We start from the raw sequence: 110359 nt of genomic DNA on the forward strand, positions 1-110359 counted from the left end.
TTTGCGTCCACTCTTCAGCCTTGCCCTGGCCGTTGTCCGGGTTGGTGAAGTTGCGGTTGAAATAGGCGTTGCGCAGGTTCAGCGTGGCCTTGGTGTCTTCGATAAAACCTTCAGCCTGGCTGGCCAGCGGAAGTGCCAAGGCCATGCTGCCGGCGCCCAGCAGGGCAAGTGAACGAACGGTGCGGGTGGTCATTGTTGTTGTGCTCCCATTTTTGAAAAAGCCGTTCCCCTGCGGGCCAAACCATGGCCTGCATCAGTGGTGGAACCGGTGATGCCCCAGAACCGAGGCGTTGAACTTGAACCGAAAAACGGCCAAGCCATTGCTGCGGGCTAAGGGTTAGCCGTCAGCGAATTCAATAGGGTGGGGTGGCCCATGTGGGCGAACGAACGACCGGGCCGGGTGCTGGCGCGGTAAGGGACTGGCGAGTGGGCGAGTCGTCATGGCGTGGTCCTGCGTTGTTCTTGTTGTTATATGTTGTCGTACAACGTCATCGGATTATCGACAGACCTACTTGCCTTTGTCAACGTGCTGTTAGACGAAAGTGCTAGACGAATTAGCTTCGTTAGCTCAGTAACGACGCACCTTTCAAGAAGGTTTCCCCAACCTGGGATGCAGCAGCGGCGCGCTGGGTCGGCTGAAAAGGTGACTTTTTGTTGTGTGATGTCTGTTGTCAGCAAGCTGTCAGGCGGTGGCCAGCATCGTGCGCTGCAACAGGGCAAGGCGGCGATGTGCAGGTGCGTGCGTTGGGTGCGTGTAAACCCTTGGCGCCAGTTTTTTGTTCTGAAAACGACTCCGGCATAGCTATTTGCCATGCCCCTGGGTAAAGCCGCTTGTGCAACGCGTGCGCGCGCCGCAACTTCGCACGAATCTTGAATGACACATCTGCCGTTGAGCATTCGATAGGGGGACCCGCGCCATGATTTCTGCCTTGCAACGCCGTTTTGCCAACCTGGGTATGGCAAAGAAGCTGGGCACCGGCTTTGGCCTGGTGCTGGTCCTCACAGCGGTGGTGGCGGCCATCGGTGTAACCTCGTTGCAGGCCATCAGCCAACGTTTCGACGGCCTCAAACAGATGTCGGCAATCAACAGTGCCGTGCTGCGCGTGCGCCTCGACGAACAAGCCTTCTCCATCACCGGCGATGCCAAGGCTGCTGAGGCATTGCGCAAAGGGGTGGACGGCATTCTGGCTGCCACCGCTGCGCTCAAGCAGCAGTCACCCACCAGCGCACCCGCCATGGAGGCGGTGGAGCAGGCTGTGGGGGCTTATCGCGCTTCCTTTGACCAGTTTGTGGAATTGGCCCTGGCCAAAGACCTGGCCCTGGAAATGGCCAGTTGGTCGGTTACCAGCGTGGCCAACAACCTCGATTTGCTCCAGGCCGGGCTGGCCGATGATGGCGCTTATGAGCTGAAAGATTCCCAGGGCCAGAACGGCTCGCAGTTTATCGAGCAGGCCGGGCAGGTCAGCCAGGTATCGCGCCTGATGCTGCAAGCCATGAACGAGGCCCATGCGCGCCTGGCTGCCAGCCGCAAAGCGGCCGAAGGTGAGGCCTTGGAGTCGAGCAAGATTGCCCAGGCCGACGATGCCTTGCAGCTGGCTGAAACCCTGAAAGGTTCGGTGACCGATGCTGGTTACGTCAGCGTGCTCAACGATGTGAGCACCAATATCACTACCTTCAGCGGCAAGCTGGCCGAGTACACCGATCTGCTGGCCAAGGAACGCCAGGTGTACAGGCAGATGCGCGAACGCGCCGAGCAGGTGATGGCCGACGTCGACCAGGCTTACGCCGCGCAGGACGCGGCGATGCAGGCCGAGTTGAAAGCCAACTCGGTGCTTATTCTGGGCTCCTCAGCCCTGGCGATTCTGGTGGGCTTGTGCGCCTCGCTACTGATCACCCGGGTGATCGTCAAACCGCTGCAAAGCGTGATTCATGTGGCCAGGCGAATTGCCGAGGGCGACCTCAGCACGCAGATCCAGGTGCGCGGCAGCGACGAAGTCGGGCAACTGATGAGCGCCATGCAACAGATGTCGGACAGCCTCAGCCGCATGGTCGGCAGCCTGCAAGCCGGCATCAATCAGATCGCCACCTCGGCGCGCTCATTGTCCGCCGTGACCGAACAGACCAACGCCGAAGTGGCCAGCCAGAAAGAAGAAACCGAGCAAGTGGCTACCGCGATGAACCAGATGACCGCTACCGTGCACGACGTGGCGCGCAATGCCGAGGAGGCGGCCGGCGCGGCGGAAACTGCTGATAGCAAGGTTGCCAACGGCCAGAGCGTGGTGCGTCAGACCATGGCTCGTATCGAGCAGCTGTCGGCCTCGTCCAACTCGGCGAGCGCCAGCATTCAGCACCTGAGCGGCGAAATTCACAATATCGTGTCGGTGCTCAGCGTGATCAAAAGCGTGGCCGAGCAAACCAACCTGCTGGCCTTGAATGCCGCCATCGAAGCCGCCCGCGCTGGCGAGCAGGGCCGGGGCTTTGCCGTGGTGGCCGATGAGGTGCGGGCGCTTGCCAAGCGCACGCAGCAGTCCACTGAAGAGATCGAGCGCCTGGTCAGCGCCCTGCAAAAAGGCGCGCAGAGCTCGGTGACGCAGATTCAGAGCAGCACCGCGTTGGTGGAACTGACCGTCAGCGATGCGCTGGAAACTGAAAGCGCATTGGGCAGCATTGCCGCAGCGGTATCGGTGATTCACCAGATGAACCAGCAGATTGCCGCAGCGGCCGAGCAACAAAGCTCAGTAGCCGAGGAGATCAACCGCAGCGTCACCAACATCCGCAGCAGCGCGGATCAATCCTCGGTGGCGATGGAAGGCACGGCGGCCTCGAGCATCGAGCTGGCGAGCTTGAGCCATGAATTGCAGGGGATGGTGGAGCATTTTCGCTTGGCGTGAAGCCCAACCACCGTCATCCCCGCCTTCGCGGGAATGACGGTGCACGTATGCTGCGCTGGTTATTCAGCCTTGCGCCAATTGAGGATCAACAACGTTAACACCCCCGCCACAATCCCCCAGAACGCCGACCCAATCGAAAACAGACTTAACCCCGAGGCCGTCACCATAAAGGTAATCAGCGCTGCTTCGCGCTCCTTGGGTTCGGCCATGGCATTGGTCAAACCGTTGATGATCGAACCGAACAAGGCCAGCGCCGCAATCGATAGCACCAGTTCTTTGGGCAGGGCGGCAAACAGTGCCGCCAGGGTGGCGCCGAAAATCCCCGCGAAGCCGTAGAACACCCCGCACCACATGGCGGCGGTGTAGCGCTTGCTGTGGTCTTCGTGGGCGTGCGGGCCGGTGCAGATGGCGGCGCTGATGGCAGCCAGGTTGATGCCGTGGGAGCCGAACGGCGCCAGCAGCAGCGAGGCGATGCCGGTGACGCTGATCAGCGGCGAGGCCGGCACGCTATAGCCATCGGCGCGCAGCACGGCGATGCCGGGCATGTTCTGCGAGGTCATCGCCACCACGAACAGGGGAATGCCGATACTGATGGTGGCCGCCAGGGAGAAGCTTGGCGTGGTCCACACCGGCACAGCGACTTGCAGGTGAAAGCCGCTGAAATCGAGCAAGCCCATCACACCGGCCAATGCTGTGCCGACCAGCAAGGCAGCAAGCACGGCGTAGCGCGGTTGCACGCGCTTGACCAGCAGGTAGGTGAACAACATCGTTACCACCAGCGCGGTGCGGTGCTGGGCCGCGACAAAAATCTCGCTGCCGATCTTGAACAGAATACCGGCCAGTAACGCCGCCGCCAGGGAGCCGGGCAGGCGTTTGACCAGGCGCTCGAAGCTGCCGGTCAGCCCGCAGATAATCACCAGCACGGCGCAGGTGATATAGGCGCCTATCGCCTCGCCATAGCTCACATGCCCCAGGCTCGTGATCAGCAGGGCGGCGCCGGGCGTCGACCAGGCCACGGTGATGGGGGTGCGGTAGCGCAGGGACAAACCGATGCTGCAAATTGCCATGCCAATGGACAGCGCCCAGATCCACGAAGAAATCTGCGCGGTGGTCAGCCCGGCGGCCTGGCCGGCCTGAAACATCAGCACCAGGGAGCTGGTGTAGCCGGTCATCATGGCGATAAATCCGGCCACCACGGCAGACGGCGAGCTGTCGGCCAGGGGCCGCAAGGGTTTCGTCGCAGAGGCGTTCATTCACACGTCCTTGAAGATGGGGTAGAGCGAGGCGACCAGCAGCAGCGCCATGGTGATATTGAAAAAGCGCAGCGCGCGCGGGTCGCGCAGCCAATTGCGCAGCAGGCTGCCGGCGGCGGTCCACACGCTCATGGTCGGGCAATTGACCAGGGCGAATACACCGGCAATCAGCAGCACATTGACTACAAAGTTGTCTTGTGGGGTAAAGGTGGTAATGGCGCCCACGGCCATGATCCATGCCTTGGGGTTGATCCACTGAAACGCCGCCGCCTGGAAAAAGCCGAACGGCTTGCCGCGCTCAGTGCCGTCGGTTTCGGGAGCGCCGGAGCGAGCGATTTTCCAGGCCAGGTACAGCAAGTACATGGCGCCGACGTAGCGCAGCATGACGTACAGCATTGGCACTTGTTCAAAGAGCTGGCCGAGGCCCAGGCCGACTGCCAATACCAGTGTCATCAACCCGCAGCTAATACCCAACATATGGGGCACGGTACGGCGAATACCGAAATTGACCCCCGAGGCGAGCAGCATGGTGTTGTTCGGGCCGGGCGTCACCGAGGTGACAAAGGCGAAGGCGACAAAGGCGAGCAGCAGTTCGAAGGTCATGGTGTTCCACTCCAGATAAGCCTGCAGCCTAAGCGTGGCGCGGGTTGGCGTCCCGATACAGCAACTGGCGCAAATGGCCGTACAGTCGCGCCACCGCGCTACTGTGTAGGAGCGAGCTTGCTCGCGAAGCGCTTGAAATCTCCTGGTGAACGACGGCACAGACGCGAGGGGCGGCCATCCGATTGCTCGCCAAGCTGAAGATCAAATGCTTCGCGAGCAAGCTCGCTCCTACGGGGAAGGCGGCGTTATTCCTCGCTGTTCGCCTGCCGCGCCAGCGCCTGGTTCACCGCAAACCAGCCATTCACCGCCTGCTCGCCGGTTTCATCGAACGCGCGACGTAGCAGTTTCACCTGTTCACGGCGCAGTGCGCCTTCAAGCTTGGCGCCCTCGACGGTGAGGTAGAGCAGGCGTTTGCGCTTGTCGTCAGTGGCGGCATCGCTGCGTACCAAGTCCATTTCCAGCAACTGGCGCAGGGGCATATTCAGCGCCTGCTTGCTGACCCCAAGTACGGCCAAGAGCTCTTTCATGCTCATGCCAGGGCTGCGACCAATAAAAAACAGAATGCGCTGGTGCACCCGGCTCAGGCCTCGGCGGGCGAGCATTTCATCGGCTTTGGCGGTGAATGCCTGGTAGCCGAAGAAAAACGCTTCCATGGCATTTTGCTGCGAGGTTGGTTTTTTAAGGTCAAGCATATTGACGTAGTTATCCGTATCGTCGTAGTTTCGGGTTAGCCGATTTCGGTCAAGCAGTTTGACTTATTTTTCCCTGCCTTTGCTACCGGTGACTTGCATGGTGTTCTCCGAACGTATCAGCCGTCTTAAAAGCTCTTTGATCCGCGAAATTCTGGCGGCTGCGCAGCGTCCGGAAGTGATGTCGTTCGCCGGCGGCCTGCCGGCCGAAGCCATGTTGCCCAAGGTGGAGTGGGCCGATATGCCGCGCGGCATCGGCCAGTACGGCATGAGCGAAGGCGAGCCGGCGCTGCGTGAAGCCATCGCCGCCGACGCCCGCTCGCTGGGTATCGCCTGCGAGGCCAGCCAGGTGCTGATCGTCAGCGGCTCGCAGCAAACCCTCGACCTGGCCTCGAAACTGTTTATCGACCCGGGCACCGAAATTATTCTCGAAGCGCCAACGTACCTGGCAGCCCTGCAATCGTTCCAGTTGTTCGGTGCCGAGTGCCTGAGCGTGCCGCAAGAGGCCGACGGCCCGCAGCTCGAGGCCTTGCGTCAGCGCCTGGAACAGCACACCCCGGCGTTCGCTTACCTGATCCCGACTTTCCAGAACCCGTCGGCCGTGCGCTACAGCGAAGCCAAGCGCGATGCCGTGGCGGCCTTGCTCGACGAGTTCGGCGTTACCCTGATTGAAGACGAACCCTATCGCGAGCTGGTGTTCGACGCCGGCAGCGCCACGCCCATCGTCAGCCGTTTGAAGAAGGCCAGCTGGATCTACACGGGCACCGTGTCGAAAACCCTGCTGCCGGGCCTACGCGTGGGCTTTTTGATTGCCACGCCAGACCTGTTCCCACACCTGCTGCGCCTGAAGCAATCGGCCGACCTGCACACCAATCGCGTCGGCCAATGGCAGGCACTGCAATGGCTGGGTACTGAGAAGTACAAGGCGCACCTGAGCGAGCTGCGTGACTTCTACCGCGTGCGCCGCGACGCCATGCAGGTGGCGCTGGAGGAGCACTTCGCGGAACTGGCTGACTGGAACGTGCCGCAGGGTGGGCTGTTTTTCTGGCTGACGCTCAAGCAGCCGCTGGACACCCGCACGCTGCTGGACGCGGCCCTGAAAGAGAACGTGGCCTTTATGCCCGGCGAGCCGTTCTTCGCCAAGCCCGACGAGAACCCTGGCTACCTGCGGCTGAACTTCAGCCATATTTCGCCCGAGCGTTTGGGTGAAGGCCTTTCGCGTCTGGCCAACGTTATCCGTCAAGCACACTTGCAAAACGCTGCTTAAGTTAAAGCTCATGAATTGCAGGCTGCACGAAAACGTAGCGAGCGATGGGAAGGCAAGGCAAAACGGCCTGCCCTGGCGCAGTAGTTTTCACCCAGCCTGATTAGGAGGTTGATATGTACAAGGTTTACGGCGATTACCTCTCCGGCAACTGCTACAAGGTCAAATTGATGCTGCACCTGCTCGGCAAAGAGTCGAAGTGGGTGCCGGTGGACATTCTCAAGGGCGAAACCCAGACCCCGGAATTTCTCGCCATGAACCCCAACGGCAAAATCCCGGTGCTGCAGTTTGAAGACGGCACCTGCCTGTGGGAATCCAATGCGATTCTGAATTTCCTCGCCGATGGCAGCGAGTTCTTGCCCACCGAGCCGCGCCTGCGCACTCAGGTGCTGCAATGGCAGTTTTTCGAGCAGTACAGCCATGAGCCGTACATTGCCGTGGCGCGCTTTATCAAGCTGTACCTGGGCCTGCCCGAAGAGCGCTTGGCCGAATATGAAGCCACGCGCAAGAAAGGCTACAAGGCGTTGAAGGTAATGGAACAGCAACTGAAACTCACCGATTACCTGGTGGGCGATCACTACTCTATCGCTGACATTGCGCTGTATGCCTATACCCACGTGGCGCATGAAGGCGGCTTCGATCTTGAACCCTACCCGGCGGTGCGGGCCTGGCTGGCGCGCGTGGCGAGCCATCCAAAGCATGTGGGGATGCTGGATTGAGATGTAAAAAAACCGGCCTTGAGCCGGTTTTTTATGGGGGACATATCGCAATTCTTTTTGTAGGAGCTAGCTTGCTAGCGAATCCTGGAAAAGGTGTTCCCGATCAGTGTTTGCAGGATTCGCCAGCAAGCTGGCTCCTACAGGCCATTGGCTTCTTCCAGCTTGGCCAACCTCGCTTCCAATTGGGCCACTCGCTCCTCCAACTCATCAATGCGCGACTGCGAAGGCGCCGGGCCGTCGCTATTGCGCCCGCTGCTGGCAATGGCCGCCGCCAGCTCTTCGGGGCTGGCCAGCAAATGCATATAGCGGTCTTCACGCTGGCCCGTCTGGCGCGGCACATGCACGGCCAGGCCCCGGCTGGCGAGACGTTCGAGTTGGTGTTGCAGGGCTTCGACATCGTCAAAATCATGCATGCGGCTGCTGCGGGTCAGCAGCTCGTTGAGGGTTTGCGGGCCGCGCAAGAGCAACAGGCTGAGCAGGATTACCTGCCCCGGCACCAACTCCAGCGCCTTGTCGGCACGGTGTTCCCAGCGGTCGGCGCGGCTGCCCATCACCAGACGGGCCATGCCACGACCTTCCAGGCCGCGTAGGGCTTGGGCGACCTGGCCTTGGGTGAGGTTCATCACCGGTTCGCGGCTGGTTTTCTGGTTGCAGGCCAGCACCACGGCATTGAGGGTGAGCGGGTAGCTTTCCGGCGTGGTGGCCTGCTTCTCGACCAGGCAGCCAAGCACGCGGGCTTCGGTGCTGGTAAGAGGCTCTACGGCAGGGGCGGTATCGCCTGTGTCCTGGCGTGCTTCGATGTCGTGGCTCATGGCGGCAGCTCCAGCGGAAAAAGAGCCGTAGCCTAGCCTGAGATAGGGGACAAGCGCATGGGTTTTGCTGGGGGTTAGGGGATTTTCACTCCGCCACCGTCATTCCCGCGCAGGCGGGAATCCAGGCTGGAGCGTGGAACACCGTTCGCCACACCATTCTGGATCCCCGCCTCAGCGGGGATGACTCCGAAGCTCCATTGATAGAGCCATAAAAAAGGCAGCCCGGAGGCTGCCTTTTTTACCGCGTACTGCCGAAAATCACGCCACATCCACTAGGATGATTTCCGCGTCCTCGACCGCGCTGAACACCAGCACGTCCTCACCGCTGACTGCGACACCGTCGCGGGCATTGGCCTGCACGCCGTTGACGCTGATCACGCCGCTGGCGGCTACCAGATACGCCTTGCGGTCGCTGCCCAGGCGGTACTCGGTCTGCTGGCCGGCTTTAAGGGTGGCGGCGCTCAAGCGGGCGTCGGCACGGATGTGCAGGGCTTCGCTATCGCTTTTGTCACCGCTGGCCAGGGTCACGAAGGCACCGGCACGTTCGCCTTTAGGGAACGGCTTGGCGCCCCAGGACGGTGGCGAGTTGAACTCGGTGGGCTGAATCCAGATCTGGAAGATCTTGGTGGTTTCATCCTCGAGGTTGTACTCGCTGTGGGCGATCCCGGTACCGGCACTCATTACCTGCACATCACCGGCTTCGGTGCGGCCCTGGTTGCCCAGGTTGTCCTGGTGGGTAATGGCCCCTTCACGCACATAGGTGATGATTTCCATGTCCCGGTGCGGGTGACGAGGGAAGCCGCTCTGTGGCGCGATTTCGTCGTCGTTCCACACGCGCAGTGGGCCCCAGTTCATTCGTTGCGGGTCGTAGTACTCGGCGAACGAGAAGTGGTGGCGAGCGTTCAGCCAGCCATGGTTGGCACCACCCATCTGTTCAAAAGGTCGACGTTCGATCATGACTTGTGTCCTCCGTTGGTTAGCCAGATGGCGCTCGTTGGGCCTTGCCGGTAGGGGCGAGGCGGTGGGATGCCGCTGGTGTTGGGTGTCATGATCTATCGGTTTGTTGCTGGTTAATAGCGCAAATAATGCTAATCAGACATCGAATTATTAGATATATGTCTGGCGCTGCTGCACAAGGAATTTTCCCAGTAACCAGGCCGCATGGCGGGCCGCAAAGCACTGGAAGTGGAGAAGCGCTACGGCGGAATTACGCCCGACAAGCGGTGGACATGTTCCCGCTTTATGACAGCAATGTTTTGCTTTTCCCCGACATCAGGGTACTGGCACGGTGCCAGAAAAATCGCTGAGAGCCCCGTCCTAAAGCGGCTAGTTGGTTATTCCTATTCGGAGTAAGAAAGTTCCTTTGTCATAAAACATTTATATAAAAGCAACTGAGCTGAAATAACCCCCCGCCAGTATTCCCCCAGCACAAACGAGCCAGTCGCTCGGGTGTATTTCAAAGACCAATAGGGGAATTCTTCGATGATCCGTAAGCACTTCGCCGGTATTGCCGCCAGCGCCCTGGCCCTGGCCATTTCCGCCCAGGCTTTCGCCGGTACCGTTACTACTGACGGCGCTGACATCGTTGTAAAAACTAAAGGTGGCCTTGAAGTGGCTACTACTGACAAAGCGTTCAGCTTCAAGCTGGGCGGCCGTCTGCAGGCTGACTACGGTACCTTCGACGGTTACTACACCCGTAACGGCGACACCGGTGACGCTGCTTATTTCCGCCGCGCCTACTTGGAGCTGGCCGGTGTTGCCTACACCGACTGGGCCTATGCTGTAGCTTACGACTTCTCCGAAAACTCCGGTAACGGCGCTACTAACAGCGGCAACTTCGACGAAGCCTCCTTCAGTTACACCGGCTTCGCACCGCTGACCATCCGCGCCGGTCGTTTCGACCCGGACTTCGGCCTGGAAAAAGCCACCAGCTCCAAGTGGGTTACCGCCCTGGAACGTAGCGCCGCCGCTGAAACCATGGATTGGGTCAACACCCACCAGGACGGCCTGGGCCTGCAGGTTCAGTACCTGATCAGCAACTGGGGCTATGCCTCCACCAGCGTCAGCAGCAAAGACGCCAACGACAACGGCGGCGAAAGCGTCAAGCAGTTCAACGGCCGTGTAGTCGTGGCACCGTTTGCCGAGCCAGGCAATGTGCTGCACTTCGGCGCGAACTTCGCCCAACGTGATCTGGATGATGTTGAAGGCGCTGACGTGCGCTATCGCTCCCGTCTGGGCATGCGCGGTGTTGAAACCAACGGTGGTAACGCCGCCGGTGACCTTGGCAACCGCACTGTGTTCGCCGGCACCAGCGGCAACGGCCAGTTCTGGGACCAGGACAAAGCCTTTGGCCTGGAAGCAGCCTTCGCTGCCGGTCCTTTCTCGGTACAGGGCGAATACTTCAAGCGCAAAACCGACTCCGATGGCGACCAGTCTGACCTGAAAGGCACTGGCTACTACGGCCAGGTTGCTTACACCCTGACCGGTGAAGCGCGTGGCTACAAGATGGGCAAGTTCGACGCCATCAAACCCGCCAACAAAGAAATCGGTGCCTGGGAAGTTTACTACCGCTACGACAGCGTCTCGGTTGACAACGATGTTGCCCTGACCACCGCCAACTTCATCCGTGAAGGCGATGACGTCGACGCCAACGTTCATAACCTGGGTGTGAACTGGTACGCCAACGAAGCGGTAAAAATCAGCGGCATGTACACCAAAGTCAAAACCGACAAGATCACCAACCTTAACGGTGATGACGACGGCGACGGCTTCACTGTTCGTCTGCAATACGTGTTCTAAGTTGTAGGTCTACGCAACAAAGGTTCTGCTCCTTACTTAGCCCCGCCTCGTGCGGGGCTTTTTTATGGAGCTGGAAATCGTAGGGCGGATATTGCCTAGGCGATATCCGCCGTTGTGGTCTGCGTGGGGGCGCGGCGGATACCCGCTTTGCGGATATTCGCCCTACGGTTTCCCCGTACCGGTGGCAGGCTCGTTATGATGTTTCGCCCGTCTAACCCGCCGTGGATACGCCAATGCCTGTGCAAACTCTTGACTCTCTGTCAGCCATCTCCGCCACAGCCTGGGATGCGTTGTTGCCCGAGTCGCAGCCATTTCTGCGCCATGCGTTTCTTTCTGCCTTGGAAGACAGCGGCAGCATTGGCGGTCGCAGCGGTTGGCGGGCGTCGCACCGGGTATGGCTGAGCGAGCAGGGTGAGTTGCAGGCCGCCTTGCCGGCGTACCTGAAAAGCCATTCCTACGGCGAATACGTGTTCGACCATGGCTGGGCCGATGCCTGTCAGCGCGCCGGCATTCGCTATTACCCCAAGCTGCTCGGCGCCGTGCCGTTCTCACCCGTCACCGGGCCGCGGTTGTTGGGGCTGCCGGACAGCGCCTCGCAGTTGCTCAATCAGTTGACCGACGATTTACCCACTCAGGGCCTTTCCAGCCTGCATATCAACTTCACCGACGAGTTGGCCAACGCCTTGCTCGATGGCCGGGAAAACTGGTTGCAGCGCCTGGGCTGTCAGTTTCATTGGCGCAATCGCGGCTACCGGGATTTTTCCGATTTCCTCGACGTGTTGGCCTCGCGCAAGCGCAAGCAGATGCGCAAGGAGCGCGAGCAGGTGGCGGGGCAGGGCATCGGTTTTGAATGGCACCAAGGCGGGGAGTTGAGTGAGGCGCAGTGGGATTTTGTCTATGCCTGCTACGCCAATACCTATGCGGTGCGCGGGCAGTCGCCGTATCTCACTCGTGCGTTTTTCAGTCTGCTGGCCGAGCGGATGCCCGAGGCCATTCGTGTGGTGTTCGCGGTGCAGGGCTCACGGCCGGTGGCCATGGCGTTTAGCCTGGTCGGCGGCGACAGTTTGTATGGGCGCTATTGGGGTTGCCTGGCGGAGTTCGATCGCTTGCATTTCGAAACCTGCTTTTATCAGGGCATGGACTATGCGATCAGCCAGGGTTTGCAGCGTTTTGATGCCGGTGCCCAGGGCGAGCACAAGCTGATTCGTGGTTTTGAGCCGGTGATTACCCAGTCTTGGCACTACCTCTGCCACCCTGGGCTGCGCGATGCGGTGGCGGATTTTCTGCAGGATGAGCGAGAAGGGATTCGGGCGTATGCAGAGGAGGCGCGAGGCCTCTTGCCGTTCAGGCAGGACGATGGGGGTTCGCGGTAAGTGGCGTAACGATGGGTTTCGCCTTCGGCTCGCCAAGGCGGCACCCACCCATCCTACGGTTCATGGTGCGGTGATCAGCTGTTCTGCGCGCGGCCGCCCCATTCCTGGTACTTGAGTTTGTGCACTTCACCCAGGCTGTCTTCGTACACCACGATCACCGGTACGACGCCGGTTTTGCCGGTGTTGTCGGTGCGGTGCAGCACTTTGGCCACGTCGACTTTCATACCGTAGTGGTACTTCTCGGTCGGCAGGCCGGCACCGGGAGTCGGGTTCAGGTCATCGGCAAATACACTCGGGGCAAACCCGGAGAGAACGGCTGTAACCAGTGACGCTATTTTCATGATGGTCTTTCCTCAACGGTCGGGGGTCGAATGAAAGCGGCAACTGAAACCTTCCGGGTGAAGGCTTGGATTGAAGCTCTCTTGCATCTCGGTCTTGCAGTTCCGTCTTGCGGCTCGGTCTTACATTTCTCTGCTAGGTGCGACAAGTTGTCGCGCTTTGAGACTATTGCGAATTCGGATAGGAAGCAAGCTATCTTTCGTCGCAGAGGCCCGGTCTTGAGCTGTTGCTCGCTCCTTTAATGGTAAGAGCGAGCAACTGCGGGGCTTTTAGCTGCGGTCATCGGCGCCGCCCAGTTCCAGATAACGCACTTTCTGAACCTGGCCGTGGCTGTCTTCGTAAACCATGGTCACCGGCACGACGCCTGCGACGTTGGAAACGTCCGTCAGCGACAGGACTTTTTTCACATCCAACTGCATGCCGTACTCGTACTCAACGGCGGGGATATTGGCGCCGGCTTTGGCGTTGTCGTGCTGCGCGCTTTGGGCGAACACAAACGGGGTAGCGGCGAGCAAAGCAAAGGCGGCAATGGCGAGGGGTTTCATGATGGCGGTCCTTGATAGCGGTGGAGATGGGGCTATCTGACCAGTTGCGGCGCCGCAGGAGAAATCAATGCTGGTTGTAGTACAGATCATTCATATCGATATTGTTAGCAGGCTATCTATTTTATGAGGGTGCGGCGCTGATAAAAAGCTTCGCGAGCAAGCTCGTTCCTACGGGAATGTGGACGTTGTAGGAGCGAGCTTGCTCGCGACGTTTCAATCAATCCCCACAAACCCGCCCGTCTGGTGATGCCACAGCCGCGCATACAGCCCTTTTTGCGCCAGCAACTCGGAATGGGTGCCGCTCTCGGCAATCCGACCTTTATCCAGCACCACCAGGCGGTCCATGCGGGCGATGGTGGAGAGGCGGTGGGCGATGGCGATAACGGTTTTACCTTGCATCAGGCTGTCGAGGCTTTCCTGGATGGCCGCTTCCACTTCCGAGTCCAGCGCTGAGGTGGCTTCGTCGAGGATCAGAATCGGCGCGTCCTTGAGCAGCACCCGGGCGATGGCGATGCGCTGGCGTTGGCCGCCGGAAAGTTTCACCCCACGCTCGCCCACATGGGCATCAAAACCCAGGCGGCCCTGGGCATCCGATAATTCAGGAATAAATTCGCTGGCGCGCGCTTTGCGCACGGCTTCCCACAGCTCGGCGTCGGTGGCATCCGGTTTGCCATACAGCAGGTTGTCGCGGATGGAGCGGTGCAGCAGCGAGGTGTCCTGGGTCACCATGCCGATGCGTTCACGCAGGGTTTCCTGCGCCACTTCGGCAATGTTCTGGCCATCAATCAGAATCTCGCCACCTTCGATGTCGTACAGGCGCAGCAGCAGGTTCACCAAGGTGGATTTTCCGGCGCCGGATGGCCCGATCAGGCCAATTTTCTCGCCAGCGGCAATCTCCAGGTTCAGCCCGCCAATCACGCCGCTGCCCTTGCCGTAGTGAAAGCTGACGTTGCGCATGCTTACCGCACCCTGCGGCACTTGCAGGCGCGGTGCCTGGGCGATGTCGAGCACCTTGCGCGGCTGGGCGATGGTCTGCATGCCGTCTTGCACGGTGCCGATATTTTCAAAAATGCCGGTGACCACCCACATGATCCAGCCGGACATATTGATCAGGCGAATCACCAGGCCCGTGGCCAGCGCAATGGCGCCGACGGTAATCAGCCCCTGGCTCCACAGCCACAACGCCAGGCCGGTGGTGCCGGCGATCAGCGCGCCGTTCATGGCGGTGATCACCAGGTCCATCAGGGTGACCACGCGGCCAGCCATTTGCGTGGTTTCGTTTTGTTCCTTCAAGGCTTCGCGAGCGTAGTTCTGCTCGAAGTTAGTGTGGGCGAACAGTTTGAGGGTGGCGATATTGGTGTAGCCGTCGACGATGCGGCCCATCAGTTTGGAGCGCGATTCGGAGGCGATCACCGAGCGTTCTTTCACCCGTGGTACGAAGTACACCAGCGAGCCGATGTAGCAGGCGATCCACGCCAGCAGTGGCAGCATCAGGCGCCAGTCGGCCTCGGCAAACAGCACCAGGCTGCTGATGGCGTAGATCAGCACATGCCACAGCGCGTCTACTGCTTGCACGGCTGAATCGCGCAGGGAGTTGCCGGTTTGCATGATGCGTTGGGCGATGCGCCCGGCGAAGTCGTTCTGGAAAAACCCCAGGCTCTGCTTGAGCACGTAGCTGTGGTTTTGCCAGCGAATCAGGTTGGTCAGGCTGGGGCTGATGGTCTGGTGCACCAGCAGGCCATGCAGACCATTGAACAACGGCCGCAGCAGCAAGGTGACGGCGGCCATCCACAGCAGGGCGGTGCCGTGCTGGTTGAAGAATTCGGCGGGGGGCGTGCTTTGTGCCCAGTCGACGATATCGCCCAGATAACTGAACAGCGCCACTTCGATAAGGGCGACGATCAGGCCAATCACCATCAAGGCGAGAAAACTGGGCCAGGCCTGACGCAGGAAATACAAATAGAAGCGCCACACATCGGTGGGCGGGGCCTCGCTCGGCGCGGGGCGGAAGATATCGATAAGCTGTTCAAAACGGCGGTACATCACGCACCTCTCTGGTGGTCGGTACAACGGCCCGTCCGTGGACCGTTTTTTCAAGCACCGATCAAAGGCGCTTGGCGGACAGAATCAAAATCGGCGTATTGGGCACATCGCTCATGCCGGCGTAACGGCCGGTCGGCACCTGGGAAATTTTGTCGACGATGTCCATGCCCTTGACCACCTTGCCGAATACGGCGTAGCCGAAGTCGCGGCCACCGTGGTCGAGGAAGGCGTTGTCTTTCTGGTTGATAAAGAACTGGCTGGTGGCTGAATCGACCACGCCGGTACGGGCCATGGCCAGGGTGCCACGCACGTTGTGCAGGCCGTTGTCGGCTTCGTTCTTGATGGGCGAGGCGGTGTTCTTCTGGCGCATGTCGGTATCAAAACCGCCGCCCTGAACCATAAAGCCCGGAATTACGCGGTGGAAAATGGTTTTGCTGTAGAAGCCTTTATCCACGTAGGCGAGGAAGTTGGCGGTGCTGATCGGCGCCTTGGCATCTTCCAGTTCGATCTCGATCTCGCCGAGGCTGGTGGTGAGCAACACATGGGTGTTCTCGGCAGCGAACAGGTGACCGGCGAACAGCACGGAGCAGGCGAAGAGGGTGGCTTTTTTAAACATGGAGGCAGACCTTGTTTGGGCTATTGGTGTTGGTGTCGGGTTTAGTGCGGCTGTTTTTCGACGTTGCCAAGAAAGGCTAGCAGCGCGTTATTGAACAACTCGGGTTGGTCCATCGGGGTGGCGTGTCGGGAGTCTTCGACCACCAGCAAGCGGGCGTTGGGTAATTCGTTTACGTAGGCCTGTTTGGCCGCCACCGGCGTGTAATCGTGGTCGGCCGTTACTACCAGCGTAGGACAGGTAATGCGCGCCAGTCGTTCCCGCACGCCCCAGCCGATAATGGCGTTCAGGCTGGCGAGGTAGGCACGTTTGTCGTTCATGGGCCAGCGCCGTTCCACCTTCCGGCGCAACTCCACCTGTTCAGGTTTGGGGAACAGCAAGCGGCCCAGTTTCTTGCCGATCACGTCCAGGCTGACCAGGCGCGAGATGACCCAGCGCTGCGCCACCATGAGCGCATCCTTGGGGCGTTTTACCTTCACCTCCGGACCGCTGTTGACGATGGTCAGACTTTTCAGCAAATGGGGGTAATCGACAGCCACCTGAAAGCCAATCATGCCCCCCATGGAAATACCCACCAGGTGCACGGGTGGCAAATTCAGGTGTTCGATCAGCGCCGCCACGTCTTCGGCAAAACCGGCAATGCTGTATTTCTCCCGCGGCTTGTCAGAGCGGCCGTGACCGCGCACATCCAGGCTGATAACCCGATAGTGCTTGCTCAGCTCAGGCACCTGGTATTCCCAATCCAGCGTGCTGGAGCCCAGGCCGTGCACCAGAATCAGCGGCGTTCCGGTCCCATACTCTTCGTAGTGCAATTGGCAGTCGTCGTGATCGAAATACGGCATGGGGGCCTCCTGGCGGGTGTCGTATCAGCTGTGCATGGCGGGTGCGGCGAACGGAGCATCCAGTGGCGCGGCGTCAAAGTTGCGCAGCAGCTCGATAAGGATCTGTGTGGCCGGGCCCAGGGGTTTGTCCTTGTTCGTATAAAGGAAGAAGGTCGGGTGACGGCTGCCGCCACGGTCCAACGGCAATTCCTTGAGCACGCCTTCGCGCAGTTCGCGCTCGATCAGGTGGCGTGGCAGCCAGGCGAAGCCCAGGCCGCTGGCCACAAACGTGGCGGCGGTGGCCAGGCTGCCGACGGTCCAGCGCTGTTCGGCGCCGAGCCAGCCGACGTCGAGCGGTTGCTGGCGGCCGGAGTCGCGAATGACCACTTGCATATGGGATTCGAGGTCCTGAAAGGTGATTTCCCGGTTCAGGCGATGCAGGGCGTGCTCGGGGTGGGCGACGGCGACGAATTCCACCGGGTTCATTTCCGAGCCGAGAAAGCCGGGAATATTGAAGCCGCTGATGGCCAGATCCGCGATGCCGTCCTTGAGCACTTCTTCTACCCCCGATAGCACCTCTTCACGCAAGCGCACGCGGCAGCCACGACTTTGCGGCATAAAAGCGGTGAGGGCGCGCACCAGGCGGGCGGTTGGGTAGGCGGCGTCCACCACCAGGCGCACTTCGGCTTCCCAGCCTTGCTCCATGTGGTGGGCGAGGTCTTCCAGCTGGCTGGCGTTTTTCACCAGCTGCCGCGAGCGGCGTAGCAGTACGTCGCCGGCTTCGGTGAGCACAGCTTTGCGCCCGTCGATACGCAGCAGCGGCACGCCAAGCTGCTCTTGCATGCGGGCCACGGTGTAACTCACCGACGATTGCGAGCGGTGCAAGGCTTCGGCCGCCTGGGCGAAGCCGCCATGGTCGACCACCGCTTGCAGGGTTCGCCATTGATCCAGGGTTACCCGGGGCGCTTTCATCCTCGCTTCCTCTTGGCCTAAGCTGTGCTCCCTGTCGGAGACCAGCTGATGAATACGAATAAAATGTTGTGTTTGGCTTTTGCGGCCCTGCCCCTGAGCGCCCAGGCCTTTCCCATTGAACTGGAAAAGACCCTCAATGGCGCCGAGGTGTCGGCATCGACCCAGGAAGTCGACTTCAATATGGGCGCCGTGCAACTGGTTAACTACGGCCAGAAAGCAGCCGAGTGCACTGCGGTGTTTCGCAATGGGCCCGAGTCGCCCCGTACCCGCAAGGTCACCTTGCAGCCTGGTAAAGACGCGCTGCTTACCGGCCGTTTTACCGCCCAGGTGATCAAGATGCGCATCAAGGTGACCTGCAAACCTGTCTGAAGCAGAAGCCTAGGGTTTGCTGGGAGATAAATCAAATTAATAGATGGTTTGTAGCGGTTTTTTCCGCTTTTTAATCGATATCTGTGGCCTTAGTCTTACTCCATCGAACGACAACGCAGATGGAGTCAGCCCCATGTCCCAGGTTTTGGTTATTGAAAGCAGCGCCCGCAAACAGGGTTCGGTTTCCCGCGAACTGACCGCGCAATTTATCGCCCAGTGGCGCGCCGCGCACCCTGGCGACACCATCACTGTCCGCGACCTGGCCGTTGACCAGGTGCCTCACCTGGACATGGACTTGCTCGGCGGCTGGATGACTCCGGCCGATCAGCAAAGCGACGCCGAAAAAGCCGCCTTGGCACGCTCCAACACCCTGACTAACGAACTGCTGGCCGCCGACGTACTGGTGCTGGCCGCGCCGATGTACAACTTCACCATCCCCAGCACCCTGAAGTCGTGGCTCGACCACGTGCTGCGTGCCGGCGTTACCTTCAAATACACCGACACCGGCCCGCAGGGCCTGCTGACCGGCAAGCGCGCCTTTGTGCTGACCTCGCGCGGCGGCATCTACGCCGGCAGCAGTGCCGACCACCAGGAACCCTACCTGCGCCAGGCGCTGGCGTTTGTCGGCATTCATGAGGTGAGCTTTATCCACGCCGAAGGGTTGAACCTGGGCGGTGAGTTTCTGGAAAAAGGCTTGAATCAGGCCAAGTCGCAGTTGGCGCAGGTAGCCTGAGATTTTCCGGGGCGGTTCTTTATGTAGTCGCCCCACCGTTTGACTGATGCTCCTCCCTTCACACCCCCGCTCCTGGGTGTATCGGCCCGGCAGATTCCCCATCTGCCGGGCATTTTTTTGTTCAGCATTTGCGCGGCGCCTTCCTCGGCCCTCACCCCTGGCCCCTCTTCCGCAGGCGGGAGAGGGGAACTCGATCGCGTGCTTTTCGGCCCCCTCTGCCTGCTTGCGGGAGAGGGCTGGGGAGAGGGTTTTAACGTTCTCAAAAGTGGGCACCCCCGTAACGCCCGCGCACGGAAGTGTGACAAATCCTCCCTCACGGGCTGCCTAATTTCCTGAAGATATGAAATAAAGCCTTTTAAAACATGCAGTTAGGATTTATCGGTTTCCCTGGCCCACATCTTGCTAAATTGCATATATGGATAATTGGATCCAAAAAGCCAAGCGAGAACACCCATGCACCTGGTCCCCACCTACGCTGCGCGCCTGCCAATGACTGCCGAGGAGGAGGCCTACAGCTTTCTGCTCGATGCCATCTGCAAAGGCCAGTACCGCACCGGCGACCGTCTGATTGCCGAAGACATCGCCACTGAAATCGGCATGAGCCGTATGCCCGTGCGCGAGGCGTTTCGACGGCTGGCGGCCGAAGGCTTGGTGACGTTACGCCCCAACCGTGGCGCGGTGGTCAGCGGCCTGAACATCGACGAGATGCATGAAGTATTCGAAATGCGCAGCGCTCTGGAGGGCCTGGCCCTGCGGGTGGCGGTGCCGAAGATTACCGAGCGCCAATTAAGCAAGCTCGAACGTCTGCTCGATGAGATGGATGAGTGCCGCGACGAAAGCGCCGAGTGGGTCAGTCGGCACCGGGTGTTCCATGAATACCTGTGCAGTCTTAGCGAGCGGCCCAGGCTTATGCGGCAGATATCCGCGCTGTATTCGGTGATCGAGCCGCATATGCGCCTGTGGCTGCAGCACGCGGAAAAGCCCCTGAGCGCCCGCGAAGAACACAGCGAAATCCTCGACGCCATTCGCACAGGCGATGGAGTAAAAGCCGAGCGCGTACTGCGTGACCATATCGAAGGCACCGTTCCCGAACTGGTGCGTTTTCTCGAAACGGGCGTCTGACCCGTAACCGTTGTTTTGAGCACTGCCAGTCCTTAACCGTTACCGGAGTCTCACCATGTTCAACCGTCACACGTTGCTCGCCGCCGTCACCTTGAGTCTGGCGATACCTGCCGTACACGCAGCCCAAGCGCCAATCCGCTTCTATAACTGGTCCGACTATATGGGCCCAGACACGCTGAAGAATTTCGAGAAAGAAACCGGCGTGCCGGTGCAATACGATGTCTTCGACACCAACGAAATGCTCGAAGCCAAGCTGCTCTCCGGCCACTCGGGCTATGACCTGGTGGTGCCCTCCAGCCAGTTTCTGCCCAAGCAAATCCGCGCCGGTGCCTATCAGCCGTTGCAGCGAGAGTTGCTCACCAACTGGAAGCACTTGGACCCACGCTTGATGGCCCGTCTGGAAGAGGCCGATCCGGGTAACAAATACGCCGTTCCTTATATGTGGGGCACGCTGGGCATTGGCTACAACGTTGAAAAAGTCCGCGCCGTACTGGGCGAAAACGCTCCCGTGGACTCCTGGGCACTGATGTTCGATCCCGCCAACCTGGAAAAGCTCAAAAGCTGCGGCGTGGCCATGCTCGATGCGCCGGTGAAGATCATTCCCCAAGCCATGCACTACATGGGCATGAACCCCAACAGCAGCAATCCAGAGGACTACAAAAAAGCCTCGGCGCTGCTGCAAAAGCTGCGGCCGTCGGTGACCTATTTCAGCTCGTCCAAATACACGACTGATCTGGCCAACGGCGATATCTGCGTGGCCATTGGTTATTCGGGTGATGTGATGCAGGCGCAAACCCGTGCCAAGGAAGCGGGCAAAAACATCGACATCCGTTATGTGATCCCCAAGGAAGGCGCCAACCTGTGGTTTGACATGATCGCCATTCCCAAGGATTCGACCAACGCCAAAAACGCCCACGCGCTGATCAACTATCTGCTGCGCCCGGAAGTGATCGCGCCGGTCAGCGACTATGTCGGTTATGCCAACCCCAACAAGGATGCGACCGCGCTGCTCAAGCCCGAGGTGCGCGACAACCCCGGCATTTATCCAAGCGACGAGGTGATCGGCAAGCTGTTCGTGTCGGCCGATCTGCCACCGGCGATTCAGCGCGTTATTACCCGCGAGTGGACGCGGATCAAGTCCGGTAAATAAGTCTTTGTTTTTCACCTTTGTGAGTGCTGCCCATGTTGACGTTTTCCGCCCATGAATACCCCTATGCCTCGCAGCGCCAAAGCGTGTTTGCCCGGCGCGGCATGGTCGCTGCTTCACAGCCCTTGGCTGCCGAGGCGGGGATTGAAATGCTGCGCAACGGCGGCAACGCCATCGACGCCGCCATCGCCACTGCGGCGGCGCTCACGGTGGTGGAGCCAACTGGCTGTGGCATTGGCGGTGACGCCTTTGCCTTGGTTTGGGTGAAAAACCAGTTGCATGGCCTGGATGCCAGCGGCCATGCGCCGCAAGCACTCAGCATCGAGGCCATGCAGGCGGCGGGGTACGAGAAAATGCCGGTCTATGGCTGGGCGCCGGTTACGGTGCCGGGCTGTCCGGCGGCATGGGCAGAGTTGTCACGGCGCTTTGGGCGGCTGCCGTTCGCAGCGTTGTTGCAGCCGGCCATCGATCTGGCGCGGGACGGTTTTCCCGTATCACCGGTGGTTGCACACCAATGGCAAACGGCATTGGAGGAATACACGCCCGAGCGCCAGCCGGTGCTGGAAAGCTGGTTTTCGACCTTTTTGATTGACGGCCGAGCGCCCAAGGCCGGTGAGCTGTTTCGCAACCCGGCGCAGGCCGACACTTTGGTGGAGTTGGCGGCCACTCAATGCGAAAGCTTTTACCGCGGCAGCATCGCCCAGCGCCTGGCCGCGCATTCCGAGGCCACCGGCGGTTACCTGCGCGCCAGTGACCTTTACGACTACCGCGCCAAGTGGGTCGAGCCGATCAGTGCCAACTACCGCGGCGTCGACGTCTGGGAAATCCCACCGAGCGGCCAGGGCTTGATTGCCCTGATGGCCCTGAAAATTCTCGAAGGCTTCCAGTTCGACCAGCGCGACAGCCAGCACACCTGGCACCGCCAGTTGGAAGCAATGAAACTGGCCTACAGCGACGGCCTGCACTACATCACCGACCCCGAGCATATGCGCGTGGCGGTGGAGCAGTTGCTGAGCCCTGGCTATATCGAACAACGTCGCGCGCAGATCGGCGAGCGTGCCCAGCCACCGCTGCACGGCGACCCTCACGCCAGCGGCACGGTGTACCTGGCCACAGCCGATGCCGAAGGCAATATGGTGTCGTTTATCCAGAGCTGCTACCACGGCTTCGGCTCCGGCGTGGTACTGCCCGACAGCGGCATTTCCCTGCAAAACCGCGGTTCGGAATTCAGCCTCGACCCCGGCCACGCCAATAGCCTGGCGCCCGGCAAGCAGACCTTCCACACCATCATTCCCGGCTTTCTCAGCAAAGACGGCCAGGCCCTGGGGCCGTTCGGCGTCATGGGCGGCTATATGCAGCCGCAAGGGCATGTGCAGATGGTGATGAACCTGGTGGACTTCGGCCTCAACCCCCAGGCGGCGCTGGATGCTCCGCGCTGGCAGTGGCTGGGGGAGATGAAAGTGGGGATAGAACAGGAAGCCTCGCGCGACCTGGCGTTTGCCCTGGCGCGGCGCGGGCATGAGGTCAGCGTGACCTGTGATCGCACCGACTACGGGCGCGGGCAGATTATTCTGCGCGACCCGGATAGCGGGGTGCTTTGCGGCGGCACGGAGCCGCGTGCCGATTCGCATATTGCGGTTTATTGAGGCTTTTCCCTCACCCTAACCCTCTCCCAGAGGGAGAGGGGACTGATCGGTAGTTCGGCCGCGAGTGCCGATGAGCCCCCTCTCCCGCGTGCGGGAGGGGCTGGGGGCGAGGGCTTGGTAAGCCCCATAAAAAAGCCCCGCAGAGCGGGGCCAAGGTCTTGCTAAGCACACACACAGATTCGTTTTACGCCGCATTAACCCCCTGCGGCCGTAGCAGATACGCACTCAACCGCGCCTGCTGCCCCGGCGTCATAAACAGCCCGAGCTTGCTGCGGCGCCACAGAATGTCAGCGGCATCTCGTGCCCATTCTTCGCGGCACAGGTAGTCCACTTCACGGGCGTATAGCCCTGCGCCCAGATCCTCGCCCAGGTCTTCCAGCGATTTGGCACCTTCCAAAATAGTGAAGCTGCGGCTGCCGTAAGTGCTGGCCCAACGCCGTGCAACCTGGGTTGGCAACCAGCCGTACTGGCTGCTTAGCGCTTCCACCAGCGCGCTGCGGCTGGTCATCTGCTCGCCACCAGGCAGCGGCGCCTCGGCGGTCCAGCTGGTTTTCATCTGGCTGAAAAACGGCGCCAAGTGGCCCATGGCCGATTCCGCCAGCTTGCGGTAGGTGGTCAGCTTGCCGCCGAACACCGACAGCAACGGCGCCTCGCCCGGCGCAGCGGACAGCGCCAGGGTGTAGTCGCGGGTAACGGCTGACGGGTCGTCCGATTCGTCGTCGCACAGCGGCCGCACGCCGGAGTAGGTGTGCAGGATGTCGGCCTGGCCGATGCTCTGTTTGAAATGAGCATTCACCACGTCCAGCAGGTACTGGGTTTCTTCGGCACTGATGGCCACCTGGGCCGGGTCGCCCTGGTATTCGCGGTCGGTAGTGCCGATCAGGGTGAAGCGTTCCAGATAAGGAATGGCGAAGACGATGCGGCGGTCTTCGTTTTGCAAAATGTACGCCTGCTCGCCGTCAAACAGGCGCGGTACCACAATGTGGCTGCCCTGAATCAAGCGAATGCCGTAGGGCGATTTTTGCTGCAGGTCGTCTTTGATAAAACGCGCCACCCACGGACCGGCGGCATTCACCAGGGCGTGGGCGCGAATCGAAAAGAGGCTGCCGTCGGCGCGCTCCAGGTGCACATGCCACAAGCCTTTGCTGCGGCGGGCACTGACGCAGCGGGTGCGGGTATGAATATGAGCGCCTTGCTCGCGGGCAGCCATGGCGTTGAGTACCACCAGGCGGGCGTCGTCCACCCAGCAGTCGGCGTATTCGAAACCGCGGGTGATTTCGGCTTTCAGTGGGCTGCCGGCGCCAAAGCGCAGGCCGCGCGAGCCAGCCAGTTGTTTGCGTTTGCCAAGGTGGTCGTACAAAAACAGGCCCAGGCGAATCATCCACGCCGGCCGCAGGTGCGGGCGATGGGGCAACACGAAACGCATGGGTTTGACGATATGTGGGGCTTTGGCCAGCAACACTTCACGCTCGGCCAGCGCTTCGCGCACCAGGCGGAATTCGTAATGTTCGAGGTAGCGCAGACCGCCATGGATCAGTTTGCTGCTGGCCGAGGAGGTGTGTTGCGCCAGGTCGTCTTTTTCGCAAAGGAACACAGAAAGGCCACGGCCCGCTGCATCGGCCGCAATGCCCACGCCGTTGATACCGCCGCCAACCACGGCGACGTCATAGATTTCGGCAAGGGAGCTGCTGGGTTTCTGCGTGCTGGGCATGACCGGCCTCGAAAGTCGAAAGTGAACGTCTGAATGTTCGTTTCCGAAAATGGTAGCCCAAAGTTTCGCCATTGGCCAGCCGGGCGCCCGGTGAAACGCCGAATGGTCGAGGGTTATCGCGGTGTTCGATGGAAGTAGGGCGAATATCCGCAACGCAGATATCCGCCGATTGGATCAGACCAGCCTTAATTGCACTTTATGCTGCGCAAGCAAGCGGGCCAGGGCAGGCGAGGGTGCGCTGTCGGTAAACAGCTGGTTCACCAGGGCAATAGAGCCCAGGCGCACCACGGCATTGCGGCCGAACTTGCTGGAGTCGGCAGCCAGCAGCACTTGCCGGGCGTTGTCGATAATGGCTTGGGAAACCCGTACTTCCTGGTAGTCGAAGTCCAGCAGGCTGCCGTCGTCGTCGATGCCGCTGATGCCCATCAGGGCAAAGTCGACTTTGAACTGCTGAATAAAATCCACCGCCGTCTGGCCGACGATACCGCCGTCGCTGCGCACTGTGCCGCCGGCCACCAGCACCTCGAAGTCGGCCTTGTCGCTGAGTTGCGCGGCCACATGCAGGTTGTTGGTGATTACCTTCAACCCCCGGTGGTTGAGCAGGGCGCGGGCAATGGCTTCGGTGGTGGTGCCAATATTGATAAATACCGAAGCGTGGTCCGGCACCTGCGCGGCAATGGCTTCGGCGATGCGTTGCTTTTCATCGCGCATAAGCCCGGCGCGCATGGTGTAGGCGGTGTTCTGGGTGCTCGAGGCTTCGCTGGCGGCGCCGCCGTGGGTGCGGCGCAGCAGGCCTTGTTCGGCGAGCTGGTTGATGTCGCGGCGAATGGTTTGCGGGGTAACGGCAAAGGCCTGCGCCAGCTCATCGATGCTGACGTAACCGCGTTCGCGCGCGAGGTCGAGAATGTCTTGCTGCCGGGGCGCCAGGGTCATGGGGGCTTCCTTGTTTTGCGCGGCATTATAAGCAGGTTGAGCGACGAGCTGGGGCGGGCGGCTATGCTCGACTTTTGCCAGGTTCGCCTCTAAGGTACGCGAACTTCGCCCGATTATTTTCACATTCGAACATGACGCCAGCCATCGACCTGTTGAAAAAAGCCCGCGCCGAGCACCGCGTGCTCAGTTACACCCACGACCCCAAAGCCGCCTCCTATGGTTTGGAGGCAGCGGAAAAACTCGGCCTGGACCCGGCGAGGGTGTTCAAAACGCTGCTGGCGGCCAGTGAAAAAGGTGAGCTGTTGGTGGCCGTGGTGCCGGTGGTGGGCACGCTGGACCTCAAGGCACTGGCCCATGCGGCCGGCGTTAAAAAAGCCGACATGGCCGACCCGGCCGCCGCGCAGCGTTCCACTGGTTACCTGGTCGGCGGCATCAGCCCGCTGGGGCAGAAAAAGCGCCTGCGCACCTTTATCGATGAAAGCGCCAAGCAATACCCCACCATTCATGTCAGTGCTGGCCGTCGTGGTCTGGAAGTGGAGTTGGCGGCCGAAGTGCTCGCCAGCCATTGCCAAGGGCTGTTTGCCCCCATCGGGCGCGAATAAGAAAGCAGGTTCGCCGCTGGCGATGTCCTAACGAAAAATAACAAGGAAGCGCAGATGTCCCAGTACCTTCTTGCCATCGACCAAGGCACCACCAGCAGCCGCGCCATTGTGTTCAGCGCCCAGGGCTTGCCGGTGGCGCGCGCGCAACAGGAATTCAAACAGTACTTCCCTAAAGACGGCTGGGTGGAGCACGACGGTGAAGACCTGTGGCTCAGTACCCTGAAAGTCTGCCGCGATGCGCTGCGCCAGAGCGGCTTGAATGCCTCGGAAATTGCCGCAATCGGCATTACCAACCAGCGCGAAACCACGCTGGTATGGGACGCCGCCACCGGCACGCCGATTCACCCGGCCATCGTCTGGCAGGACCGGCGCACCGCCGATTACTGCGCTGAGCTGAAAGACGCCGGCCATGAAGCTACGGTCGCGGCCAAGACCGGCCTTTTGATCGATCCGTATTTTTCCGCCACCAAACTGCGCTGGATTCTGCAAAACGTCCCCGGCGCCCAGGCGCGCGCCGAGCGCGGCGAGTTGCGCTTTGGCACCGTCGATAGCTTTCTGCTGTGGCGCCTCACGGGCGGCAAGTCGCATAAAACCGACGCCAGCAATGCCTCGCGCACTATGTTGTTCAACATCCACACCCAGCAGTGGGATAGCGACCTGCTGGCGCTGTTTGAGATTCCAGCCAGCGTGCTGCCCGAGGTGATGGACTGCGCGGCTGATTTTGGCACCACCGAAGCCAACTGGTTTGGCGCCAGCATCCCGGTGCTGGGCATGGCCGGCGACCAGCAGGCGGCGCTGGTGGGTCAGGCGTGCTTCGAGCCGGGCATGGTGAAAAGCACCTACGGCACCGGCTGTTTCATGATTCAAAACACCGGCAAAACGCCAGTGGTGTCGCAAAACCGCCTGTTGACCACCGTGGGTTATCGCCTCAAAGGTGAAGTGACTTACGCCGTGGAAGGCAGCATTTTTGTGGCCGGCGCGGCGGTGCAGTGGCTGCGCGATGGCATCAAACTGATTAGCCACGCCCGCGATACCGAAGCATTGGCCGAACAGACCGGCGATGCCAGTGGCGTGTTTCTGGTGCCAGCCTTTACTGGCCTCGGCGCCCCGTACTGGGACCCCAAGGCCCGTGGCGCGATCTTTGGCCTGACCCGCGATACCGGCATCAAGGAAATCGTCACCGCCGGCTTGCAGTCAGTGTGCTACCAGACCCGCGACCTGCTGGTTGCCATGGGCCAGGACGGCGCCGCCGCGCCCAGCGCCTTGCGCGTGGATGGCGGGATGGTGGAGAACAACTGGGTGATGCAATTTCTCGCCGATATTCTCGGGGTGCCGGTGGAGCGTCCGCAGGTGACGGAAACCACCGCGTTGGGCGTGGCCTATCTGGCGGGTTTGCAGGCCGGTATTTATCCCGACCTTAACGCCATCGCTCAGCACTGGCACCGCCAACACCTGTTCGGCCCGCGCATGGCCACCGCACACCGGGAAAAGCTCTACGCCGGCTGGCTGGATGCAGTGAAGCGCGTGCGCAGCGAGGGCTAGCCGGGCGTCTGGTAGGCGCCAGCTTGCTGGCGAACCGGGCAAGCGGCATTCCCGACCGGGGCTTCCAGCATTCGCCAGCAAGCTGGCTCCTACGGTGTTGGAGTGCTGTGCTGTAGCGCTCGAATAAGCGTCGGCTGTACCAGGCCGGCGTGCTTCAGTCTCGGTATCGTGGGCGCTTTTCCCCGCCAAGGAGCGCGCCCATGTCCCTCGACTTTCACCAGATTGACGCCTTTACCCAGCGACCATTTGCCGGCAACCCGGCGATTGTCTATCGCCTGGACGCCTGGCTGGACGAGGCGCGCATGCAGGCCATCGCTGCCGAGCACAACCTGGCGGAGACCGCGTTTGTGGTGAAAGAGGGCGCGGTGTGGCACATCCGCTGGTTTACCCCCGCCTGTGAAGTGCCGTTGTGCGGCCATGCCACTCTGGCCAGCGCTTTCGCGTTGTTCGAGCTGCACGGCGAAACAGCGCCGCAGTTGGACTTTATCTGCCAGTCCGGCGCGCTGAGCGTCAGCCGTGAAGGCCAGCGTCTGGTCTTGGACTTCCCCAGCCTGCCGGGCCAGCGGATCGAGGCCAGCGCGGCCATCAAGGCGGCGGTGAACGGCCCTGTTGTCGAGGTGCACGATACCGGCAAGGAATTGTTGGTGGTGCTAGAAAACGAGCAGCAGGTGCGTGAGTGCCAGCCAGATCTTGGCGCCGTGGCCACGCTGCCGTGGCTGGGCATGATCGTTACCGCGCCGGGTGAGCAACATGACTTTGTCTCCCGCTACTTCGCCCCGGCCATCGGCATCGATGAAGACCCGGTAACCGGTTCCATCCATTGCAGCCTGATTCCTTACTGGGCGGCGCGTTTGCAGAAGACGCAGCTCAATGCCTTTCAGTGTTCGGCGCGCGGCGGCGAGTGGTTCTGCCGGCTGGATGGCGACCGGGTAAAAATTGCCGGTAATGCGGTGCTAGTGGCCAGTGGCCGTCTGTATCTGTGACCGGTTACCGCTGAGCAACCAAGCGCGACGGCATCGGCTGGTTATACTGCCCTAACGATCCTTACGGAGAAGGACCCGCTGATGCCGTCTCGCCAACAACGGTTGCGCGTACGCCGGATTCTATTGGCGAGCAGTGCTTCAATTGGTTATCTGTTGCTGTGCTGGCTGGCATTTGCCAGCGGCTTTATGCAATTGACGGTTGCCGGCATGCTGTTGCTGACCTTCGCGGTGCTGGCCAGCACCGCCGGTTTTCTCGCCCTGACCTGGTTCAACCTCAACCTGCGTTTTCACGACCCCAGCCTGACATTGCCGCAGATGAGCTGGGCCATTGGCGTGATTTTTATCAGCGTGTACTACGCCGACTCCCTGCGGGCGTTGTTTCTGATGATGGTGCTGGTGGTGCTGATGTTTGGCGCCTTCCGCCTCGACCTGCGGGGCTTTGTTCGCATTGGCCTGTTCACCGCCGGTTGTTATGGGGTGCTGATGGCGGCGCTGATGCTTCGCGGTGTGGCATTCGACTGGCGGGTGGAGGCGATTCGCACCCTGGCGTTTTTTGTGCTGATTGGCGGGGTGTCGATGCTGGGGCTGGAAATGAGCCGTCTGCGCGACGTGCTCCAGGAGCGTAACCGCGACCTGCACGTGGCGCTTGAGCGTATCCAGCAGTTGGCGATTACCGATGAGCTGACCGGCCTGTACAACCGCCGTTTCGCCAATGAGGTGCTGGATCAGCAGAAGGCGCTGGCAGACCGCGGCACCTACGACTTTGTGCTGTGCCTGCTGGATCTGGATTTCTTCAAACACGTTAACGATGCCTACGGTCATCACGGCGGCGATGCGGTGCTATGCCAGTTGGCGAAAATTCTGCAGCGGGTGGTGCGCGACGTGGACTTTGTCGCGCGCATGGGCGGCGAGGAGTTTTTGTTGATTCTGTCGAACACCAACGAGGCAGGCGCATTGCAGGCCATGGAGCGCTTGCGCGAAACCTTGCGCACTACGCAGTGGGAAGGTTTTGCGCACTTGCGCATGACGTTGTCGGTGGGCGTTAGCCGTTACAACGGCCCCGAGCCGTGGCAAACCACGATGCAGCGGGGCGACCGGGCGTTGTATCAAGCCAAGGACAGCGGCCGCGACCGGGTGGTGGTGCTTTAAAGCTGGCTGCCGGGCGCGGCGAAGGTAACCACTTGCGAGGCCGCCAGACGCACACCAACGTACTCGCCGGTTTGTCGCTGCACATGGCCTGGGAACAAGGCTTCCACGTGCCCGCCAGTGGCCAGGCGCAAGCGGTAGAGTGTGCTGGCGCCGAGGAAGCTGGTGCTCAGTACCAGTGCCTGCTGCAAACCGTCTTCGGCGAAGGCGATGTCATCCGGGCGCAGCAACACGTCAACCGGGCTACCGCTGGGCCAATCGCGCGGCTGGCAGTGGATAACCCCCAGCTCGGTCTGCACCGATTCACGGCTAAGCATTTCGCCGCGAATGAAATAGCCCTGGCCGATAAAGCTGGCAACAAAGGGAGTTTGCGGCCGGTGGTAGAGGTTGTACGGCGTGTCCCACTGCTCCAGATGGCCTTCCTTGAACACGCCCACCTTGTCGCTGACGGCGAAGGCTTCTTCCTGGTCGTGGGTGACCAACACGGCGCTGGTGCCGCGGGCCTTGAGGATTTCGCGCACTTCCTGGCTCAGGCGGCGACGCAGCTCGTTGTCGAGGTTGGAGAACGGCTCATCGAGCAGCAACAGTTGCGGTGCCGGCGCGAGCGCGCGGGCCAGGGCCACGCGCTGTTGCTGGCCGCCGGAGAGCTCGTGGGGAAAACGTTTGCTCAGGGTGGAGAGCTTGACCAGGTCCAGCAGCTCGGCGGTGGTTTGCGTGCAGTTGGTGTGCTCGCGGATGCCGAAGGCGACGTTGTCGGCCACGGTCAGGTGCGGGAACAACGCGTAGTCCTGAAACACCATGCCGATGCGGCGCTTTTCCGGGGCCAGGGTGAAGCCGGCGCGGGAAATAACGCTGCTGCCCAACTGGATTTCACCGCTCAGCACCGGCTCGAAGCCGGCGATGGCGCGCAGCGTAGTGGTTTTGCCGCAGCCCGACGGGCCGAGCAGGCAGCCGATTTCGCCGACATTAAGTTGCAGGTTCAGTTGTTGCACCACGGGGTGGTCGCGGTAGCCGCAACTGAGGTCACGCAGGCTCAGCAGCGCAGCGGCACTCATGCCGGGCGGTAGCCTGGCTCGACCAGCATTTCCAGCAACGCCTTTTGCGCGTGCAGGCGGTTTTCGGCCTGGTCCCAGGCGCCGGAGCGTGGGTCGTCGAGCAGGTCTTCGCTGATCTCTTCACCGCGGTGTGCCGGCAGGCAGTGCAGAAACAACACGTCGCTGGCCGCCTGGTCGAGGAGGGCGCGGGTCACCTGGTAAGGCTTGAAAAGCGCGAGGCGCTCTGCGGCTTCTTCTTCCTGGCCCATGGAGGTCCAGACGTCGGTGCTGACCAGATGGGCGCCGGCTACCGCTTCACGCGGGTCACGCACGATGGTCACTCGCTCGCCAGCCTGGGCCATAAAGGTCGGGTTTGGCTCATAGCCTTGCGGGCACGCGACGCGTAGGTGGAAATCGTACTGCTGGGCAGCTTCGATGTAGCTGTTGCACATGTTGTTGCCGTCGCCGATCCACGCCACGGTTTTGCCCTGGATGGCGCCGCGCAGCTCGTGGTAGGTCTGCATATCGGCCAGCAATTGGCACGGGTGCAGGTCGTCCGACAGGCCATTGATGACCGGCACGCGCGAGTGGGCGGCGAATTCGGTGAGGGTGCTGTGGGCGAATGTGCGGATCATCACCGCATCGAGCATGCGCGACATGACGATGGCGGCATCGCTGATCGGCTCGCCACGGCCCAGTTGGGTGTCACGCGGCGACAGAAAGATGGCCTGGCCGCCGAGCTGGATCATGCCGGCTTCGAAGGAGAGGCGGGTGCGGGTCGAGGCTTTCTCGAAGATCATGCCCAGCACGCGATTTTTCAGCGGTTCAAAAAGAATGCCTCGATGGCGCAGGCTCTTCAGCTCGATGCCGCGACGAAGCAGACCCAGCAACTCATCGGGTGTGCAGTCCATTAGCGAGAGAAAGTGTCTTGCGCTCATCATTAACTACCTTTTGTACAACGATTGCGCTGGCGAGCAAGCCTTTGGGTTTTCACAGAAAAAAGGGCTCTACCAGCGGCTGGGGGCCGCACGGTGCGACGAAATGGGGAGGCCGGATCTTATAAGTAAATGTCGCGTCATGTCATCTTTGAAAGAGGCGACGTTTGTTTCAGATATCTCATGCCAGGTGTGTAGTGCGCCAGGCAGCGCCTGGGGGCAGCCTTTGTACACTGCCGCCAAGTGGCTTGGCAAACCCGCCAACGGCATTGGCAGCGCAGAAAACGGCATTTTCAAGGCATAAAAAAACCCCGCCGAAGCGGGGTTTTTTATGAAGCGCGGGGAGTCTTAGACTACCTGTACTTCTTCAGCTTGCATGCCTTTCTGGCCTTTGGCGGCCACGAAAGATACGGTCTGACCTTCTTTCAAGCTCTTGAAGCCATCGGATTGGATAGCTTTGAAGTGCACGAACAGGTCAGCGCCGCCGTTGCTTGGAGTGATGAAGCCGAAGCCTTTTTCATCGTTGAACCATTTAACGGTACCAGTTTCGCGATTAGCCATGGTGTAGATCCTTGAACAGAGTGGATTGCGGCGGGCTACAGGCCCAGCCAGTACTGAGTGCAAAGAGTTATCGGAATACGTGTAGATGGTTGGATCGAGATCTAAACACCAGGTTGCGATTCGCGGTACACATGCAGCACAGTGGTCTAAAGATACGCACTTTGTTGGAGTAATGCGACTAGCGAAGGCGTTGTTATCGATATAAATGGCATATATCTGCTGAAACGCGCTGCGGTTGGCAGGTCAGGAATGCTGTAGTCGCCGTCTGAAGACGTGTATGGAATCCCCTGATAGGCCCCGATTCACGGGGCTTACGCCTATGGCGCAGCTGCCGCTCACACGCCATAGTTCAGGCTTACCGACCTGATTAGTCGCTCCAAATAAAAATGAGGCTAGGCCATGACCAAGACCCTCCATCACCGTGCATGTCACCTGTGCGAGGCCATTTGTGGCCTGAGTATCGAAACCGAAACCCAGCCAGACGGCAGTCAGCAGATCCTTTCTATCAAAGGTGATGCCCAGGACAGCTTCAGCAATGGCCATATCTGCCCCAAGGCGGTGGCCCTGCAGGATATCCAGCACGACCCGGATCGCATCCGCCAACCCATGCGCCGCGTGGGCAGCGAATGGCAGGCTATCGAATGGGACGAAGCCTTCGCGCTCGTCGCCGATCGCCTGGCCGATATTCAGGCGCGACACGGGCAGAACGCGGTGGCGGTGTATCAAGGCAACCCGAGCGTGCATAACTATGGGCTGATGACCCACAGCAACTACTTTCTCGGTCAACTGAAAACCCGTAACCGCTACTCCGCGACCTCGGTAGACCAGTTGCCCCATCACCTGACCAGCCACCTGATGTATGGCCACGGCCTGCTGATTCCGATCCCGGACATCGACCACACCGACTTTATGCTGATTCTGGGCGGCAACCCGCTGGCCTCCAACGGCAGCATCATGACCGTGCCCAACGTGGAAAAACGCCTGAAGGCCATCAAGGCCCGTGGCGGCAAGGTTGTGGTGGTGGACCCGCGTCGCAGTGAAACGGCCTCGATTGCCGACCAACATATATTCGTGCGCCCAGGGCAAGACGCCGCGTTGCTGTTTGGCGTGCTCAATACCCTGTTTGAAGAAGGCCTGACGCGCACCAGCCACTTGCCCATCGACGGCGTAGACGAGGTGCGCAAGGCCGTCGCCGCCTTTACCGCCGAAGCCATGAGCGCGCGTTGTGGCGTGCCGGCCGAGACCATTCGCCAATTGGCTCGCGACTTTGCCGCTGCCGATAAAGCGGTGTGCTACGGCCGCATGGGCGTTTCCACCCAGGTATTCGGCACGCTGTGCCAATGGGTGGTGCAACTGATCAACCTGGTGACCGGCAACCTTGATCGCGTAGGCGGCGTGCTCTGCACCGAGCCTGCGGTAGACCTGGTGGCGACGACCTCGGGTGGGCATTTCAATCGCTGGCAGAGCCGCGTTTCGGGTTTACCCGAGTACGCCGGTGAGCTGCCTGTTTCCGCCCTGGCCGAAGAGATGCTCACCCCCGGGGAGGGGCAGATCCGCGCCTTGGTAACCGTGGCCGGCAATCCGGTGCTGTCGACCCCCAACGGTCGTCAACTGGAGCAGGCGCTGGATGGTCTGGAGTTCATGCTGTGCATCGACTTCTATATCAATGAAACCACGCGCTATGCCGACCTGATCCTGCCGCCTACCGCGCCGCTGGAGCACGATCACTACGACACCACCTTCAATGTGTTCGCCGTGCGCAACGTCACCCGCTTCAACGAACCGGTGCTGGCCAAACCGGCTGGCGCTTTGCATGACTGGGAAATTTTCGTCGGCCTGGCCAAAGCCTTTGCGGCGAAGACCGACGCGGTGCTCAAGCCGACGATGGAACCTTCGCAGCTGATCGATATGGGCTTGCGCTTCGGTTTGTATGGCGAGAAGTCCGAGCATCAGTTGTCGGTGGCCAAGCTGCGTGAACACCCGCACGGCATTGATCTGGGCGCGTTGAAACCCAATCTGCTGGAACGCCTGAAAACCCCGAGCAAAACCGTGCAGGCCGCCCCGGACATCCTGCTGGGCGACCTTGCGCGCTTTGCCGCGCAGCCGGCGCCCAAGGCCGACGAGCTGGTGCTGATTGGCCGGCGGCATGTACGTAGCAATAACTCCTGGATGCACAACTACCACCGTCTGGTGAAGGGCAAGCCACGCCATCAACTGCTGATGAACCCGCAGGACATGGCCAGCCGGGCGTTGACCGATGGCCAATTGGTCAGCGTGCGTTCGCGGGTCGGCGTGATTGAAGTCGAAGCCGTTGGCAGCGACGAAATGATGCAAGGCGTGGTCAGCCTTCCCCATGGTTGGGGCCACGGGCGGCCAGGGGTACAGATGGCGATTGCCAGCGCGCAGCCGGGTGCCAGTGCCAACGACTTGACGGATGAGCGGCAATTGGATGTCTTGTCAGGTAATGCGGCGCTCAATGGGGTGCCAGTCGTGGTGGCTGCAGCCTGATAGCCTACGACGATAGGAGGGTCGCGCCATTTGCGCGGCTTTCCGATACAATGTCCGCCACCGTGTCGGCCCGTGAGTCGGCGATTTGGACAGTCAGATAGGCCTTAGTGCTGAGGTACCCATGGATATCATCGAAACTATCAAAGAGCAGATCGCTAACAACGCCATCCTGCTGTACATGAAAGGCTCACCGAACGCCCCGCAATGTGGCTTCTCGTCGAAAGCCGCTCAGGTTGTCATGGCATGCGGCGAGAAATTCGCCTACGTCGACATCCTGCAAAACCCGGAAATCCGCGCCAACCTGCCGAAATACGCAAACTGGCCTACCTTCCCGCAGCTGTGGGTTGGCGGCGAGCTGGTTGGCGGTAGCGACATCATGGTTGAGATGTTCGAAAACGGCGAGTTGCAAACCCTGGTCAAGGCCGCCTCCGCCAAAGCGGACGCCTGATCACGCACTGCAAAAACGCAGTCAATAAAAAGCCCCGCCGAAGCGGGGCTTTTTTGTGCCTGACGAATTACTCATCCATCTGCGATTGCAGGTAATTCTGCAGTCCGACTTTGTCGATCAGGCTCAGTTGGGTTTCCAGCCAATCGATGTGGTCTTCCTCGGAGCAAAGGATCTCTTCGAGCAGCTCGCGGCTGGCGTAGTCGGCAATGCTCTCGCAGTAGGCGATGGCTTCTTTCAGATCGATATGCGCTTTGTGCTCGATCTTCAGGTCGCACTCCAGCATCTCCTTGGTGTTTTCACCAATCAGGATCTTGCCCAGGTCTTGCAGGTTAGGCAGGCCCTCGAGGAACAGAATGCGCTTGATGAGCTTATCCGCGTGTTTCATCTCGTCGATGGACTCGTGGTACTCGTGCTCGCCCAGCTTTTTCAGGCCCCAATCTTCATACATGCGCGCATGCAGGAAGTATTGGTTGATGGCGACCAGCTCGTTGCCGAGGATTTTATTGAGGTGCTGGATGACTTTCTTGTCGCCTTTCATGTCGGGGTCCTGCCGTGCAAGGGAGTGATAGCGTGAGAGTCTGACCCTGCATTTTTTGCCTGTCAAATGTAAGTAGTTGAATTTAAACGCAAATTAAAACCGAATACGAATGTTTTGTTTCTGCGTCTTGGCGCTAACTGCTTGAATTTCGGGCATAAAAAAACCGGACACCAGGTCCGGTTTTCGGAAAATGACTACTTCTACGCCATAACAAAATTTGCGGGGTAGGCGAGGGCGGCCTGGCTGCTTTGTACTTCGGTCAGCGTTTCGCGAACCACTTGCTTGGCCAAGGTCGCGCATTTACCGCATTGGCTGGCAAGTTCCAGCGCGTTACGAACGTCGCGGTAGCTGCAGCAACCTTCGTTGATTGCATCGCGGATCTGACCGTCGGTGACACCCATGCAAAGGCATACGTACATAAAGGGCCCAAAACTCGAAATGGCTTGATGCGAAGGATACTAATGTTAATGAGAACGCTTGTCAAAACGTGAAAGGGATATTGCCGCCAATAATCCCGCGCACCGATAAACGGTCAAACGCCCGCCAGAAGACAATAAAAAACCCGGCACCAAGGCCGGGTTTTTTACGTGCGTGGAGCGCGATCAGTCGTCGAAATCCTGCCAGCCGCCCAGTTCTTTCCAGCGATTGACGATGCCGCAGAACAGCTCGGCTGTTTTCTCGGTGTCGTAACGCGCCGAATGCGCTTCACGGCCATCGAAGTCCATGCCCGCGGCCTGGCAGGCGCGCGCCAGCACCGTTTGCCCATAGGCAAGGCCAGCGAGGGTGGCAGTATCGAAGCTGGAAAACGGGTGGAACGGGTTGCGCTTCAGATCGTTGCGCGCCACAGCGGCATTGAGGAAGCCCAGGTCGAAACTGCTGTTATGCCCCACCAGAATCGCGCGCTTGCAGCCATTGGCCTTCAGCGCCTTGCGAATGCCACGGAAAATATCCGTCAGCGCCGACTCCTCGCTTACCGCCATGCGCAGCGGGTGATCAAGCTTGATGCCGGTGAACTCCAATGCCGCGGCCTCGATATTGGCGCCTTCAAACGGCTCGATGCGGAAGAAATAGGTGTGCTCGGGAAACAGAAAGCCTTTTTCATCCATGCCCACGGTGGTGGCCGCAATTTCCAGCAAGGCGTCGGTCGCGGAGTTGAAGCCGCCTGTTTCGACGTCGACCACTACTGGCAGATAGCCGCGAAACCGCTCGGCCATGGGATGGCGCGAACCGCTGCCGCCGCCGCCTTCCAGTTCGTCGTCGTAGTTTTCTTCACTCACGCAGTTTGCTCCAGCAGGCGCCAGCGCAGTTTTTCACCGGCGCGCAGCGGGACGACACTGTGCTCGCCGAGCGGCAAGCTGGTCGGGGCAGTCCATTCTTCACGGACCAGGGTAATGGTGTCGGTGTTGCGCGGCAGGCCGTAGAAATCCGGGCCGTTCTTGCTCGCAAACCCTTCCAGTTTATCCAGCGCATTGCGCTGTTCGAACGCCTCGGCGTACAGCTCGATGGCGGCATAGGCCGTGTAGCAGCCTGCGCAGCCGCAGGCGGCTTCCTTGGCGTGCTGGGCATGGGGCGCCGAGTCGGTGCCGAGGAAGAACTTGCCGCTGCCGCTGGTGGCGGCATCCAGCAAGGCGTCCTGATGCACATTGCGCTTGAGAATCGGCAGGCAATAGAAGTGCGGGCGAATACCACCGACCAGCATATGGTTGCGGTTATAGAGCAGGTGGTGAGCGGTGATGGTCGCGCCAACGTTGGCCGAAGCGCTGTTGACGAACTGCACGGCATCGCCGGTGGTGATGTGTTCAAACACCACTTTCAGCGTCGGGAAGCGCTCGACCACACGGGTCAGGTGCTCGTCGATAAACACCTTCTCACGGTCGAACACGTCGATTTCGCCACGGGTCACTTCACCGTGTACCAACAGCGGCAGGCCGACTTCGGCCATGACTTCGAGTACATGGAAAATCTTGTCGACGCTGGTCACGCCAGAGTCGGAGTTGGTGGTGGCGCCGGCCGGGTAGAGTTTGGCCGCATGCACAAAGCCCGAGGCTTTGGCCGCGCGCACGTCTTCCGGGCGGGTTACGTCAGTGAGGTACAGCACCATCAACGGTTCGAATTGGCTGCCGGCCGGGCGTGCGGCGAGAATGCGCTGGCGATAGCCATCAGCCTCGCCGGCGTTACGCACTGGCGGCACCAGGTTCGGCATGATGATGGCGCGGCCGAAAGTGCGCGCGACGTCGGCGACCGTGTGCGGCAGCACCGCGCCGTCGCGCAGGTGGATATGCCAGTCGTCGGGACGCAACAGGGTTAGGCGGTCAGTCATGGGGGGCAATACCAGATCAGCGAAATTTGTGCGGTGAAAACTGCTGCGAATGCTACCGGAAAAGCCTGAGAGCGGCACCCGCTATCAAGTTTTGCCAACGGCAACCGATACCCCCTGAGAATGCAGTAATTCCTTATGGAGCCTACCGTGCGCCAGCGCTATCTCGCCTTGTTCAGCTTATTCGCCAGCCTGCCGGCCATGGCGATCACTTTTCAGACGCGCCTGGAAAAGGTCGAGTGGAAGGTCGATGGCGATCAGTTCGAGTGCCGTCTGTCGCAAGACATCACCGATTTTGGCCAAGGCCAATTCGTTCGCCGTGCCGGCGAGCAGGTCACTTTCCGCCTGCAGGCCCGCGAGCGCTGGTTGGGCGCAGGCTCGGCCACCCTGGTCGCTGCCGCTGCGCCTTGGCAGCCGGGGCGTGGCGACATCAACCTGGGCATGGTCAATGTGGTTGATAACGGCCCCATGCCGTTCAACAGCACCCAGCAACAGGGCACGCGCCTGCTTACCGGCTTGCTGGAAGGGCGCAGCCCGCTGGTGCGCCACCGCACGCCCGATGGCGGCGAAGGCATTGAAGTGCGCCTGATGCCGGTGAAATTCAACAAGGCCTACCACGACTACCTCGATTGCACGACCAAGCTGCTGCCGGTGAACTACGACCAGATCAAGCAAGCGCAAATCAATTTTCCGGGAGGTGGCGCCGACCTGGACGACGTGTCCCGCGCCAAGCTGGAGATCATCCTTCAATATATGAAGGCCGATCCGAGCGTTAACCATATCGAGCTTGATGGCCATTCGGACAACGGCGGCAATCGCCTGACCAACCTGGACATGTCCCGCCGCCGCGGCCTGGCCGTTACCGAGTACTTCAAGGCCAATGGCATTCCCGAGTCGCAGATTGTGCTGCGCTTCCATGGCGAACGGTATCCGCTGGTGCCCAACACCAACGCCGCCAATCGGGCGAAAAATCGTCGGGTTACCGTGCATTTGTCCCGCGATCCCATGCCGCCGGCGCCTACTACGCCTGCGACAGCTCCGATAAAACCCGCTGCCACGTCTTAATACGTCCGTCGTTTAGACGAAAGAACCCGTCGCTTCATCGTCATAAGCTGTCGCGCCTCTGTAAATTGTCCGGCGCGGGCAGTAGAATCGCGGGTTTTCCGTAGAACCCCGTGGAGTGATGGCATGGCGGACGTAAAGAAGGTTGTCCTGGCGTATTCCGGTGGCCTGGACACTTCGGTAATTCTCAAGTGGCTGCAAGACACCTATCAATGTGAAGTGGTGACTTTCACCGCCGATCTCGGTCAAGGCGAAGAAGTTGAGCCTGCTCGTGCCAAGGCACAGGCCATGGGCGTCAAGGAAATCTTCATCGACGATCTGCGCGAAGAATTCGTGCGAGATTTCGTCTACCCCATGTTCCGCGCCAACACTGTGTACGAAGGCGAGTACCTGCTGGGTACTTCCATCGCTCGTCCGCTGATTGCCAAACGCCTGATCGAAATCGCCAACGAAACCGGTGCTGACGCCATTTCCCACGGCGCCACCGGCAAAGGCAACGACCAGGTTCGCTTCGAGCTTGGCGCCTACGCGCTCAAGCCCGGCGTAAAAGTGATTGCTCCCTGGCGCGAGTGGGACCTGCTGTCGCGCGAGAAGCTGATGGACTACGCCGAGAAGCACGCCATTCCAATCGAGCGTCACGGCAAGAAAAAGTCGCCGTACTCCATGGATGCCAACCTGCTGCACATCTCCTATGAAGGCGGCGTGCTGGAAGACACCTGGACCGAGCACGAAGAAGACATGTGGAAATGGACCGTCTCGCCCGAGAACGCTCCAGACAAGCCGACCTACCTGGAACTCACCTACCGCAACGGCGACATCGTCGCCCTCGACGGTGTGGAAATGAGCCCGGCTACCGTATTGGCCACACTGAACAAAATCGGCGGCGAGAACGGTATCGGTCGTCTCGACATCGTGGAAAACCGCTATGTCGGCATGAAGTCCCGCGGCTGCTACGAAACCCCCGGCGGCACCATCATGCTGCGTGCGCACCGCGCGATCGAGTCCATCACCCTGGACCGCGAAGTCGCTCACCTCAAAGATGAGCTGATGCCCAAGTACGCCAGCCTGATCTACACCGGCTACTGGTGGAGCCCTGAGCGTCTGATGCTGCAACAGATGATCGACGCCTCCCAGGCGCACGTGAACGGTGTGGTTCGCCTGAAGCTGTACAAAGGCAATGTGATCGTTACTGGTCGCAAGTCCGAAGGCTCGTTGTTCGACGCCAATATCGCCACCTTCGAAGAAGACGGCGGCGCCTACAACCAGGCCGACGCGGCTGGCTTTATCAAGTTGAACGCCTTGCGCATGCGCATCGCCGCCAACAAGGGCCGCAAGCTGTTCTGATAAGCTTGTATGTGCCTACACAAACCCCGGCCATGAGCCGGGGTTTGCATTTCTAAGCCCGAGACTACGGGCATCGATGAGGATACGACTGATGAGACTGCTGCACACCATGCTGCGTGTCGGCGATATGGATAAATCCATCGCGTTCTATACCGAAGTGCTCGGCATGACCCTGCTGCGCCGCAAAGACTACCCCGATGGCCAGTTCACCCTGGCGTTCGTGGGCTACGGCAATGAAGCGGACAACAGCGTGATCGAGCTGACCCACAACTGGGGCGTCGAGAGCTACGAGCTGGGCACCGGTTACGGCCATATCGCATTGGAAGTGGCCGATGTCTACAAAGCCTGCGAAGACATCCGCACCCGCGGCGGCAAAATCACCCGCGAGCCGGGCCCGATGAAACACGGCACCAGCATTCTGGCGTTTGTGGAAGATCCGGATGGCTACAAGATCGAGCTGCTGTCGCCGTCGCGCGGCGACTAAAGGCCGACTGTAGGAGCCAGCTTGCTGGCGAACCCTGCCAACACCGTTACCGAGGTGGGCAGGGTTCGCGACCAAGGTCGCTCCTACAAAGAATCAAGCACCCAACAAAAAAGCCCGACATCAAGTCGGGCTTTTTGGTCTGGCTAGAGATCGAAATCGTATTCGGCCAGTTGTTTGTGCAACCGTCGCTCTTCCAACAGGTTGTCGATGATTCGGCGCTTGGTCAGGTTGGTCTTGGCCACTTCAACCGGGGCCTCCACAACCTCGTCACCATCTTCGCTTACCACGTCTTCGTCGAGTTCCAGTTCTTCTTTGCTAGTGCTCATTGACGTCCACTCCCGGCTACAGGGCCATTGGCGCACCTTATATCGGCAAACGCGGGAGCGGTAAAAAAGATTTTTTCAATCGACCCATAGCAAGAACACAATAAAGTCAATCGTCGGAGGTTTTGGCTTTGTACTCGCACAGGTCCTCTATCCGGCAACTGCCGCACCGCGGCTTGCGCGCCTGGCACACGTAACGGCCATGCAAGATCAGCCAATGGTGCGCATCCAGCAGAAATTCCTTGGGTACAAACTTGAGTAACTGTTTTTCCACCTCGACCACATTCTTGCCCGGCGCAATGTTTGTGCGGTTGGCGACGCGGAAAATATGGGTGTCCACCGCCATCGCCAATTGCCGAAACGCCGTGTTCAACACCACGTTGGCCGTCTTGCGCCCGACGCCGGGCAAGGCTTCCAGCGCCTCCCGGTTGTCTGGCACTTTGCTGCCGTGCAGCTCGATCAGCAGGCGGCAGGTTTCGATCACGTTCTTGGCCTTACTGTTGTAAAGGCCAATGGTCTTGATGTATTCGCTCAAGCCTTCAACGCCCAGGGCATAAATTGCCTCCGGGGTATTGGCCACCGGATAGAGTTTGGCCGTGGCCTTGTTGACGCCCACATCGGTGGCCTGCGCAGACAGAATCACCGCAATCAGCAATTCAAATGGCGTGGTGTAGGCCAGCTCGGTCTTGGGTTCGGGGTTTTCTTCGTGCAGACGGCGAAAGATTTCGTAACGCTTGGCGGCATTCATCAGGCTTTGGAATCCGGGAAAGGGAGCACGCATCGGGCCAGGGCCCACAGCACGCCCAACAGAATAAAGGCGCCCGGGGCGAAGCCGAACACGTGCAGGCCAGTAAAGCCTTCGAGCTGCAAGGTCCAGTTTCCCGCCGCCGGGCCGAACAGCCATTCGGCATGGCCTAGCAACGTGCCGCTGCCCAGGCACTCGCGCAGGGCGCCAAGCAGCAACGCCAGCGCAGCAAATAAACCACCCTGACGCAGCCCGTCACGCATCGTCAGCGGCGGCTGAAGCAGGACCACCAGCAACAGCGGCAGGAAAATGCCCAACGCATCGCGCAGCTCCAGCGCCCAGGCTTGGAACAGCAAATCGGCGAGGCTCAGTACTGCGCAGGCCGCCATCAGCAGCACCAGGGTGCGCAGCTTGGCGTCCAGTCGTTGCAGCAGCGTGGCCAGCACACCGAGCAGCGCCAGCAGTGGCAGTGCCACCAGGCTCAATCCCAACGCTTTGATCAACAGGTCGGTCGCCCCCAGCAGTGGCGCCAAGGCCACCAGCGTTACAGGCCTCATGGCGTCACCTGTTTGAGCAGCAGCGGTTTGTGCGCATCGAAATAGCGCAAGCCCTGTTGCACGGCCTTGCTGACGGCACGGGAGGTAACCGTGGCGCCGGCCATCTGATCGAACTGGCCGCCGTCAGCCTTCACCCGCCAATCGGTATCGCTGCTGCTATGGCCAAAAAAGCCCCGCAGCCACGGGCTTTTCGCCGCGTTGCTGAGGTCGCCCAGGCCAGGCGTTTCATGCTCGCTCAATACTTTCACCGCCAGCAGTTGGCCGGCGGGGGAGACGGCCAGCAACAGGTCGATATTGCCTTCGTAACCCGTGCCACGGGCGGGCAGCAATACCGCGCTGGGTTCGCCGTTGCGGCTAGCGAGGTAGGCAAAGGCCGGCGCCGGTAAGCCGAGCCGTTCGCTGTCTGGCAGGGCGATGGGCGCGGCCAGAGGGTGGTTGTCGTAGCTGCCGGGGGCCAGCAGATCCAGCAGCGCGCGCTCCTGGGCTGCCTGGCGCTCACTGGCAATCTGCTCGCTCAGCAGCCGCTCGATGCCGACCACGACCGCTATCAACGCCAGCAGCACCACGCCCGCCACGGCCAACGTACGCTTATTCATGGGCCATTTTCTCCAGCCGCCGCGCCGCATGCCGTTCGAGCAAGGGCACCAACAGATTCATGCCCAGCACGGCAAAGGCCACGCCGTCGGCATACCCGCCCCAAGTGCGGATGGCATACAGCCACAGCCCCACGCCAATACCGAAGAGCAGGCGAGCGCGGTCGCTGCCGGGGCCGGACACCGGCTCGGTGGCAATAAAAAATGCACCCAGCATGGTTGCGCCAGAAAACAGATGGAAAAACGGCGAACCGTTGGAATCCGACCCCGAGCCGTTCCAGCACAGCAGGCTGGCGACAACCAGCGCGCCGAGCACACCCACGGGCGTGTGCCAGCGAATCACTTTCTGCTTGAGCAACAGCAGCCCGCCGAGCAGAAACGCCAGGTTGACCCAACCCGCGCTCCAGTGGGCAAACGCCGGGTTACGGGCAAACAGCTCATCCACCGTCAGGCGGTCGTTGTGTTTCAGGCTGTCGAGCACAGTGGCCTGGCTCCAGCCATCGATGGCAGGTTGCCCAGCAAACACCTGCTGCAACCCGGCCATCAGGCCCTGGCCACTGCCGGGCGTTGGCCACTGGCTCATCTGCACGGGGAAGGCCAGCAAGGCAAACGCATACCCCAACATGGCCGGATTAAACGGGTTTTTACCGAAGCCACCGAACAGCGTCTTGCCGACCAGGTGGGCAAAGGCCGCCGCGCTGACACTCAGCCACCACGGCGCATAAGGCGGCAGCGCCAAGGCCAGCAGCACGGCGCTGACGAGTGCGCTGCCATCGCCCAGCAGGGCTACATCAGCCAGTGTCGGGCTGAGGCTGCCGGTGCGCCGGCGTACCCATGCTTCGCACGTCAACGCCGTGGCCACGCCCAGCAGCAATTGCAGCACAGTGCCCCAGCCAAATTGCCAGCTCAGCACCAACGCGCCGGGCACGCAGGCCAGCAGCACCCATTGCATGCTCGGGCGGGGGTCGAAGGCCAGGTCAGGGCGCGTGATAGGCATTGAGCCGCGCCTCGGCGTCACGGAGCCGTTGTTTTGCTGCGGCCAGCGCCGGCTCATCGGGCGGCTGCTGGCGCTCGAGTTTGCTGACCTCGGCACGGGCATACGCCAGCTCGGTTTTCAACGCGCGGGCCTGGCTGTCTATCGGCCGCTTGTCGATGCGTTGCAGATTCGGCGCCGGCTTGTTGCAGGCTTCTTCGGCCTGGTGCAACGCCTGCTCGGCTGCACGCAATTCGGCTTGCAGCGGCGCCAGTTCGGCACCGTCGCGCTCAGCCGTTTTCAACGCGGCGCGGGCGACCGCGAGGGTGATCTTGGCTTTTTTCAGCGCGACCTGGCTTTCGTCGGCTGGCGCGGCTGCGTTGGCGGCTTGTAGTGCCGCCTGCGCGGTTTCAGCGGCTTGCCGCAACGCCTCCACTTGCTGTTCCAGCTCCGGCGTTCCATAGGTCGCCAGTTGCCGCTGCGCTTTGCTGTACGCCACCTGCGCCATGGCCGCTTCGATTTTCAGACGCTTGAGGCGGTCATCGACGCTGGCGGCTTTTTGCGCCTTCACCCGCTCGATTGCCGCTTGCACCGGGTCAAGCGTGGCGGCGGCCACCGGCTGCGCCGCGCGCTCGGCCCGCGCTGCGCGTTCGGCCTGACGCCGCGCGTCTTCACGCTGCAAGCGGGCTTGATGGTTTTCATGGCGCTGACGGAAATGGTCGGCCCGCAAGCGCTGCGCTTGCGCCTCTGGCTCGGCCAAGGGAACCAAGTCAATGCAGTCGACCGGGCAGGGCGCCACGCACAGTTCGCAGCCGGTGCATTCGTCGCTAATCACCGTATGCATCAACTTTGCCGCGCCGACGATGGCATCAACCGGGCAGGCCTGAATGCACTTGGTGCAGCCGATGCACTCGGCTTCGCGAATCACCGCCAACTGCGGCGGAATTGGCGGCAACTCCGGCGGCAGTACGGGCACGTGGAGCAACTGCGCCAGGGCGGCAATCGTGGTTTCGCCACCTGGCGGGCACTTGTTGATTGCCTCGCCCTGGGCGATGCCTTCGGCATAAGGCATGCAGCCCGGATGCCCGCATTTGCCGCATTGAGTCTGCGGCAGCAGGGCGTCGATGGCACGTACCGAAATCAGGCTGCTCATTGCGGCGCGAGCCCTTGTAGGCCCAACAGCACCATGCCGACGACGCCGGCACAAATCAGCCACAGTGGCCCACCGCGAAAGGCGGCGGGCACGGCGCTGTGGTCGATGCGCTCGAGCAGATCGGCCAATATTTTCAGCGCCAGCCAGAAGCCCAGGCCGCCGCCGATGCCTTGTGCCAGCGCGTGAAGAAACGACTGCTCTTGCGCCAGTAATATGCTGCCCAACGCGGCACCGGCCTGTAGAAGCGAGCGGGCCGCGTCGCCTGGTTCGCGAGCAAGACTGATCGCGGCCCGCTCGCTCCTACAAACAGCAATCCGCGTTAGCCACGCTAACCCCGCCAACAACGGCACATACCCAAACAACTGCAGATAGTCGAGTTGCAGCGGCACCAGCACGCCATGAAACAACACCCAGCCCAGGGGCGTAGCCAGCGCAATCAACAGCGCGCTCGCCGGCCCGTGCACCGCCAATTGCGCCGGCCGCGTTTGCACGGCGTCGGCACCGGCGGGCAGCAGCACCAGCAGGTTGTTCACCAGGGCGGCGCCAAGCAGGGCGAGGAAAAAGGCGGTCATTGCGCGCAGGTGTCGTTGTGTTGCCAGAGAGGGGCGCCATTATCGGGGATGGCGCCGCCTCGGTACAGCCAGGTGTTTTGAATCAGCCGGCTTTGCGCCGGGTGATCTTGCGCCACAACCAGCGCACCAGCAGTGTCAGCGGGAACATCAAGATCAGGAAGGGGATGCTGTAGCCGAGCACTTCCAGGGCTTTGGTGGTGCCGTCGGTGGCGTTGTCGAGCAGGCCGGTGACGGCATCGCCAATTCGGCTGAAGCGGCCTGGGCGTTGCTCTTCGGTGCGGAACGTGAGGGTCAGCAGGTTGGTGTTGATACGCCGCTGTTGCTGCGCGGCTTCCTGAGACGTTGCATCCAGCTGCACTTGCACCTCGGCCATCTCGCGGGCGAGGGCGAGCATATCGCTGACGCTCAGGTCTTTGCGGTCCTGAAATTGTTCGAGGGTTTTGTATTGGCGCTGCAGGCGTTCGCGCACTTGCTGGTTGTCGGAGACGGCCTGGGCGAGGTCTTCGGCGTGGGTGTTGCGGCTGATCAGCGTACCGCCTTCGCCCGCCAGTGCCACCAGCTTCTCGACACCCTCGGGCACGATGCGTACCCGCAGAAAGCCGGCGCGGTAGTCGTAGTCGCCTTGCTCGATGCCCAGCAGGTCACAGGCGCCGAAACGGCCGCTGGTGCATGCCTCGCGGGTGTCGGCCAGACGCTGTTTTACTGCCGCCTTGTCGAGTTGCAGGGTGACGTCGTGCTCGTATGCCAGGAAGGCGCCCGCTTTGGCTTTTTCGCCGCTGACGTTGTAGCCGGCGTTGGGGTCAACCGCGCCGTCGCCGCCTTTGGAGGAGGAGTCGCAACCAGCCAACGCCAGCAACAAAACAGGAACCATCCATGTGAGCTTCATCATCGCTTCCTTGCAGAAATAAAAACGGGGCTGAAGAGTCAGCCCCGCTTGGTACGGGTTTACTTGACCCGCTGGCCTGGCTTCGCGCCGCTGTCCGGGCTCAGCAGGTAGATCTCTTCACCGCCAGGGCCGGCCGCCAGCACCATGCCTTCAGATACACCGAACTTCATCTTGCGCGCCGCCAGGTTGGCCACGTAGAGGGTCAGGCGACCTTCCAGCTTGCTTGGGTCCGGGTAGGCGCTCTTGATGCCGGAGAACACGTTGCGCTTGGCATCGCCGATATCCAGGGTCAGACGCAGCAGCTTGTCGGCACCTTCGACGAATTCGCATTTCTCGATCAGCGCAATACGCAGGTCGACGGCGGCGAAGGCGTCGAAGCCGATTTCCGCCGCCAGCGGGTCTTTGCTCAGTTCGCCGTTGCCGGCTGGGGCGGCAGTGGCTTCGCTGCTGGCCAGGTCTTCCTTGGAGGCTTCGGTCATGGCTTCTACGGCTTTGGGGTCAATACGGGTAATCAGCGGCTGGAAGGCGTTCAACTGATGGTTGGCCAGCAGGGTCTTGTGGTCGTCCCAGCTCAGCGGTGCCACGTTGAGGAACGCTTCGGCGTCCGCCGCCAGGGTCGGCAATACCGGCTTGAGCAGAATCACCAACTGGCGGAACAGGTTGATACCCAGAGCGCACACGGCCTGTACTTCGTCCTGCTTGCCTTCCTGTTTGGCCAGGGCCCACGGCGCTTTGTCGGCGATGTAGGCGTTGGCGCGGTCGGCCAGTGCCATGATTTCGCGCATGGCACGGGCAAAGTCGCGGGCTTCGTATGCATCGGCAATGCTCGGGGTGGCGGCGAGGAAGGCCTCGGTCAGCTCCGGTGCGGCGTTTTCGGCGACCAGCACGCCCGCGTTGCCTTTGTGAATAAAGCCGGCGCAACGGCTGGCGATGTTCACCACTTTGCCCACCAGGTCGGAATTGACCTTCTGCACGAAGTCTTCGAGGTTCAGGTCCAGGTCATCCACGCCACGGCTGAGCTTGGCCGCGTAGTAGTAGCGCAGGTATTCCGGCGACAGGTGATCGAGGTAGGTGCGCGCCTTGATAAAGGTGCCGCGCGACTTCGACATTTTCTGGCCGTTGACAGTCAGGTAGCCGTGCACGTTGATGCCGGTTGGCTTGCGGTAGCCCGCGCCTTCGAGCATGGCCGGCCAGAACAGGGCGTGGAAGTTGACAATGTCCTTGCCGATAAAGTGGTACAGCTCGGCAGTCGAGTTCTTGTTCCAGAACGAATCGAAATCCAGTTCCGGCGTGCGGTTGCACAGGTTCTTGAAGCTGGCCATGTAGCCGATTGGCGCATCCAGCCACACGTAGAAGTACTTGCCTGGCTCATCGGGAATTTCAAAGCCGAAGTAAGGCGCATCGCGGGAGATGTCCCACTCCTGCAGGCCGGAATCCAGCCACTCGGCAATCTTGTTGGCCACGGCGTCTTGCAGGGTGCCGCTGCGCGTCCAGGTTTGCAGCATGGCCTGGAAGTCGGGCAGCTTGAAGAAAAAGTGCTTGGAGTCTTTGAGCACCGGCACGGCGCCGGAAATGGCCGAGCGCGGGTTTTTCAGCTCGGTCGGCGCATAGGTGGCGCCGCATTTTTCGCAGTTATCGCCGTACTGGTCTTCGGTGCCGCATTTCGGGCAGGTGCCTTTGATAAAACGGTCGGCCAGGAACATGCCTTTTTCCGGGTCGAAGTACTGGGTCACCGAACGCGTGGCGATATGGCCTTTGTCGCGCAGGGCCAGGTAGATCGAGGTCGACAGCTCGCGGTTTTCTTCCGAGTGGGTGGAATGGAAGTTGTCGAAGTTGACCAGAAAGGCGGCGAAGTCGGCGCTGTGCTCGGCTTTGACGTTGTCGATCAACTGCTGGGCAGTGATGCCTTCTTTCTCGGCGCGCAACATGATGGCCGAACCGTGGGCGTCGTCTGCGCAGACATAAATGCATTGATTGCCGCGGTGCTTCTGAAAGCGCACCCAGATATCGGTCTGGATGTACTCGAGCATATGGCCAAGGTGAATCGAACCGTTGGCATAGGGCAGGGCGCTGGTGACGAGGATTTTGCGGGGCTCGGACATGGTAATCGGCTGCACTGGCATTACGAGGGAAGTCGGCAACTATAAAGGCCTGGGCGATTTTTTTCACCCGTGGCGGCCCGTTGGGCTTCGCGGTGCTCAACCCAACCTACCGTTCTGACGTAGGTTGGGTTGAGCCAAAGGCGAAGCCCAACGCCACAAATCGGTTGGCGCTGGAGTAAGATGCCCGCCTGTTTTGCTCAGTCTTTCGGAGTTGCCCCATGAGCGCCGTTACCCGCCAGGTGGTCGAAGCGACCCTGCGTCAGTTCACCGATCCCAACCTCAACCAAGACCCGGTCACCGCCGGTTGCCTGCGCGATGTCAGCATCGACGGCAACAAGGTGCGTGTGCGCCTGGAGCTGGGTTATGCCGCCGACCTGTTCAAGAACGGCTGGGCGCAGATGCTGCAGATGGCCCTGGAGAATGTCGATGGCATCGACAGCGCCAGCGTGCACATCGATACCGTGATTGCCGCGCACAAGGCTCAGGCGCAGGTGCCGGGCCTGGCCAACGTGAAAAACGTGATTGCCGTGGCCTCGGGCAAAGGCGGCGTGGGCAAGTCCACCACCGCCGCCAACCTGGCGTTGGCGCTGGCCCGTGAAGGCGCCAAGGTCGGCATTCTGGATGCCGATATCTACGGCCCCAGCCAAGGCATCATGTTCGGCATTGCCGAGGGCACCCGCCCGCAGGTGAAAGAGCAGAAGTGGTTTGTGCCGATCAAGGCCCATGGCGTGGAAGTGATGTCCATGGCGTTTCTGACCGACGACAACACGCCCATGGTCTGGCGCGGCCCGATGGTGTCCGGCGCCTTGCTGCAGCTGGTGACGCAAACCGCCTGGGGCGATCTGGATTACCTGGTGGTGGATATGCCGCCGGGCACCGGTGATATCCAGCTGACCCTGGCGCAGAAAGTGCCGGTGGCCGGTGCTGTCATCGTCACCACCCCGCAAGACCTGGCCCTGCTGGACGCCCGCAAAGGCGTGGAAATGTTCCGCAAGGTAAACATTCCAGTGCTCGGCGTGGTGGAAAACATGGCCGTGCATATCTGCTCCAACTGCGGCCACGCCGAGCACCTGTTTGGCGAAGGCGGCGGCGAGAAACTGGCCGCGCAATACGACGTCGACCTGCTGGCCTCCATGCCGCTGTCGATGGCCATCCGTATGCAATCGGACGGCGGCAAGCCCACGGCCATCGCCGACCCGGAAAGCCAGATCGCCATGCTTTACCAGGAAGTCGCCCGTGCCGTTGGCGCGCGCATCGCGCAGAGCGGGCAGAACGCGCCGGCCATGCCCAATATTGTGATTTCCGACGACTGAACCTGACTGCCTTTGCCAGCCGGATGCTGGCCGGGAAAGGCAGACGGCGATCAGTCATTGCCAAGCGTCGGAAGAATCGTTGAAAATGAGACGAGTTATCATTTACTGCGGTGTCTTCCGGCGGCATGTCTACCGACAACTTCTTCCCCCAGCACAGCGTGGAAAGCCTCTACGGCGAACACCACGGCTGGCTGCAGAAATGGCTGCGCAGCCGCATCGGCAACGGTGCCGATGCCGCCGACCTTGCGCAAGACACCTTTGTGCGCCTGCTTACCGCCCGCACGGCGCCGAGCATCCGTGAACCCCGGCATTACCTCACCACCATCGCCCGTGGCCTGCTGATCGACCTGTTTCGTCGCCGAGCTGTGGAAAACGCCTACCTTGAGGCCCTCGCTGCGCGGCCAGAGGCGTATGAAGAAAACCTGGAAACCCGCCACCTGATTCTGGAAACGCTGATAGCCATCGACGCCATGCTCGATGGCTTCGGCCCGCGCACGCGGCACATTTTCCTGCTGGCCCAGCTTGAGGAACTCAGCTACGTGGAGATTGGTCAGCGCCTCGGCGTGTCGGTCACCACGGTAAAAAACCACCTGAGCAAAGCCCTGCTGCAATGCCTGCTGTTGGTGGAAGACTGATGGCCAGCCCTGCCGCACGGCCTATGCCGAAAAACTGCCTGGAAATGGCCGTGCACTGGTACGTGCAACTCAACGACGGCGACGCTGACGACAACCAGCGCCAGGCGTGGCAGCGCTGGGTGGCAGAGTCGCCGGACCACGCCCGCGCCTGGGCCCGGGTGGAAAAGCTGCAACGCCAATTGCACGGCGTGCCGATGGACCTGGCCTTGCCCGTGCTGACCCAGGCTGGCGTAGAGCGCCGCTTGGCCATGAAGTCGTTGCTGGTGTTTGCCGCCCTGGGTTTTGCCGGCCTCGGCTACGAGTTTTCGCCGCTGGGGGCCGACTACCTGTCTGCCACCGGCCAGCGCCGCCAGGTGCTGCTGCCCGACGGCGGGCGCCTGGACCTCAACACCGACACCCAGGTGGATGTGCACTACAGCAGCAGCGAACGGCTGATTACCCTGCGCCACGGTGAAGTCCGCCTGCTTACCGCGCCCGACAATCTCGTGCCGGTGCCGCGTCCCTTGGTGGTGGCAACCGTACACGGCCGCGTGCGTGCATTGGGAACCGACTTCAACGTGCGCCTCGGCGAGAAAAGCACCACCGTCACGGTGCTAGAGCATGCGGTAGAAGTGCGCAGCCGCCTGGCGCCCGATATCGCGCAGCGCGTCAGTGCTGGCGAGCAACTGCAATTTAACGCTCGCCAGTTGCGCCCGGTGCGGGCGGCCGACCTCAACGTCAGTGCCTGGTCGCGCGGCATGCTGGTCGCCATCGATTGGCGCCTGGGCGACTTCATCGCCGAGCTTTCGCGCTATCGCAGTGGCCATCTGAGCTGCGCCCCGCAGGTGGCCGAGTTGCGCGTATCCGGCGCCTTTACGCTGGATGACACCGATGCCGTATTGGCCAACCTGACGGCCTCGCTGCCGGTGAAGCTGCGCACCTTTTCCCGCTATTGGGTGCGGGTCGAGGCGTGATGTAAGCGTCTTGATGAAAATATTTCGTATTTGGGTTGCCGATTTAAACTCTCGTCCGGCTCAAGCAGTAGAGCGGGTTAACCGCCCCTATATCTGCTAACGGCACAAGGATCGAGATTGATGACAGCTCCGCGCAATTTATTGGCCAAAGGCGTGCGCCAGGCCCTGTTCGGCATGGCCCTCGGCGGCCCGCTTTTGCTAAGCGCCGCCCAACCCGCCTGGGCGCAAACTGACGCCGCCCGTACTAGCTACAATATCGCTCCCGGCCCGCTCGGCACCGTGCTCAGCCAATATGCGGCGGCCAGCGGCGTGATGCTGTCGTTTGCTTCGTCGCAGACCGCCGGGCTGAACTCCCCTGGATTGCAAGGCGAATACTCGCTCGACGAAGGCTTTGCCACGCTGCTGTCGGGGAGTCGGCTGCAGGTACGTCAGGAAGGCTCCAGTCGCTTCAGTCTGGTAAGCATGCCGGCAGACTCGCTGGCATTGGGTGCAGCAGAAATCAGCGGCCAAACCCTGGGCACCACCACCGAAGGCACCGGCTCTTACACCACCGGCGCGGTGACCATCGGCAAAGGCGCGCAGAAACTCAAAGACATTCCGCAGTCGGTGACCGTGCTCACCCGTCAGCGCATGGACGACCAGAACATCACCACCCTCACCGAGGCGCTCATCAACACCACCGGCATGACCTCCACCAAGTCGCCGGGGCCGGGTATGTTCATGTTCTCCCGTGGCTTTGATATTGAAGCGCTGCAATACGACGGCGTGCCCACGCCGCGTAACGTGTATTCGCTGGGCAGTTACCTGACCGAATCGATGGTGATCTACGACCGCGTGGAGTTTCTGCGTGGTGCGGCAGGTTTGCTGCAAGGCGCCAACAGCCCCGGCGGCGCCGTGAATCTGGTGCGCAAGCGCGGCCAGGACAAGCCCACCGTAACCCTCACTGGCAAGGCCGGTTCGTGGGACCGCTACGGTCTGCAACTGGACGCCGGCGGCCCATTGAACGACGAAGGCACCGTTCGCGGGCGTACCGTGGTTGACTATCAGCAGGGCGATTCCTTTGTCGACTACAAATGGAACTGGGACCAGACCGTGTATGGCGCACTGGATTTCGACCTGAGCGACAGCACTACGCTCGGGGTGGGGTTCAACCACCATGAAGGGCATTACCGGCCGTTCTTCCTCGGGCTGGTACGCTACGCCGATGGCGGCGACATCGACTTGCCGCGCTCTACCTACACCGGTTCTACCTGGAACCGTGGCCTCAATGACCAGACCTCCGTGTACTTCGACCTTGAACACCGCTTCAACGATGACTGGAAGCTCAAAACCGCCGCTTTCGGGATGTTCGAGAGCAACGAGGCGACCTACCAGTACATGGTGATTGGCGCCCAACCTGACGGCAGCGGCCCGCGTTACTTCGATTACGCCACCGACTACCAGAGCAAGAACCGCGGTCTGGATATGTACGTAGACGGCAAGTTCGAGGGCCTGGGTTTTGAGCACGCCGTGGTACTCGGCGCCAACTACTCCAAGTACACCAGCCGTGGGGCCTATGCAGCGCGGCGCGTCGATCCGGGCAATATCTTCGACATTGATCACCATCGGCCGGACTGGGACATGGACAGCATTGCAGCGTCGCCGGGAGGCTCGCTCAACCCCAGCGAATACGATGTGCGGCAGAAAGGCATCTACGGCACGTGGCGTGTGAAACTGCTCGACCCACTGACCCTGATCCTCGGCGGGCGTACCAGTTGGTACGACTACGAATACACCTCGCTGGATCCGGCCTCGTCGACCAAGGAGACCGGCCGGGTTACACCGTACGCCGGCTTGGTCTACGAATTGACCCCGGACTGGTCCGCCTATGTCAGCTATGCCGATGTGTTTATTCCGCAGACCGAGCGCAGTGTCAGCCAGGGCATTATCAAACCCATCGAAGGCACCAATTACGAGACCGGTCTGAAAGGTGAGCTGCTCGACGGACGCGTCAACGTGTCGTTTGCGCTATTTCGCTACGACCATAAAAACCGGGCCACTCAAGATACTGCCGGGGGTTTTGAGTGCGATGGCTGGTATTGCTCTCGGGCTTCAGGCGAGGTTCGCAGCCAAGGGTTTGAGGCCGAGATCAGCGGCGAAGTGGTAACCGATCTGCAGCTGTCGGCCGGGTATACCTACAACACCACCAAGTACCTGGAAGATCCAGAAAACGAGGGCAGCATTTTCAGCACCTGGACGCCAAAACACATGTTGCGTCTGTGGGCTAACTACAAGCTTCCGGGCGATTTCGATCGGGTTAGTGTCGGTGCCGGGGTAAACGCCAGCAGCCATACGCCGAGCCAGGATGGTTCATACGAACTGCCGGGATTGGCGATCTGGAATTCGCGCGTTGCCTATCAGGCTACCGACGAGATCGGCTTGGCGATGAACCTCAACAACGTGTTCGACAAGAAGTACTACATTCCGTCTTACAACAGTGCCAGCGGCGGCAACTATTACGGCGACCCCCGCAACGTGATGTTCACCGTCAAATACACGCCGCAGTTCTGAGGCAGCGGCGGATACGCCTTTGGCGGATACGCCTTTGGCGGATACGCCTTTGGCGTATTCGCCCTACGGTTTTGCTACGGCGTAGGGCGAATACGCGCGCAGCGGGTATCCGCCGTTCCGATGCCTGCCACAACCCGCCCTTTGAACCCGGCCGTGGCTCCCGGTAAGATGCCCACACTTTTTCACCTCGCTATTCAGGACACCTTGCCATGAGCATCAAATCGGATAAGTGGATTCGCCGCATGGCCCAAGAGCACGGCATGATCGAGCCCTTCGTGGAGCGTCAGGTGCGGGCCGAGGGCGCCAATGCGCTGATCTCTTACGGGGTGTCCAGCTACGGCTACGACGTACGCTGCGCCGATGAATTCAAGGTGTTCACCAACATCAACTCGGCCACCGTCGACCCGAAGAACTTCGATGAGAAGAGCTTTGTCGACGTCAAAAGCGATGTGTGCATCATTCCGCCGAACTCCTTCGCCCTGGCGCGCACCGTGGAGTTCTTCCGTATTCCGCGTGACGTACTGACCATTTGCCTGGGCAAAAGCACCTATGCGCGCTGCGGCATCATCGTCAACGTCACCCCGCTGGAACCGGAATGGGAAGGCCACGTGACCCTGGAGTTCTCCAACACCACCACCTTGCCGGCGAAAATCTACGCCAACGAAGGCGTGGCGCAGATGCTGTTTCTGCAGTCGGATGAGGCCTGTGAGGTGTCGTACAAAGACCGTGGCGGCAAGTACCAGGGGCAACTGGGCGTGACCTTGCCCAAGGCGTGATGATTTAAGAGCCATAAAAAACCGGGCCCAGTGCCCGGTTTTTTTATGGATTGGCCGCATTACACGGCGCGTATACCGTCATTCCAGCGCAGGCTGGGACCTAGAATCGGTCAGGGGAATACGTTAGTCGAAACATTCTGGGTCCCAGCCTTCGCTGGGACGACGGGTGGACTGCAACATTACTCCACGCTTATACCGTCATCCCAGCGCAGGCTGGGATCCAGAATCGCCTAGGGGAATACGTTAGCCAAAACATTCTGGGTCCCAGCCTTCGCTGGGACGACGGGAAGTTACTTCAACATTACTCCACGCTTATACCGTCATTCCAGCGCTGGCTGGGATCCAGAATCGCCTAGGGAAATACGTTAGCCGAAACACTCTGGGTCCCAGCCTTCGCTGGGAGGACGGGGAGTTACTTCAACATTACTCCGCGCTTATACCGTCATTCCGGCGCTGGCTGGGATTCAGAGTCGCCCAGGGAAATACGTTAGCCAAGACATTCTGGGTCCCAGCCTTCGCTGGGACGACGGGGAGTTACTTCAACTTTATTCCACGCTTATACCGTCATCCCAGCGCAGGCTGGGATCCAGAGTCGCCCAGGGGAATACGTTAGTCGAAAAATTCTGGGTCTCAGCCTTGGCTGGGACGACGGGGCGTTACTTCAAATTCCCACTCAAAAACTGCCGCAACCGCTCGCTCTTGGGGTTATCCAGCACATCCTTCGGCGCGCCTTGTTCTTCGATTTTGCCTTGGTGCAAAAACACCACTTGGCTCGCCACCTGACGGGCAAAGCCCATCTCATGGGTCACCAGAATCATGGTGCGGCCTTCTTCGGCCAGGGCTTGAATCACTTTCAGCACTTCGCCCACCAACTCCGGGTCGAGTGCCGAGGTGGGTTCGTCGAACAGCATGATTTCCGGCTCCATCGCCAGCGCCCGGGCAATGGCGACGCGTTGCTGCTGCCCGCCGGAAAGAAACGCCGGGTACTGATTCGCCACACGCTCGGGCAAGCCGACCTTTTCCAGGTAGCGGCGGGCGCGGGCCTCGGCTTCGTCCTTGCTTACGCCCAGCACGCGGCGCGGGGCCATGGTGATGTTTTCCAACACCGTCATATGGCTCCACAGGTTGAAGTGCTGGAACACCATGGCTAGGCGGCAACGGATGCGTTGCAGCTCGTCTTCGTCGGCCACGCGCATGCCGCCCCGGTCGCTGACCATGCGGATTTGCTGGCCATCCAGGCTCATGGCGCCGTCGTTGGGCTGCTCGAGAAAGTTGATGCAGCGCAAAAAGGTGCTTTTACCCGAGCCGCTGGCGCCGATCAGGCAGATCACGTCACCGGTTTCGGCCTTTAGCGATACGCCTTTGAGCACTTCGTTGTCGCCGTAGCTCTTGTGCAGGCCATCGATGGTCAGTTTGGTCATGGGCGCGTGGTCCTCAAGGCGAAAGTAGGTAGCCGCTGCGGTAGGCTTCGCTGCCGGCGACATGGGCAATCGCCATGCCGGCGGTGGCCATACGGCGCATCGAGCGGGCATACATAAGGCCCGCTGTGCTGGAATGGATCGGGGTGACGCTTCCGGCAATCGGGTCGATCACTTCGGCAATCAGGTCACCCACGGCAATCATCTGGCCCGGCGTGGCGGCAAACACCAGCAGGCCGCCGACTGGGGTGGTTACCGGCTCTACACCGGCCAGCGGCGTAGCGGGTTGGCGCAAGGGCGGCAGGGCAGGGGCCTGGCCTGCAATAACACCCAGATGGGTCAGGTAGTTAATGATCGCCTGGCAATCGGCGGCCGCTTGCGCATGGCTGACGTCCAACACGCCGCGGTGCTCGATGGTTACCGCAAAGGCGCCCTGGGGAATCGGAAAACGCTCGCCAAAGCGTTGCTGCAGTTGCAGCCAGAACAGGCTGAAGCATTCATCGAAAGACTGCCCGCCCGAGTCGCTGGCCAGCAGGCTGGCGTCGGCGCCGATATAGCGCGACAACGCCTCGACCTGCGGCCAGGCTTCGGGCGTGGTGTACAGGTGGGCGGCGGCTTCGAAGTCGCAGTGCAAATCCAGCACCACGTCGGCCTGGCAGGCCAGGCGCTGCAAGGTCACGCGCTGGGACTGCAACTGGGTGGTCGGCGTGTGAGCGAGCAGCGCCTGCTGCAGGCTGGCGCGGATGAGCTGCAGGTTGTGCGCGGCATCGTCGTTCAGCAGCGCCTCAACCTCGTCGCCCACGCGCTGGCTGACGTTGATAAAGGCGCGGTTGAAGTTCTCGCGGGTTTCCAGTTCATAGCGGCCCAGCGGCATATCCATCACCACTTGCGCCTGGCCAATCGGGTTGGCCATCGGCACCAGGGTGATTTCACCGAGCAACTGGCCGGCGCTTTCCAGCTCTGCCAGGCGCTGTTTCAGATGCCAGGCCACCAGCATGCCCGGCAATTCATCGGCATGCAGCGAGGCCTGGATATAGGCCGTTTTAGATCCCCGCCCTTCATTTGCAGAAGTGGGGCCGAAGTGAAAACTGTGAATCTGCCGCGCGGTGCCTGGCACCGGGGCGAGCAAGTCGTGTTGACGATGACGCATAGATAACTGCCTTAGTGCGCGGGGCCGAGGAAGGCCAACCAGCGTTTTTCCGCCAGGCGGAACAGGCCCACCAGGGTAAAGGTAATGGCCAGGTAGATGACGGCCGCAATGCCGAACGATTGGAACGTGAGGAAGGTTGCCGAGTTGGCATCGCGCGCCACTTTCAAGATATCCGGCACGGTGGCGGTAAAGGCCACGGTGGTGGAGTGCAGCATCAAAATCACTTCGTTGCTGTAGTACGGAATCGACCGGCGCAGCGCCGAAGGCATGATCACGTAGGCATACAGCTTCCAGCCATTGAGGCCGTAGGCCTTGGCCGCTTCGACTTCACCATGGTTCATGCTGCGAATGGCGCCGGCAAAAATCTCGGTGGTGTAGGCGCAGGTATTCAGCGAGAACGCCAGAATGGTGCAGTTCATTGCATCGCGGAAAAAGGAATCTAGCATCGGCACTTCACGCACCGCCGCGATGCTGTAGATGCCGGTGTAGCAAATCAGCAACTGGATATACAGCGGCGTGCCGCGGAACAGGTACGTGTAGAACTGGACCGGCCAACGCACCCAGCGCGCCGGCGACACGCGGGCGATGGACAGCGGAATGGAGATCAGAAAGCCGAAGAAGATCGACGCGCTCAAGAGCCACATGGTCATGGCCAGGCCGGTGATATTGACGCCGTCGGTGTAGAGAAAAGGTTTCCAGTATTCCTGCAGCAACTCGATCATCGCACCGCCTCCCGCGCGCCGGCCGCATAGCGCCGTTCGAGGCGTCGCAGTACAAAATTCGAGGCGCTGGTAATGGCCAGGTAAATCAGCGCCGCCAACACCAGGAAATAAAACAGCTGGTAGGTGCTCTTGCCAGCGTCTTGCGCGGCTTTCACCACGTCGGCCAGGCCGATGATCGACACCAGGGCCGTAGCCTTAAGCATCACCATCCAGTTATTGCCGATGCCCGGCAGGGCGAAACGCATCATTTGTGGGAACACCACATAGCGAAAACGCTGGCCACGTTTGAGGCCATAGGCCGTGGCCGCTTCCACCTGGCCGCGCGGTACCGCGAGAATCGCGCCGCGAAAGGTCTCGGTGAAATACGCGCCATAAATAAAGCCCAGGGTGATGACCCCGGCGGCAAAGGGATCGATCTCGATGTAATCCCACTCCATGGCGTCGGTGAACGACGACAGCCAGGTTTGCAGGCTGTAGAAAATCAGCAGCATCAACACCAGATCGGGCACGCCGCGAATCAGGGTGGTGTACAGCTGCGCCGGAATGCGCAAGGCGCGCACACTCGACAGTTTGGCGCTGGCGCCCAGCAGGCCGAGAACCACGGCCACCAATAGCGACAGCACCGATAATTTGATGGTCATCCAGGTACCGAGCAGCAGCAGAGGGCCAAAGCCCTTCAAGCTGAAGGCGGACAGCCCGAGAAAATTCAGCAGAGTTTCAAACATCAATCGTGCTTCCAATAAAACGCCCACCTCAAGAGGTGGGCGATAGAGCGAGGCGGGGTTAGCGCCGCCTCGCTCGGCAGAACTTACTTGTTGCCCAGGTACAGATTCAGATCACCAAAGTGCTTCTTCTGGATTTCGGCGTATTTGCCGTCGTCATGAAGGGCCTTGATGCCTTTGTTCAGCAGGGCTTTGAGTTCGTCATTGCCTTTGGAGATGCCGATAGCGGTTTTGGACGGCAGCAGTTCGCTGTCGATAGCCTCGCTCACTTCGTAGCCAGCGCCTTGTGGCGATTTCAGGAAGCCCAGTTCAGCTTGCAGCATGTCCTGGATGGACGCATCCAGACGGCCGCTGGTGAGGTCGGCGTAAACCTGGTCCTGGTTCTGGTAGGCCTGGGTTTTTACCCCGGCTTTGTCCAGTACGGCCTTGGCGTAGGCTTCCTGAATGGTGCCTTGCTCGTAGCCAACGGTTTTGCCTTTGAGCGAGGCCACATCAGCGGTCAGACCAGCGCCTTTCTTGAACACCAGCGAGGTGGGGCCGGAGAACAGCTCGTCCGAGAAGTCGATGACTTTTTCGCGGGCCGGGGTAACGGTCATGGAGGAGATCACGCCGTCGAATTTGCGCGCTTTCAGGCCAGGAATCATGCCGTCGAAATCGCTTTCAACCCATTTGCACTTGACCTTCAGCTCGGCGCAGATGGCGTTGCCCAGGTCGATGTCGAAGCCAACCAGGCTGCCGTCGGCGGCTTTGGATTCGAAAGGAGCGTAGGAAGGATCAACCCCGAAGCGGATTTCTTTGAATTCTTTGGCTTGCAGCGAGCCGGCGCCAATGCACAGGGCCAGGGCAGAAAGAGTCAGCCATGCTTTCTTCATTGAGAGTGTCCTTAGTGTTTTGATCACGTGAGATAACGCGGAAGTTCGACGGGAAACAATCCCGAACGAGTGTATGCCAGCAATTTTCGAACCATTGTAAAAATGACGACATATTGGATCAGAATCCCGGCGCTTCTGGCTATTTGCTAGGCCGGTAAAACACTGTCAAGTAACGAAAAAATGCAAATGCACCACGGTGGTGCTGCCTGTCGGGGCGTTAAGTAACAGGGTGGTGCATCACGGTGGGGCGAAACACTGATGGCAAGCGAGACGACGGCATTTTCCCTGCTCAAATACACAGAACGAATGCAGCCCGGCATGCTCTACAGCACAAGAGGCCCCTGGATATCTGCGGGCCGCGTGGCGTGCGGCCAATAGACCCGTCGTCGACAGGGCCGTTATGATCTGCCAACCGCCATATAAATTTTTTCAGCTCCCCGGAGCCTGCATGCCCCAGCTAAAGCGCAAGTCCGACCCATTGATGAGCGACGACCGTTTTCGGATGTTGCTCGATGCGGTTACCGACTACGCCATATATATGCTCGACGCCCGGGGCCTGGTCAGCAGCTGGAACGCTGGCGCCAAGCGCTTCAAGGGCTATGAAGAAGCCGAAATTCTGGGGCAGCACTTTTCCCGTTTCTACACCGAAGAAGACCGCGCCAACGGCATGCCGCAGCGCGCCTTGCACGCCGCTGAAGTCGAAGGCCGTTTTGAAGGCGAGGGCTGGCGCCTGCGCAAAAATGGCGAGCGCTTCTGGTGCCACGTGGTCATCGACCCCATTCGCGATGCCGGCGGCGCGCTGATTGGCTACGCCAAAGTCACCCGTGACCTCACCGAGCGCAAGCAGGCTGAAGAAACCCTGAAGCAAAGCGAGCAGCAGTTTCGTCTGCTGGTTGACGGCGTTACCGACTACGCACTCTATATGCTCGACCCCACGGGCGTGATCACCAACTGGAACACCGGGGCCCAGCGCATCAAGGGCTATACCCCGCAGGAAATAATCGGCCAGCATTACTCGGTGTTTTTCAGCACCGATGACCAGGCCAATGGCGAACCGCAGCGCGGCCTGGACCGGGCCATCAACGAGGGCCGGTTCGAGAGCCAGGGCTTGCGTATTCGCAAAAACGGCACGCAGTTCTGGGCCAGCGTGGTGGTAGAGCCCATCCGCAATGACTTGGGCGACTTGATCGGCTTTGCCAAGATCACCCGCGATATCACCGATAGCCTGGAAGCCCAAAAAGCGCTGGAAAAGGCCCGTGAATCGTTGTTTCAGTCGCAGAAGATGGAATCTCTCGGCCGCCTTACCGGCGGCATCGCCCACGACTTCAACAACCTCTTGATGGTGGTGCTCGGCAGCCTGGAAGTGGTACGCCGTCGCGTGCCGGATGACCCGAAAATTCTCAACCTGCTGGACAACGCCATTCAAGGCGCCCAACGCGGCGCCACGCTCACCCAACGCATGCTGGCGTTTGCCCGCAGTCAGAAGCTGGTGGTCGAAGCGCTGGACGCCCCGGCGCTGGTGCGCGGTATGTCCGATATGCTGCAACGCGCCCTGGGTCCGCAAACCCGCATCGAAGTGCGCTTTCCCCTGCGCCTGAGCCCGTTGCTGGCCGACAGCAACCAACTGGAAATGGCCCTGCTCAACCTGGCGGTCAATGCCCGTGACGCCATGGCAACTGGCGGCCAGATTGTGATTGCCGCCCGGGAGGAAACCCTGGCGGTGGATGACGGTGACCTGGTTGCCGGTCGTTATATCTGCCTGTCGGTGACCGACAGCGGCGAGGGCATGGATGCGGAAACCTTGAACCGGGCCCGTGAACCGTTCTTTACCACCAAGGGCGTGGGTAAAGGCACCGGGCTGGGCTTGTCGATGGTCCATGGTTTTGCTCAGCAATCGGGCGGCCGGTTGATGCTCAGCAGCGCCAAAGGGCAGGGCACCACCGCCGAAATGTGGCTGCCTGTGGCCGGTGAACCGCTGGAGCCCTTGGCAGCAGAAGACGCCCCCGTGTTTGCCGCTTCCACCGTGGTGCAGGCGCTTACCGTGCTGGTAGTCGACGACGACCCGCTGGTGCTGCTCAGCACCGCGGCGATGCTGGACGACCTCGGTTATACCGCCGTGCAGGCGGCTTCCGGGGAGCAAGCGCTGGAGCTGTTGGCCAGCAGCCGGCGCATCGATGTGGTAGTGACCGACTTGGCCATGCCGCTGATGACCGGGCTGGAACTGGCGCAGCAGATCAAACAACGCTGGCCCACCTTGCCCGTGCTGTTGGCTAGCGGGTATGCCGACAAGCTCGATGAAACCGAGCTGGCGCTGCCGCATATAGGCAAGCCGTTCAACCAGAATGAGTTGGTGCAGGCGCTTATCGAGCTTACGTAGGCCCGTTTCCGTGGGGTGTGCTTCGCGCACCGTGGGATCTTTTGGCTGGCGTGGGACTACCGCTTAAAAACCTACCCTCACCCCCAGCCCCTCTCCCGCAAGCGGGAGAGGGGAGGTATGCCAAGACCATGGTCTTGCATTCCACACCGATCCAGTCCTCTCGCCCCCTTGGGGGAGAGGGTTGAGGCAGCGAGGAAGTCGAGACAAAAAAACGCCCGGCACAAGCCGGGCGTCTTTTATCAGGCCGCTTTAAACCACTGGCGGATGGGTCTCGCGCTCCGGGAACCGGTGCTTGGCAATGCCCTGGATAAAGTCACCCAGCAGCGCTTTGTTGGCCTTGTCGCCGACAAACACGCCCGGTGGGTTATCGCCCAACGGAATGTCCGCAGCTGCCAGCAGCTCTTGCCCGGCACCTACCGCCAGAATGGCCTTGCCATGGCGGAAGGCATCGCGCAAAAACTCCAGCGCACGGCCGTCGACCTTCAGCGCGTCGATAGCCGTCTGCCCATCAGGCACCACCACGGCGTCGAAGGTCGGCGAAGGCTGGTTATTCAACGACGCATCCGCCGTCACCTCTACGCCGTCAGCCGCCACGAATGGCCCCACACGGTGACCCACCACGCGCACCACAGCCCCTTCAGCTGTCAGGGTGTCGGCAGTGGCTTTCACACCAGCGCCGTCGATGCCGGTGCCCACGATGATTGCCACCATCCGCGTAGTGATACTGCCATCGCCCGGGCGGGCCAGCAGCGACAGTGCAGGTGACAACTCCACTTCGGCCTTGATTGGCTCCGGTGCCGCTTTTGGCAGTGGCGGTGGCAGTGGCGCACCCAGACCGTTGGCCACTTCCTGGGCCAGCTCCTCGGAGATATTGCGCAGCAGCGCCAGCACACGGGTACGTACGGCCGGCACCTGCACCTTGCTTAGCTCAAAGCGCAGCGCATCGATGATGTGTTGCTGCTCGAACGGCGCCTGGCTGTTGAAAAACAGCGTGGCCTGGTTGTAGTGCTCGGCGAATTTTTCCGGCTTGCCGCGCACTTCGTCGCCCACCTCCAGCGGTTCGGGGAATGGCACAAAGCCAATCTCGCCGGTCTGGAATGGGCAGCCACCGGCCAGGGAATTGGGTTCATAGGAAACCCGGCCGCGGTTGATGGTTTGCCGGTGCATGCCGTCGCGCTGGTTGTTGTGCACCGGGGCGAGCGGGGCGTTGATCGGAATTTCATGGAAGTTCGCGCCACCCAGACGGCTGATCTGGGTGTCCACATAGGAGTGAATGCGCCCAGCCAGCAAGGGGTCGTTGGTGAAGTCGATACCCGGAATCACATGGGCGGCGCAGAACGCCACCTGCTCGGTTTCGGCAAAGAAGTTTTCCGGGTTGCGGTTCAGCACCATGCGGCCGATTGGGCGCACCGGCACCAACTCCTCGGGAATCAGTTTGGTAGGGTCGAGAATGTCGAAGCTGAATTTTTCTGCTTCCTCTTCGCTGACCACCTGCACACCCAATTCCCATTCAGGATAGGCGCCAGCCTCGATGGCTTCCCACAAGTCGCGGCGGTGGTAGTCCGGGTCGGCGCCGGAAACTTTTACCGCTTCATCCCACACCTGCGAGTGGGTACCGAGCTTGGGGTTCCAGTGAAACTTCACAAAGCTCGACTCGCCGCGGGCATTGACGAAGCGAAAGGCGTGCACGCCAAAGCCTTGCATCATCCGGTAGCTGCGCGGAATGCCGCGGTCGGACATGGCCCACATGATCATGTGCGCCGATTCAGGTGACAGGGAAATAAAGTCCCAGAACGTGTCATGGGCGGACGCCGCCTGTGGCATGCCGTTGTGCGGTTCGGGTTTTACCGCGTGAATCAGGTCGGGAAACTTCATCGCGTCCTGAATGAAAAACACCGGAATATTGTTGCCCACCAGATCCCAGTTGCCTTGGTCGGTATAGAACTTCACCGCAAAGCCGCGTGCATCACGCGCCGTGTCTTTTGAACCGCGCTCGCCGGCCACGGTGGAGAAGCGCACAAACACCGGCGTCTGTTTGCCCTTGGCGGCAAATGGCGCGGCGCGGGTCAGGTCGCTCAGGTCTTCATAGGCCTCGAAGAACCCATGGGCCGCCGAACCACGGGCATGCACGATGCGCTCTGGAATGCGCTCGTGGTCGAAGTGGGTGATTTTCTCACGCAGGATAAAATCTTTGAGCAGCGCTGGGCCACGCAGGCCGGCTTTCAGCGAGTTCTGGTTATCGGCGACGGGCACGCCCTGGTTGGTGGTCAGGCCTTGGCCGGCGCTGTCGGCCTGCACGCGGGGCAGTTCACCGCTGTTGGCGTTGAACCCCGGTTGGGCGGTGCCGATTTTGTCGCTGACGTTGGTTTCGCTCAGCGTGCTGGCGCCGGCAATTGGTGGTGCATCGACGGTTTCGCCTGGGCTGGGCACGGCCGATGCCGCCCCATATTCCTTGGCCTTGTTGGCATTGAACGGGCAGCCACTGACGGCGCTGTGCGCGGCTTCAGCCTGGGCTTTCTGGTCGGGCGTGGCGCTGTACGGCAGACCGGCGGTGGCCGGTGGCGGGGTTCCTGTTGAGTCTTTGGTCTTGGCAGGTGCGGGTTTTTTCGGCGTAGCCATCTGAATCGATCTCCTGGTCAGGTTTACTACTTTTCAAGAAGGAAAAAAGCAGGTGAGCAGGTCAGCGAGCTGCTTTGTTCGAATACGTTCTAGCGCGCTGACCCTGAGCCTCCACGGCGGGCCCTATGGTTTATCGAGGGCGCTTGGCTGCGGAGGTTCAGGGAATCTCTCTATCGCGATTATTGAACGAGGCTATCGGTGAGTGATGGCCAGCCATAGTGGCCAACCTGACCAACTGCGCGGCGAAGCAGCACCTGCTGGCCTAGGCTTGAAATTACCTTCTGGTAAACCACCCACGAGGTTTGACCGTGAGACGCTCCTTTCCCGCCGCCTGTGTACTGCTGCAGGAACACTTCGCCCCGCTGGGTGTGGATGCAAGTATGGACAGCCCACACTCCATGCTCGTGCGCATCCTTCAGCCAGGCACCGGCGCCACGCTGCTGTCGATTGCCGGCATAGCCTGCAGCACCAGCCTGCACCGCGATGACATTGCGCGGATCATCGACGAGATCGAATCGGACATGCGCCTGCTGCAACCGCAACTGCTGAGCCGCCATTGCTAAGCCCGCCTGCCGCCGCATATTCCGTCGGTTGATTGTTGCCCTATACACTGCGCCCCTTGCCCACTGCTGCCTACGGAGCGCGTGTGTCGGTCTACCTCGTCGTACTCCTCGCAGCCCTGCTGCACGCCAGCTGGAACGCCATCGTCAAAGGCGGGCCCAACAAATTATTGAGCACGGTGCTGCTCACCAGTTGCGCAGCGCTGATGGGCAGCATCCTGCTGCCCTGGCTGCCGCAACCGGCGCCGGCCAGCTGGCCATTTCTGGCCACCTCGGTACTGCTGCACGTGGCGTATTTCGGCCTGGTCGCGCGCGCGTACGACCTGGCCGACATGAGCCAGACCTACCCGATCATGCGCGGCACCGCGCCCTTGCTGGTGGCCCTGGCCAGTCTCATCTGGCTGAACGACCCGCTGGGCCTCGGCGCGCTGCTGGGAATTGTGCTGATCTGCCTGGGCATTCTCACCATGGCCCTGGCGCGGCCCGTGGGCAAACATTCGGCCAACGTGCGGCTGGGCCTGCTGATGGCGCTGCTCAATGCCGTGGTGATTGCCGCCTACACACTGGTGGATGGTATAGGCGTGCGCCACGCGGGTGCGGCCGCGGGCTATACGTTGTGGCTGTTCTTGCTCACAGGTGTGGCACTGCTGGCATGGGCGCTTGCTGCGCGGCGTGAAGCGTTTGTGGCCTACGCCCGCAGCTATTGGCGCATGGGCGTATTGAGCGCGTTCGGAACGGTGGCGTCCTACTGCCTGGTGTTATGGGCAATGAGTCAGGCGCCGGTTGCGGTGGTGGCGGCACTGCGCGAAACCGCGATTCTGTTCGGCATGTTGATCGCTTCGCTATTTCTCAACGAGCGCCTGAGCCCGACGCGGATTGCAGGTGCGTGTGTGATTGTTGCCGGGGCGGTGGTGTTGCGGTTGGTGTAATCAACGATCAAAAGCCCCTGGCCTAGCCGGCCGCACTGCCCGCCGGCGTAGCAGGAGAGGGGCGTTCCCTCGCGGACCCTGGAAAAGGTGATTCGCGACCTGCGTTGCAGGGTTCGCCAGCAAGCTGGCTCCTACGAGATCGAGACCAAGCGTCACCCCTCGCCCGCTAGGCCGGCCGGGCAGGCGAGAGGGGCCGGGGGGGGAGGGGCTTTTGATTTTGATCTAACGTTTGTGATCTACCCGCCCCTTTAGCGCCAGGCCGAGCGGAGTCGTTGCGTAGGGGGTCGTAGCGGCCGGGAGCCGCGAAGAGGGATGAGGGCCATGGATGGCCCTTCAGCCCGGCCCCTGGAGCGACGACGCAGCGAGGGAACCCGAAGCGCAGCGTAGGGCCCAGGTAGGGGCAAGATTTTTTGGTTTCTTTTTCATCGACTGGAAAAAGAAACTCGCGCGTAAGGCGCGAAACAAAACTCCCAGCACACGCGGTAAAGAAGAAAGTCGCTCGCCAAAAGTCCGCTGGACCGTTTCAAAAGCGGCGAATTAACCCTCATCGATCCTGCGCATCCTTCGCATCCGCCTCTGCATTGCGCTCATGCACCTTCCTCAGCTGCTCATCCGTCAACGGCAGCTTGGTCGCCGTATCGCGCAGCATCATCAAACCACCCACAATCGAGCCAATTGCCAGAATCAGAATCAACCAGGCATACCAAGGCATAACGTTCTCCTTAACCACATAAGCGGGGCAGGTTAATCCATCCGCACTGCAGTTTGGATCACCGGCGCCCAAGTGTGTTCCGCCAATGTGCAAAAGGCTGATTGTGGAGCAGCGGCCAACTGCGCGCGGTGCCCTGGGAGACCAAGCGTCTCAATTCCCCAACCGCAACACCCGACTCAACAGTCCAGCACCCACCAACAGTGCTGCCAACACCAATAACGCAACCGCCAAACTGCTGCCATGGGCAATAAAACCGATAAACGCCGGCCCCAGCAAAATGCCGCCGTAGCCCAGGGTCGATACCGCCGGAATCGCCACGTTCTCAGGCATCACCGTTTGCTTGCCAATCAGGCTGAACATCACCGGCACCACGTTCGAACACCCCGCGCCCACTAGCACAAAGCCCAGCAGTGCCAGTTCCCAGTTGGGGCTCAAGGTCACCACCACCAAGCCCAGCGCCGCCATCAGCGAGCCCATCAGCACCACCCGTTGACGCCCCACGCGATGCACCACGCGGTCACCGGTTAAACGGCCCGCTGTCATGGCGCACGAGAACGCCACGTAACCGATACCGGAGTGGGCCGAGGCCAGTTGTTTGGCCTCCACCAAAAACACCGCGCTCCAATCCAACATGGCGCCCTCGGCCAAAAACAAGATGAAGCACACCGCGCCAATCAACAGCACCACACCATGGGGAATGGCAAACGCCGGGCCGTTGCTGGCGCTGCCAAACGGCAACAGGTCGCGCGCCGAATACAGCAGCACGGCAATCACCGTGGCCACCACTGCCGCGGTCGCCAGCAAGGGCCCGCTACCCAACGCCAGCAGCAGGCTGACCCCGGCCGCGCCGGCAATGCAGCCCACGCTGAACAGGCCATGAAAACCGGACATCAAGGGTCGGTCGCTGTTCTTTTCCACCATCACCGCCTGCAGGTTGATGGTGCAATCCATGCAACCCAGCGCGGCGCCAAACAAGGCCAGGGTGATGGCCAGCAGCGGCCACGAGGCAAACACCGCCAGCAGCGGCAGGGCCAGGCAGACCACGGCGGCAGCCGCAACAATCACCCGCCGGCAACCAAAGCGTGAGGCCAGGGCACCGGCCAACGGCATGGTCAACAGCGAGCCAACGCCCAGGCACAGCAGCAGCAAGCCGAGCGAGCCTTCTGACAACCCAGCGCGTGCTTTGGCAAAGGGCACCAGGGGCGCCCAGGCGGCCATGGCAAACCCGGCAATAAAAAACGCCCAGCGCGTCGAGCTTTTCTGCTGGGCGTGGGTGGGTACGGCCAGGGACGATTCAGCAACAGACATGCAATTTCCTTACGCAAAAGCTCAAGCAGGGAGAGCATTGTGACTAAGCCAGCCGGCGCTCGTTCAGCCGGTAAGCGTGCGGATGTATTTAACCGCTGAACTTCACCGATAATGCTGGCCCTTACCAACTCGCCAAGGCCTTGCCCATGCCCCGTCTTCTTAGCGCCCTCGGGTTGCTCACCCTGAGTGCCTTGCTTAGTGCCTGTGGCACCTTTAACTACAACGGTTACCAGACTGATATCGCCGCTGTGCGGCCGGCCGACCTGGCGCAGAGCGCGACTCAGGCGTCGCTGATCTATTTCAGCACCGCAGCCGAGCGTGAGGCTGGCCTGTCCGTGCACCGGCTATTGCTGGTTACCCACCTGGACGGCCGGCTTCTGGCCGGTGCCAGCACAGCAACGCCGGTGCGCGGTTTTCAGGCGCTGCAGGTGCCGGCGGGCAAGCATTCGCTGCAATGGTGCTGGCTATCGAAAAATGCCATGGGCCCTGGCGGCGAGCGCTGTGGGTTCAAAGCCGACAATGTGGAGTTCAAGGCCGGCCAGCGCTATCTGGTGAGTTGGAACAACGCCAAGGCGTTCGAGGGGCAGGCGACATTTGTGCGGATCAACTCGCAGATCAAAAACCTCGACTCCGGCGAGGTTGTTTTCCACCACGAGCAGTAGCCTTCAGCGCTTGATCACGGTTAAGGCAATCAGCCGTGACACCACCAGCGCCAGGTACATCACGCCGACAAACTCCTCGATCATCACCAGTGCTCGGGCCATGGGCGTGAGTGGAATGATGTCGCCCAGGCCCACGCCAGACAGCGTCGTAAAGCTCAAAAACAGCAACTCCATCCAGCTACGGGCGGCCTGCGGATCTATCAGCGCGCCAAAGCTGCCGGGCAGCAGCAGTTGGCAGAAGGTGTACAGGTGAGCAAAGGCCCAGGCCAGCAAGGTAAAGGTGGCGCCGGCGGCGAAGAGCTCGTCGGTGGTGGCGCGGTGGTCGGCGTTCATATAGATGATCAGGCTGACGGCGGCATAGAGGTAAAACAGCGCCTCCACGAGCGAAATCAGCACTTGTAGGCTCGCAGCCGCCATCAGCTGGTCGAGCACAGACAGGCTTAGCACCATTAGCGCCAGCACCACCGCCACCCAGGTTTGTGCCGAGCTGCGTTTGACCACATGCAGGGCCAGGCCTAGCACCACCAAGCCAAAGGCGCCAAACAGGGCACGGCTCATGGGCGTGTCCTCCATCCACGGGTACAGCAACACGCCGAGCAATTGCACAAACAGCAGGCCGGCGGAAGGGTGGCGAACAACGTAGAGATGGGCTTGCATGGGGGGCCTGTGTGAGAGCGGTTTGGGGGTCAGACAGCGGCGGGCTAATTTGGGTGCTGCTCATTTGCGCGGTGACGGCCGCGGATTTCCGCCTGTGCTTTGCTTTAAAACTATCAAGCACTTCAGACGCAACTGGCGGAGAAAGCAATGGGCGATGCGTACGGTCAAGGCCCCGATTTTCTTTTCCAAGGCGAGGCCATGATGAGCGATAACAACCCACCGCACTGCCAACTGGTGTTGTCGCAGTTTCCGCTACTGCGCCTGTTTGGCCATAACTTGCTGGTTTTTGTAGACGCCACAGGCACCGTGATCGCAGAACTCGATGGGTTGGCCACCAGTAAGACCGGCAGTATCAAACCCGTTGGTTACCTGCCCTCGGACCGCTTGAAGGTGTACCAGTTTTCTGCCTCCTACCTGTATCGCCACCAGCAGCCGCGCGTGGTGCTCTACAAGGGCAGTCGCCTGGAAGTGCAACAGCGCTGGGCGGCCGCGCTGCGCGGCAAGGATGCCATCAACGCCCTTGGGCTGGCTTACCCACTGTTCGGCTTGGGCCGCAACAGCAATTCGGTGACCAGCACCTTGATCGCCTGCATGGGCCTGTACGAACTGGCGATCCCCAATGGCAAACCGGCGCCTTGGGAGGGCCATCTGCTGCTGCCACGGGGAACCATCGCAGCGATCAGAAAAGAAATGGTCACTGGCGCCAACACCGGCATCCACTTAGACGTGCATTGAGACGGTTGCACAAGCCAGGTCAGGTGGCATTTTTCAGCCCGTTTCAGTGGCTGCCGAGCACGTCCAGCGGGTATTCGATGACCACGTACACCCGGTCGATATCCCGGCCGCCCTGCGCAGCGTTCCCGCGATGGGTCACGTACGACAGGCTTAGCGCGAGGTCCTTGGCGGCGCCGGATTGCACCCGATACTTGCCTTCGATATCGCGTTCCCAGTGCTTGCCGCCTTCGCCCTGGTTTGCCACGTATCCGCCCAGTTCGTCGTCGTACGGGTTGTAGGCGCCGCCTTTGGGCGCGTGGGTGCCGTCGATATTGCTGCCGCGCACGTAGCGGGTCATCAAGGTGAGGCCGGACGTTAGCCACTGGCTCAGGTCAAGGTCATAGCGCACCTGCCAGGACTGCTCGTTGGCGCCGTTGAAGTCGGCGTATTTGATGGAGTTGGCCAGGTAGATGGAATCGCCACCGACAAAGTCGAACGGCGTATTGCCGCTGATTTTCTGGTAGCCGAGGCTGAATGCCTGCTCGCCCACGCTCAGCTTGGCCAGCAAGCTGGCGGCGGTGGTGTTGATGGCACCGGCCTGTTCGGCGCCGGTGCCCAGGGTTCGGTACAGATTCGCGTCCCAGGCCAGGCGGGTGTCTGTGCTCAAGGGTTGGTTGAGGTGCAGGTTGGCGTAGTACTGGCGCCAGGTGTCGCTAAGCTCGCCCATGTACAAGGCGCCGCTCAGCGCAGCGCTTGTGTCGCTTTGTACGCCGAGCAGGCTGATGCTTTCGTGGCGGGTGCTGGCGCCATAACCGTCGAAATCGCTGGCCGAGGCGCTTTCATCCTGGTTTTTGAAAGCGTTGAAATGGCCAGCAGTCCAACTGAGCTGGCTGCCGGCTTTGCCTTGGAGTAGGGCGCCGGTGGCGTATTCGGGTTGCAGGCGTTTGTCGCCGGTATCGAACACCGGAGTCTCCACTTCCATTTCGCCGAGCTTGAGGCGGGTGTCACCCAATTGCAGCTTGAGCGCACCGCCGGCGCTGGAGTACTCGCCTGCCGCTTTGCCGGAGTCGCCTACCGGCAGCAGCCCCGTCCCTGCGCGGCCGCCGCCCGAGTCCAGGCGCAGGCCGACAAAGCCGTGGGCACCCACACCCACGCCGAGCACGCCGGGGGTGTACCCCGATTCGAAACGACCAATAAAACCCTGCGCCCATTCGCGGTTATAGCTGTCGCCGTTATGGCCGGTGCGGGTGTCGTTGTTCAGGAAAAAATTGCGGCTAAGCAGATTGAACGTGGCATCGCTGAACAGGGCCGGGGCATCGGCGTGCGCGGCCGTTACCCAGGTGGTCGCTAGCAAGGGCGCGCAGAACAGCAGGGTGGCCCGCATGGGTGGCTCCAATGGTGAAAGCTGGAGTATCCGGCCAGAGGCGGGCTGGGGATTGAAGGTATGTGCTTTTGTAGTGGGGGTGGCGTTCGCCACAAGCAGGGCGTTACTCGCCGTTGATCAGCACCTGGCCCTGTTTTACCCAGCCGGTAAAGACCGCGCCTTTTTTGCTGGTGTAGGTGACCTCGGCCCAGCCAAAGCTATGGATATTGCTCACGGTCACCGCGTCGCCGGGCACGATATAAGCCTTTTGTTCGCCGCAGCTGTCATTCGGCGCGGTGTGGAAATACAGGCGACGTTCGCCGGTGATCTTGCCGGGCAGCGGGCTGGGCAGGCGCTCATCCAACGCCGCGTTTTCTGCCAGCAATTCGCAATCCACCGGTTCGGCCGGCGTGCCGCTCACAAACTGCACGTCCTGCAGCAACAACGGCGTGTGGTGGTGGCCGGTTAGCGCGCCGGTAATGGTGCCCTTGAGCGTGAGCTTGCCCTCGCTCAGCAGGTAAGGGCGTAACTGGTCATAACCCTTCTGGTCGAGGATCAGTTGCAAGTAGTCCAGGCGTTGGTCGCTGGTCACCTCGAACTCATCATTGGGCGTCATGCACAGTGGCTCCGGCAGCGCCAGATAAAAGCCCACTTCGGCTTCGTCGCCCTGGGTGACATCCTCGAAACCGGGCGCGCCGGGGAACGTGTCCGGGTAGAGCGTACCGGTGAGGGTCAGGGTTTCGGTTTCAAAGGCGTGGCAATCGGCGGCCTGAGCGATGGAGAGCGGCAACAAGGTGGCAGCGAGCAGGGCGCATAGGCGCAGGGGAAATGGCATGGGGTCGTCCATGAGGGCTGGCAAGCAGCAAATTAGACGCGCAGGGGCAGTGGCACAAGCTCAGGGAGATGGGGATGTGATGGACTGCGCCCACTGGCGCACTTGCACGGGGTCAAGAGGCATCGAGACTAGAGGCCGTGCTAAAACCGCCGGATGGCTAGAACTCAGCGAAACTCATACTGGATCGGCGTAACGATGGGTTTCGGCGTTGCCTCTACCCATCCTACGATTTAGCGGGCGGCGTCGTTAGCCGCGGTAATAGCGCTGTGGCACAAACGGCGTCTTGGCCACTTTCATCGGCACGCGTTTGCCGCGCACCAGTGCCCATACGGTGTTTTCCAGCGAATTGTGGCCAGCGTTTACGTAGCCCATGGCCAATGGCGCGCCGAGGGTTGGGCCGAAGCCGCCGCTGCACACGCTGCCAATCACGATGCCGTCGGCATCCACAATCTCGCAGCCTTCACGCACCGGCGTGCGCTCTTGCGGCAGCAGGCCGACGCGTTTGCTCGCCACGCCTTCCTGTTGCTGGGCGAACACGCGCGCGGCCCCCGGGAAACCGCCGGCACGTGCACCGTCCGCACGGCGGGCTTTGGAAATGGCCCACAACAAACCGGCTTCAATCGGCGTGGTGGCGGTGCTCATGTCGTGGCCGTACAGGCACAGGCCGGCTTCCAGGCGTAGCGAATCGCGGGCGCCGAGGCCGATGGCTTGTACTTCCGGCTCGGCCAGCAGGGCGCGGGCGATTTTTTCCGCTGCATCGGCCGGGATGGAGATCTCGTACCCGTCTTCACCGGTGTAACCGGAGCGGCTGACGAAGCAGTCAACGCCCAGCAAGGTAACCGGCTGGAAATTCATAAAGGTCATGTTGGCGACTTCGGGCGCCAGGCGGGCGAGCACGGTGACGGCGGCAGGGCCCTGCAGGGCGAGCAAGGCGCGATCGAATTGGGCGATCACTTCACACTGGCCGCTCAGGTGCTGTTGCAGGTGGGCCAGGTCTTCGTTTTTGCAGGCGGCGTTTACGACTAGAAACAGAGTGTCGTTGCCGAGGTTGGCAACCATCAGGTCGTCGAGGATGCCGCCGTTTTCGTCAGTGAACATGGCGTAGCGCTGCATGCCAATGGGCAGGTCGATGATGTCGACCGGCACCAGGGTTTCTAGCGCTTTGGCGGCATTCGCGCCTTTAAGCAGAATCTGGCCCATGTGCGACACATCAAAGAGGCCGGCCTGGTCGCGGGTGTGCTGGTGTTCTTTGAGCACGCCAAGGGGGTATTGCACGGGCATGTCGTAGCCGGCGAACGGCACCATGCGGGCGCCGAGTTCCAGGTGCAGGGCGTGGAGGGGTGTTTTGGCCAGGGGTGAGGGGGTCATGGGTGTGCTCCTTGAAATGGTGTTCTGGCGGGGGAAGGGCCCCTCACCCTAGCCCTCTCCCGCACGCGGGAGAGGGGACTGATCTATGGGGTATTCGATTTATTTGTTCTGCCGCAAATTTGCTCCTCTTTCTCTCCCGCGCGCGGGCCCGGGTGCGGGAGAGGAGCAGGGGGTGAGCGCCGCAGGCGACGCGGTTCTCAACATTCGATGATGTTCACCGCCAACCCACCCCGCGCCGTCTCTTTGTATTTGTTGTTCATATCTGCCCCGGTCTGGCGCATGGTGCGGATCACCTTGTCGAGCGAGACAAAATGCTGCCCATCGCCGCGCAACGCCATGCGCACGGCATTGATGGCTTTCACAGAGCCCATGGCATTGCGTTCGATGCACGGCACCTGCACCAGTCCGCCAATGGGGTCGCAGGTAAGGCCCAGGTTATGTTCCATGCCGATTTCAGCAGCGTTTTCCACTTGCTGCACGGTGCCGCCCATTACCTCACACAGCGCCCCGGCGGCCATTGAACAGGCCACGCCCACTTCGCCCTGGCAGCCCACTTCGGCACCCGAGATGGAGGCGTTTTCTTTGTAGAGAATGCCGATGGCGGCGGCGGTGAGTAGAAAGCGCACCACGCCGTCGTCGTTGGCGCCGGGAATAAAGCGCACGTAGTAGTGCAGCACGGCCGGCACAATGCCCGCCGCGCCGTTGGTTGGAGCGGTGACCACACGGCCGCCGCTGGCGTTTTCTTCGTTGACGGCCAGGGCGTAGAGGTTCACCCAGTCCAGCACCGACAACGCGTCACGCAGCGCCGCTTCCGGGTTTTTGCACAGTTGCCGGTGCAGCGCAGCCGCACGGCGTTTGACCTTCAAGCCGCCGGGCATGATGCCTTCGTTGCGACAGCCGGCTTCCACGCAGTCCTGCATCACTTGCCAGATACGCAAGAGCCCTGCGCGGGTGTCGGCTTCCGGGCGCCACACGCTTTCGTTGGCCAGCATCAATTGGCTGATGGAAAGGCCGTGCTCGGCGCAGTGGGCCATCAGCTCATTGCCGCTGTGGAACGGGTAGGGCTGCACGGTGGCGTCTTCGACAATGCGGTCGGCGCCGGCCGCGCCTTCGTCCACCACAAAACCGCCGCCCACCGAGTAATACTCGCGGCTGCGCAATTGCAGGCCTGCTTCATCGAAGGCGCGAAAGATCATGCCGTTGGGGTGTTGCGGCAGGGGTTTGCGGATCATCGCCAGGTGCTGTTTTTCCACGAAGGCGATGGGCTTTTCACCGAGCAGGTTGAGTTGGCCGTTTTTGCGGATGGCGGCCAGTCGCTCGTCCACGGTGGCGGTATCCACCGTGTCGGGGTGCTCGCCTTCCAGGCCCAGCAGCACGGCTTTGTCGCTGCCGTGGCCTTTGCCGGTGGCGCCGAGTGAGCCGTAGAGCTCGACTTTTACGCTGTGGGTGGCGGCGAGCAGCTCGTCGCGGCGCAGCCCTTCGGCAAAACGCGCGGCCGCGCGCATCGGCCCGACCGTGTGGGAGCTGGAGGGGCCGATACCGATCTTGAACAGGTCGAACACGCTAAGTGCCATAAAGACCTCGGGGAGGGCCGGTGCATTGGCTCTCGTAGGGCGTGCTGTGCGCACCAGAGCGATATCGGGGAGATCGCTTGGTGCGCGGAGCACACCCTACAAAAGCAATGCGTTGGCTCAGGCGTCAGCGTATTCGCTGATAGAAGGGCAGGAACACACCAGGTTGCGGTCGCCGTATACGTTGTCGATACGCGCCACCGGCGGCCAGTACTTGGCTTCCACCAGGCTGGCCAGCGGGTAGGCGGCCTGCTCGCGGCTGTATACGTGCGGCCACTCGCCGAGCAGTTCCTGGGCGGTGTGCGGGGCGTTTTTCAGCGGGTTGTCCTGGGCGTCCGCCTCGCCGCGTTCGATGGCGCGGATTTCGTTGCGGATGCTGATCATGGCGTCGCAGAAGCGGTCCAGCTCTTCCTTGGATTCGCTTTCGGTCGGCTCGATCATCAGGGTATTGGCCACCGGGAACGACATGGTTGGCGCATGGAAGCCGTAGTCGATCAGGCGCTTGGCCACGTCGTCCACGCTGATACCGCTGGTTTCTTTCAGCGGGCGCACGTCCAGGATGCATTCGTGCGCCACCAGGCCATTGCTGCCGGCGTACAGCACGGGGAAGTGCTCTTCGAGGCGGTTGGCAATGTAGTTGGCGCTGAGAATGGCCAGCTGCGAAGCGCGTTTGAGACCTTCGCCGCCCATCATTTTCATGTACATCCACGAGATAGGCAGAATGCTGGCGCTGCCGAACGGCGCGGCGCTGACGGCGCCTTCTTTGCGCGCCATATGGCCGTGGCCGGGCAGGAACGGCGCCAGGTGCGCTTTCACCCCAATCGGGCCAACGCCTGGGCCGCCGCCGCCGTGGGGGATGCAGAAGGTTTTGTGCAGGTTCAGGTGCGATACGTCGCCGCCAAATTTACCCGGTGCGCACAAGCCGACCATGGCGTTCATATTGGCGCCGTCGATGTACACCTGGCCGCCGTTGTCGTGAATGATCGCGCAGATATCGCGAATCTCTTCTTCGAACACGCCGTGGGTGGACGGGTAGGTGATCATCAGGGCGGCCAGGCGATCCTTGTGTTCCAGCGCCTTGGCGCGCAGGTCTTCAACGTCTACGTTACCGCGCGCATCGCACGCGGTAACCACCACGCGCATGCCGGCCATGTTGGCGGTAGCGGGGTTGGTGCCGTGGGCAGAGGAGGGGATCAGGCAGATGTCGCGTTCACCTTCGCCACGGCTGGCGTGGTAGGCGCGAATGGCCAGCAGGCCAGCGTATTCACCTTGCGAACCGGCGTTGGGCTGCAACGACACGGCGTCGTAACCAGTGGCCGCGCAGAGCATGGCTTCCAGCTCGTCGGTCAGTTGCTGGTAACCCTGGGCTTGGTCGGCCGGCACAAACGGGTGCAGGCCACCGAAGGCGCTCCAGGTGATGGGCTGCATTTCGCTGGCGGCGTTGAGCTTCATGGTGCACGAGCCCAGCGGGATCATGGTGCGGTCCAGGGCCAGGTCTTTGTCGGCGAGGCGACGCAGGTAGCGCATCAACTCGGTTTCGGAGTGATAGCGGTTGAACGATGGGTGCTGCAGGAAGGTGCTGGTGCGCAGCAGGGCTTCGGGCAGTCGCAGGCCTGCGTTAGCGGCCAGCGCGGCGAAATCGGGAGCGGTCTGGCCGTCGCTAACGAACAACGCCCACAGTGCTTCGACATCGGCCTGGGTGGTGGTTTCGTCGATGGACAGGCCCAGTTGGCCGGCGTCGATCTGGCGCAGGTTGATTTCCGCGGCCCACGCTTTGGCGTGCAGCTCGGCAGTGCGTGCGCCGGTGTTCAGGGTAACGGTGTCGAAGAAGCTCGCTTGCGCCACCGGCAGGCCCAGTTGGGCCAAGCCCTGAGCGGCAATAACGGTGAGCACGTGCACGCGCTTGGCGATCTGGGTCAGGCCTTGCGGGCCGTGGTACACGGCGTACATGCCGGCGATGTTGGCCAGTAGCACCTGCGCGGTGCAGATGTTGCTGGTGGCCTTCTCGCGGCGGATATGTTGTTCGCGGGTTTGCATGGCCAGGCGGAAAGCGGGCTTGCCGTGGCGGTCGATGGACACGCCAACCAAGCGGCCCGGCATATCGCGTTTGAAGGCATCACGGGTGGCAAAGTAAGCGGCGTGCGGGCCACCAAAGCCTAGCGGTACACCAAAGCGTTGCGCGCTGCCCAGCGCCACGTCGGCGTTGAATTCGCCGGGTGGGGTGAGCAGGGTCAGGGCCAGCAGGTCGGCGGCCACGGCCACCAGGGCGCCCACGGCGTGGAACTGCTCGACCAGCGCGCGGTAGTCGAAGATATCGCCATTGCTGGCCGGGTATTGCAGCAGGGCGCCGAAGTAGGCCGAGAAGTCTTCGATGGCGTTTTCATCGCCCACCACCACATCAATGCCCAGCGGCTCGGCACGGGTGCGCAGCACGTCGAGGGTTTGCGGGTGGCAATGCTGCGAGGCGAAGAAGGCTTGGCTGGCTTTGTTTTTAGCCAGGCGCTTGCAGAAGGTCATGGCTTCGGCGGCGGCGGTGGCTTCGTCGAGCAGCGAGGCGTTAGCGATTTGCAGGCCGGTGAGGTCGCAGATCATGGTCTGGAAGTTGAGCAGCGCTTCCAGGCGGCCTTGGGAAATTTCTGGCTGGTACGGGGTGTACGCGGTGTACCAGGCCGGGTTTTCCAGCAGGTTGCGCAGGATAGGCGCCGGGGTCAGGGTGCCGTAGTAGCCCTGGCCGATATAGGTTTTGAACTGCTTGTTCTTGTCGGCGATGGCCTTGATTTCGGCCAGGGCCGCAGTTTCGCTCAGGCCTTCGGGCAGGTTGAGCACGCTGGTGCCCTTGATGCTGTCGGGGATCACGCTGGCGCTCATGGCTTCCAGGGAGTCGTAACCCAACTGCTGCAGCATGGCGACAATGTCGCGCTCGCGCGGGCCGATGTGGCGGGCGATAAATTCGTTACGGGTGTCGAGGGAAATGGTCATCGTCGGGGCCTCAGGCGTCGTCGTTGGCTTTGAGCAGGCGGTCGTAGGCGGCTTGGTCGAGCAGGGTGGCGAGCACGCTGTTGTCGGCCAATTGCATACGGAAGAACCAGCCTGCACCGAGGGAATCTTCGTTAACGGTTTCCGGTACGTTTTCCAGGGCGGCGTTCACTTCCACCACCTCGCCGTCTACCGGCATGGCGATGGTGCTGGCGGCTTTTACCGACTCCAGCACGGCAACCTCGGCGCCGGCTGCGTGGGCGCCGAGTTCCGGCAATTGCACGAACACCACATCACCAAGGGCTTCTTGAGCGTAGGGGGTAATGCCGACAGTAACCAGGCCATCACTGTCCAGACGCAGCCATTCATGTTCGCTGGTGAATCGCAATTCGCTCATGTCGCTTCCTAGGTCGAGGGCGGCCCGCTCTGCTGGCGGGCGTTGCCGGAGTAATGGCAAGGCTGACTGCAAGGGCGGTGCCAGGTTGGGCGAATGTAGGTAATCCGGGGCTTTGCGCGGTGTGAGGAATTTCCCCTTATGGGAGGGTGGAACGAAAACGATACGGTGACGCACGGGTCGGGAATTTTAGGGCGCTAGAGCGGCTGGCAGCGGGCGTCTGCCTGGTTTTGGAGCGAAATCGTTACGATGTAGCGAATTCGCTACGGTTACATTTACGCTGGAACCCGAGCGGCCTACTACGGTCCTTTACCCATCTGCCCATGGAAATAGGATGCTCGTTATGCAAAAGATTTCGCGTCATTTGCTCGCTGCCGCCGTGCTGCTCGGGGCTGCCACGGCCGCCCAGGCGGCTGAATCGCTTACGGTGCAATTGAATCAGGCCACGGAAACCGGTGCCGGAAAGCCGGTGGGCAATGTGGTGGTCACCGAGTCTAAATACGGCCTGGTGTTTACCCCCATGCTCAGCGGTTTGCAGCCGGGCGTTCACGGCTTTCACGTGCATATGAACGGTAGCTGTGATGTGGCGACCGTTGACGGCAAAGTGACCCCGGCCGGCGCGGCAGGCGGGCACTGGGACCCGGACAAAACCGGCAAGCATGGCTTTCCGTGGGAAGACGGCAACCATCTGGGGGACTTGCCGGCGCTGTTGGTAACCGCCGATGGCAAGGCCGCGCAGCCGGTGTTGGCGCCGCGCTTGAAGAAGTTATCGGAGTTGAGCGGGCACGCGTTGATGGTGCATGCCGGTGGGGATAACCACTCGGACCATCCGGCACCGTTGGGTGGTGGCGGGGCGCGGTTTGCGTGTGGGGTGATTAAGTAAGAGGGCGGCAACGTTTCGAATTGCGCCTAATCCGCAATTCTGGGTCCCCGCCTACGCGGGGACGACGGTGAACTTAACCCACACCACCGTCATTCCCGCGCAGGCGGGAATCCAGGTTCGGCGATGTCAGCCCTTTGGAATTCCGTATTTACGTAGCCGCTTGGCAATCGCCGTATGCGACGTCAGCAACCGCGCCGCCAGTTGCCGGCTCGACGGATAACTGCTGTACAGCTTCTCCAACAACCCTTTCTCAAACCCATCCACCGCTTCTTCCAGGCTGCGCACCTCGCCATCGGTTTGCGGCGCGACCGAGGTGCTGGCGATATCCAGGTCCCCCACGTCCACCAACGGGCTGTCGCACACGGCGGCGGCGCGGAAGATCACGTTTTGCAGTTGCCGCACATTGCCCGGCCACGGGTTGCTCAGCAGCGCCGGGTAGGTGCCGGGCGTAAGGCGGCAGATGGGCCGCTGAATCTGCGCGCAGGCCTGCTGCATAAAGTGCCGCGCCAGTACCAGAATGTCGTGGCCGCGCTCGCGCAGCGGCGGTACTTCCAGGGTGAGCACGTTCAGGCGGTAGAACAGGTCTTCACGAAAACTGCCCTGGCTGACCATCAGTTCCAGGTCGCGGTGGGTGGCGCTGAGGATGCGCACGTCCACTTTCATTTCCCGGTCGCCGCCTACGCGGCGGAAGCTGCCGTCGCTGAGAAAACGCAGCAGCTTGGCCTGCAGGTACGGCGACATTTCACCGATTTCATCGAGAAATACTGTGCCTTGGTGCGCCAATTCCAGTAGCCCCGGTTTGCCGCCCCGTTGTGCGCCAGTAAAGGCGCCGGGGGCGTAGCCGAACAGTTCGCTTTCGGCCAGGTTTTCCGGCAGGGCGGCGCAGTTGAGCGCCAGGAATGGCGCGTTGCTGCGCGGGCTCAGGGCGTGGCAGGCGCGGGCCACCAGCTCTTTGCCAGTGCCGGTTTCACCGCGGATCAGCAAGGGTGCATCGAGGGTGGCGATGCGTTGCGCGCGGGCTTTGAGATTGCGCACCGGCTGCGAGTCGCCGAGCAGCGAGTCGAAGCCTTCGGCGTGGTCGTGGTGCAGGGCGGACAAGCGCTCGCCGATGCGGTTGGGCAAATACAGGGTCAGCAGCCCGCCGGCCAGGTGCGCGGTGTCGTCGGTAATCGGCATGGCGTCCAGCAGCAGTGCCTGGCCTTTGAGTGATACCTCGCGCATGGGCAGGCGAAAACCGTGGTCGATCAACGCTTGCTGCAGGCCTTCGTCGTCGAACAGGGCGGTGAGCGGTTCGCCGGCAGCTTCGTGGCCGCACAGGGCGGTGAGCGCCGGGTTGGCCAGCAGCACGTGGCCGGAGTCGTCCACGGCCAGCACCGGGTCAGTCATGGCGGCGAGGAGGGCGTCGAGCTGAAGGCGACGGCGCTGGCCAGGGAGGATGTCGACCACGTGCATGCTCTGCACGCCGTTTATCTGCAGCAAGGCGTCGCGCAATTCCTCGAGCACCTGGGGGCTGAGGGTGGGGGCGTCGATATAAACGTTGGGCGGAATCATCTCCACGGCATCCAGGTTGAGATTGCGGCCGCCAAGGAGGGCGAGCACTTCCTGGGTGATACCAACGCGGTCGATAAAACTGACGTGAATACGCATGCGGGGCTGGCTGCAAGGCTGGAGGCGGGGCAAGTATGCCCGTTTCGCGGCGTTGCCCGAAACCTGCTGATCGCCGGGCCTGCCGCCGCGCGCTTGGCTTGCGCTACAATGCGCGCCGATTTCGACCTCTGAGACCCGTCGCCCATGTCCGCCTGCCAGACTCCTATTATCGTCGCCCTGGATTTCCCCACCCGCGAAGCCGCGTTGCAGCTGGCCGACCAGCTCGACCCGAAATTGTGCCGGGTGAAAGTGGGCAAGGAGTTGTTCACCAGCTGTGCCTCGGACATCGTCACCACCCTGCGCGACAAGGGGTTTGAAGTGTTTCTCGATTTGAAATTCCACGACATCCCCAACACCACCGCCATGGCCGTAAAAGCGGCCGCGGAAATGGGCGTGTGGATGGTGAACGTGCACTGCTCCGGCGGCCTGCGCATGATGGCGGCCTGCCGCGATGTGCTGGATACATTCAACGGCCCCAAACCGCTGCTGATTGGCGTGACCGTACTGACCAGCATGGAGCGCGAAGACCTCGCCGGTATCGGCCTGGATATCGAGCCGCAAGAGCAGGTGCTGCGCTTGGCGGGCCTGGCCTCGAAGGCCGGCATGGATGGCCTGGTGTGCTCGGCGCAGGAAGCACAGGCGTTGAAAGCGGCACATCCGAACCTGCAATTGGTGACCCCGGGTATTCGCCCGGCGGGCAGTGCGCAGGACGATCAGCGGCGCATTCTGACGCCGCGTCAGGCACTGGATGCCGGCTCCGATTACCTGGTAATCGGCCGCCCGATCAGCCAGGCGGCAAGCCCTTCGCAGGCGCTGGCGGCGGTGGTGGCTGAGCTGGCCTGACCCACAACACCGTCATTCCCGCGCAGGCGGGAATCCAGACTCGGAAGCGGGGCGAAGTATTTAGCCTGACGCAACATTCTGGATCCCCGCCTACGCGGGGATGACGAGGGTTTCTGATGGTGTTCACCGTCATCCCCGGTGCTCACGCGTGGGGAAGAGCGCTGCGCTGTTACAGCTTCAATACACATCGCCTGCTTGTCGACGCCATTTCTGCCTTTTTCCATACTTTCGCTGTAGCCAACCGCTTCAGGCTGGCTATGCTCTGGGCTGTACACGTAAAAATATTAGCTGGTCACTATCGGGCCCTGACGGTGTGCGTTGCCAACGGGGTTTAGAACAAGAAAGCCATGCCGCAACGGCGATTGCGAGCAGGCAACACGGAGTGCGCTATGGCTACCGAACAGTTCGATGTATTGATTATTGGCGCCGGTCTGTCCGGGATTGGCGCGGCCTACCGGCTACAAACCCTGTGCCCCAGCAAGCGCTACGCCATTCTTGAAGGCCGTGGCGACATCGGCGGCACCTGGGACCTGTTCCGCTACCCGGGGCTGCGTTCGGACTCCGATATGTTCACCCTCGGTTACCCCTTCCGCCCGTGGCAAGAGGCCAAGGCCATTGCCGACGGCGACTCGATTCTGCGTTACATCAAAGACACCGCCCGGTCGAATGGCATCGACCAGCACATCCGCTTCAAGCAGATGGTCAAGTCGGCGGCCTGGTCGAGCCACGATGCGTTGTGGACCGTGCAGGTGCAGCACCCCGAGAGCGGTGCGTTAACCACCTACCGCGCCAACTTTCTCTATGTGTGCAGCGGCTACTACGACTACGCCGGCGGCTTCAGCCCGCAGTTCCCGGGCAGCGAGCAGTTCAAAGGGCAGATGATTCACCCGCAGAAATGGCCGGAAAACCTCGATTACACCGACAAGAATGTGGTGGTGATCGGCAGCGGCGCCACGGCGGTAACCCTGGTGCCGGCCATGGCCGACAAGGCGCGGCATATCACCATGCTGCAGCGTTCGCCGAGCTATATCGCCTCATTGCCGGCCCGCGATGCCATTGCCGATGTGTTGCGCAAGGTTCTGCCTGAGCAGCGCGCCCACAGCCTCGTGCGGTGGAAAAATGTGTTGCTGACCTTGGGCTTTTTCCAGTTCTGCCGCCGCGCACCGGGCCTGGCGCGCAAGCTGCTGCGATTCGGGGTAAAGCGCGCGCTGCCGGCCGGTTATGCGGTGGACACCCATTTCAATCCCACTTACCAACCCTGGGACCAGCGCCTGTGCGCGGTGCCCAACGGCGACCTGTTCCAGGCGCTGAAAAGCGGCAAGGCCGAGATGGTGACCGAGCAGATCGACACCCTCACCGAAACTGGCATTCGCCTGCGTTCGGGGCAGGAACTGACCGCCGATATCATCATCACTGCCACCGGCCTCAAGCTACAGGCCTGCGGCGGCATGCTCCTGGAAGTGGACGGTGTGCCGGTGGAGATCGGCGATACCCTGGCCTACAAGGGCATGATGCTCAGCAACGTGCCCAACTTCGCCTTGTGCGTGGGCTACACCAATGCGTCGTGGACGCTGCGTTCGGATCTGGCGTCGGGCTACGTGTGCCGCGTGCTCAATTACATGGACGAGAACGGCTACAAGATGTGCGTGGCTCGCCAGGTGGGCAGTGCGGTGGAGAAACGGCCGTTGCTGGATATCTCGGCCGGTTATGTGCTGCGTGCGGCAGACGTATTGCCTAAACAAGGGCCGGGTGCACCGTGGCAGTTGAAGCAGAACTACATTCTCGATCTGTTCAACCTGCGCTACTCGCCGTTGGAAGACGGCACCCTGACGTTTCGCCACGACCCCGCGTTAGGGCTGACGCCGCGAGTGGTTGAGCGGGCGGTGTCGGCGGCGTAGGTCGATCCACTTCGCGATTCTGGGTCCCCGCCTGCGCGGGGACGACGGTGAATGGGCGAAAAACTCCGTCATTCCCGCGCAGGCGGGAATCCAGAATGGTGAGGTCAATACAGGTTTTAGACTTTTACGCCCTGTTCCCGCAACCGCTTGTACAAGGTATTGCGGCTAAGCCCCAGATGCCGCGCCAGGTGCGAAATATTCCCGCCGCACTGTTCGTACTGACTCTTCAAATCCCCATCCCCGACTGCGGCGAACGCCACCACTTTCGGGCTATCGCTGCTGGGCAAGTCGGCAAAAAAATCATCGGGCAAATGTTCGGCATGAATCGGCTGATCGTCGGCCATGGCCAGGGCAATTTGCAGCACGCTGCTGAGTTGGCGCAGGTTGCCGGGCCAGGGGTGGCGCAATAGCAATTCCATCACCTCGCTGCTCAAGCCGGCCCATTGGTAGGGCTCGCGGTGGTGTTCCCACAGGCGTTGGATCAGGGCCTGTTTGTCGGTGCGTTCGCGCAGCGGCGGCAGCTCCAGGTTCAGGCCGGTGATGCGGTAGTAGAGGTCTTGGCGGAACAGGCCGCTGTCCACGTCCTGACGCAGGGCGCGGTTGGTGGCGGAGATCAGGCGGATATCCACCGGGTACAGCTCGCTACTGCCCAAGGGCTGCACGCAACGCTCCTGCAAAACCCGCAGCAAACGCGCCTGCACCCGCAGCGGCATATCGCCGACTTCATCGAGAAACAGCGTGCCTTTATGGGCTTTGCGAATCAGGCCGATGCTGCCTTTCTGGTTGGCGCCGGTGAAGGCGCCTTTTTCGTAGCCGAACAGCTCGGACTCCACCAATTCGGCCGGAATGGCGGCGCAGTTCACCGCGATAAAACTCTGCTGAGCGCGCGTACTGGCCTGGTGCAGGGCTTTGACGAAGACTTCTTTGCCGACCCCGGTTTCGCCATACACCAGAATTGGAATGTCTTTTTCCAGCAGCCGCTCGGCCTGGCGCACGGCTTTGTCGACGCGCGGGTCGCCGAGGCTGATGGCGGCCAGGGTAAAGGGGCTGGCGACCGCTGCGCGGAGTGGCTCGGCCACCGGCGCGGGGCGGAAGTCGCGGGCCTGGATGGGCACCGGCTGCTGCGGTCGTTTCACCTGCGCGTGGAAGCGAAACCGCCCGCCGGCACGCAGGTTGAAGGGCAAGTCTTGCGGCTGATTGAGCAGTTGCTGAAGCGGAATATCGAACAGGCTTTCGATGTTTACCGCTGCCAGGCTGATGCCCAGCAGGCTGTCGGCGCGGCGGTTGGCCGACACCACCTGGCCTTGCTCGTCGAACACCACCAGCCCGGCCCAGGGGCTGTCGAGGTTGTTCAGGCTGGTGTTGAAGGTGAGCTGGAAATAGCGCTGCTGGAACAGGTTGAGAATCAGCCGGTTTTCCACCGACTGGCTCATCATTTTCACCATGCCCAGGGTGTGGGAGGGCGGCAGGTAGCTGTCGCTGGACACATCGAGCACGGCGATCATCTGCCGCTGTTCGTTGAAAATCGGTGAGGCCGAGCCGGTCATAAAACGGTTGGCTTTGAGAAAGTGTTCGTCGTGCTGGATATGCACGGGCTGCGCGCAGCTCAGCGCCGTGCCGATGGCGTTGGTGCCGGTGTAGCGCTCCAGCCAGCTGGCGCCGGCGACAAAACCGGCGGCGTGGTTGGGTTCGATAAAACGCTGATCGCCCCAGCTCTGCAGCACCTGGCCCTGGTTGTCGGCCAGCATGATCAGGCAATTGGAGTTGGCGAGGATGTTGCCGTAGTAGGGCAGCACTTCTTTATGGGTGGTTTGCACCAGCGCCTGCTGGCTTTCCAAAAGCGCAGATACCTCACCCGGGCTTGGCTGGGTGAACACGGGGGTGCTCTGGTGCGTCAGGCCGAAGCTGCGGCAGCGCGTCCAGGAGTCCTGAATGATGGTGTCGTGGGGCAGGGCGGCTTCAGCCATGACAGGGTCTCGCGTGGTTTTGTTGTTATTGTCAGCCAGCAATCGACCGGTCTTTGCCGGGTCGGTTCAGTGTCGTTCATGACTGTTCAAAGTCAACAACGGCCAGTGTTCAGCTGTTCACGTTTAAGTGTTCAAGGCTGTTCAAGTGTCGCTGTAGCGGACGCCGCAAAATCTGATCAAATCCTTAATAAACAGTCACTTGCCGATGCTGATTGCAGGTTGGCACAAATCTGGCTCTGTAGAGGTGCAAAGGCCGGTCCATATGCGGCCCACAACAAAAATAAAAGGATGCTCTATGTCTTTGACCCTCGAGCATGTGACGCGGGTTGTTGATGGGGTCACCCATATCGACGACGCCTGCCTCAGCTTCGAACCCGGTTCGTTCAATGTGCTGCTGGGCCGCACGCTGTCCGGCAAAACCAGCCTGATGCGCCTGATGGCTGGCCTCGACAAGCCCAACAGCGGGCGCATCTTGATGAATGGCGCGGACATGACCCACGTGCCGGTGCGCAAGCGCAACGTGTCGATGGTGTACCAGCAGTTCATCAACTACCCGACCCTGACGGTGTTTGAAAACATCGCCTCGCCGCTGCGCCAGGCCGGTTTCAAAGACGCCGACATCAATGACAAGGTGCACGCCACCGCCAAGATGTTGCGCATCGACGCGCTGCTCAAGCGTTACCCGCTGGAGCTGTCCGGCGGCCAGCAGCAGCGCACGGCCATGGCCCGGGCGCTGGTCAAGGATGCCTCGCTGATTCTGTTCGACGAGCCGCTGGTGAACCTCGACTACAAGCTGCGCGAAGAACTGCGCCAGGAAATGCGCGAGCTGTTTGCGGCCCGCCATACCATCGCCATCTACGCCACCACCGAACCCAACGAAGCCCTGGCCCTGGGCGGCACCACCACTATTCTCCATGAGGGGCGGGTGGTGCAGAGCGGCAAGACCGCAGACGTGTATCACCGCCCGCAACAGGTATTGGCCGCCGAGTTGTTTTCCGAGCCGCCGATCAACCTGATGCCGGGGCGCATCAGCGGCACCGAGGTGAGTTTTGCCGAGGCCGTCCATTTTCCGCTTAACCCCGACCTGCAGAGCATTGGCGAGGGCGAGTACCGCTTCGGCGTGCGCCCCAGCCATATCGGCCTGGTGCCGAGCAATGACGATGACCTGGAGTTGGCGGTAACCGTGGAGCTGGCGGAAATCAGCGGCTCGGAAACCTTTCTGCATGTGCGCAACGAGCAGTTCGTGCTGGTGCTGCATTTGCCCGGCGTGCATGAGTACGACGTGGATACCGCGATCCTCATCTATATCCCCACCCACAAGCTGTTTGTCTTCGCCGCCGATGGCCGCCTGATTCAGGCCCCCAGTCGCCGTGTCGGGAGGGTTGCCTGATGGCCGAGATCCGTTTGCATCACCTGGCCCACAGCTACAGCAAAGCCCCCAGCGGCCCGGACGATTACGCCATTCGCGAGATGAACCATATCTGGGAGCAGGGCGGCGCCTATGCGTTGCTGGGGCCGTCGGGCTGCGGCAAGTCGACCTTGCTCAACATCATTTCCGGTTTGCTCAGCCCCTCCGAAGGCGAGGTGCAGTTCGACGGCAAGGTGGTAAATCTGCTGGCGCCGGAGGAGCGCAACATCGCTCAGGTTTTCCAGTTTCCGGTGGTGTACGACACCATGACGGTGTTCGACAACCTGGCGTTTCCGCTGCGCAACCAGGGCATGAACGAAGCCAAGGTGCTGAGCAAGGTCAACGAGATTGCCGAGGTGCTGGACCTGCACCCGCTGCTGCATAAAAAGGCCAAGAACCTCACGGCCGACGAGAAGCAGAAGGTGTCGATGGGCCGCGGGCTGGTGCGTGACGATGTGTCGGCGATTCTGTTCGACGAGCCGCTGACGGTGATCGACCCGCACCTCAAGTGGAAGTTGCGGCGCAAGCTCAAGCAGATTCACGAGCAGTTCAATATCACCATGGTCTACGTCACCCATGATCAGCTGGAGGCCTCGACCTTCGCCGACAAGATTGCGGTGATGTTTGGCGGCCAGATCGTGCAGTTCGGCACGCCGCGTGAGCTGTTCGAACGGCCAAGCCACACCTTTGTTGGCTACTTTATTGGCAGCCCCGGTATGAACCTGATCGACGTGACCCGCTGCGAGGGCGGGGTGACGTTCGGCAGCACGGTGTTGCCGTTAAGCGCCGCGCTTAACCAGCGTTTGGCCGCCCTGCCGCAGGCGCAACTGAAAGTCGGTATTCGCCCGGAGTTTATCCATATCTGGGACGGCCCTTACGACGATGCCCTGTGCGGCGAGGTGCAGCATGTCGAAGACCTGGGCACCTACAAAATTCTCACCCTCAACCTCGACGGCCAGCAGCTCAAAGTGCGTCTGCAGGAAGACCAACCGGTACCGCAGCAGCAGGTGTACCTGAGTTTTCCGGCGCAGTGGCTGATGGTGTATGCCGATGACTATTTAGTTGATGGGCAGGCGGAGGTGACGCCATGAAGGTGCAAAACAACAAGGCCTGGTTTCTGGTGTTGCCGGTGTTTTTGCTGGTGGCCTTCAGCGCCATCGTGCCGATGATGACGGTGGTGAACTACTCGCTGCAGGATATTTTTGACCAGAGCAGCCGCTACTTTGTCGGTGCCGACTGGTACCGCCAGGTGCTGGCCGACCAGCGTTTGCACGACTCGCTGCTGCGTCAGTTTATCTATTCGGCCTGCGTGCTGCTGATCGAAATTCCGCTGGGTATCGGCATCGCATTGTGCATGCCGACCAAGGGCAAGATGGCGTCCCTGGTGCTTATCGTGCTGGCCATTCCGCTGCTGATTCCGTGGAACGTGGTGGGCACCATCTGGCAGATTTTCGGCCGTGCCGACATCGGCCTGATGGGCTACACGCTGAACAAGCTGGGCATTTCCTACAACTACGCGGCCAACACCGGCGATGCCTGGGCAACCGTGCTGATCATGGATGTGTGGCACTGGACGTCGCTGGTGGCGCTGCTGTGCTACTCGGGCCTGCGTGCCATTCCCGATGTGTATTACCAGGCGGCGCGTATCGACCGTGCTTCGGCCTGGGCAGTGTTCCGGCATATCCAGTTGCCGAAGCTGAAAAGCGTGCTGCTGATCGCCGTGATGCTGCGCTTTATGGACAGCTTCATGATTTACACCGAGCCCTTCGTGCTTACCGGCGGCGGGCCGGGCAATGCCACTACGTTCCTCAGCCAGACCCTGACGCAAATGGCCATCGGCCAGTTCGACCTGGGGCCTGCGGCGGCATTCTCGCTGGTGTACTTCCTCATCATTCTGTTGGTGTCGTGGGTGTTCTACACCGCCATGACCCACAACGATAAAAACCGCTGAGGCCGACCATGACGACGCGCAAAAAAGTGGTGCTGGTGCTCTACATTCTGTTTCTGCTGGTGCCGATCTATTGGCTGTTGAACATGTCGTTCAAGACCAACAACGAGATTCTCGGCGGCCTGAGTCTGTGGCCGAGCAACTTCACGCTGGCTAACTACCATGTGATTTTTACCGACCCGAGCTGGTACACCGGCTACCTCAACTCGCTGTACTACGTGAGCCTGAATACGGTGATTTCCCTCACCGTAGCGCTGCCGGCGGCGTACGCGTTTTCGCGCTATCGCTTTCTTGGCGACAAGCACCTGTTCTTCTGGCTGCTGACCAACCGCATGGCGCCGCCTGCGGTGTTCCTGCTGCCGTTTTTCCAGCTGTATTCCTCCATCGGCCTGTTCGATACGCACATTGCCGTGGCCCTGGCGCACTGCCTGTTCAACGTGCCGCTGGCGGTGTGGATTCTGGAGGGCTTTATGTCGGGTGTGCCGAAAGAGATCGATGAGACGGCCTATATCGACGGCTATAGCTTCCCCAAATTCTTCGCCAAGATTTTTATCCCGCTGATTGGCTCGGGCATCGGCGTGACGGCGTTTTTCTGCTTTATGTTTTCGTGGGTGGAACTGCTGCTGGCGCGCACCTTGACCTCGGTAAATGCCAAGCCGATTGCGGCGGTGATGACCCGCACCGTATCGGCCTCGGGTATCGACTGGGGCGTGCTGGCCGCCGCCGGGGTGCTGACCATTTTGCCGGGCATGCTGGTGATCTGGTTTGTACGTAACCATGTAGCCAAGGGCTTTGCCCTGGGCCGGGTGTGAGGAGCTGACGATGGAATGGATGGCCTGGACGACCCCGACCGCCGCCTTTTTCGGCGCCATTGCCCTGCTGTTGGCGGGCATGACGGTGTGGGAGCTGCGCTCGCCCTGTGTGGAGCGCCGTGGGTTTCTGCCGATTGCCACCACCCGTGGCGATCGGTTGTTTATTGGTCTTCTCGGAAGCGCTTACCTGCATCTGCTGGTGATTGGCGCGACTGAATGGAGCATCTGGGTGGCGAGTGCGCTGTCCCTGGTGTGGCTGTTGGCTGTGATGCGTTGGGGGTAGCCAACGGCGGGCCGGAGCTGCCGTTGTTGGGCCGGCCTTGAGCGTTTGGTGCCCCACCTAATAATTACCAGGAGGTGTCTATGTTCAACAAAAACAACAAACTGCGACATAGCGTGACGTTGGCGGCGATGTTCGCCCTGAGTGGCTTGAGTGCAACAGCCTGGGCAGACTCTTACGAAGACGCGGCGAAAAAATGGATTGGCGCAGAGTTCAAGCCGTCCACCCTGACGCCCGAACAGCAATTGGATGAGCTGAAGTGGTTTATCAAAGCCGCCGAGCCGTTCCGTGGCATGAAGATCAACGTGGTGTCGGAAACCCTGACCACCCACGAATACGAGTCCAAGGTGCTGGCCAAGGCCTTTAGGGAAATCACCGGCATCGAGCTGACCCACGACCTGCTGCAAGAAGGCGACGTGGTGGAAAAACTGCAAACCCAGATGCAGTCAGACAAAAATATCTACGACGGCTGGGTTAACGACTCCGACCTGATCGGCACCCACTTTCGCTATGGCAAGACAGAATCGATCACCGACCTGATGGCCAACGAGGGCAAGAACTTCACCTCACCAACCCTGGACCTGAAAGACTTTATCGGCCTGTCGTTCACCACCGCGCCAGACGGCAAGCTGTATCAATTGCCCGACCAGCAATTTGCCAACCTTTACTGGTTCCGCGCCGACTGGTTTGAGCGCCCGGAACTGAAGGCCAAATTCAAAGAGAAGTACGGCTATGAGCTGGGCGTGCCGGTGAACTGGTCTGCCTATGAAGACATCGCCAAATTCTTCAGCGAAGACGTCAAGGAAATCGACGGCAAACGCGTATACGGCCACATGGATTACGGCAAGAAAGACCCATCGCTGGGCTGGCGCTTTACCGACGCCTGGTTCTCCATGGCCGGCGGCGGCGACAAGGGTCTGCCCAACGGCTTGCCGGTGGACGAGTGGGGCATTCGTGTGGAGGACTGCCACCCGGTGGGCTCCAGCGTGACCCGCGGCGGCGACACCAACGGCCCGGCGGCTGTGTTTGCTACGCAGAAATACGTGGACTGGATGCGCGCCTATGCGCCACCGGAAGCGCAGGGCATGACGTTCTCGGAGTCCGGCCCGGTGCCGGCGCAAGGCAACATCGCCCAGCAGATCTTCTGGTACACCGCCTTTACCGCCGACATGACCAAACCGGGCCTGCCGGTGGTAAACGCCGACGGCACGCCGAAATGGCGGATGGCGCCGTCGCCACGTGGCCCGTACTGGGAAGAGGGCATGAAGCTGGGGTATCAGGACGTGGGCTCCTGGACCTTCCTCAAGTCCACGCCAGAGAAACAACGTTTGGCGGCCTGGCTGTATGCGCAGTTTGTGACGTCGAAAACCGTGTCGCTGAAGAAAACCATCCTCGGTCTGACGCCGATTCGTGAATCGGACATCAACTCGCAAGCCATGACCGACATGGCGCCCAAGCTCGGTGGCCTGGTTGAGTTCTACCGCAGCCCGGCGCGCGTGCAATGGACGCCGACCGGCACCAACGTGCCGGACTACCCGCGTTTGGCGCAGCTGTGGTGGAGCCATATCTCGGAAGCAGCCAGCGGCGAGAAAACCCCGCAAGAAGCGCTGGACGGTTTGGCCAAAGACCAGGATGCGATCATGACGCGGCTTGAGCGCTCAAAAGTGCAGCCGATTTGCGGTCCGAAAATGAATCCGGAACGGGATGCGCAATACTGGTTCGACCAACCTGGCGCACCGAAGCCGAAACTGGCTAACGAGAAGCCTAAAGGCGAGACCGTTAACTACAACGAGCTGTTGAAACAGTGGGAAGCGGCGCGTAAGTAACTGGCGCTTTTCTCGCGGCAATAAAAAACGGCACCTCGCGGGGTGCCGTTTTTTTTGCCCTGTTGCGCTTAGTCGTGCAAATGCTCGGCGGCGTACAGGGTGTTTTCCAGCAGGCACGCGCGGGTCATTGGGCCTACGCCGCCCGGCACCGGGGTAATCCAGCCGGCGCGGGGCAGGGCGGTGTCATACACCACGTCGCCCACCAGCTTGCCGTCTTCCTGACGGTTGATGCCGACGTCGATGACAATGGCGCCCGGCTTGATCCACTCACCTTTGACCAGGCCCGGCTTGCCGGCGGCAACCACGACCAGATCGGCACGGCCCACGTGGCCAGCCAGGTCTTTGGTGAAACGGTGGGTGACGGTAACGGTGCAGCCGGCCAGCAGCAGCTCCATGGCCATGGGGCGACCGACGATATTGGAGGCGCCGACGATGACTGCGTCCATGCCGTACAGATCGGCGCCGGTGCTGGCCAGCAGGGTCATGATGCCCTTGGGCGTGCACGGGCGTAGCAGCGGGATGCGCTGGGCCAGGCGACCGATATTGAAAGGATGGAACCCGTCGACATCTTTATCGGGGCGAATGCGTTCGAGCAGTTGCGAGGCGTCCAGGTGCTCTGGCAGCGGCAACTGCAGGAGGATGCCATCGATGGTGGCGTCATCATTGAGGCGGTCGATCAGCTCGCGCAGCTCGTCCTGGCCGGTGCTGGCCGGCAGATCATACGCGTGGGAAAGAAAGCCGACTTCTTCGCAGTCTTTACGCTTGTGCGAAACATACACCTGCGATGCGGGATCGCTGCCTACCAGGATTACAGCGAGGCCCGGGGTACGAAGACCTTGCTCGCTGCGTTCGGCGACACGTTGGGCGATCTGCTTGCGCAGGCTAGCGGCGATCGCCTTGCCGTCGATAAGTTGTGCGGTCATGACGCTTGGTTAACCATCGGAAATGATTGAAAAAGGACGCGCATTCTCGCATGGCCGCTCGGGCGGGCAAAGGCTGGCGGTCAGCATTTTCCCGTAACTCCTTTATCTCACTGAATTTTTTACGTTTTAGTGTTGACGAGTGCGGAGCTCGTCTATAACATTCGCCCCGCTTGTCGAGCACAGCCAAGTGCCCGTAGCTCAGCTGGATAGAGCATCCGCCTTCTAAGCGGATGGTCGCAGGTTCGAGTCCTGCCGGGCACGCCATTAGGCTGTTTGGCAATACAAGCAAAGGTGTTGAAAAACACCGCAGTACAGCAATAACGCAATATGGTGGGCGTAGCTCAGTTGGTAGAGCACAGGATTGTGACTCCTGTTGTCGTGGGTTCGATCCCCATCGTCCACCCCATATTCGAAAAGACGCCAGACCTTAATCAGTCTGGCGTCTTTGCTTCAAAGCTTCGCGGACGTGGTGGAATTGGTAGACACACTGGATTTAGGTTCCAGCGCCGCAAGGCGTGAGAGTTCGAGTCTCTCCGTCCGCACCAACAAGTGTTTCGCTGAGTTCCGCTGGATTACGCGAAGCCACAGAACAAGCCGCCTAGAGCGGCTTTTTCTTTGTCTGGAGTTTCGCTTTCTTTCGCCATCATCCGCACTCTGGATGTACATTACCTAGTACATTCCGAATTCGAGCTGCAGGTGATGTACAGATGCCCCTCACCGACACCGCTGTGCGGCAGGCCAAGCCCGCCGAAAAAGACTTCACCCTCAAAGACGGCGACGGCCTGGCCCTGTTCATTGCCACCAATGGCAACAAGAGCTGGCACTTTCGGTTCACGCTGCATAGCAAGCCGGCGCGCATCTCGCTTGGGACCTATCCCGAGATCAGTTTGAAGGACGCCCGTGAGCGCCGCGACAAGGCTCGATCGTTGGTTGCAAAGGGTATTGATCCCCGTCTTGAGCGCCGCAGAGAGCAGCAAGAAGCTGGGGTAGGTGCCGCGAATACCTTCGAAGCAGTCGCGAACCGTTGGTACGAGTTCAAGGCCCCGCGGCTGACGGACGGCCGGAAGGGGAGTGCGGCCCAGTCGCGCCGTTACCTAGACAAAGATTTGATCCCGGTACTGGGGAAGATTCCTGTCGCCGATGTACGTCGCTCGGATGTACTGATGGCTGTACGTCGTGTCGAAGCCCGCAAGGCGTTAAACGTCGCCGAGAAGTGCCGCACCTGGTTGAATCAGATCTTCCGATTCGCTATCGCCGAGGGACTGCTCGAGCTGAACCCGGCGTCCGACCTCGATATCATTGCCGCTGCCCAGCCGCCGGTGCAGCACAATCCGATTCTACGGCGCGAAGAACTGCCGGCCTTCCTGGCCAAGCTGAAGGATTTCCCAGGGCTGGAAATGACACGCATCGCTGTACGCCTCCTGTTGCTCACCGGCGTGCGCACGGGTGAGCTTAGGAATGCATCGCCTGATCAGTTCGACCTCGAAGCGGGCCTGTGGTCCATCCCTCCTGAAGGAGTGAAGCAGCTACGGAGCCGGGTGAGGACCGAAGGCGGAGCGATACCTTCTTACCTGGTACCGCTGCCCAGGCAGGCCGTGGAGGAGCTCCGCAAGCTGAAGACTATGACCGGCAAAGGTCGCTACGTCTTCGCCGGCCGAAACGATCCGAGCCGCCCCATGAGCGAAAACACCGTAAATGCCGCCATCAAGAAGATGGGGTACGAGGGCAAGCTGACTGGGCACGGCATTCGCGGCACGATTTCTACGGCGCTTAACGAAATGGGATACAACGCTGATTGGATCGAGGCGCAGCTTTCGCACGCCGGCGAGAACAAGGTTCGGGGCAGTTACAACCACGCCCAGTACGTGGAGCAGCGGCGGGAAATGATGCAGGCCTGGGCCGATGGTTTGGACGTGCTATGCATTAGCTCCGCTCAAGTGCTCAATCAATGAGGGGCGACTAATGCTTTGCGAATACTTCCGTTACATAGACCTAAAGGGCGTCTACGAAGAGCTGGAAGGGTTCTCTATGTTCAAAACCCGCACGCTTTCCAACATCCCAGACCAGTTCGCTGAAACTTTGAAGACAGTCTTCGAGGATTTAGCGTATGCGGCTTGTTATGGCATAGAAGAATGGAAGGATCTAGAGCCGATAGACCTTGCTGCCGAAGTCGGAGACATAATTGAAAGGGATCTTGAAATAATCGCCCACGCATCGAAACTAAGCGCACCCACCCGCCGATCTTCGTCACGGACGGCAATCAGCGTGCTTACAACTCTGTCCGTACATGTCTCTTTTGGCGATTTTGATTATTGGCAGAAAACAAGCCTGCTTGCTTATCAATACGATTTGCTTTGCTGGCTTTATAGCAGAAATAAAATTCCCGAGGCATTTGAAGTTTACGAGCTTATTCTTCGAACTTTCAGCGAGCTTTCGGCTGACTTTTCCCACGATTTATCTACCCAAGCTCAAAAAGAAAAAATCTCAGAAGCTGCTAGAACGCGAGCACTTAAACGCCACGCTCCGACCAACAAAATCAAACATCAGCTACTTGAAGAGTGGCGTAACACGTCCAGCGAATATGAAAGCCGAGCCGACTTTTGCCGCATTGTGTCCAGGCGCGAAGGGCTAAAGGAGCGAACGGTCTATGAGTGGATACAGAAACTCGGAGCAGCGAACGACTGACAGACTTACGGTTTGCCGCGCAAACTGTACAGTCAGCGCCGCATTCTGTACGCCCTACGATGCAGCCCGGACTGTAAGCAAAACTTGATGGCAGCCAGCATTCCCATCGTCGATTTCTTAAAACGCCTCGGGAGGCGCAGACGATGGCAAGCACTACCATTACCCCGGTCGCATGTACGAAGGTGCAGCAATGAGCCTTCCTGCCAACGAAGCCGCGGACCACGGCAACCGCCTCTCGATATCCGGCTTGGCACTTGAAGCCATCGCAGACCTACTTGGGCTCGATGGGAGCGAGCATCATCTTTCCGGAGCGCAGGTCTACGGATTGGCCTGTGCGGTTCACGCCATCGGAACATCGATACGTGACCAGGGCACAGCGCTTTGCGAAAGCGCAGATAGTGGAACGGTATAATTAGCACTTCTTGTGGGCACCTCGGTCTTCTAGACAACGAGGCTACGTTGGTCTTTCAGCACAACTTATCTCGCCGCTTCAACTTTCGCTCTCGTCCAAGCGCATATCTCACTACGCACCCAAGCAACGGCGCGACCGCCTAGCGGTACCTGTTTGGGGAAGGTACCGGCATTCGCTAGTTTGTAGATCGTCGTCGTGCCCAAGCCCGTCATCCGCTTCACCTCAGGCAGACGAACGAATTCCACGACTTCGTTATCTTGGGGCGAGCTAGTCATAGTTGTGCGTCCTCCACCGAGAGCTGCAGGTGTAATTGATTTTTCCTCGCGGCAGCCCGAAGGCATGCTCTCGAGAGTCGCGAGCAGAGGAAGGCTTTACCGGTCCTTCCCATTCTTCCTGCCAGTCCGCGTCGGCCCAAGTAACGTAGAGCAACACGCTGGCCAGCACCCAAAGGCAGGGCGCGACGAAGGCGAGGATGGTCAGATAGGGGATACCACTGCGAAGCATTACCGGGGCGCCTAGCAAGGAAACGGCGGCAAAGGTCGCCAGCCAAGCGAGCGCGATCAGCGCGGCAGAAAGGCGGGTCATCAAATGAGCCCCCTTTCCTGAAGGGATTTGAGTTCGGCCAGCGCAAAGGCGGCTGCCGCTTTCAGGTCGGCAACGGTCAGTGCATCAACCGGCTTACCCAGCCGTTCGATGTAGCGCGCGAAATCTCGTTGGGTGGGGCCGTTCCAACCATCAACAAAGCTCCCAACGTCCCGGAGTTCATCAATCAGGACCAGAGCGAGGCTCATGCTGACACCTGGGCGTCGTCACGACGCAGCGAACGAGCAGCGACCACGTGCGAGCCGTTGCGGCGGACGCGCAATACAGGATCGGTAGAGGTCATGGAGCTGCATGTGATGACAGCCAGGAACATGGCCATGGCTGGCGCGATAAGGCCCCGGCGCATTGCCTCGGCGACCATCGCGGTGCGACGAGTTACGCCAAGCTTAGTAGTTACCGAGAGCAGGCGTTTGTCGACAGTGCCAGGTGCTACGCCAAGATCCTTTGCAACCTCCTTGGAGGTTTTGCCGCAGGCCACTGCCAGCAGGCATTGCAGTTCGCGTAGAGCGAGACCCATGCCGAGGTGGCCTGTCCAGTTGCCTGTGCTGATCGTTTCCATGGGGGCGCTCCATCAGGTGAATGATGGAACGGAAATTACGCATAAAAATACGGAAAGTAAATACGTATTCGTATTTTATCTGAACGCTGCTGACCAAAAAACTCTACCGAGGATGTCGAGTTCCTGATCTTTCAATTCGGAAGCGGTGTATTCCTCATCAGAATGCTCTTCACGATTGAAGCTGCGAAGGCGCAGCCCGCCGCCTGGAAGCCGATATAGGGTCTTAACGCGCAGCAAGCCATCATGCGTCAGCGCATAAATTTTACCGTCTATAACTGATTTTTCAGCAGCATTCACTGCAACGATACTCCCGTCGGGGAGTAACGGATCCATGCTATTTCCTCTCACTTCAACGGCGACCGCCTTTGTTGCTTCCACCCCGTGATGTCTAAGCGTGCTTCTGCCAAATTTTAGTCTGGGCCTTACACCATCGTGAGCAAGTAGGATGCTGCAAGGGCCTTCACGGCCCGTTATTCCCTGGCTCGCAGATGATGATTTCACCCCGTCAAGACAGGCCGAGTCCTCAAGCTCATAGACTGGCCCCATCAACCCTCCCTTAGCCTCAAACTCCTTGTCAGCTATGGATTCCGATTCAGAGTCATCCTTATTTCCTGACCAGAGGAATTCGGCTGGGCATCCCAAGACGTGCGCTATGGCCTCTATGTTTTCGCGCCGCGGGTTTCGAGATTCTCCTTTGAGGATTCGATGAATCGTCGGCTGGGGCACTAATGCACGACGAGCCAACTCCGCGGGTTTCCACCCTTTCTGCAGCAGCAACGCCTTAATGCGCTCAGCAATCACGACTATCTCCATGAGTTTTCGAATTACGGAAGTGTATTGCTTGTTTAATCTCGCTTGCGTATTTTAAAAATACATTTGCGTAAGTGGCTTTCTATGACCATCAGAAGATTGCTCTTGGCTCTTATCGAAGATGGGCTTCGCCAGCATGAAATCGCGGAGCACGTCGGAGTTAGCCAGCCGACTATCCACCGAGCTTTGAAAGGAGCGAGCGTGCTTTATGAGACCGGAAAGGCGATTGAACAACTGGCCGCTGCAAGAGGGTGTGGCCAAGAGAGTTTTCTCGTCGAGGTTGATGCAAACGATATCGATGCGCCGAGAAGCGAGGTAGTGCGTCAGTAATGCTGTTTTTGCATCCAGTCCACGAGCGCCAGAAATAGGAGCCGATTATGACCAATGCCGATTACGCGCGACCGGGCTGAGTTAGTCCCGCGCAATAAAAAACCCGGCTTGCAGGCCGGGTTCTTCAACCACCACTCCTTGCAGGGAGTGGGTATGTACTTCTACGTCTGTTGGAGGACGAGAAAATGTCACAACCGAAAAATACCACCATCCCAAATAGCGCGCAACCACTGGGCCTAACTGTGCCAGTTGATTTCCATAACAACACAGCCGACGGCGGCCACCTACTTAGCGTGAATGGCGGCTTCTCGTCCAGCGAGGCGCTGACGGTGGCCGCGGAGCTCGCAGACGGCATCAAGATGCTTAGCGTGCGTCTGCACTCCGCCGTTAATGAGGGTGATCTCATCTACTGCGAAGAGATAACTGCTTTGGGCTTCTTGGCCGAGAGCGTGGCGTCGTTGGTCTATTCGGTGAATCGTAGCCAGGCCGTACAAGGCGGTGCCCAATGAGCGTCGCCATCAATGCATTGCTTGCAGGCCTCTCGGAAGAACAACGCGAAGCGGTACTTGTAGCGCTCGAAGCTGAACGGGGAATAGCCCTTGGATGGTGGACCTTCCTAAACGAAATGCGCGTGCGCCGCGAGCTGCCCGACTGGGTGGCTAAGCAATACGTCGGATGCTCCCCTGACCATGACGAAGCGGCCGAAAAAAAGCGTGCCACCAACATGCTTCTTTTCGGCGAAAAGAACGCTATTTCGAATGCTCGCCTGACCTTGATCAACGCGAACATTGACGCCATCAACGCGGCGGAAGGTTCCGAAGATTTCGAAGACTTCGAACACGGCAAGGCCGAGGTGGCGCTATGAATATCGTCATCATCAAAGACGGCGATGCTGTCACGACAACCTTGGCGATAGCCGAGGGAACGCTAAGTGATCACGCGAGCGTCATCAAACTTGTGCGCGCCTATCAGGCTGATCTGGAGGAGTTCGGACTTCTGGATTTCAAATCCGAAAGTACGGGAGGGCGCCCGACTGAATACGCGTTCCTCAATGAACCTCAGTCCACGCTGCTGCTGACCTACATGCGCAACTCGGACGTCGTTCGGGCCTTCAAGAAGAAGCTGGTGCGTGAGTTCTGGGAGATGGTCCAGCAGCGTAACAAACCAGCTGCCGCCCCGGCATTGCCTCAAAACTACATCTCCGCCTTGGAGCACCTACTGGAATCCAAACGTTCCGAGCACTTGGCAATCGAGCAGCGCGATCGAGCTATTGAAACCAAGGCCGAGATCGGTTCTCGCCGCGAAGCTACGGCGATGGCTACCGCTTCAGCTGCTGTCCGGCAGGTTGGCCAACTCAAAAACGAACTCGGGCGAGGTCTCCAGCAGGCCACCGTTACCGCCGTGGAGAAGGTTACCAAGCGCAAGTTCGGCAAGCAGGGTTTCCGACCGCTCAAGGCTTGGTGTGCATCCGCCGGCGTGCAAGCCCCAAAAGTGCACGATCCGCGCTATGGCTGGGTTCGCTCCTGGCCTGCTGCTGCCTGGGCAGCCGTTTACCAAATTGACCTTGCTGACCTGTTTGGCGCCGATGGAGATCATGCCCGATGAGCAATGTAATTCAGCTCCCTGGCCAGGACCGTGCAAACAATGCTTTGGCCAAAACCATTGCCGGTCCTTGGCCGTCGTATGCGGCTTTCAAAGGCCTGCCTGAGCGTGAGCGGTGGGTGTTGTACGGAAGCGCTAAAGCCTACCGCGAAGCGCTTGAAAATCAGGGCTTCGTTATGGCGGAGGGTTACGACGATTTCGTGCGACGTGTGACGCGGGAGCTTTCCTTATGAGTATGGATTTGATGGTTAAGGCCATGAAAACCAGGGTGGGCAATCCGCTTCGCAAGTTGGTGCTGGTAAAGCTGGCAGATAACGCCAGCGACCAAGGCGAGTGCTGGCCTTCGTACCAGCACATTGCGGATCAATGCGAGATTGGTCGTTCTACCGTGAAGTTGCATATTCGTGAGCTGGAAAAAGCAGGATTTCTTCGCCGTGAGTTCCGCCGTAAGGGCGAGCTGAACCAGTCGAATGTATTCCATTTGTCTCTCGATGGTGGGGCAGGAGCTGCCCTAGGTGGGGCACCAGATAACCCACCTGGGGCAGGAGATAACCCAGGGGGTGGGGCAGGAGCTGCCCCCAGAACCAGTCACTCTTCTGAACCAGTCAAGGAACCTAAATCTTTGTTCAATTCGGATGATGGTTTTGATGCCTTCTGGAAGCTCTACCCGAACAAGGCCAGCAAGAAAGATGCACGCAAGGCCTGGGACAAGCTAAAGCCGAACGCCGAGTTGCAGAAAGTAATGCTGACCGCCCTTGCCCAGCATTGCCAATCACGCGATTGGCTTAAGGATAACGGCCAGTTCATCCCCCACGGCTCGCGCTGGATCAACGGCGAGAAGTGGACCGACGAACTGAAACCGGCCGGCGCTGGTAAGGCGCTGAGCTATGCCGGTCTGCCTACTCACACGTCGGACATGTATCAGGAGGACGCCAATGGCCCTGCCTTCTAACTTCCGTCGTCAGCCTGAGCAGCGCACGTTTGTTGGTGAGTGCCCGGAGCATGGGAGAGTTGATCGCTCCGAGGTTGAGCAGTTCGACGGCTCGCGACTTGTCCGCCCGTGTAAGCAATGCCAATGGCAAGGCCTACGCGTTGAGCCAGTGGGTAGCAAGGCGCATACCCTGGCCTTGGCCTATGTCACTGCGGAACATCGCAACAGCGCGCTTATAGGCTCGGGAATCACGCCCCGGTTTGCTGATTGCAAGTTCTCGACCTACCGCGCCACCACGCCGGCAATGGTTGAAGCCCTGGAGAAGTGCCAAAGCTACGCGGAAAACTTCGGCGAGCACTATGAGGCTGGGCGCAATCTCCTGTTAACCGGCAATGTCGGCACCGGCAAAACGCACCTGGCTTGCAGCATCATTCGGCATGTTCTCGAGCTGAATGCGGTCGCCGTGATCACTACCGCCGCCGAAATCATCCGTGTGTTCAAGCGCTCCATGGCGCGTGACGCCGGATACAGCGAAGGCGACGTGATCAACGAGCTCGCAAGCTTTGATCTGTTGGTGATCGACGAGCTTGGCGCCCAGGCTGGCACCCCATACGAGATAGCGGTGCTGCATGAGGTGATCGACCGCCGTTACAACCTGGTGCGCCCAAGCGTGCTGATATCAAACCTGCCAGCCAGCGCCAAAGCGGCCGCTACTGCCGAGCAAACCCTCGAACAGTACATCGGCACCCGGGCGCTAGATCGTCTACGCGAGAACGGCGCGCTGCTGGCCGGCTTCACCTGGGCTTCGGCACGGGGGCGCGCATGAGTCACGAGGATGGGTACTACCGACTAGAGGCCGAGCAGGGCGTTTTGGGCGCGATCATGATTGCGTCGCTCAACGCCAGCACCGGCATGGTTGATGAAATTCTCGCGCAGATGACATCGGGCGACTTCTGGCATCAGGACAATGCAGCGCTCTTCGATGTTATTTCAGACTGCTACGCGCAACGCATGCCCGTTGACTCGGTGACACTTGGGTCAATTCAGCGGTTGCTGCCTAGCGGCGCCTTAACGCTGGAATACGCCACCAACCTTTGCCGCAACGTCCCGTCGGCAGCCAACTGGAAGAGCTACGCAGAGCAGGTCAAGAAGTGGGCACTGGTCCGCCAGTTCCGCGACTTGGGGCAGATCGTCGACTCCGGCGTCTATGACGACCTGCCAGCAGACGAAATCCTTGAACGGTGCGGCTCGGCCCTGGCCGATCTACGCGACCTTCAATCGTCGGGGAAGGGCGGCTACAAGCGAATGAGCGACGTGCTGCCGGCTGTCTTGGATCACATGGACGACGAGCTCAACGACAAGGCGCCCCCGAAGCTTTCGACGGGGCTTGTTGACCTCGACAAGCTAATCGGCTTCTTGCGCCAAAAGTCGATGGTTGTAATCGGCGGGCGTCCTGGCAGCGGCAAGACAATGCTCGGCCTCCAGATAATGAACCACGTAGCGACTCGCGGCCGAGGCGTGGGGCTTGTCGTCAGCCTCGAAATGCCAGGCGAGCAGCTGACGATTCGCACCATTGCCAGCCTGGGCGGCGTCGACCTTCGCAGAATGGAAGAGGTGAAGTGCCTCGAACAGGAAGAGTGGGACCGCATCGGCGTCGCGGCGAAGAAAATCAAAGATGCCGAGCTGTACTTACTCGACACGCCAGGCATGACGATGCCCGCAATTCGCTCGGAAGCCCTGCGGCTTAAACGCGAAGTCGGGCTCGACATCATGATGATTGACTACGTGCAGATCGTGGCCACCGATGGGAAGTCGCAGAACCGTTCGGATGCTGTAGCCAAGGTGTCGATCGCGATCATGAATCTCAGTCGAGAGCTGGCGATTCCCATCTTGGTGCTTGCGCAGTTAAACCGCGGTCCGGCCAATCGACCCAACAAGAAACCCCAAGCTAGCGACCTCAAGGAAAGCGGCCAGATCGAGCAGGACGCAGACGCGGTGATCTTGGTGCACTACGACCGCGAATCCGAAATGGGCGAGCAGTGCGTCACCGAACTAATCCTCGACAAGGGGCGCCACGCGGAGGCGGGTTCTTGCCTCGTGCAACGCCAGGGCCAATACGGCCGCTTCGTCAACTTTGCAGGCCGCGAGCCTACACAGGAAGAGGTGGAGATCGGCCGCCCCTTTGCTGCTCGCCAATTCAAAGGAGCTCGCCATGAGTAGGCCTGTCCCCATAACCAAATCCGTCGTCGCCGTTGACCATTGCTGGGAGTATTCAAATGACTAGACCAACCGCTATTAGCACCGCCAAAACGCTGAGCGACGTTGAGCGCCAATTCTTGAAGATCGCTGCTGAGGAGCTGGCCAAAGTCAAAATGGGCGGGCCGATAGCGCTGTCTTGCTTGGTGGAAATCATTGCCTCCTGGCATGGCCATCGACACGCGATCTCCTTCGAGGATTACGCCCAGCGCTGGCTGCTGGAGGGCAACGCAAAAAACAAAGTGGCTGATCGGTTGTTGCGTGACCTGTTTGGCTTAGGTGACCCAGACCCGAGGAGAGCGGCATGAAGAAGCGAACGTACATCGGCAAGCCGCTAGGTGATACGGAGTGGTTGCTGGAGCAGTGGGGCTACTGGCGCATGGATGGAATGGGGGTTCCTCGGTATGTGTCGCCAACCTACGCGTTGATTAGAGACAACGTTTCGTGCCAGGGCGGCATCCGCGAGTACTCGGTTACAGACGACATCGCGCTGGTGCTGGATGGAGCTGTCGCCCGGCTCTGCAAGCGGGATCCACAGATGGGTAACTTCATCTGGCTGTACTTCGGGGCCAAGTGGCCAGCGCTGCGTATCGCTAGGGAAAACAGCATAGGGGAGGCGAAAGCGAGGGAGGTGATCAAGGCAGGCGTTGCCTGGGTTGATTGCGCTATCGAAGACGTTCGCGCCGCAGCGTGAAAAAGTCTTTCCACGCGGATAAACACCTGTTTTCATAGCACCGTGTTTAGCCGTTCCCGAGCAACACATGAAGCCCTGGCCAACGCCGGGGCTTTTTTAGTTCAGCCTACGACTCGTGTACGATCGTGTCTGGTTTCCCTATGAGATACGTGCATGGCCGCGGTAGTACAGCGTTTAAAGCAAACGAAAAATCATACAGCGGGCGCCTCCGTCCAGCCGGTCTCGTTTGAGTTTGAAGTTTTCGAAGGTCTCGTCAGCTACGGCTTATTCAAGTCTGAGTTGGACGCGGGGTATGCAGCCGATGCGATTAATCGCCGGATCGCCCAGGTGAAGTTTTGGAAAAAGACTGATGAAGCCATCGAGATGCTAAACGGTCTAAAGCTTGCAGCTTTGGTGTATCACGAAGAGCTTGCCGAAGATCTGAAGGGTTATTTTGAAGAACAGCGCAAGGCGCGTGAGGCTCGGTGGGCCGCTGAGGCCGACAACGCTTCGAAGCTTGAATCTTAAATTAGAGCCCTGGCGAAGCCCGGGGCTTTTGTTGTCCTGGCTTCAAGCGGATGTTAGACGCTTCTTTCTCTGGAGTGTCGAGGTGCCGCATGGAAAATCTATCCGAACTCCTTAGTGACGAAGACCTAATAGCGCTCACGGGCTACCGACTCCCGTCCCGCCAAATTGAATGGCTCACGAGCAATGGCTGGAAGTACTTCGTGACCGGAGCGAATCGGCCGATCGTTGGCCGCATCTACGCACGTTTGAAGCTCGCCGGCGTGAAGCCAACCGCATCGCATGTCGTATCGGAGCCATGGACGCTGGACCTGAGCAAGGTTAAGTAGACATCTGGCTCTTGCCAATGCAGCTGTTTTGGATGGATCTTGGGTCTCCACAAAGGAGCTGCCCAATGGATCAAACGACAACAGTTTTGTTAAACGATCTGGCTGAAAAGGTTTTCGAGCAGTACCACCAACATCACCGGGGAGAGGCCTCGATAGAGTTGGCCGACCCAAGCGAAGAGCGGAAGAAATTGGCTAGTGATCATTTGGTCGCCCTAGTCCAAAGTCGTTATCCGCTAGTTGAGCCGCATGTGGGGTTCACCACACCCAACAAGCTCACTCTGATGCTGTATCCCGCTTAACTTTTCCAGTGAGTGAGTATTAAGCCCAGGCCAAGTGTCTGGGCTTTTTCGTTTCTGGGACTATTGGAACTGGTTACTTTAAGTCTGAGCTGATCAGCGCATCGTTAAGCCGCACCTGTCCACGGCCGGTGGGTAACACCCCAAGATACTGCACGACTGTCCGGGTTATTTGAGCGCACGCGGCCTCTGCTGGTTGGGTCGGCGCAAAGAAGAAGCCGGTGCCAGGGTCTGTGAACCGCAATGGCACGCCTCTCCACTGACCTACAACGCTCCCGTTTTGATCGCGAGCTAAGACTTGGTAGCTCAAGCCATCCCATGCGACGGCGGACTTGTTGTAGAAATTGATTTTCACCATACATACGCCGCTTTCGTTGTCGCCTAGGCGTTCCAAAACCACGCCGGCAATTGGCTTAGGCGGTGGTGTGGAGCAACCGGTGAGTGCAACGGTGAGTGCGCTAAAAAGCAAGAAGCTGAGACGTTTCATTCCTATTCCGTTAGGCCAGTTCAGGGCTGGTGAACGTAGCACTAATTTCGGTGTGAACCAAAGCAGTGGCTTTTTAGAGGTCGTGCATCCAGCGCACACGCCTGCGCTCCCCTGTGCCTTCGACCGGGCCTTTTTTTTCGAGAGCTTTCCTATGCCAGACCAACCCGACCACGGCCGGAATGTCTACGAGCGCGTCGGCGCTCTCGAACAAGACATGGCTGTACATCGCCACCGGCTCGCAAAGATCGACCAGGACCACGGCTCGTCGCCGCACCGTCTGACCAAGCTCGAGCAGCAGTTTGAGTTCCAGACCAAACAGCTGCAGGCCATTGGTGAGACCCAGGCTCTGATGGTTGGCAAGGTCGATAAGCTCGGCCGCTCTATCGCCTACGGGCTCGGTGCTGCTGCGGTCATCCTTGCGCTGTTCGACAAGGCCTGGCCGTTTCTGGTGAAGGGGTTTGGCGCATGAAGCTGGTCCCCATCTGGAAGCGCGCGTGGAAGCTGTCGAGCCTCCAGCTCGCCGCCCTGATTGCTGCCTTGAACGCGGCCGCCTATGGCTGGGTCTCGTTCAACGGTTACATCCCGCCCTTAGTGTGGGCTTCTGTGAACATGGGCCTGGGCATTGCTGCTGCTGTTGCGCGGGTGGTGCAGCAACCTTCAGTGACTGGCGGCCAGGACGAGCAGCCCTGATGCCGTCCCGCCCAGGGCGCATATGCACCGAGCTGGGGTGTGGCAAGGCCACGGCCGCCGCCTCTCACTACTGCCCGACACACAAGGCGGTGGTGGATGCCCGCCGCGCCGAGCGTATGAAAGGCGTGCACAGGCAGTACAACCAGAAGCGCGACGAATCCGATGCTTTCTACAAGACAGAGAAGTGGCGCAAGTTCAGCCTCTACTATCGGCGCCTGCATCCACTCTGCCGCGAGTGTGAAGCCCACGGTCGCACTACAGCGTCTGCCCTGGTAGACCACATCAAGGCGTACAAGACCAACCCGGAGCTTGCATTCGACTGGACCAACGTCCGTGCGCTGTGCAAGCCATGCCACAACCAGGTGGGCGAGCGCGTGGGTCTGTCTGCTTCCTGAAGGGGGTGGGGGGAGGGGTAAAAGCCCCTACAAAACCATTGCCCGAACGACGGGGGGAGCCAAATTTTCGCGCCGTCAAAATTCTGATTTGAAAATTGAGGTTTTAAAAAATGGGACGGAAGGCGACACCTCCCGCCCTCAAGGTCCTGGCTGGTACGAGTCGCCCTGATCGCGAGGTGCCGGACGTACCCGAGTTCGATCTGATCGATGATTTCCCCAGCCCACCCCAACACCTGAATGTCGACGGCGCCGAAATGTGGAACAACCTCGGCCCGCAGCTCGTCGCCGCCCGCGTACTCCAAGTGGTCGACCTCTATTCGCTGGAGCAACTTTGCTTCGCCTGGCAGTGCTTCCGGAAAAAGGCCAAGGCCGACATGGAAGCGACCGCGGCCGAGCTGACCGCGCTCAAGGCGCTGTTCTCCGAGTTCGGAATGACACCGGCAAGCCGCCGAAAGGTTTCATCGGGCGGCGACAAAGCCCCCACAAACAAGTTCTCCGGCAACGGGAGACCCACGAAGGCCTGAAGTAAATGGCGAATGACCGCGACTATGTACAGATCGCGATCGACTACGCCAAAGGGGCCATCGCTGATAAGCGCCGGAAGAAGCACGGCAAGCTAATTCGTCAGGCGGCCCGCCGATTTCTGGACGACCTGAAGCGGGCGAAGAAACGAAATAGCCCGTTCATCTTCGACACCTGGCACGCCAACGACCCTTGCGACTTCATCGAGAAGTTGCCTCACGTTGAGGGTAAGTGGGCGAAGCCTGAAATCGAGATGCACCCGTCGCACATTTTTTTCGTTGTGCAGCTCTTCGGGTTTCGCAAGCGCGACGGCGAAGAGATTGAAGGGTGGGGCTATTTTCGGCCGCGGCGTTACAGTTCAGCGCTGTTCGCGGTGGCCCGGAAGAACGCCAAGTCCACCTTGTCGTCGGGCATCCTGCTGTACTGCGAGTGCTGCGAGCCGGAAGAGGGCGCCCAGGTCATCAGCGCCGCCACTACGTTTCCGCAGGCATCGATCATCTTCAACACCGCCAAGCGGATGGTGGAGAAGACCGCCGAGCTGCGGGAGGCTTTCGGCCTTGAGGTTTGGGCTAAGGCAATCAGCAGGGCTGAGACCGGCGCGACGTTCAAGCCGATCCATGCGAAGGCCAGCACCCAGGATGGTCTGAACCCTTCGCATGTGGGGCTGGATGAAATCCACGCCCACAAGAACGCCGACCTGCTGAACGTTCTGACCTCTGCTGCTGGCGCCCGGGCAAACCCGTTGTGGCTGTACACCACCACCGAGGGCTACACGAACCCAGGGCCTTGGGCTGAAATTCGGATGTTCGCCAAAAAGCTGTTGGCGGGCGTTTTCGGCACCACAGCCGACCACTTCCTGGTGGTGTTCTACGCCGTAGACGAAGAAGACAAGACCGAAGGCATCAAGGCCGACGAAGAGTTTGATGAGCGGGTCTGGATCAAAGCCAACCCGCTGATGGACGTAAACCCGCACCTGCTGGCGGCCATCCGCAAGGAGGCTGTAGAAGCCAAGCAGATGCCGTCGAAGCTGGCCGAGTTCCGTATCAAGCGGCTCAACCGGCCGGCATCCACCGCCAGCGGTTGGATCGATCTTACCAAGTGGAACAAGTGCGGCGGGGCGGTCGATCTGGCCTGGCTGGAGGGCTATCCCTGCTGGGGTGGCATGGACCTGGCGTCCACCACCGACCTTTGCTCGTTCCGCCTGGTTTGGGATGTGGATGGAGTTCTGTACACCCACGCCTGGCGCTGGGCACCGGAAAGCGCCGTGGCATTCCGTACAGAGCGCGGGACAGTTCCATACGCGGGCTGGGTGGCAGAAGGACTGCTGATCCAAACGCCGGGGGATGTCACCGACTACCGAGAAATCGAGCGGGTCATTCTCGAACAGCACGAACGCTTCAACATCCAGCAGCTTGCCTACGACAAGTGGAACGCCATGGAAGTGGCCATCCGTCTGGCTGAGGCGGGGGTGCCGATGCTGGAATTTATCCAGGGGCCGAAAAGCTACCACCCGGCCATGCAGGCTCTGGAGGTGGCGTACATCTCCGGCGCGCTTGCCCACGGCGGCGACCCAATCCTGAACTGGTGTGCCTCCAACCTGGTGGCCAGGCGGGACGACAACTTGAACATGGCGCCAGACAAGAAAAAATCCGCCGACAAGATTGATGACATGGCCGCCCTGCTTATGGCGGTGGCCTGTGCCCGGCTTGCGGTGGGGTCGGAACCTGACGTCGATGAATTCCTAAATCAAATGCTGAGTGCGTAATGGCCGATACCGACTACACGATTGACCTGCGCACGCGCAGTCCATTCTGGGCGCGGATGGCCTCCTTTTTCGTGGGTGGGCGGCTCGCCACCCCGGAGAAGGGGTCTCAGCTTGGGCAGACCTCCGCCGGCGGCACGGTCGGTGACTCAACGCTGACCGATGAACGCTCGCTGCAAATCTCCACCGTGTGGGCTTGTGTGCGACTGATCGCTACCGTCACCGCTGTTTTGCCGCTGGATATCTACGAAACCAAGGACGGTAACCGGACGAAGGTTGACCTTACCAATCCTCTGGCGCGCCTGCTGTGTTACGCGCCGAACATGTTCATGACTGCGCAGGAATTTCGTGAGGCTATGACCATGCAGCTCTGTCTGTACGGGAACGCCTACGCACTGATCGAGCGCAATTCGTTGGGCGACCCGATTTCCCTTCTGCCGCTAATGACCGTGAACATGGATGTGCGGTTGGAAAACAAGCGCGTGGTGTACCGGTACCGTCGCGATACCGAGTACGCCGACTTCAAGCCGGCTGAGATTTTCCACTTGAAGGGCTTCGGCTTTAACGGCCTGGTTGGCCTCTCGCCGATCGCGTTCGCCTCCCGGTCGGCAGTTGTCGCGGTCGCAATGGAAGACCAGCAGCGCGACTTCTACGCCAACGGCGCCAAGGCCCCGCAGATCCTGATGACTGGCGACAAGGTGCTGAGCAAAGAACAGCGCGTCCAGCTTGAGGACAACCTGAAGGAAATCAGCGGCGGCCCGGTGCGTAAGCGGCTTTGGATTCTTGAGGCCAACTTCACGGCCCAGCCGATCGGCGTCAGCCCGCAGGACGCGGAGACCATGTCGGCCCGCAAATTTCAGGTCAGCGAACTGGCGCGGTTCTTCGGCGTACCACCGCACCTGGTTGGCGACGTCGAGAAGACCACCAGCTGGGGCTCGGGCATTGAGCAGCAGAACCTCGGTTTCCTCCAATACACCCTGGCCCCTTACCTGGGGCGCTGGGAGCAATCGATATGGCGCTGGCTGGTGAAGCCTGCCGAGATTGAGCGCTACCACGCCGAGCACAATCTTGAAGGCTTGCTGCGTGGCGACTCCGC

At 60.6% G+C, this 110359-nt stretch carries 113 protein-coding genes, 3 tRNA genes and 1 pseudogene (1 of these 117 cut by a window edge); 63 read left to right on the plus strand and 54 right to left on the minus strand.

Annotated elements, in window-relative coordinates; translation table 11 throughout:
* Positions 1–193 (minus strand): OprD family outer membrane porin (locus PKE98_RS06340; RefSeq protein WP_271194433.1); only part of this gene is annotated, 193 nt, incomplete at its 3' end.
* A 1609-nt stretch (positions 194–1802) separates the two neighbouring features.
* Between PKE98_RS06340 and PKE98_RS27035 the strand changes: the two are divergent.
* Together PKE98_RS27035 and PKE98_RS27040 are read left to right on the plus strand one after the other, a co-directional pair.
* A pseudogene (locus PKE98_RS27035) lies at positions 1803–2030 on the plus strand (HAMP domain-containing protein); the annotation flags it as partial.
* Positions 2031–2045: 15 nt separating this feature from the next.
* Positions 2046–2891, plus strand: coding sequence for a methyl-accepting chemotaxis protein (locus tag PKE98_RS27040; protein WP_373877825.1), 846 nt, complete (start codon positions 2046–2048; stop codon positions 2889–2891).
* Positions 2892–2950: 59 nt separating this feature from the next.
* Here PKE98_RS27040 and PKE98_RS06350 read toward each other — a convergent pair whose 3' ends face one another.
* The 3 genes from PKE98_RS06350 to PKE98_RS06360 form a co-directional block, all read right to left on the minus strand.
* A complete protein-coding gene (locus PKE98_RS06350; protein WP_271194435.1) occupies positions 2951–4144 on the minus strand; it encodes a benzoate/H(+) symporter BenE family transporter in 1194 nt (397 codons plus the stop codon).
* Positions 4145–4747, minus strand: coding sequence for a LysE family translocator (locus PKE98_RS06355; protein WP_271194436.1), 603 nt, complete (start codon positions 4745–4747; stop codon positions 4145–4147).
* A gap of 245 nt (positions 4748–4992) precedes the next feature.
* Positions 4993–5439 (minus strand): MarR family winged helix-turn-helix transcriptional regulator, encoded by a 447-nt coding sequence (locus PKE98_RS06360; RefSeq protein ID WP_271194437.1) that lies wholly within the window; start codon positions 5437–5439, stop codon positions 4993–4995.
* A 97-nt stretch (positions 5440–5536) separates the two neighbouring features.
* Between PKE98_RS06360 and PKE98_RS06365 the strand changes: the two genes are divergently transcribed.
* Together PKE98_RS06365 and PKE98_RS06370 are read left to right on the plus strand one after the other, a co-directional pair.
* Positions 5537–6703 (plus strand): aminotransferase-like domain-containing protein, encoded by a 1167-nt coding sequence (locus tag PKE98_RS06365; RefSeq protein WP_271194438.1) that lies wholly within the window; start codon positions 5537–5539, stop codon positions 6701–6703.
* Between the two features lie 113 nt (positions 6704–6816).
* The gene (locus tag PKE98_RS06370; RefSeq protein WP_271194439.1) at positions 6817–7419 is read left to right on the plus strand and encodes a glutathione S-transferase family protein; all 603 of its coding nucleotides are present in this window, start codon (positions 6817–6819) and stop codon (positions 7417–7419) included.
* Positions 7420–7556: 137 nt separating this feature from the next.
* Here PKE98_RS06370 and PKE98_RS06375 read toward each other — a convergent pair whose 3' ends face one another.
* Together PKE98_RS06375 and PKE98_RS06380 are read right to left on the minus strand one after the other, a co-directional pair.
* Positions 7557–8231, minus strand: coding sequence for a YceH family protein (locus tag PKE98_RS06375; protein ID WP_271194440.1), 675 nt, complete (start codon positions 8229–8231; stop codon positions 7557–7559).
* A gap of 258 nt (positions 8232–8489) precedes the next feature.
* The gene (locus PKE98_RS06380) at positions 8490–9188 is read right to left on the minus strand and encodes a pirin family protein (RefSeq protein ID WP_271194441.1); all 699 of its coding nucleotides are present in this window, start codon (positions 9186–9188) and stop codon (positions 8490–8492) included.
* 525 nt (positions 9189–9713) lie between these two features.
* Between PKE98_RS06380 and PKE98_RS06385 the strand changes: the two genes are divergently transcribed.
* Together PKE98_RS06385 and PKE98_RS06390 are read left to right on the plus strand one after the other, a co-directional pair.
* Positions 9714–11030 carry an OprO/OprP family phosphate-selective porin gene (locus tag PKE98_RS06385; protein WP_271194442.1) on the plus strand — a complete coding sequence of 439 codons (1317 nt, stop codon included), beginning with the start codon at positions 9714–9716 and terminating at the stop codon, positions 11028–11030.
* Between the two features lie 233 nt (positions 11031–11263).
* Positions 11264–12403 (plus strand): GNAT family N-acetyltransferase, encoded by a 1140-nt coding sequence (locus PKE98_RS06390; protein ID WP_271194443.1) that lies wholly within the window; start codon positions 11264–11266, stop codon positions 12401–12403.
* 74 nt (positions 12404–12477) lie between these two features.
* On the opposite strand, the gene PKE98_RS06395 is transcribed toward PKE98_RS06390, so the two are convergent.
* The 6 genes from PKE98_RS06395 to PKE98_RS06420 all read right to left on the minus strand — a co-directional run bounded on the left by PKE98_RS06395 (position 12478) and on the right by PKE98_RS06420 (position 17736).
* Complete coding sequence (locus PKE98_RS06395; RefSeq protein ID WP_271194444.1) at positions 12478–12744, minus strand: DUF2790 domain-containing protein; 267 nt, start codon at positions 12742–12744, stop codon at positions 12478–12480.
* Positions 12745–13011: 267 nt separating this feature from the next.
* Positions 13012–13287: a DUF2790 domain-containing protein gene (locus tag PKE98_RS06400; RefSeq protein WP_271194445.1), complete on the minus strand. Its 276-nt coding sequence runs from the start codon at positions 13285–13287 to the stop codon at positions 13012–13014.
* 213 nt (positions 13288–13500) lie between these two features.
* On the minus strand, positions 13501–15333 hold the full coding sequence (locus PKE98_RS06405) for an ABC transporter ATP-binding protein (protein WP_271194446.1): 1833 nt from the start codon (positions 15331–15333) through the stop codon (positions 13501–13503).
* 58 nt (positions 15334–15391) lie between these two features.
* Positions 15392–15946, minus strand: coding sequence for a peptidylprolyl isomerase (locus PKE98_RS06410; protein ID WP_271194447.1), 555 nt, complete (start codon positions 15944–15946; stop codon positions 15392–15394).
* 41 nt (positions 15947–15987) lie between these two features.
* The gene (locus PKE98_RS06415; RefSeq protein WP_271194448.1) at positions 15988–16785 is read right to left on the minus strand and encodes an alpha/beta fold hydrolase; all 798 of its coding nucleotides are present in this window, start codon (positions 16783–16785) and stop codon (positions 15988–15990) included.
* A 24-nt stretch (positions 16786–16809) separates the two neighbouring features.
* Entirely contained in the window at positions 16810–17736 is a 927-nt protein-coding gene (locus PKE98_RS06420; protein ID WP_271194449.1) for a PA3225 family LysR-type transcriptional regulator, read from the minus strand.
* 48 nt (positions 17737–17784) lie between these two features.
* On the opposite strand from PKE98_RS06420, the gene PKE98_RS06425 reads away from it, so the two are divergent.
* The 5 genes from PKE98_RS06425 (at position 17785) to PKE98_RS06445 (ending at position 22753) form a co-directional block, all read left to right on the plus strand.
* Positions 17785–18105 (plus strand): 3-phosphoglycerate kinase, encoded by a 321-nt coding sequence (locus tag PKE98_RS06425; RefSeq protein ID WP_271194450.1) that lies wholly within the window; start codon positions 17785–17787, stop codon positions 18103–18105.
* Between the two features lie 133 nt (positions 18106–18238).
* A complete protein-coding gene (locus tag PKE98_RS06430; protein ID WP_271194451.1) occupies positions 18239–18838 on the plus strand; it encodes an FMN-dependent NADH-azoreductase in 600 nt (199 codons plus the stop codon).
* 453 nt (positions 18839–19291) lie between these two features.
* Positions 19292–19960, plus strand: coding sequence for a GntR family transcriptional regulator (locus PKE98_RS06435; RefSeq protein WP_271194452.1), 669 nt, complete (start codon positions 19292–19294; stop codon positions 19958–19960).
* Positions 19961–20015: 55 nt separating this feature from the next.
* A complete protein-coding gene (locus tag PKE98_RS06440) occupies positions 20016–21110 on the plus strand; it encodes a polyamine ABC transporter substrate-binding protein (protein WP_271194453.1) in 1095 nt (364 codons plus the stop codon).
* A 32-nt stretch (positions 21111–21142) separates the two neighbouring features.
* Complete coding sequence (locus tag PKE98_RS06445; RefSeq protein WP_271194454.1) at positions 21143–22753, plus strand: gamma-glutamyltransferase family protein; 1611 nt, start codon at positions 21143–21145, stop codon at positions 22751–22753.
* Between the two features lie 184 nt (positions 22754–22937).
* Here the strand turns inward: PKE98_RS06445 and glpD are convergent, their stop codons facing one another.
* Positions 22938–24464 carry a glycerol-3-phosphate dehydrogenase gene (gene glpD / locus PKE98_RS06450; protein WP_271194455.1) on the minus strand — a complete coding sequence of 509 codons (1527 nt, stop codon included), beginning with the start codon at positions 24462–24464 and terminating at the stop codon, positions 22938–22940.
* A 174-nt stretch (positions 24465–24638) separates the two neighbouring features.
* A complete protein-coding gene (locus PKE98_RS06455) occupies positions 24639–25397 on the minus strand; it encodes a DeoR/GlpR family DNA-binding transcription regulator (protein ID WP_271194456.1) in 759 nt (252 codons plus the stop codon).
* A 131-nt stretch (positions 25398–25528) separates the two neighbouring features.
* Here PKE98_RS06455 and ybaK point away from each other — a divergent pair, with 131 nt between their 5' ends.
* From ybaK to PKE98_RS06475, 4 genes are all read left to right on the plus strand, one after another.
* On the plus strand, positions 25529–25999 hold the full coding sequence (ybaK, locus tag PKE98_RS06460) for a Cys-tRNA(Pro) deacylase (protein WP_271194457.1): 471 nt from the start codon (positions 25529–25531) through the stop codon (positions 25997–25999).
* 54 nt (positions 26000–26053) lie between these two features.
* Entirely contained in the window at positions 26054–27541 is a 1488-nt protein-coding gene (gene glpK / locus PKE98_RS06465; RefSeq protein WP_271194458.1) for a glycerol kinase GlpK, read from the plus strand.
* A gap of 200 nt (positions 27542–27741) precedes the next feature.
* Positions 27742–28524, plus strand: coding sequence for a PhzF family phenazine biosynthesis protein (locus PKE98_RS06470; RefSeq protein ID WP_271194459.1), 783 nt, complete (start codon positions 27742–27744; stop codon positions 28522–28524).
* Between the two features lie 81 nt (positions 28525–28605).
* Positions 28606–29673, plus strand: a complete 1068-nt coding sequence (locus PKE98_RS06475) for a GGDEF domain-containing protein (protein ID WP_271194460.1) — start codon at positions 28606–28608, stop codon at positions 29671–29673.
* Here PKE98_RS06475 and PKE98_RS06480 read toward each other — a convergent pair.
* The 3 genes from PKE98_RS06480 to PKE98_RS06490 all read right to left on the minus strand — a co-directional run bounded on the left by PKE98_RS06480 (position 29670) and on the right by PKE98_RS06490 (position 32200).
* Positions 29670–30725, minus strand: coding sequence for an ABC transporter ATP-binding protein (locus PKE98_RS06480; RefSeq protein ID WP_271194461.1), 1056 nt, complete (start codon positions 30723–30725; stop codon positions 29670–29672). The genes PKE98_RS06475 and PKE98_RS06480 overlap by 4 nt on opposite strands.
* Positions 30722–31642 (minus strand): ornithine carbamoyltransferase, encoded by a 921-nt coding sequence (gene argF / locus PKE98_RS06485; RefSeq protein WP_271194462.1) that lies wholly within the window; start codon positions 31640–31642, stop codon positions 30722–30724. The genes PKE98_RS06480 and argF overlap by 4 nt, the downstream gene beginning before the upstream one ends.
* A 345-nt stretch (positions 31643–31987) precedes the next feature.
* Positions 31988–32200, minus strand: coding sequence for a cold-shock protein (locus tag PKE98_RS06490; RefSeq protein ID WP_108097521.1), 213 nt, complete (start codon positions 32198–32200; stop codon positions 31988–31990).
* 399 nt (positions 32201–32599) lie between these two features.
* On the opposite strand from PKE98_RS06490, the gene PKE98_RS06495 reads away from it, so the two are divergent.
* Positions 32600–34708 (plus strand): molybdopterin oxidoreductase family protein, encoded by a 2109-nt coding sequence (locus tag PKE98_RS06495; RefSeq protein WP_271194463.1) that lies wholly within the window; start codon positions 32600–32602, stop codon positions 34706–34708.
* A 121-nt stretch (positions 34709–34829) separates the two neighbouring features.
* Positions 34830–35156: a Grx4 family monothiol glutaredoxin gene (grxD, locus tag PKE98_RS06500; RefSeq protein ID WP_271194464.1), complete on the plus strand. Its 327-nt coding sequence runs from the start codon at positions 34830–34832 to the stop codon at positions 35154–35156.
* Between the two features lie 67 nt (positions 35157–35223).
* Here grxD and bfr read toward each other — a convergent pair whose 3' ends face one another.
* From bfr to pyrC, 4 genes are all read right to left on the minus strand, one after another.
* Complete coding sequence (gene bfr / locus PKE98_RS06505) at positions 35224–35694, minus strand: bacterioferritin (RefSeq protein WP_108097518.1); 471 nt, start codon at positions 35692–35694, stop codon at positions 35224–35226.
* 200 nt (positions 35695–35894) lie between these two features.
* Complete coding sequence (locus PKE98_RS06510; protein WP_271194465.1) at positions 35895–36113, minus strand: bacterioferritin-associated ferredoxin; 219 nt, start codon at positions 36111–36113, stop codon at positions 35895–35897.
* A 183-nt stretch (positions 36114–36296) separates the two neighbouring features.
* Positions 36297–36971 (minus strand): ribonuclease T, encoded by a 675-nt coding sequence (gene rnt / locus PKE98_RS06515; protein ID WP_271194466.1) that lies wholly within the window; start codon positions 36969–36971, stop codon positions 36297–36299.
* Positions 36968–38014 carry a dihydroorotase gene (gene pyrC / locus PKE98_RS06520; RefSeq protein WP_271194467.1) on the minus strand — a complete coding sequence of 349 codons (1047 nt, stop codon included), beginning with the start codon at positions 38012–38014 and terminating at the stop codon, positions 36968–36970. The genes rnt and pyrC overlap by 4 nt, the downstream gene beginning before the upstream one ends.
* A 147-nt stretch (positions 38015–38161) precedes the next feature.
* On the opposite strand from pyrC, the gene PKE98_RS06525 reads away from it, so the two are divergent.
* The 3 genes from PKE98_RS06525 to gloA all read left to right on the plus strand — a co-directional run bounded on the left by PKE98_RS06525 (position 38162) and on the right by gloA (position 40901).
* A complete protein-coding gene (locus PKE98_RS06525; RefSeq protein ID WP_271194468.1) occupies positions 38162–39076 on the plus strand; it encodes a flagellar protein MotY in 915 nt (304 codons plus the stop codon).
* 123 nt (positions 39077–39199) lie between these two features.
* Positions 39200–40417 (plus strand): argininosuccinate synthase, encoded by a 1218-nt coding sequence (locus PKE98_RS06530; RefSeq protein WP_271194469.1) that lies wholly within the window; start codon positions 39200–39202, stop codon positions 40415–40417.
* Positions 40418–40508: 91 nt separating this feature from the next.
* Positions 40509–40901 carry a lactoylglutathione lyase gene (gene gloA / locus PKE98_RS06535; protein ID WP_271194470.1) on the plus strand — a complete coding sequence of 131 codons (393 nt, stop codon included), beginning with the start codon at positions 40509–40511 and terminating at the stop codon, positions 40899–40901.
* A 143-nt stretch (positions 40902–41044) separates the two neighbouring features.
* On the opposite strand, the gene PKE98_RS06540 is transcribed toward gloA, so the two are convergent.
* The 9 genes from PKE98_RS06540 to metG form a co-directional block, all read right to left on the minus strand.
* Positions 41045–41227: a PA3496 family putative envelope integrity protein gene (locus PKE98_RS06540; RefSeq protein ID WP_110614969.1), complete on the minus strand. Its 183-nt coding sequence runs from the start codon at positions 41225–41227 to the stop codon at positions 41045–41047.
* A gap of 106 nt (positions 41228–41333) precedes the next feature.
* Positions 41334–41972, minus strand: coding sequence for an endonuclease III (nth, locus tag PKE98_RS06545; RefSeq protein ID WP_271194471.1), 639 nt, complete (start codon positions 41970–41972; stop codon positions 41334–41336).
* Entirely contained in the window at positions 41972–42526 is a 555-nt protein-coding gene (locus PKE98_RS06550; RefSeq protein WP_271194472.1) for an Rnf-Nqr domain containing protein, read from the minus strand. Before PKE98_RS06550 ends, nth begins: the two co-directional genes overlap by 1 nt.
* Positions 42523–43122, minus strand: a complete 600-nt coding sequence (locus PKE98_RS06555) for an RnfABCDGE type electron transport complex subunit G (RefSeq protein ID WP_271194473.1) — start codon at positions 43120–43122, stop codon at positions 42523–42525. The genes PKE98_RS06550 and PKE98_RS06555 overlap by 4 nt, the downstream gene beginning before the upstream one ends.
* The gene (locus PKE98_RS06560) at positions 43115–44116 is read right to left on the minus strand and encodes an RnfABCDGE type electron transport complex subunit D (protein ID WP_271194474.1); all 1002 of its coding nucleotides are present in this window, start codon (positions 44114–44116) and stop codon (positions 43115–43117) included. The genes PKE98_RS06555 and PKE98_RS06560 overlap by 8 nt, the downstream gene beginning before the upstream one ends.
* On the minus strand, positions 44097–45245 hold the full coding sequence (locus PKE98_RS06565; protein ID WP_373877817.1) for an RnfABCDGE type electron transport complex subunit B: 1149 nt from the start codon (positions 45243–45245) through the stop codon (positions 44097–44099). Before PKE98_RS06565 ends, PKE98_RS06560 begins: the two co-directional genes overlap by 20 nt.
* On the minus strand, positions 45242–45817 hold the full coding sequence (locus PKE98_RS06570) for an Rnf-Nqr domain containing protein (RefSeq protein WP_271194475.1): 576 nt from the start codon (positions 45815–45817) through the stop codon (positions 45242–45244). Before PKE98_RS06570 ends, PKE98_RS06565 begins: the two co-directional genes overlap by 4 nt.
* Positions 45818–45899: 82 nt before the next feature.
* Entirely contained in the window at positions 45900–46703 is an 804-nt protein-coding gene (locus PKE98_RS06575) for a DUF4349 domain-containing protein (RefSeq protein ID WP_271194476.1), read from the minus strand.
* Positions 46704–46762: 59 nt separating this feature from the next.
* The gene (gene metG, locus PKE98_RS06580; protein WP_271194477.1) at positions 46763–48805 is read right to left on the minus strand and encodes a methionine--tRNA ligase; all 2043 of its coding nucleotides are present in this window, start codon (positions 48803–48805) and stop codon (positions 46763–46765) included.
* Between the two features lie 218 nt (positions 48806–49023).
* Here metG and apbC point away from each other — a divergent pair, with 218 nt between their 5' ends.
* The 5 genes from apbC (at position 49024) to dcd (ending at position 55032) form a co-directional block, all read left to right on the plus strand.
* Entirely contained in the window at positions 49024–50118 is a 1095-nt protein-coding gene (gene apbC / locus PKE98_RS06585) for an iron-sulfur cluster carrier protein ApbC (protein ID WP_271194478.1), read from the plus strand.
* 125 nt (positions 50119–50243) lie between these two features.
* Positions 50244–50753 carry a sigma-70 family RNA polymerase sigma factor gene (locus PKE98_RS06590; RefSeq protein WP_271194479.1) on the plus strand — a complete coding sequence of 170 codons (510 nt, stop codon included), beginning with the start codon at positions 50244–50246 and terminating at the stop codon, positions 50751–50753.
* Positions 50753–51706, plus strand: coding sequence for a FecR domain-containing protein (locus tag PKE98_RS06595; RefSeq protein ID WP_271194480.1), 954 nt, complete (start codon positions 50753–50755; stop codon positions 51704–51706). The genes PKE98_RS06590 and PKE98_RS06595 overlap by 1 nt, the downstream gene beginning before the upstream one ends.
* Positions 51707–51826: 120 nt before the next feature.
* Positions 51827–54256, plus strand: a complete 2430-nt coding sequence (locus PKE98_RS06600) for a TonB-dependent siderophore receptor (RefSeq protein ID WP_271194481.1) — start codon at positions 51827–51829, stop codon at positions 54254–54256.
* Between the two features lie 209 nt (positions 54257–54465).
* A complete protein-coding gene (gene dcd, locus PKE98_RS06605) occupies positions 54466–55032 on the plus strand; it encodes a dCTP deaminase (protein ID WP_108097498.1) in 567 nt (188 codons plus the stop codon).
* Between the two features lie 656 nt (positions 55033–55688).
* On the opposite strand, the gene PKE98_RS06610 is transcribed toward dcd, so the two are convergent.
* From PKE98_RS06610 to PKE98_RS06630, 5 genes are all read right to left on the minus strand, one after another.
* Positions 55689–56453, minus strand: a complete 765-nt coding sequence (locus PKE98_RS06610) for an ABC transporter ATP-binding protein (protein WP_271194482.1) — start codon at positions 56451–56453, stop codon at positions 55689–55691.
* A 13-nt stretch (positions 56454–56466) separates the two neighbouring features.
* Complete coding sequence (locus tag PKE98_RS06615) at positions 56467–57600, minus strand: succinylglutamate desuccinylase/aspartoacylase family protein (RefSeq protein WP_271194483.1); 1134 nt, start codon at positions 57598–57600, stop codon at positions 56467–56469.
* 11 nt (positions 57601–57611) lie between these two features.
* Positions 57612–58322: an ABC transporter permease gene (locus tag PKE98_RS06620; RefSeq protein WP_271194484.1), complete on the minus strand. Its 711-nt coding sequence runs from the start codon at positions 58320–58322 to the stop codon at positions 57612–57614.
* Positions 58319–59047, minus strand: a complete 729-nt coding sequence (locus PKE98_RS06625; protein WP_271194485.1) for an ABC transporter permease — start codon at positions 59045–59047, stop codon at positions 58319–58321. The genes PKE98_RS06620 and PKE98_RS06625 overlap by 4 nt, the downstream gene beginning before the upstream one ends.
* An 83-nt stretch (positions 59048–59130) precedes the next feature.
* Positions 59131–59916 (minus strand): transporter substrate-binding domain-containing protein, encoded by a 786-nt coding sequence (locus PKE98_RS06630; protein ID WP_271194486.1) that lies wholly within the window; start codon positions 59914–59916, stop codon positions 59131–59133.
* A gap of 448 nt (positions 59917–60364) precedes the next feature.
* Here PKE98_RS06630 and PKE98_RS06635 point away from each other — a divergent pair, with 448 nt between their 5' ends.
* On the plus strand, positions 60365–62293 hold the full coding sequence (locus PKE98_RS06635) for a hybrid sensor histidine kinase/response regulator (RefSeq protein WP_271194487.1): 1929 nt from the start codon (positions 60365–60367) through the stop codon (positions 62291–62293).
* A 249-nt stretch (positions 62294–62542) separates the two neighbouring features.
* Here PKE98_RS06635 and PKE98_RS06640 read toward each other — a convergent pair whose 3' ends face one another.
* A complete protein-coding gene (locus PKE98_RS06640) occupies positions 62543–64912 on the minus strand; it encodes a catalase (RefSeq protein ID WP_271194488.1) in 2370 nt (789 codons plus the stop codon).
* 308 nt (positions 64913–65220) lie between these two features.
* Between PKE98_RS06640 and PKE98_RS06645 the strand changes: the two genes are divergently transcribed.
* On the plus strand, positions 65221–65475 hold the full coding sequence (locus PKE98_RS06645; RefSeq protein ID WP_271194489.1) for a DUF1652 domain-containing protein: 255 nt from the start codon (positions 65221–65223) through the stop codon (positions 65473–65475).
* Positions 65476–65558: 83 nt separating this feature from the next.
* Positions 65559–66401, plus strand: coding sequence for an EamA family transporter (locus PKE98_RS06650; RefSeq protein ID WP_271194490.1), 843 nt, complete (start codon positions 65559–65561; stop codon positions 66399–66401).
* Between the two features lie 544 nt (positions 66402–66945).
* Here the strand turns inward: PKE98_RS06650 and PKE98_RS06655 are convergent.
* Entirely contained in the window at positions 66946–67113 is a 168-nt protein-coding gene (locus tag PKE98_RS06655) for a DUF2897 family protein (protein ID WP_271194491.1), read from the minus strand.
* Between the two features lie 150 nt (positions 67114–67263).
* The gene (locus PKE98_RS06660) at positions 67264–68421 is read right to left on the minus strand and encodes an MFS transporter (protein WP_271194492.1); all 1158 of its coding nucleotides are present in this window, start codon (positions 68419–68421) and stop codon (positions 67264–67266) included.
* Between the two features lie 146 nt (positions 68422–68567).
* On the opposite strand from PKE98_RS06660, the gene PKE98_RS06665 reads away from it, so the two are divergent.
* A complete protein-coding gene (locus tag PKE98_RS06665; protein ID WP_271194493.1) occupies positions 68568–69083 on the plus strand; it encodes a hypothetical protein in 516 nt (171 codons plus the stop codon).
* A gap of 3 nt (positions 69084–69086) precedes the next feature.
* On the opposite strand, the gene PKE98_RS06670 is transcribed toward PKE98_RS06665, so the two are convergent.
* Entirely contained in the window at positions 69087–69740 is a 654-nt protein-coding gene (locus PKE98_RS06670) for a potassium channel family protein (RefSeq protein ID WP_271194494.1), read from the minus strand.
* A 147-nt stretch (positions 69741–69887) separates the two neighbouring features.
* Here PKE98_RS06670 and PKE98_RS06675 point away from each other — a divergent pair, with 147 nt between their 5' ends.
* Entirely contained in the window at positions 69888–70475 is a 588-nt protein-coding gene (locus PKE98_RS06675) for a hypothetical protein (protein ID WP_271194495.1), read from the plus strand.
* A gap of 43 nt (positions 70476–70518) precedes the next feature.
* On the opposite strand, the gene PKE98_RS06680 is transcribed toward PKE98_RS06675, so the two are convergent.
* From PKE98_RS06680 to gcvH, 6 genes are all read right to left on the minus strand, one after another.
* Positions 70519–71838 carry an OprD family outer membrane porin gene (locus PKE98_RS06680; RefSeq protein WP_271194496.1) on the minus strand — a complete coding sequence of 440 codons (1320 nt, stop codon included), beginning with the start codon at positions 71836–71838 and terminating at the stop codon, positions 70519–70521.
* Between the two features lie 103 nt (positions 71839–71941).
* On the minus strand, positions 71942–72652 hold the full coding sequence (locus tag PKE98_RS06685) for a DUF4431 domain-containing protein (RefSeq protein WP_271194497.1): 711 nt from the start codon (positions 72650–72652) through the stop codon (positions 71942–71944).
* Positions 72653–72898: 246 nt separating this feature from the next.
* Positions 72899–74020 (minus strand): glycine cleavage system aminomethyltransferase GcvT, encoded by a 1122-nt coding sequence (gene gcvT, locus PKE98_RS06690; protein WP_271194498.1) that lies wholly within the window; start codon positions 74018–74020, stop codon positions 72899–72901.
* A 197-nt stretch (positions 74021–74217) separates the two neighbouring features.
* Positions 74218–75594, minus strand: a complete 1377-nt coding sequence (locus tag PKE98_RS06695; RefSeq protein ID WP_271194499.1) for an L-serine ammonia-lyase — start codon at positions 75592–75594, stop codon at positions 74218–74220.
* Between the two features lie 117 nt (positions 75595–75711).
* A complete protein-coding gene (gene gcvP / locus PKE98_RS06700) occupies positions 75712–78570 on the minus strand; it encodes an aminomethyl-transferring glycine dehydrogenase (protein ID WP_271194500.1) in 2859 nt (952 codons plus the stop codon).
* A gap of 10 nt (positions 78571–78580) precedes the next feature.
* Entirely contained in the window at positions 78581–78964 is a 384-nt protein-coding gene (gene gcvH / locus PKE98_RS06705; protein ID WP_271194501.1) for a glycine cleavage system protein GcvH, read from the minus strand.
* A gap of 340 nt (positions 78965–79304) precedes the next feature.
* Here gcvH and sodC point away from each other — a divergent pair, with 340 nt between their 5' ends.
* The gene (gene sodC / locus PKE98_RS06710; RefSeq protein WP_271194502.1) at positions 79305–79844 is read left to right on the plus strand and encodes a superoxide dismutase [Cu-Zn] SodC; all 540 of its coding nucleotides are present in this window, start codon (positions 79305–79307) and stop codon (positions 79842–79844) included.
* A 126-nt stretch (positions 79845–79970) separates the two neighbouring features.
* Here sodC and gcsR read toward each other — a convergent pair whose 3' ends face one another.
* Positions 79971–81491 (minus strand): transcriptional regulator GcsR, encoded by a 1521-nt coding sequence (gene gcsR / locus PKE98_RS06715; RefSeq protein ID WP_271194503.1) that lies wholly within the window; start codon positions 81489–81491, stop codon positions 79971–79973.
* 144 nt (positions 81492–81635) lie between these two features.
* On the opposite strand from gcsR, the gene pyrF reads away from it, so the two are divergent.
* Complete coding sequence (gene pyrF / locus PKE98_RS06720) at positions 81636–82334, plus strand: orotidine-5'-phosphate decarboxylase (RefSeq protein WP_271194504.1); 699 nt, start codon at positions 81636–81638, stop codon at positions 82332–82334.
* 389 nt (positions 82335–82723) lie between these two features.
* Positions 82724–84232 carry a flavin-containing monooxygenase gene (locus tag PKE98_RS06725; protein ID WP_271194505.1) on the plus strand — a complete coding sequence of 503 codons (1509 nt, stop codon included), beginning with the start codon at positions 82724–82726 and terminating at the stop codon, positions 84230–84232.
* 116 nt (positions 84233–84348) lie between these two features.
* Here PKE98_RS06725 and PKE98_RS06730 read toward each other — a convergent pair whose 3' ends face one another.
* Positions 84349–86199, minus strand: a complete 1851-nt coding sequence (locus PKE98_RS06730) for a sigma-54-dependent Fis family transcriptional regulator (protein ID WP_271194506.1) — start codon at positions 86197–86199, stop codon at positions 84349–84351.
* 295 nt (positions 86200–86494) lie between these two features.
* On the opposite strand from PKE98_RS06730, the gene PKE98_RS06735 reads away from it, so the two are divergent.
* The 6 genes from PKE98_RS06735 (at position 86495) to PKE98_RS06760 (ending at position 92473) form a co-directional block, all read left to right on the plus strand.
* Positions 86495–87589 carry an ABC transporter ATP-binding protein gene (locus tag PKE98_RS06735; protein ID WP_271194507.1) on the plus strand — a complete coding sequence of 365 codons (1095 nt, stop codon included), beginning with the start codon at positions 86495–86497 and terminating at the stop codon, positions 87587–87589.
* Positions 87589–88698 carry an ABC transporter ATP-binding protein gene (locus tag PKE98_RS06740; protein ID WP_271194508.1) on the plus strand — a complete coding sequence of 370 codons (1110 nt, stop codon included), beginning with the start codon at positions 87589–87591 and terminating at the stop codon, positions 88696–88698. The genes PKE98_RS06735 and PKE98_RS06740 overlap by 1 nt, the downstream gene beginning before the upstream one ends.
* Positions 88695–89558 carry a carbohydrate ABC transporter permease gene (locus PKE98_RS06745; protein ID WP_271194509.1) on the plus strand — a complete coding sequence of 288 codons (864 nt, stop codon included), beginning with the start codon at positions 88695–88697 and terminating at the stop codon, positions 89556–89558. Before PKE98_RS06740 ends, PKE98_RS06745 begins: the two co-directional genes overlap by 4 nt.
* Before the next feature lie 8 nt (positions 89559–89566).
* On the plus strand, positions 89567–90367 hold the full coding sequence (locus PKE98_RS06750; RefSeq protein WP_271194510.1) for a carbohydrate ABC transporter permease: 801 nt from the start codon (positions 89567–89569) through the stop codon (positions 90365–90367).
* A gap of 10 nt (positions 90368–90377) precedes the next feature.
* Positions 90378–90650 carry a DUF2160 domain-containing protein gene (locus PKE98_RS06755; RefSeq protein ID WP_110614852.1) on the plus strand — a complete coding sequence of 91 codons (273 nt, stop codon included), beginning with the start codon at positions 90378–90380 and terminating at the stop codon, positions 90648–90650.
* 80 nt (positions 90651–90730) lie between these two features.
* Positions 90731–92473: an ABC transporter substrate-binding protein gene (locus PKE98_RS06760; protein WP_271194511.1), complete on the plus strand. Its 1743-nt coding sequence runs from the start codon at positions 90731–90733 to the stop codon at positions 92471–92473.
* Positions 92474–92541: 68 nt separating this feature from the next.
* Here the strand turns inward: PKE98_RS06760 and folD are convergent, their stop codons facing one another.
* Positions 92542–93396 (minus strand): bifunctional methylenetetrahydrofolate dehydrogenase/methenyltetrahydrofolate cyclohydrolase FolD, encoded by an 855-nt coding sequence (gene folD / locus PKE98_RS06765; protein ID WP_271194512.1) that lies wholly within the window; start codon positions 93394–93396, stop codon positions 92542–92544.
* Positions 93397–93583: 187 nt separating this feature from the next.
* Here folD and PKE98_RS06770 point away from each other — a divergent pair.
* The 5 genes from PKE98_RS06770 (at position 93584) to PKE98_RS06790 (ending at position 96081) form a co-directional block, all read left to right on the plus strand.
* Positions 93584–93660, plus strand: a tRNA-Arg gene (locus tag PKE98_RS06770).
* 66 nt (positions 93661–93726) lie between these two features.
* Positions 93727–93802, plus strand: a tRNA-His gene (locus tag PKE98_RS06775).
* Positions 93803–93856: 54 nt separating this feature from the next.
* Positions 93857–93941: transfer RNA gene (locus tag PKE98_RS06780), tRNA-Leu, on the plus strand.
* A gap of 162 nt (positions 93942–94103) precedes the next feature.
* Complete coding sequence (locus PKE98_RS06785) at positions 94104–95348, plus strand: tyrosine-type recombinase/integrase (RefSeq protein ID WP_271194513.1); 1245 nt, start codon at positions 94104–94106, stop codon at positions 95346–95348.
* A gap of 76 nt (positions 95349–95424) precedes the next feature.
* Positions 95425–96081, plus strand: a complete 657-nt coding sequence (locus tag PKE98_RS06790) for a hypothetical protein (RefSeq protein ID WP_271194514.1) — start codon at positions 95425–95427, stop codon at positions 96079–96081.
* A 477-nt stretch (positions 96082–96558) separates the two neighbouring features.
* Here the strand turns inward: PKE98_RS06790 and PKE98_RS06795 are convergent, their stop codons facing one another.
* From PKE98_RS06795 to PKE98_RS06815, 5 genes are all read right to left on the minus strand, one after another.
* Positions 96559–96834, minus strand: a complete 276-nt coding sequence (locus PKE98_RS06795; RefSeq protein ID WP_309298743.1) for a helix-turn-helix transcriptional regulator — start codon at positions 96832–96834, stop codon at positions 96559–96561.
* Entirely contained in the window at positions 96761–97078 is a 318-nt protein-coding gene (locus PKE98_RS06800) for a hypothetical protein (protein WP_271194516.1), read from the minus strand. The genes PKE98_RS06795 and PKE98_RS06800 overlap by 74 nt, the downstream gene beginning before the upstream one ends.
* On the minus strand, positions 97078–97284 hold the full coding sequence (locus tag PKE98_RS06805; RefSeq protein ID WP_271194517.1) for a hypothetical protein: 207 nt from the start codon (positions 97282–97284) through the stop codon (positions 97078–97080). The genes PKE98_RS06800 and PKE98_RS06805 overlap by 1 nt, the downstream gene beginning before the upstream one ends.
* Positions 97281–97655: a helix-turn-helix domain-containing protein gene (locus tag PKE98_RS06810; RefSeq protein ID WP_271194518.1), complete on the minus strand. Its 375-nt coding sequence runs from the start codon at positions 97653–97655 to the stop codon at positions 97281–97283. The genes PKE98_RS06805 and PKE98_RS06810 overlap by 4 nt, the downstream gene beginning before the upstream one ends.
* 75 nt (positions 97656–97730) lie before the next feature.
* Positions 97731–98456 (minus strand): XRE family transcriptional regulator, encoded by a 726-nt coding sequence (locus PKE98_RS06815; RefSeq protein WP_271194519.1) that lies wholly within the window; start codon positions 98454–98456, stop codon positions 97731–97733.
* Positions 98457–98549: 93 nt separating this feature from the next.
* Between PKE98_RS06815 and PKE98_RS06820 the strand changes: the two genes are divergently transcribed.
* From PKE98_RS06820 to PKE98_RS06880, 13 genes are all read left to right on the plus strand, one after another.
* Complete coding sequence (locus tag PKE98_RS06820) at positions 98550–98795, plus strand: winged helix-turn-helix domain-containing protein (protein WP_271194520.1); 246 nt, start codon at positions 98550–98552, stop codon at positions 98793–98795.
* Positions 98796–98980: 185 nt separating this feature from the next.
* On the plus strand, positions 98981–99304 hold the full coding sequence (locus PKE98_RS06825; RefSeq protein WP_271194521.1) for a hypothetical protein: 324 nt from the start codon (positions 98981–98983) through the stop codon (positions 99302–99304).
* Entirely contained in the window at positions 99301–99660 is a 360-nt protein-coding gene (locus tag PKE98_RS06830; protein ID WP_271194522.1) for a hypothetical protein, read from the plus strand. Before PKE98_RS06825 ends, PKE98_RS06830 begins: the two co-directional genes overlap by 4 nt.
* Positions 99657–100400: a Rha family transcriptional regulator gene (locus PKE98_RS06835; RefSeq protein ID WP_271194523.1), complete on the plus strand. Its 744-nt coding sequence runs from the start codon at positions 99657–99659 to the stop codon at positions 100398–100400. Before PKE98_RS06830 ends, PKE98_RS06835 begins: the two co-directional genes overlap by 4 nt.
* On the plus strand, positions 100397–100630 hold the full coding sequence (locus PKE98_RS06840; RefSeq protein WP_271194524.1) for a hypothetical protein: 234 nt from the start codon (positions 100397–100399) through the stop codon (positions 100628–100630). The genes PKE98_RS06835 and PKE98_RS06840 overlap by 4 nt, the downstream gene beginning before the upstream one ends.
* Entirely contained in the window at positions 100627–101349 is a 723-nt protein-coding gene (locus PKE98_RS06845) for a helix-turn-helix domain-containing protein (protein ID WP_271194525.1), read from the plus strand. Before PKE98_RS06840 ends, PKE98_RS06845 begins: the two co-directional genes overlap by 4 nt.
* Positions 101333–102154, plus strand: coding sequence for an ATP-binding protein (locus PKE98_RS06850; RefSeq protein ID WP_271194526.1), 822 nt, complete (start codon positions 101333–101335; stop codon positions 102152–102154). Before PKE98_RS06845 ends, PKE98_RS06850 begins: the two co-directional genes overlap by 17 nt.
* Positions 102151–103548 (plus strand): replicative DNA helicase, encoded by a 1398-nt coding sequence (locus tag PKE98_RS06855; RefSeq protein ID WP_271194527.1) that lies wholly within the window; start codon positions 102151–102153, stop codon positions 103546–103548. The genes PKE98_RS06850 and PKE98_RS06855 overlap by 4 nt, the downstream gene beginning before the upstream one ends.
* Positions 103549–103604: 56 nt before the next feature.
* A complete protein-coding gene (locus PKE98_RS06860) occupies positions 103605–103892 on the plus strand; it encodes a hypothetical protein (RefSeq protein ID WP_271194528.1) in 288 nt (95 codons plus the stop codon).
* The gene (locus tag PKE98_RS06865) at positions 103889–104278 is read left to right on the plus strand and encodes an antiterminator Q family protein (protein ID WP_271194529.1); all 390 of its coding nucleotides are present in this window, start codon (positions 103889–103891) and stop codon (positions 104276–104278) included. The genes PKE98_RS06860 and PKE98_RS06865 overlap by 4 nt, the downstream gene beginning before the upstream one ends.
* Before the next feature lie 153 nt (positions 104279–104431).
* A complete protein-coding gene (locus PKE98_RS06870) occupies positions 104432–104785 on the plus strand; it encodes a hypothetical protein (protein WP_271194530.1) in 354 nt (117 codons plus the stop codon).
* A gap of 89 nt (positions 104786–104874) precedes the next feature.
* Positions 104875–105111 carry a DUF4224 domain-containing protein gene (locus PKE98_RS06875; RefSeq protein WP_271194531.1) on the plus strand — a complete coding sequence of 79 codons (237 nt, stop codon included), beginning with the start codon at positions 104875–104877 and terminating at the stop codon, positions 105109–105111.
* Positions 105112–105176: 65 nt separating this feature from the next.
* Positions 105177–105410 carry a hypothetical protein gene (locus PKE98_RS06880; protein ID WP_271194532.1) on the plus strand — a complete coding sequence of 78 codons (234 nt, stop codon included), beginning with the start codon at positions 105177–105179 and terminating at the stop codon, positions 105408–105410.
* 73 nt (positions 105411–105483) lie between these two features.
* Here PKE98_RS06880 and PKE98_RS06885 read toward each other — a convergent pair whose 3' ends face one another.
* Positions 105484–105894, minus strand: a complete 411-nt coding sequence (locus PKE98_RS06885; protein ID WP_271194533.1) for a hypothetical protein — start codon at positions 105892–105894, stop codon at positions 105484–105486.
* Positions 105895–106045: 151 nt separating this feature from the next.
* Between PKE98_RS06885 and PKE98_RS06890 the strand changes: the two genes are divergently transcribed.
* The 6 genes from PKE98_RS06890 to PKE98_RS06915 all read left to right on the plus strand — a co-directional run.
* Positions 106046–106363, plus strand: a complete 318-nt coding sequence (locus PKE98_RS06890) for a hypothetical protein (protein ID WP_271194534.1) — start codon at positions 106046–106048, stop codon at positions 106361–106363.
* The gene (locus PKE98_RS06895) at positions 106360–106584 is read left to right on the plus strand and encodes a DUF7940 domain-containing protein (RefSeq protein ID WP_271194535.1); all 225 of its coding nucleotides are present in this window, start codon (positions 106360–106362) and stop codon (positions 106582–106584) included. Before PKE98_RS06890 ends, PKE98_RS06895 begins: the two co-directional genes overlap by 4 nt.
* The gene (locus tag PKE98_RS06900) at positions 106584–106979 is read left to right on the plus strand and encodes an HNH endonuclease (RefSeq protein ID WP_271194536.1); all 396 of its coding nucleotides are present in this window, start codon (positions 106584–106586) and stop codon (positions 106977–106979) included. Before PKE98_RS06895 ends, PKE98_RS06900 begins: the two co-directional genes overlap by 1 nt.
* 176 nt (positions 106980–107155) lie before the next feature.
* Positions 107156–107503: a hypothetical protein gene (locus PKE98_RS06905; RefSeq protein ID WP_271194537.1), complete on the plus strand. Its 348-nt coding sequence runs from the start codon at positions 107156–107158 to the stop codon at positions 107501–107503.
* A 5-nt stretch (positions 107504–107508) separates the two neighbouring features.
* The gene (locus PKE98_RS06910) at positions 107509–109266 is read left to right on the plus strand and encodes a terminase large subunit (RefSeq protein ID WP_271194538.1); all 1758 of its coding nucleotides are present in this window, start codon (positions 107509–107511) and stop codon (positions 109264–109266) included.
* Positions 109266–110359: the 5' portion of a phage portal protein gene (locus PKE98_RS06915; protein WP_271194539.1), read on the plus strand. The gene runs 175 nt beyond the window's last position; the window shows 1094 of its 1269 coding nt (coding positions 1–1094); the start codon lies at positions 109266–109268; its stop codon lies off the right edge, out of view. The genes PKE98_RS06910 and PKE98_RS06915 overlap by 1 nt, the downstream gene beginning before the upstream one ends.

This window comes from Pseudomonas turukhanskensis, assembly GCF_027922365.1.
Lineage (GTDB): Bacteria > Pseudomonadota > Gammaproteobacteria > Pseudomonadales > Pseudomonadaceae > Aquipseudomonas > Aquipseudomonas turukhanskensis.

Bases quoted from the DNA above. Each gene is read 5' to 3' on its own strand.
- PKE98_RS27040 (WP_373877825.1), top strand. From the start codon at position 2,046: ATGGTCGGCAGCCTGCAAGCCGGCATCAATCAGATCGCCACCTCGGCG.
- PKE98_RS06350 (WP_271194435.1), bottom strand. From the start codon at position 4,144: ATGAACGCCTCTGCGACGAAACCCTTGCGGCCCCTGGCCGACAGCTCG.
- PKE98_RS06355 (WP_271194436.1), bottom strand. From the start codon at position 4,747: ATGACCTTCGAACTGCTGCTCGCCTTTGTCGCCTTCGCCTTTGTCACC.
- PKE98_RS06360 (WP_271194437.1), bottom strand. From the start codon at position 5,439: ATGCTTGACCTTAAAAAACCAACCTCGCAGCAAAATGCCATGGAAGCG.
- PKE98_RS06365 (WP_271194438.1), top strand. From the start codon at position 5,537: ATGGTGTTCTCCGAACGTATCAGCCGTCTTAAAAGCTCTTTGATCCGC.
- PKE98_RS06370 (WP_271194439.1), top strand. From the start codon at position 6,817: ATGTACAAGGTTTACGGCGATTACCTCTCCGGCAACTGCTACAAGGTC.
- PKE98_RS06375 (WP_271194440.1), bottom strand. From the start codon at position 8,231: ATGAGCCACGACATCGAAGCACGCCAGGACACAGGCGATACCGCCCCT.
- PKE98_RS06380 (WP_271194441.1), bottom strand. From the start codon at position 9,188: ATGATCGAACGTCGACCTTTTGAACAGATGGGTGGTGCCAACCATGGC.
- PKE98_RS06385 (WP_271194442.1), top strand. From the start codon at position 9,714: ATGATCCGTAAGCACTTCGCCGGTATTGCCGCCAGCGCCCTGGCCCTG.
- PKE98_RS06390 (WP_271194443.1), top strand. From the start codon at position 11,264: ATGCCTGTGCAAACTCTTGACTCTCTGTCAGCCATCTCCGCCACAGCC.
- PKE98_RS06395 (WP_271194444.1), bottom strand. From the start codon at position 12,744: ATGAAAATAGCGTCACTGGTTACAGCCGTTCTCTCCGGGTTTGCCCCG.
- PKE98_RS06400 (WP_271194445.1), bottom strand. From the start codon at position 13,287: ATGAAACCCCTCGCCATTGCCGCCTTTGCTTTGCTCGCCGCTACCCCG.
- PKE98_RS06410 (WP_271194447.1), bottom strand. From the start codon at position 15,946: ATGTTTAAAAAAGCCACCCTCTTCGCCTGCTCCGTGCTGTTCGCCGGT.
- PKE98_RS06415 (WP_271194448.1), bottom strand. From the start codon at position 16,785: ATGCCGTATTTCGATCACGACGACTGCCAATTGCACTACGAAGAGTAT.
- PKE98_RS06420 (WP_271194449.1), bottom strand. From the start codon at position 17,736: ATGAAAGCGCCCCGGGTAACCCTGGATCAATGGCGAACCCTGCAAGCG.
- PKE98_RS06425 (WP_271194450.1), top strand. From the start codon at position 17,785: ATGAATACGAATAAAATGTTGTGTTTGGCTTTTGCGGCCCTGCCCCTG.
- PKE98_RS06430 (WP_271194451.1), top strand. From the start codon at position 18,239: ATGTCCCAGGTTTTGGTTATTGAAAGCAGCGCCCGCAAACAGGGTTCG.
- PKE98_RS06435 (WP_271194452.1), top strand. From the start codon at position 19,292: ATGCACCTGGTCCCCACCTACGCTGCGCGCCTGCCAATGACTGCCGAG.
- PKE98_RS06440 (WP_271194453.1), top strand. From the start codon at position 20,016: ATGTTCAACCGTCACACGTTGCTCGCCGCCGTCACCTTGAGTCTGGCG.
- PKE98_RS06445 (WP_271194454.1), top strand. From the start codon at position 21,143: ATGTTGACGTTTTCCGCCCATGAATACCCCTATGCCTCGCAGCGCCAA.
- glpD (WP_271194455.1), bottom strand. From the start codon at position 24,464: ATGCCCAGCACGCAGAAACCCAGCAGCTCCCTTGCCGAAATCTATGAC.
- PKE98_RS06455 (WP_271194456.1), bottom strand. From the start codon at position 25,397: ATGACCCTGGCGCCCCGGCAGCAAGACATTCTCGACCTCGCGCGCGAA.
- ybaK (WP_271194457.1), top strand. From the start codon at position 25,529: ATGACGCCAGCCATCGACCTGTTGAAAAAAGCCCGCGCCGAGCACCGC.
- glpK (WP_271194458.1), top strand. From the start codon at position 26,054: ATGTCCCAGTACCTTCTTGCCATCGACCAAGGCACCACCAGCAGCCGC.
- PKE98_RS06470 (WP_271194459.1), top strand. From the start codon at position 27,742: ATGTCCCTCGACTTTCACCAGATTGACGCCTTTACCCAGCGACCATTT.
- PKE98_RS06475 (WP_271194460.1), top strand. From the start codon at position 28,606: ATGCCGTCTCGCCAACAACGGTTGCGCGTACGCCGGATTCTATTGGCG.
- PKE98_RS06480 (WP_271194461.1), bottom strand. From the start codon at position 30,725: ATGAGTGCCGCTGCGCTGCTGAGCCTGCGTGACCTCAGTTGCGGCTAC.
- argF (WP_271194462.1), bottom strand. From the start codon at position 31,642: ATGAGCGCAAGACACTTTCTCTCGCTAATGGACTGCACACCCGATGAG.
- PKE98_RS06490 (WP_108097521.1), bottom strand. From the start codon at position 32,200: ATGGCTAATCGCGAAACTGGTACCGTTAAATGGTTCAACGATGAAAAA.
- PKE98_RS06495 (WP_271194463.1), top strand. From the start codon at position 32,600: ATGACCAAGACCCTCCATCACCGTGCATGTCACCTGTGCGAGGCCATT.
- grxD (WP_271194464.1), top strand. From the start codon at position 34,830: ATGGATATCATCGAAACTATCAAAGAGCAGATCGCTAACAACGCCATC.
- bfr (WP_108097518.1), bottom strand. From the start codon at position 35,694: ATGAAAGGCGACAAGAAAGTCATCCAGCACCTCAATAAAATCCTCGGC.
- PKE98_RS06510 (WP_271194465.1), bottom strand. From the start codon at position 36,113: ATGTACGTATGCCTTTGCATGGGTGTCACCGACGGTCAGATCCGCGAT.
- pyrC (WP_271194467.1), bottom strand. From the start codon at position 38,014: ATGACTGACCGCCTAACCCTGTTGCGTCCCGACGACTGGCATATCCAC.
- PKE98_RS06530 (WP_271194469.1), top strand. From the start codon at position 39,200: ATGGCGGACGTAAAGAAGGTTGTCCTGGCGTATTCCGGTGGCCTGGAC.
- gloA (WP_271194470.1), top strand. From the start codon at position 40,509: ATGAGACTGCTGCACACCATGCTGCGTGTCGGCGATATGGATAAATCC.
- PKE98_RS06540 (WP_110614969.1), bottom strand. From the start codon at position 41,227: ATGAGCACTAGCAAAGAAGAACTGGAACTCGACGAAGACGTGGTAAGC.
- nth (WP_271194471.1), bottom strand. From the start codon at position 41,972: ATGAATGCCGCCAAGCGTTACGAAATCTTTCGCCGTCTGCACGAAGAA.
- PKE98_RS06550 (WP_271194472.1), bottom strand. From the start codon at position 42,526: ATGAGGCCTGTAACGCTGGTGGCCTTGGCGCCACTGCTGGGGGCGACC.
- PKE98_RS06555 (WP_271194473.1), bottom strand. From the start codon at position 43,122: ATGAATAAGCGTACGTTGGCCGTGGCGGGCGTGGTGCTGCTGGCGTTG.
- PKE98_RS06560 (WP_271194474.1), bottom strand. From the start codon at position 44,116: ATGCCTATCACGCGCCCTGACCTGGCCTTCGACCCCCGCCCGAGCATG.
- PKE98_RS06565 (WP_373877817.1), bottom strand. From the start codon at position 45,245: ATGAGCAGCCTGATTTCGGTACGTGCCATCGACGCCCTGCTGCCGCAG.
- PKE98_RS06570 (WP_271194475.1), bottom strand. From the start codon at position 45,817: ATGACCGCCTTTTTCCTCGCCCTGCTTGGCGCCGCCCTGGTGAACAAC.
- PKE98_RS06575 (WP_271194476.1), bottom strand. From the start codon at position 46,703: ATGAAGCTCACATGGATGGTTCCTGTTTTGTTGCTGGCGTTGGCTGGT.
- metG (WP_271194477.1), bottom strand. From the start codon at position 48,805: ATGTCCGAGCCCCGCAAAATCCTCGTCACCAGCGCCCTGCCCTATGCC.
- apbC (WP_271194478.1), top strand. From the start codon at position 49,024: ATGAGCGCCGTTACCCGCCAGGTGGTCGAAGCGACCCTGCGTCAGTTC.
- PKE98_RS06590 (WP_271194479.1), top strand. From the start codon at position 50,244: ATGTCTACCGACAACTTCTTCCCCCAGCACAGCGTGGAAAGCCTCTAC.
- PKE98_RS06595 (WP_271194480.1), top strand. From the start codon at position 50,753: ATGGCCAGCCCTGCCGCACGGCCTATGCCGAAAAACTGCCTGGAAATG.
- PKE98_RS06600 (WP_271194481.1), top strand. From the start codon at position 51,827: ATGACAGCTCCGCGCAATTTATTGGCCAAAGGCGTGCGCCAGGCCCTG.
- dcd (WP_108097498.1), top strand. From the start codon at position 54,466: ATGAGCATCAAATCGGATAAGTGGATTCGCCGCATGGCCCAAGAGCAC.
- PKE98_RS06610 (WP_271194482.1), bottom strand. From the start codon at position 56,453: ATGACCAAACTGACCATCGATGGCCTGCACAAGAGCTACGGCGACAAC.
- PKE98_RS06615 (WP_271194483.1), bottom strand. From the start codon at position 57,600: ATGCGTCATCGTCAACACGACTTGCTCGCCCCGGTGCCAGGCACCGCG.
- PKE98_RS06620 (WP_271194484.1), bottom strand. From the start codon at position 58,322: ATGATCGAGTTGCTGCAGGAATACTGGAAACCTTTTCTCTACACCGAC.
- PKE98_RS06625 (WP_271194485.1), bottom strand. From the start codon at position 59,047: ATGTTTGAAACTCTGCTGAATTTTCTCGGGCTGTCCGCCTTCAGCTTG.
- PKE98_RS06630 (WP_271194486.1), bottom strand. From the start codon at position 59,916: ATGAAGAAAGCATGGCTGACTCTTTCTGCCCTGGCCCTGTGCATTGGC.
- PKE98_RS06635 (WP_271194487.1), top strand. From the start codon at position 60,365: ATGCCCCAGCTAAAGCGCAAGTCCGACCCATTGATGAGCGACGACCGT.
- PKE98_RS06640 (WP_271194488.1), bottom strand. From the start codon at position 64,912: ATGGCTACGCCGAAAAAACCCGCACCTGCCAAGACCAAAGACTCAACA.
- PKE98_RS06655 (WP_271194491.1), bottom strand. From the start codon at position 67,113: ATGCCTTGGTATGCCTGGTTGATTCTGATTCTGGCAATTGGCTCGATT.
- PKE98_RS06660 (WP_271194492.1), bottom strand. From the start codon at position 68,421: ATGTCTGTTGCTGAATCGTCCCTGGCCGTACCCACCCACGCCCAGCAG.
- PKE98_RS06665 (WP_271194493.1), top strand. From the start codon at position 68,568: ATGCCCCGTCTTCTTAGCGCCCTCGGGTTGCTCACCCTGAGTGCCTTG.
- PKE98_RS06670 (WP_271194494.1), bottom strand. From the start codon at position 69,740: ATGCAAGCCCATCTCTACGTTGTTCGCCACCCTTCCGCCGGCCTGCTG.
- PKE98_RS06675 (WP_271194495.1), top strand. From the start codon at position 69,888: ATGGGCGATGCGTACGGTCAAGGCCCCGATTTTCTTTTCCAAGGCGAG.
- PKE98_RS06680 (WP_271194496.1), bottom strand. From the start codon at position 71,838: ATGCGGGCCACCCTGCTGTTCTGCGCGCCCTTGCTAGCGACCACCTGG.
- PKE98_RS06685 (WP_271194497.1), bottom strand. From the start codon at position 72,652: ATGCCATTTCCCCTGCGCCTATGCGCCCTGCTCGCTGCCACCTTGTTG.
- gcvT (WP_271194498.1), bottom strand. From the start codon at position 74,020: ATGACCCCCTCACCCCTGGCCAAAACACCCCTCCACGCCCTGCACCTG.
- PKE98_RS06695 (WP_271194499.1), bottom strand. From the start codon at position 75,594: ATGGCACTTAGCGTGTTCGACCTGTTCAAGATCGGTATCGGCCCCTCC.
- gcvP (WP_271194500.1), bottom strand. From the start codon at position 78,570: ATGACCATTTCCCTCGACACCCGTAACGAATTTATCGCCCGCCACATC.
- gcvH (WP_271194501.1), bottom strand. From the start codon at position 78,964: ATGAGCGAATTGCGATTCACCAGCGAACATGAATGGCTGCGTCTGGAC.
- sodC (WP_271194502.1), top strand. From the start codon at position 79,305: ATGCAAAAGATTTCGCGTCATTTGCTCGCTGCCGCCGTGCTGCTCGGG.
- gcsR (WP_271194503.1), bottom strand. From the start codon at position 81,491: ATGCGTATTCACGTCAGTTTTATCGACCGCGTTGGTATCACCCAGGAA.
- pyrF (WP_271194504.1), top strand. From the start codon at position 81,636: ATGTCCGCCTGCCAGACTCCTATTATCGTCGCCCTGGATTTCCCCACC.
- PKE98_RS06725 (WP_271194505.1), top strand. From the start codon at position 82,724: ATGGCTACCGAACAGTTCGATGTATTGATTATTGGCGCCGGTCTGTCC.
- PKE98_RS06730 (WP_271194506.1), bottom strand. From the start codon at position 86,199: ATGGCTGAAGCCGCCCTGCCCCACGACACCATCATTCAGGACTCCTGG.
- PKE98_RS06735 (WP_271194507.1), top strand. From the start codon at position 86,495: ATGTCTTTGACCCTCGAGCATGTGACGCGGGTTGTTGATGGGGTCACC.
- PKE98_RS06740 (WP_271194508.1), top strand. From the start codon at position 87,589: ATGGCCGAGATCCGTTTGCATCACCTGGCCCACAGCTACAGCAAAGCC.
- PKE98_RS06745 (WP_271194509.1), top strand. From the start codon at position 88,695: ATGAAGGTGCAAAACAACAAGGCCTGGTTTCTGGTGTTGCCGGTGTTT.
- PKE98_RS06750 (WP_271194510.1), top strand. From the start codon at position 89,567: ATGACGACGCGCAAAAAAGTGGTGCTGGTGCTCTACATTCTGTTTCTG.
- PKE98_RS06755 (WP_110614852.1), top strand. From the start codon at position 90,378: ATGGAATGGATGGCCTGGACGACCCCGACCGCCGCCTTTTTCGGCGCC.
- PKE98_RS06760 (WP_271194511.1), top strand. From the start codon at position 90,731: ATGTTCAACAAAAACAACAAACTGCGACATAGCGTGACGTTGGCGGCG.
- folD (WP_271194512.1), bottom strand. From the start codon at position 93,396: ATGACCGCACAACTTATCGACGGCAAGGCGATCGCCGCTAGCCTGCGC.
- PKE98_RS06785 (WP_271194513.1), top strand. From the start codon at position 94,104: ATGCCCCTCACCGACACCGCTGTGCGGCAGGCCAAGCCCGCCGAAAAA.
- PKE98_RS06790 (WP_271194514.1), top strand. From the start codon at position 95,425: ATGTTCAAAACCCGCACGCTTTCCAACATCCCAGACCAGTTCGCTGAA.
- PKE98_RS06795 (WP_309298743.1), bottom strand. From the start codon at position 96,834: ATGCCTTCGGGCTGCCGCGAGGAAAAATCAATTACACCTGCAGCTCTC.
- PKE98_RS06800 (WP_271194516.1), bottom strand. From the start codon at position 97,078: ATGACCCGCCTTTCTGCCGCGCTGATCGCGCTCGCTTGGCTGGCGACC.
- PKE98_RS06805 (WP_271194517.1), bottom strand. From the start codon at position 97,284: ATGAGCCTCGCTCTGGTCCTGATTGATGAACTCCGGGACGTTGGGAGC.
- PKE98_RS06810 (WP_271194518.1), bottom strand. From the start codon at position 97,655: ATGGAAACGATCAGCACAGGCAACTGGACAGGCCACCTCGGCATGGGT.
- PKE98_RS06820 (WP_271194520.1), top strand. From the start codon at position 98,550: ATGACCATCAGAAGATTGCTCTTGGCTCTTATCGAAGATGGGCTTCGC.
- PKE98_RS06825 (WP_271194521.1), top strand. From the start codon at position 98,981: ATGTCACAACCGAAAAATACCACCATCCCAAATAGCGCGCAACCACTG.
- PKE98_RS06830 (WP_271194522.1), top strand. From the start codon at position 99,301: ATGAGCGTCGCCATCAATGCATTGCTTGCAGGCCTCTCGGAAGAACAA.
- PKE98_RS06835 (WP_271194523.1), top strand. From the start codon at position 99,657: ATGAATATCGTCATCATCAAAGACGGCGATGCTGTCACGACAACCTTG.
- PKE98_RS06840 (WP_271194524.1), top strand. From the start codon at position 100,397: ATGAGCAATGTAATTCAGCTCCCTGGCCAGGACCGTGCAAACAATGCT.
- PKE98_RS06845 (WP_271194525.1), top strand. From the start codon at position 100,627: ATGAGTATGGATTTGATGGTTAAGGCCATGAAAACCAGGGTGGGCAAT.
- PKE98_RS06850 (WP_271194526.1), top strand. From the start codon at position 101,333: ATGGCCCTGCCTTCTAACTTCCGTCGTCAGCCTGAGCAGCGCACGTTT.
- PKE98_RS06855 (WP_271194527.1), top strand. From the start codon at position 102,151: ATGAGTCACGAGGATGGGTACTACCGACTAGAGGCCGAGCAGGGCGTT.
- PKE98_RS06860 (WP_271194528.1), top strand. From the start codon at position 103,605: ATGACTAGACCAACCGCTATTAGCACCGCCAAAACGCTGAGCGACGTT.
- PKE98_RS06865 (WP_271194529.1), top strand. From the start codon at position 103,889: ATGAAGAAGCGAACGTACATCGGCAAGCCGCTAGGTGATACGGAGTGG.
- PKE98_RS06870 (WP_271194530.1), top strand. From the start codon at position 104,432: ATGGCCGCGGTAGTACAGCGTTTAAAGCAAACGAAAAATCATACAGCG.
- PKE98_RS06875 (WP_271194531.1), top strand. From the start codon at position 104,875: ATGGAAAATCTATCCGAACTCCTTAGTGACGAAGACCTAATAGCGCTC.
- PKE98_RS06880 (WP_271194532.1), top strand. From the start codon at position 105,177: ATGGATCAAACGACAACAGTTTTGTTAAACGATCTGGCTGAAAAGGTT.
- PKE98_RS06885 (WP_271194533.1), bottom strand. From the start codon at position 105,894: ATGAAACGTCTCAGCTTCTTGCTTTTTAGCGCACTCACCGTTGCACTC.
- PKE98_RS06890 (WP_271194534.1), top strand. From the start codon at position 106,046: ATGCCAGACCAACCCGACCACGGCCGGAATGTCTACGAGCGCGTCGGC.
- PKE98_RS06895 (WP_271194535.1), top strand. From the start codon at position 106,360: ATGAAGCTGGTCCCCATCTGGAAGCGCGCGTGGAAGCTGTCGAGCCTC.
- PKE98_RS06900 (WP_271194536.1), top strand. From the start codon at position 106,584: ATGCCGTCCCGCCCAGGGCGCATATGCACCGAGCTGGGGTGTGGCAAG.
- PKE98_RS06910 (WP_271194538.1), top strand. From the start codon at position 107,509: ATGGCGAATGACCGCGACTATGTACAGATCGCGATCGACTACGCCAAA.